This window comes from Streptococcus gallinaceus, from assembly GCF_040545695.1.
GTDB classification, from domain to species: domain Bacteria; phylum Bacillota; class Bacilli; order Lactobacillales; family Streptococcaceae; genus Streptococcus; species Streptococcus gallinaceus.
The window spans coordinates 115344-230686 of sequence record NZ_JBEPMK010000002.1 but is presented as its reverse complement, the minus strand read 5'-3'; the positions used below and the strand labels follow the sequence as shown (position 1 = coordinate 230686).

At 42.4% G+C, this 115343-nt stretch carries 115 protein-coding genes, 1 tRNA gene, 1 pseudogene and 1 riboswitch (2 of these 118 cut by a window edge); of the genes and pseudogenes, 84 read left to right on the top strand and 33 right to left on the bottom strand.

Going from position 1 to position 115343, the window contains the following annotated elements; translation table 11 throughout:
* Positions 1-491, bottom strand: partial view of a lysine--tRNA ligase gene (lysS, locus tag ABID27_RS03400; protein WP_354280250.1) — the 5' portion only. It extends 1000 nt beyond the left edge of the window; the window shows 491 of its 1491 coding nt (coding positions 1-491); it begins with the start codon at positions 489-491; the stop codon falls past the left edge of the window.
* A gap of 152 nt (positions 492-643) precedes the next feature.
* Here lysS and ABID27_RS03395 point away from each other — a divergent pair, with 152 nt between their 5' ends.
* Entirely contained in the window at positions 644-1543 is a 900-nt protein-coding gene (locus tag ABID27_RS03395) for an HAD family hydrolase (RefSeq protein WP_354280248.1), read from the top strand.
* Positions 1544-1556: 13 nt separating this feature from the next.
* Positions 1557-1835, top strand: a complete 279-nt coding sequence (locus ABID27_RS03390; protein WP_354280246.1) for an NAD(P)H-binding protein — start codon at positions 1557-1559, stop codon at positions 1833-1835.
* A gap of 335 nt (positions 1836-2170) precedes the next feature.
* Here ABID27_RS03390 and ABID27_RS03385 read toward each other — a convergent pair whose 3' ends face one another.
* From ABID27_RS03385 to ABID27_RS03370, 4 genes are all read right to left on the bottom strand, one after another.
* Positions 2171-2656, bottom strand: a complete 486-nt coding sequence (locus tag ABID27_RS03385) for an aminoacyl-tRNA deacylase (protein ID WP_253363684.1) — start codon at positions 2654-2656, stop codon at positions 2171-2173.
* Positions 2653-3495, bottom strand: a complete 843-nt coding sequence (locus ABID27_RS03380; protein ID WP_354280244.1) for a DUF368 domain-containing protein — start codon at positions 3493-3495, stop codon at positions 2653-2655. The genes ABID27_RS03385 and ABID27_RS03380 overlap by 4 nt, the downstream gene beginning before the upstream one ends.
* A 55-nt stretch (positions 3496-3550) precedes the next feature.
* Positions 3551-4105: an energy-coupled thiamine transporter ThiT gene (gene thiT / locus ABID27_RS03375; protein ID WP_253363688.1), complete on the bottom strand. Its 555-nt coding sequence runs from the start codon at positions 4103-4105 to the stop codon at positions 3551-3553.
* Positions 4106-4160: 55 nt separating this feature from the next.
* Positions 4161-4259: riboswitch (TPP riboswitch) on the bottom strand.
* Between the two features lie 19 nt (positions 4260-4278).
* A complete protein-coding gene (locus tag ABID27_RS03370) occupies positions 4279-5136 on the bottom strand; it encodes a glycoside hydrolase family 25 protein (RefSeq protein WP_354280242.1) in 858 nt (285 codons plus the stop codon).
* 131 nt (positions 5137-5267) lie between these two features.
* Between ABID27_RS03370 and ABID27_RS03365 the strand changes: the two genes are divergently transcribed.
* From ABID27_RS03365 to ABID27_RS03330, 8 genes are all read left to right on the top strand, one after another.
* Positions 5268-5780: a hypothetical protein gene (locus ABID27_RS03365; protein ID WP_253363692.1), complete on the top strand. Its 513-nt coding sequence runs from the start codon at positions 5268-5270 to the stop codon at positions 5778-5780.
* Complete coding sequence (locus ABID27_RS03360; protein ID WP_253363694.1) at positions 5752-6129, top strand: DUF4430 domain-containing protein; 378 nt, start codon at positions 5752-5754, stop codon at positions 6127-6129. Before ABID27_RS03365 ends, ABID27_RS03360 begins: the two co-directional genes overlap by 29 nt.
* Before the next feature lie 101 nt (positions 6130-6230).
* A complete protein-coding gene (ftsW, locus tag ABID27_RS03355; RefSeq protein WP_354280239.1) occupies positions 6231-7445 on the top strand; it encodes a cell division peptidoglycan polymerase FtsW in 1215 nt (404 codons plus the stop codon).
* A gap of 30 nt (positions 7446-7475) precedes the next feature.
* On the top strand, positions 7476-10172 hold the full coding sequence (gene ppc / locus ABID27_RS03350) for a phosphoenolpyruvate carboxylase (RefSeq protein WP_354280237.1): 2697 nt from the start codon (positions 7476-7478) through the stop codon (positions 10170-10172).
* Positions 10173-10269: 97 nt separating this feature from the next.
* Entirely contained in the window at positions 10270-10704 is a 435-nt protein-coding gene (locus ABID27_RS03345; RefSeq protein ID WP_253363700.1) for a MarR family winged helix-turn-helix transcriptional regulator, read from the top strand.
* 274 nt (positions 10705-10978) lie between these two features.
* Positions 10979-12175, top strand: coding sequence for an elongation factor Tu (gene tuf / locus ABID27_RS03340; protein ID WP_253363703.1), 1197 nt, complete (start codon positions 10979-10981; stop codon positions 12173-12175).
* A gap of 188 nt (positions 12176-12363) precedes the next feature.
* Positions 12364-13116 carry a triose-phosphate isomerase gene (gene tpiA / locus ABID27_RS03335; protein WP_253363705.1) on the top strand — a complete coding sequence of 251 codons (753 nt, stop codon included), beginning with the start codon at positions 12364-12366 and terminating at the stop codon, positions 13114-13116.
* A gap of 76 nt (positions 13117-13192) precedes the next feature.
* Positions 13193-16396, top strand: coding sequence for a GBS Bsp-like repeat-containing protein (locus ABID27_RS03330; protein ID WP_354280234.1), 3204 nt, complete (start codon positions 13193-13195; stop codon positions 16394-16396).
* A 24-nt stretch (positions 16397-16420) separates the two neighbouring features.
* Here the strand turns inward: ABID27_RS03330 and ABID27_RS03325 are convergent, their stop codons facing one another.
* The 4 genes from ABID27_RS03325 to ABID27_RS03310 are packed head-to-tail and all read right to left on the bottom strand — an operon-like array spanning position 16421 to position 20988.
* Complete coding sequence (locus ABID27_RS03325; RefSeq protein WP_354280232.1) at positions 16421-17656, bottom strand: aminoacyltransferase; 1236 nt, start codon at positions 17654-17656, stop codon at positions 16421-16423.
* The gene (locus ABID27_RS03320; RefSeq protein ID WP_354280230.1) at positions 17653-18873 is read right to left on the bottom strand and encodes an aminoacyltransferase; all 1221 of its coding nucleotides are present in this window, start codon (positions 18871-18873) and stop codon (positions 17653-17655) included. Before ABID27_RS03320 ends, ABID27_RS03325 begins: the two co-directional genes overlap by 4 nt.
* Positions 18873-19682 (bottom strand): sugar-phosphatase, encoded by an 810-nt coding sequence (yidA, locus tag ABID27_RS03315; RefSeq protein WP_253363713.1) that lies wholly within the window; start codon positions 19680-19682, stop codon positions 18873-18875. Before yidA ends, ABID27_RS03320 begins: the two co-directional genes overlap by 1 nt.
* Positions 19672-20988, bottom strand: a complete 1317-nt coding sequence (locus ABID27_RS03310) for an HD domain-containing protein (RefSeq protein WP_354280228.1) — start codon at positions 20986-20988, stop codon at positions 19672-19674. Before ABID27_RS03310 ends, yidA begins: the two co-directional genes overlap by 11 nt.
* Positions 20989-21093: 105 nt before the next feature.
* On the opposite strand from ABID27_RS03310, the gene ABID27_RS03305 reads away from it, so the two are divergent.
* From ABID27_RS03305 to lacD, 5 genes are all read left to right on the top strand, one after another.
* Positions 21094-21987: a TSUP family transporter gene (locus tag ABID27_RS03305; protein WP_354280226.1), complete on the top strand. Its 894-nt coding sequence runs from the start codon at positions 21094-21096 to the stop codon at positions 21985-21987.
* Between the two features lie 11 nt (positions 21988-21998).
* Entirely contained in the window at positions 21999-22388 is a 390-nt protein-coding gene (locus tag ABID27_RS03300) for a YwiB family protein (RefSeq protein ID WP_253363719.1), read from the top strand.
* A gap of 225 nt (positions 22389-22613) precedes the next feature.
* The gene (locus tag ABID27_RS03295; protein ID WP_354280224.1) at positions 22614-25301 is read left to right on the top strand and encodes a cation-translocating P-type ATPase; all 2688 of its coding nucleotides are present in this window, start codon (positions 22614-22616) and stop codon (positions 25299-25301) included.
* A gap of 241 nt (positions 25302-25542) precedes the next feature.
* Complete coding sequence (locus ABID27_RS03290) at positions 25543-26721, top strand: SIS domain-containing protein (protein WP_354280222.1); 1179 nt, start codon at positions 25543-25545, stop codon at positions 26719-26721.
* 21 nt (positions 26722-26742) lie between these two features.
* Positions 26743-27729, top strand: coding sequence for a tagatose-bisphosphate aldolase (gene lacD, locus ABID27_RS03285; protein ID WP_354280220.1), 987 nt, complete (start codon positions 26743-26745; stop codon positions 27727-27729).
* An 83-nt stretch (positions 27730-27812) separates the two neighbouring features.
* Here lacD and ABID27_RS03280 read toward each other — a convergent pair whose 3' ends face one another.
* Entirely contained in the window at positions 27813-28520 is a 708-nt protein-coding gene (locus ABID27_RS03280; RefSeq protein ID WP_253363727.1) for a GntR family transcriptional regulator, read from the bottom strand.
* 196 nt (positions 28521-28716) lie between these two features.
* Between ABID27_RS03280 and ABID27_RS03275 the strand changes: the two genes are divergently transcribed.
* The 11 genes from ABID27_RS03275 (at position 28717) to ftsX (ending at position 38475) form a co-directional block, all read left to right on the top strand.
* Positions 28717-30486 (top strand): glycoside hydrolase family 35 protein, encoded by a 1770-nt coding sequence (locus tag ABID27_RS03275; RefSeq protein WP_253636080.1) that lies wholly within the window; start codon positions 28717-28719, stop codon positions 30484-30486.
* Between the two features lie 17 nt (positions 30487-30503).
* On the top strand, positions 30504-30989 hold the full coding sequence (locus tag ABID27_RS03270) for a PTS sugar transporter subunit IIB (RefSeq protein ID WP_253363731.1): 486 nt from the start codon (positions 30504-30506) through the stop codon (positions 30987-30989).
* Between the two features lie 39 nt (positions 30990-31028).
* Positions 31029-31934 (top strand): PTS mannose/fructose/sorbose/N-acetylgalactosamine transporter subunit IIC, encoded by a 906-nt coding sequence (locus tag ABID27_RS03265; protein WP_354280217.1) that lies wholly within the window; start codon positions 31029-31031, stop codon positions 31932-31934.
* Positions 31921-32742, top strand: coding sequence for a PTS system mannose/fructose/sorbose family transporter subunit IID (locus tag ABID27_RS03260; RefSeq protein WP_354280215.1), 822 nt, complete (start codon positions 31921-31923; stop codon positions 32740-32742). The genes ABID27_RS03265 and ABID27_RS03260 overlap by 14 nt, the downstream gene beginning before the upstream one ends.
* 1 nt (position 32743) lies before the next feature.
* The gene (locus ABID27_RS03255) at positions 32744-33145 is read left to right on the top strand and encodes a PTS sugar transporter subunit IIA (protein ID WP_253363737.1); all 402 of its coding nucleotides are present in this window, start codon (positions 32744-32746) and stop codon (positions 33143-33145) included.
* 128 nt (positions 33146-33273) lie between these two features.
* Entirely contained in the window at positions 33274-33873 is a 600-nt protein-coding gene (locus ABID27_RS03250; RefSeq protein WP_253363739.1) for a TM2 domain-containing protein, read from the top strand.
* Between the two features lie 146 nt (positions 33874-34019).
* Positions 34020-34517, top strand: coding sequence for a VanZ family protein (locus tag ABID27_RS03245; RefSeq protein ID WP_253363741.1), 498 nt, complete (start codon positions 34020-34022; stop codon positions 34515-34517).
* A 38-nt stretch (positions 34518-34555) separates the two neighbouring features.
* Positions 34556-35683: a tRNA epoxyqueuosine(34) reductase QueG gene (gene queG, locus ABID27_RS03240; protein WP_354280212.1), complete on the top strand. Its 1128-nt coding sequence runs from the start codon at positions 34556-34558 to the stop codon at positions 35681-35683.
* A 34-nt stretch (positions 35684-35717) separates the two neighbouring features.
* Positions 35718-36813, top strand: a protein-coding gene (prfB, locus tag ABID27_RS03235) for a peptide chain release factor 2 (RefSeq protein ID WP_354280210.1) whose coding sequence is annotated in 2 segments (ribosomal slippage) — positions 35718-35789 and positions 35791-36813 — 1095 coding nt in all. Because the reading frame shifts where the segments join, the coding sequence is not laid out codon by codon here.
* A gap of 47 nt (positions 36814-36860) precedes the next feature.
* Positions 36861-37553: a cell division ATP-binding protein FtsE gene (gene ftsE, locus ABID27_RS03230; RefSeq protein WP_253363752.1), complete on the top strand. Its 693-nt coding sequence runs from the start codon at positions 36861-36863 to the stop codon at positions 37551-37553.
* Positions 37546-38475, top strand: coding sequence for a permease-like cell division protein FtsX (gene ftsX, locus ABID27_RS03225; RefSeq protein ID WP_354280208.1), 930 nt, complete (start codon positions 37546-37548; stop codon positions 38473-38475). The genes ftsE and ftsX overlap by 8 nt, the downstream gene beginning before the upstream one ends.
* 38 nt (positions 38476-38513) lie before the next feature.
* Here ftsX and ABID27_RS03220 read toward each other — a convergent pair whose 3' ends face one another.
* The 4 genes from ABID27_RS03220 to ABID27_RS03205 are packed head-to-tail and all read right to left on the bottom strand — an operon-like array spanning position 38514 to position 39869.
* Complete coding sequence (locus ABID27_RS03220; RefSeq protein WP_354280206.1) at positions 38514-38678, bottom strand: alpha/beta hydrolase; 165 nt, start codon at positions 38676-38678, stop codon at positions 38514-38516.
* Positions 38648-39034: an alpha/beta hydrolase gene (locus ABID27_RS03215; RefSeq protein ID WP_354280466.1), complete on the bottom strand. Its 387-nt coding sequence runs from the start codon at positions 39032-39034 to the stop codon at positions 38648-38650. Before ABID27_RS03215 ends, ABID27_RS03220 begins: the two co-directional genes overlap by 31 nt.
* Positions 39035-39051: 17 nt before the next feature.
* Positions 39052-39240, bottom strand: coding sequence for an alkaline shock response membrane anchor protein AmaP (locus tag ABID27_RS03210; RefSeq protein WP_253363758.1), 189 nt, complete (start codon positions 39238-39240; stop codon positions 39052-39054).
* Positions 39237-39869: an MBL fold metallo-hydrolase gene (locus tag ABID27_RS03205; RefSeq protein WP_253363760.1), complete on the bottom strand. Its 633-nt coding sequence runs from the start codon at positions 39867-39869 to the stop codon at positions 39237-39239. Before ABID27_RS03205 ends, ABID27_RS03210 begins: the two co-directional genes overlap by 4 nt.
* 87 nt (positions 39870-39956) lie before the next feature.
* Here ABID27_RS03205 and ABID27_RS03200 point away from each other — a divergent pair, with 87 nt between their 5' ends.
* From ABID27_RS03200 to proC, 5 genes are all read left to right on the top strand, one after another.
* Positions 39957-42416, top strand: a complete 2460-nt coding sequence (locus ABID27_RS03200; protein ID WP_354280203.1) for a bifunctional DnaQ family exonuclease/ATP-dependent helicase — start codon at positions 39957-39959, stop codon at positions 42414-42416.
* Positions 42417-42437: 21 nt separating this feature from the next.
* Positions 42438-43085 carry an RpiB/LacA/LacB family sugar-phosphate isomerase gene (locus ABID27_RS03195; RefSeq protein WP_253363764.1) on the top strand — a complete coding sequence of 216 codons (648 nt, stop codon included), beginning with the start codon at positions 42438-42440 and terminating at the stop codon, positions 43083-43085.
* 115 nt (positions 43086-43200) lie between these two features.
* On the top strand, positions 43201-44277 hold the full coding sequence (gene proB, locus ABID27_RS03190) for a glutamate 5-kinase (protein WP_354280200.1): 1077 nt from the start codon (positions 43201-43203) through the stop codon (positions 44275-44277).
* 9 nt (positions 44278-44286) lie between these two features.
* Positions 44287-45528, top strand: coding sequence for a glutamate-5-semialdehyde dehydrogenase (locus tag ABID27_RS03185; RefSeq protein ID WP_354280198.1), 1242 nt, complete (start codon positions 44287-44289; stop codon positions 45526-45528).
* 9 nt (positions 45529-45537) lie between these two features.
* Entirely contained in the window at positions 45538-46323 is a 786-nt protein-coding gene (proC, locus tag ABID27_RS03180) for a pyrroline-5-carboxylate reductase (RefSeq protein WP_354280196.1), read from the top strand.
* Between the two features lie 67 nt (positions 46324-46390).
* On the opposite strand, the pseudogene ABID27_RS03175 reads toward proC, so the two are convergent.
* Positions 46391-46735: pseudogene (locus ABID27_RS03175) on the bottom strand (TetR/AcrR family transcriptional regulator); the annotation flags it as partial.
* Between the two features lie 131 nt (positions 46736-46866).
* Between ABID27_RS03175 and ABID27_RS03170 the strand changes: the two are divergent.
* From ABID27_RS03170 to ABID27_RS03160, 3 genes are all read left to right on the top strand, one after another.
* Positions 46867-47715 (top strand): DegV family protein, encoded by an 849-nt coding sequence (locus ABID27_RS03170; RefSeq protein WP_354280194.1) that lies wholly within the window; start codon positions 46867-46869, stop codon positions 47713-47715.
* Between the two features lie 140 nt (positions 47716-47855).
* Entirely contained in the window at positions 47856-49613 is a 1758-nt protein-coding gene (locus ABID27_RS03165) for an ABC transporter ATP-binding protein (protein ID WP_354280192.1), read from the top strand.
* Positions 49610-51346, top strand: coding sequence for an ABC transporter ATP-binding protein (locus tag ABID27_RS03160; protein WP_354280190.1), 1737 nt, complete (start codon positions 49610-49612; stop codon positions 51344-51346). Before ABID27_RS03165 ends, ABID27_RS03160 begins: the two co-directional genes overlap by 4 nt.
* Positions 51347-51378: 32 nt before the next feature.
* Here ABID27_RS03160 and ABID27_RS03155 read toward each other — a convergent pair whose 3' ends face one another.
* The 3 genes from ABID27_RS03155 to ABID27_RS03145 all read right to left on the bottom strand — a co-directional run bounded on the left by ABID27_RS03155 (position 51379) and on the right by ABID27_RS03145 (position 55048).
* Positions 51379-52407, bottom strand: a complete 1029-nt coding sequence (locus ABID27_RS03155; protein WP_354280188.1) for an ArsR family transcriptional regulator — start codon at positions 52405-52407, stop codon at positions 51379-51381.
* Positions 52408-52412: 5 nt separating this feature from the next.
* Entirely contained in the window at positions 52413-53663 is a 1251-nt protein-coding gene (locus tag ABID27_RS03150) for an MFS transporter (RefSeq protein WP_354280186.1), read from the bottom strand.
* A gap of 116 nt (positions 53664-53779) precedes the next feature.
* Positions 53780-55048 carry an aminotransferase-like domain-containing protein gene (locus ABID27_RS03145; protein ID WP_354280184.1) on the bottom strand — a complete coding sequence of 423 codons (1269 nt, stop codon included), beginning with the start codon at positions 55046-55048 and terminating at the stop codon, positions 53780-53782.
* An 87-nt stretch (positions 55049-55135) separates the two neighbouring features.
* Between ABID27_RS03145 and ABID27_RS03140 the strand changes: the two genes are divergently transcribed.
* Together ABID27_RS03140 and ABID27_RS03135 are read left to right on the top strand one after the other, a co-directional pair.
* Entirely contained in the window at positions 55136-55984 is an 849-nt protein-coding gene (locus ABID27_RS03140) for a pyridoxamine kinase (RefSeq protein WP_253363792.1), read from the top strand.
* A complete protein-coding gene (locus ABID27_RS03135; protein ID WP_253363802.1) occupies positions 55981-56508 on the top strand; it encodes an ECF transporter S component in 528 nt (175 codons plus the stop codon). The genes ABID27_RS03140 and ABID27_RS03135 overlap by 4 nt, the downstream gene beginning before the upstream one ends.
* Before the next feature lie 31 nt (positions 56509-56539).
* Here ABID27_RS03135 and trhA read toward each other — a convergent pair whose 3' ends face one another.
* Together trhA and ABID27_RS03125 are read right to left on the bottom strand one after the other, a co-directional pair.
* Entirely contained in the window at positions 56540-57187 is a 648-nt protein-coding gene (gene trhA, locus ABID27_RS03130) for a PAQR family membrane homeostasis protein TrhA (protein WP_253363804.1), read from the bottom strand.
* Positions 57171-57617, bottom strand: a complete 447-nt coding sequence (locus ABID27_RS03125) for a DUF1836 domain-containing protein (RefSeq protein ID WP_354280181.1) — start codon at positions 57615-57617, stop codon at positions 57171-57173. Before ABID27_RS03125 ends, trhA begins: the two co-directional genes overlap by 17 nt.
* Before the next feature lie 114 nt (positions 57618-57731).
* On the opposite strand from ABID27_RS03125, the gene yaaA reads away from it, so the two are divergent.
* Complete coding sequence (gene yaaA / locus ABID27_RS03120) at positions 57732-58466, top strand: peroxide stress protein YaaA (RefSeq protein ID WP_354280179.1); 735 nt, start codon at positions 57732-57734, stop codon at positions 58464-58466.
* 35 nt (positions 58467-58501) lie between these two features.
* Here the strand turns inward: yaaA and ABID27_RS03115 are convergent, their stop codons facing one another.
* The 3 genes from ABID27_RS03115 to ABID27_RS03105 form a co-directional block, all read right to left on the bottom strand.
* Positions 58502-59116 (bottom strand): nitroreductase family protein, encoded by a 615-nt coding sequence (locus ABID27_RS03115; protein ID WP_253363816.1) that lies wholly within the window; start codon positions 59114-59116, stop codon positions 58502-58504.
* A gap of 113 nt (positions 59117-59229) precedes the next feature.
* Positions 59230-59778 carry an NADPH-dependent FMN reductase gene (locus ABID27_RS03110; protein ID WP_253363818.1) on the bottom strand — a complete coding sequence of 183 codons (549 nt, stop codon included), beginning with the start codon at positions 59776-59778 and terminating at the stop codon, positions 59230-59232.
* A 117-nt stretch (positions 59779-59895) separates the two neighbouring features.
* The gene (locus ABID27_RS03105) at positions 59896-60336 is read right to left on the bottom strand and encodes a MarR family winged helix-turn-helix transcriptional regulator (RefSeq protein ID WP_253363820.1); all 441 of its coding nucleotides are present in this window, start codon (positions 60334-60336) and stop codon (positions 59896-59898) included.
* Positions 60337-60456: 120 nt separating this feature from the next.
* Between ABID27_RS03105 and ABID27_RS03100 the strand changes: the two genes are divergently transcribed.
* From ABID27_RS03100 to ABID27_RS03040, 13 genes are all read left to right on the top strand, one after another.
* Complete coding sequence (locus tag ABID27_RS03100) at positions 60457-60954, top strand: cell wall elongation regulator TseB-like domain-containing protein (protein WP_253363822.1); 498 nt, start codon at positions 60457-60459, stop codon at positions 60952-60954.
* A complete protein-coding gene (locus ABID27_RS03095; RefSeq protein WP_253363824.1) occupies positions 60951-62135 on the top strand; it encodes a pyridoxal phosphate-dependent aminotransferase in 1185 nt (394 codons plus the stop codon). Before ABID27_RS03100 ends, ABID27_RS03095 begins: the two co-directional genes overlap by 4 nt.
* A gap of 27 nt (positions 62136-62162) precedes the next feature.
* Positions 62163-63509: an asparagine--tRNA ligase gene (gene asnS, locus ABID27_RS03090; protein ID WP_253363826.1), complete on the top strand. Its 1347-nt coding sequence runs from the start codon at positions 62163-62165 to the stop codon at positions 63507-63509.
* Between the two features lie 67 nt (positions 63510-63576).
* The gene (locus ABID27_RS03085) at positions 63577-64686 is read left to right on the top strand and encodes an iron-containing alcohol dehydrogenase (RefSeq protein ID WP_354280173.1); all 1110 of its coding nucleotides are present in this window, start codon (positions 63577-63579) and stop codon (positions 64684-64686) included.
* A gap of 58 nt (positions 64687-64744) precedes the next feature.
* On the top strand, positions 64745-65125 hold the full coding sequence (locus tag ABID27_RS03080; protein ID WP_354280171.1) for a RidA family protein: 381 nt from the start codon (positions 64745-64747) through the stop codon (positions 65123-65125).
* Positions 65126-65196: 71 nt separating this feature from the next.
* Entirely contained in the window at positions 65197-65946 is a 750-nt protein-coding gene (locus ABID27_RS03075) for a DUF1003 domain-containing protein (protein ID WP_354280169.1), read from the top strand.
* On the top strand, positions 65939-66826 hold the full coding sequence (rapZ, locus tag ABID27_RS03070; RefSeq protein ID WP_253363834.1) for an RNase adapter RapZ: 888 nt from the start codon (positions 65939-65941) through the stop codon (positions 66824-66826). The genes ABID27_RS03075 and rapZ overlap by 8 nt, the downstream gene beginning before the upstream one ends.
* A complete protein-coding gene (locus tag ABID27_RS03065; protein WP_253363836.1) occupies positions 66823-67797 on the top strand; it encodes a YvcK family protein in 975 nt (324 codons plus the stop codon). Before rapZ ends, ABID27_RS03065 begins: the two co-directional genes overlap by 4 nt.
* Complete coding sequence (gene whiA / locus ABID27_RS03060; RefSeq protein WP_253363838.1) at positions 67794-68705, top strand: DNA-binding protein WhiA; 912 nt, start codon at positions 67794-67796, stop codon at positions 68703-68705. Before ABID27_RS03065 ends, whiA begins: the two co-directional genes overlap by 4 nt.
* 125 nt (positions 68706-68830) lie before the next feature.
* Entirely contained in the window at positions 68831-69178 is a 348-nt protein-coding gene (gene rplS / locus ABID27_RS03055; protein ID WP_253363841.1) for a 50S ribosomal protein L19, read from the top strand.
* 112 nt (positions 69179-69290) lie between these two features.
* Positions 69291-69956: a beta/alpha barrel domain-containing protein gene (locus tag ABID27_RS03050; protein WP_354280166.1), complete on the top strand. Its 666-nt coding sequence runs from the start codon at positions 69291-69293 to the stop codon at positions 69954-69956.
* 45 nt (positions 69957-70001) lie between these two features.
* A tRNA-Arg gene (locus ABID27_RS03045) sits at positions 70002-70073 on the top strand.
* Positions 70074-70322: 249 nt separating this feature from the next.
* Positions 70323-75674 carry a S8 family serine peptidase gene (locus ABID27_RS03040; RefSeq protein WP_354280164.1) on the top strand — a complete coding sequence of 1784 codons (5352 nt, stop codon included), beginning with the start codon at positions 70323-70325 and terminating at the stop codon, positions 75672-75674.
* A gap of 170 nt (positions 75675-75844) precedes the next feature.
* On the opposite strand, the gene ABID27_RS03035 is transcribed toward ABID27_RS03040, so the two are convergent.
* The 4 genes from ABID27_RS03035 to ABID27_RS03020 form a co-directional block, all read right to left on the bottom strand.
* Entirely contained in the window at positions 75845-77014 is a 1170-nt protein-coding gene (locus ABID27_RS03035) for a chloride channel protein (protein WP_354280162.1), read from the bottom strand.
* Positions 77001-77282, bottom strand: coding sequence for a chorismate mutase (locus tag ABID27_RS03030; RefSeq protein ID WP_253363847.1), 282 nt, complete (start codon positions 77280-77282; stop codon positions 77001-77003). The genes ABID27_RS03035 and ABID27_RS03030 overlap by 14 nt, the downstream gene beginning before the upstream one ends.
* A 61-nt stretch (positions 77283-77343) precedes the next feature.
* Positions 77344-77613 carry a 30S ribosomal protein S14 gene (gene rpsN / locus ABID27_RS03025; protein WP_222347970.1) on the bottom strand — a complete coding sequence of 90 codons (270 nt, stop codon included), beginning with the start codon at positions 77611-77613 and terminating at the stop codon, positions 77344-77346.
* A gap of 90 nt (positions 77614-77703) precedes the next feature.
* Entirely contained in the window at positions 77704-78156 is a 453-nt protein-coding gene (locus ABID27_RS03020) for a flavodoxin (RefSeq protein ID WP_253363849.1), read from the bottom strand.
* A gap of 104 nt (positions 78157-78260) precedes the next feature.
* On the opposite strand from ABID27_RS03020, the gene ABID27_RS03015 reads away from it, so the two are divergent.
* The 10 genes from ABID27_RS03015 (at position 78261) to serB (ending at position 89020) form a co-directional block, all read left to right on the top strand.
* The gene (locus ABID27_RS03015; protein WP_354280159.1) at positions 78261-79205 is read left to right on the top strand and encodes a DHH family phosphoesterase; all 945 of its coding nucleotides are present in this window, start codon (positions 78261-78263) and stop codon (positions 79203-79205) included.
* Positions 79192-80118 carry an FAD:protein FMN transferase gene (locus ABID27_RS03010; protein ID WP_354280157.1) on the top strand — a complete coding sequence of 309 codons (927 nt, stop codon included), beginning with the start codon at positions 79192-79194 and terminating at the stop codon, positions 80116-80118. Before ABID27_RS03015 ends, ABID27_RS03010 begins: the two co-directional genes overlap by 14 nt.
* 76 nt (positions 80119-80194) lie before the next feature.
* Positions 80195-80797, top strand: a complete 603-nt coding sequence (locus ABID27_RS03005; protein ID WP_222347963.1) for an NADPH-dependent FMN reductase — start codon at positions 80195-80197, stop codon at positions 80795-80797.
* Positions 80798-80812: 15 nt separating this feature from the next.
* Positions 80813-82054, top strand: coding sequence for an NAD(P)H-dependent oxidoreductase (locus ABID27_RS03000; protein ID WP_253363855.1), 1242 nt, complete (start codon positions 80813-80815; stop codon positions 82052-82054).
* A gap of 106 nt (positions 82055-82160) precedes the next feature.
* Entirely contained in the window at positions 82161-82403 is a 243-nt protein-coding gene (locus ABID27_RS02995) for a type B 50S ribosomal protein L31 (protein WP_222347959.1), read from the top strand.
* 192 nt (positions 82404-82595) lie between these two features.
* Positions 82596-83825 (top strand): FtsW/RodA/SpoVE family cell cycle protein, encoded by a 1230-nt coding sequence (locus tag ABID27_RS02990; RefSeq protein ID WP_354280154.1) that lies wholly within the window; start codon positions 82596-82598, stop codon positions 83823-83825.
* 11 nt (positions 83826-83836) lie between these two features.
* Positions 83837-84385, top strand: a complete 549-nt coding sequence (locus ABID27_RS02985) for a DJ-1 family glyoxalase III (RefSeq protein WP_354280152.1) — start codon at positions 83837-83839, stop codon at positions 84383-84385.
* Between the two features lie 119 nt (positions 84386-84504).
* The gene (gene gyrB, locus ABID27_RS02980) at positions 84505-86457 is read left to right on the top strand and encodes a DNA topoisomerase (ATP-hydrolyzing) subunit B (protein WP_253363861.1); all 1953 of its coding nucleotides are present in this window, start codon (positions 84505-84507) and stop codon (positions 86455-86457) included.
* Positions 86458-86547: 90 nt separating this feature from the next.
* Positions 86548-88272 (top strand): septation ring formation regulator EzrA, encoded by a 1725-nt coding sequence (ezrA, locus tag ABID27_RS02975; protein ID WP_354280149.1) that lies wholly within the window; start codon positions 86548-86550, stop codon positions 88270-88272.
* Between the two features lie 100 nt (positions 88273-88372).
* Entirely contained in the window at positions 88373-89020 is a 648-nt protein-coding gene (gene serB / locus ABID27_RS02970) for a phosphoserine phosphatase SerB (protein WP_354280147.1), read from the top strand.
* 23 nt (positions 89021-89043) lie between these two features.
* Here serB and ABID27_RS02965 read toward each other — a convergent pair whose 3' ends face one another.
* Positions 89044-89487, bottom strand: coding sequence for a DUF1694 domain-containing protein (locus ABID27_RS02965; protein WP_354280145.1), 444 nt, complete (start codon positions 89485-89487; stop codon positions 89044-89046).
* A 150-nt stretch (positions 89488-89637) separates the two neighbouring features.
* On the opposite strand from ABID27_RS02965, the gene eno reads away from it, so the two are divergent.
* Both eno and ABID27_RS02955 read left to right on the top strand, forming a co-directional pair.
* Positions 89638-90945, top strand: coding sequence for a surface-displayed alpha-enolase (eno, locus tag ABID27_RS02960; RefSeq protein ID WP_253363869.1), 1308 nt, complete (start codon positions 89638-89640; stop codon positions 90943-90945).
* Between the two features lie 112 nt (positions 90946-91057).
* Positions 91058-91693 carry an HAD family hydrolase gene (locus ABID27_RS02955; protein WP_354280143.1) on the top strand — a complete coding sequence of 212 codons (636 nt, stop codon included), beginning with the start codon at positions 91058-91060 and terminating at the stop codon, positions 91691-91693.
* Positions 91694-91741: 48 nt separating this feature from the next.
* On the opposite strand, the gene ABID27_RS02950 is transcribed toward ABID27_RS02955, so the two are convergent.
* Complete coding sequence (locus ABID27_RS02950) at positions 91742-91933, bottom strand: hypothetical protein (RefSeq protein WP_354280141.1); 192 nt, start codon at positions 91931-91933, stop codon at positions 91742-91744.
* 68 nt (positions 91934-92001) lie between these two features.
* On the bottom strand, positions 92002-93006 hold the full coding sequence (locus ABID27_RS02945) for a lactonase family protein (RefSeq protein WP_253363881.1): 1005 nt from the start codon (positions 93004-93006) through the stop codon (positions 92002-92004).
* Positions 93007-93137: 131 nt separating this feature from the next.
* Here ABID27_RS02945 and ABID27_RS02940 point away from each other — a divergent pair, with 131 nt between their 5' ends.
* The 4 genes from ABID27_RS02940 (at position 93138) to ABID27_RS02925 (ending at position 96617) form a co-directional block, all read left to right on the top strand.
* Positions 93138-94307 (top strand): AI-2E family transporter, encoded by a 1170-nt coding sequence (locus ABID27_RS02940; RefSeq protein ID WP_354280139.1) that lies wholly within the window; start codon positions 93138-93140, stop codon positions 94305-94307.
* Complete coding sequence (locus ABID27_RS02935) at positions 94297-95544, top strand: tetratricopeptide repeat protein (protein ID WP_354280137.1); 1248 nt, start codon at positions 94297-94299, stop codon at positions 95542-95544. Before ABID27_RS02940 ends, ABID27_RS02935 begins: the two co-directional genes overlap by 11 nt.
* Positions 95531-96247 carry an acetolactate decarboxylase gene (gene budA / locus ABID27_RS02930; protein ID WP_354280464.1) on the top strand — a complete coding sequence of 239 codons (717 nt, stop codon included), beginning with the start codon at positions 95531-95533 and terminating at the stop codon, positions 96245-96247. The genes ABID27_RS02935 and budA overlap by 14 nt, the downstream gene beginning before the upstream one ends.
* Positions 96248-96365: 118 nt before the next feature.
* The gene (locus ABID27_RS02925; protein ID WP_354280135.1) at positions 96366-96617 is read left to right on the top strand and encodes a hypothetical protein; all 252 of its coding nucleotides are present in this window, start codon (positions 96366-96368) and stop codon (positions 96615-96617) included.
* A 15-nt stretch (positions 96618-96632) separates the two neighbouring features.
* Here ABID27_RS02925 and ABID27_RS02920 read toward each other — a convergent pair whose 3' ends face one another.
* The gene (locus tag ABID27_RS02920; RefSeq protein ID WP_354280133.1) at positions 96633-98282 is read right to left on the bottom strand and encodes an Rqc2 family fibronectin-binding protein; all 1650 of its coding nucleotides are present in this window, start codon (positions 98280-98282) and stop codon (positions 96633-96635) included.
* Positions 98283-98359: 77 nt separating this feature from the next.
* On the opposite strand from ABID27_RS02920, the gene ABID27_RS02915 reads away from it, so the two are divergent.
* From ABID27_RS02915 to ABID27_RS02900, 4 genes are all read left to right on the top strand, one after another.
* Entirely contained in the window at positions 98360-98899 is a 540-nt protein-coding gene (locus tag ABID27_RS02915) for a 3'-5' exonuclease (protein ID WP_354280131.1), read from the top strand.
* A 691-nt stretch (positions 98900-99590) separates the two neighbouring features.
* The gene (gene trpX / locus ABID27_RS02910; RefSeq protein ID WP_354280129.1) at positions 99591-100589 is read left to right on the top strand and encodes a tryptophan ABC transporter substrate-binding protein; all 999 of its coding nucleotides are present in this window, start codon (positions 99591-99593) and stop codon (positions 100587-100589) included.
* 19 nt (positions 100590-100608) lie between these two features.
* Complete coding sequence (locus ABID27_RS02905; RefSeq protein WP_354280127.1) at positions 100609-101478, top strand: ABC transporter permease; 870 nt, start codon at positions 100609-100611, stop codon at positions 101476-101478.
* Positions 101475-102233 (top strand): ABC transporter ATP-binding protein, encoded by a 759-nt coding sequence (locus ABID27_RS02900; RefSeq protein WP_354280125.1) that lies wholly within the window; start codon positions 101475-101477, stop codon positions 102231-102233. The genes ABID27_RS02905 and ABID27_RS02900 overlap by 4 nt, the downstream gene beginning before the upstream one ends.
* 60 nt (positions 102234-102293) lie before the next feature.
* Here ABID27_RS02900 and ABID27_RS02895 read toward each other — a convergent pair whose 3' ends face one another.
* A complete protein-coding gene (locus tag ABID27_RS02895) occupies positions 102294-102635 on the bottom strand; it encodes a CPBP family intramembrane glutamic endopeptidase (RefSeq protein ID WP_354280123.1) in 342 nt (113 codons plus the stop codon).
* A gap of 156 nt (positions 102636-102791) precedes the next feature.
* Positions 102792-102971, bottom strand: coding sequence for a hypothetical protein (locus ABID27_RS02890; protein WP_354280121.1), 180 nt, complete (start codon positions 102969-102971; stop codon positions 102792-102794).
* A 492-nt stretch (positions 102972-103463) separates the two neighbouring features.
* On the opposite strand from ABID27_RS02890, the gene ABID27_RS02885 reads away from it, so the two are divergent.
* The 14 genes from ABID27_RS02885 to ABID27_RS02820 all read left to right on the top strand — a co-directional run.
* Entirely contained in the window at positions 103464-103874 is a 411-nt protein-coding gene (locus tag ABID27_RS02885) for a hypothetical protein (protein ID WP_354280119.1), read from the top strand.
* Positions 103875-103885: 11 nt separating this feature from the next.
* Positions 103886-104365, top strand: a complete 480-nt coding sequence (locus ABID27_RS02880) for a hypothetical protein (RefSeq protein WP_354280117.1) — start codon at positions 103886-103888, stop codon at positions 104363-104365.
* Positions 104366-104518: 153 nt separating this feature from the next.
* Entirely contained in the window at positions 104519-105124 is a 606-nt protein-coding gene (locus ABID27_RS02875; RefSeq protein ID WP_354280115.1) for a hypothetical protein, read from the top strand.
* Positions 105106-105501: a hypothetical protein gene (locus ABID27_RS02870; protein WP_354280113.1), complete on the top strand. Its 396-nt coding sequence runs from the start codon at positions 105106-105108 to the stop codon at positions 105499-105501. Before ABID27_RS02875 ends, ABID27_RS02870 begins: the two co-directional genes overlap by 19 nt.
* The gene (locus tag ABID27_RS02865) at positions 105479-105712 is read left to right on the top strand and encodes a hypothetical protein (protein WP_354280111.1); all 234 of its coding nucleotides are present in this window, start codon (positions 105479-105481) and stop codon (positions 105710-105712) included. Before ABID27_RS02870 ends, ABID27_RS02865 begins: the two co-directional genes overlap by 23 nt.
* 284 nt (positions 105713-105996) lie before the next feature.
* Positions 105997-107658 carry a ribonuclease J gene (locus tag ABID27_RS02860; protein ID WP_354280109.1) on the top strand — a complete coding sequence of 554 codons (1662 nt, stop codon included), beginning with the start codon at positions 105997-105999 and terminating at the stop codon, positions 107656-107658.
* A 61-nt stretch (positions 107659-107719) separates the two neighbouring features.
* Complete coding sequence (locus ABID27_RS02855; protein WP_354280107.1) at positions 107720-108511, top strand: alpha/beta hydrolase; 792 nt, start codon at positions 107720-107722, stop codon at positions 108509-108511.
* 26 nt (positions 108512-108537) lie between these two features.
* The gene (locus tag ABID27_RS02850) at positions 108538-108813 is read left to right on the top strand and encodes a hypothetical protein (protein WP_253363921.1); all 276 of its coding nucleotides are present in this window, start codon (positions 108538-108540) and stop codon (positions 108811-108813) included.
* Between the two features lie 74 nt (positions 108814-108887).
* Positions 108888-110795 carry an ABC-F family ATP-binding cassette domain-containing protein gene (locus ABID27_RS02845; protein ID WP_354280105.1) on the top strand — a complete coding sequence of 636 codons (1908 nt, stop codon included), beginning with the start codon at positions 108888-108890 and terminating at the stop codon, positions 110793-110795.
* The gene (locus ABID27_RS02840) at positions 110795-111658 is read left to right on the top strand and encodes an Rgg/GadR/MutR family transcriptional regulator (protein ID WP_354280103.1); all 864 of its coding nucleotides are present in this window, start codon (positions 110795-110797) and stop codon (positions 111656-111658) included. Before ABID27_RS02845 ends, ABID27_RS02840 begins: the two co-directional genes overlap by 1 nt.
* Before the next feature lie 98 nt (positions 111659-111756).
* Positions 111757-112944, top strand: coding sequence for an MFS transporter (locus tag ABID27_RS02835; protein ID WP_253363926.1), 1188 nt, complete (start codon positions 111757-111759; stop codon positions 112942-112944).
* A 71-nt stretch (positions 112945-113015) separates the two neighbouring features.
* Positions 113016-113870 carry a dTDP-4-dehydrorhamnose reductase gene (rfbD, locus tag ABID27_RS02830; RefSeq protein WP_354280101.1) on the top strand — a complete coding sequence of 285 codons (855 nt, stop codon included), beginning with the start codon at positions 113016-113018 and terminating at the stop codon, positions 113868-113870.
* Positions 113871-113958: 88 nt separating this feature from the next.
* Positions 113959-115107 (top strand): beta 1-4 rhamnosyltransferase Cps2T, encoded by a 1149-nt coding sequence (cps2T, locus tag ABID27_RS02825; protein ID WP_354280099.1) that lies wholly within the window; start codon positions 113959-113961, stop codon positions 115105-115107.
* On the top strand, positions 115104-115343 hold the start of the coding sequence (locus ABID27_RS02820; RefSeq protein WP_253363929.1) for a glycosyltransferase family 2 protein. It continues 690 nt past the right edge of the window; 240 of the gene's 930 nt are visible here — the first part of the coding sequence; the start codon lies at positions 115104-115106; its stop codon lies off the right edge, out of view. Before cps2T ends, ABID27_RS02820 begins: the two co-directional genes overlap by 4 nt.

Genomic DNA, 115343 nt, shown 5'->3' with positions numbered 1-115343 from the left:
CGTTTGCGGTAGATGGTTTCAACGTCTGTCAAACCGTGGAATTTTTCTGGTAGAGGACGAAGTGCTTTTGACAAGTGAGTGAGTTTGGTTGCCTTGATCGACAATTCACCCATATCTGTACGCATCACTTCCCCTTCGACACCGATAAAGTCGCCGAGGTCAGCTTTTTTAAAAATTTCGTAGTTTTCTTCACCGACAGAATCTTTCCGAACGTAGAGCTGGATTTGGCCTTCGCGGTCTTGCAAGTGAGCGAATCCGACCTTACCTTTGCCACGTTTTGTCATGAGACGACCAGCAATGACAGCTGTTTCGTTCAAGTCGTGTAGTTCTTCTTTTAATTTATCAGCGTATTTATCTTTTAATTCTTGAGAATTGGCAGTGCGTTCGAAACGTTTACCGAATGGATCAATTCCTTGTTCAGCCAAGGCCGTCATTTTTTCACGACGGACAATCTGTTGGTCATTTAATTCTTCCATATGTTCGTTGGACATATTTCCCTCCAAATAGTTTTCCCTAAAAAGGCATATATTCAATCTATTGTACCATAAAAACCTAGAAAAAACACGACTTTCTAGCCTAGTTTGAATTCTAGATGAAAAAAGGGTATAATCGTGAACGGAATAAAAGAAAAAGAAAGGTCACCATGATTACTTCAATTGTTTTTGACGTTGATGATACGATCTATGATCAGCAAGCTCCCTATCGCAAGGCAATCGAACGTTGCTTCCCTGATTTTGATATGAGCCAAATCAATCAAAATTATATCCGTTTCCGCCACTATTCAGACACAGGATTTCCAAAAGTTATCGCAGGTGAATGGACAGTGGAATATTTCCGCTTTTGGCGCTGCCGTGAGACGCTTCGAGAGTTCGGCTATACTGAAATTGATGAAGAAACAGGTCGTAAGTTTCAAGAAATCTATGAGTACGAGTTAGAACATATCACGATGCTAGATGAGATGCGGATGACTTTGGATTTTTTGAAATCAAAAAATGTGCCGATGGGTGTTATCACAAATGGACCAACAGAGCACCAGTTGAAAAAGGTGAGAAAGCTTGGTTTGTATGATTATATTGAGCCACAATGCGTGATTGTCAGTCAGGCTACCGGTTTTCAAAAGCCAGAAAAAGAGATTTTCAATCTTGCTGCAGAGCAGTTTGAGATGAATCCTGAGACGACCTTGTATGTGGGGGATTCCTATGACAATGATGTGATGGGAGCCGTCAATGGTGGCTGGCGTGCCCTTTGGTTTAATCACAGGGGACGAAGTATCAAGCCCGGAACTAAGCCGGTTTATGACTTGGAAATTGATAGTTTTGAGCAGTTGTTTGGTGCTGTAAAAGTGCTGTTTGATTTGCCAGGGCATAAGTTTATTTTTGATACAAATGACAAGAAAAATCCGATCTTAAAAATGGGAATCAACAACGGTCTTATGATGGCTGCAGAGCGCTTGTTAGGAAGTGGATTGCCTGTAGAAAAGGTGGTCTATCTATTGAAACTTTCTCCAGATCAGGCTAAGATTCTTCGTGCAAAATATGAATAGAAAGTAGAAGCAGATGGAAGTTCTTGTGCTAGGTGGCAGTGGATTTGTAGGAAAGGAATTCCTGATGAGGCAGGCCTTGGAGCATGGTCACGAATTGACCTACCTATCTCGCAATCCTGGACAAGGTCAGCTGTTTGAAAGCCCGCGTATTAAGCATCTTCCAGGAGATATCTTAGAAGTTGAAACATTGAAGACGAGTAAACAGTTTGATGTGGTGGTCCAGTTGATAGGAGCAATTGACCCTCGAAAATTGCATGCGGCTAATGTTGTCGCCATGGAAAAAGCAGTCTGACTCTGTCAAAAATGGTCGGTGCAGAAAATGATTTACCTGTCCGCAAATGTTGGCTATCCGTCGTATGTCAAGAGTAAGCAGACAGCTGAAAATTTGCTCTTAGCAAGTCCTGTGATCTCCGTTATATTGCGCTCAGGATTGATTTATGGCGAAGAGAGACCGGCCACGTTGTGGCAAGCTAGATTGCTTTCCAGCATGAAAAAGATACCGATTGCTTCTTACTTTGCGAAAAAGTTCCAGCTTTCCCACTTGAAATGGTAGCAGCTCAACTTCTCCAAGCCATAGAAAACGACGTCTATCCTCTTCTAGAAAATATAAAAAATGCTTGAGAATTCTCAAGCATTTTCAATTTCGCGGATATCTGCAAATTCAGCACCTACAAATTCAGCTAAAGTCTGACTATCGATGCGAATTGACCGCCCCAACTCCCCTGCAGAGACAATCATTTGTCCCTTTTCCAGCGCGATTTGATCGATGAAAATAGGGAAATTGTGTTTTTGTCGAATGCCCACAGGATTGTTGGCCCCGTGCACATAGCCCGTTGTTTTTTCAAGATCTTTTTGGGGAATCATACTGACTTTTTTATTTCCAGAAATCTTAGCCAGCTTTTTCTCCGAAAGATGCTCGGTGATGGGCAGGATTCCAATCAGAGGTCCAGTCTTATCACCGATTAGAGCCAGTGTTTTAAAAATATCTTCTTTCGCGATGTCTTCAGGTAGATTTCCTTCTAGGGCATTTAAGCTGAGACTATCGTGTTGAATGTTAGCCTTGTCCAAGATTTGGTCAACCAATGTTTTTTTCAGCTTTGTTTTCTTGCTCATTTGTATTTTTCCTCAAGTTTGCTCATCCAAAGTCCAAGCCAGATACCCAAACCACAGAAAATCAAGGCTAATAGCCAAGTTCCAATACCAACCCCTGCATAAGAAATGGATTCTTTATTTCCAGCATTTGGGATAAGGATGAGTAAGGTACTAGAAGAAACAATCCCGATGATAAAGTGGTAGACCCGTGAATGATAGTTTTGCAACGCATAGTCCATGGCCTTTGAAAATGCCAAGATAGCTAGAACTCCACCGATGGCGATAGGAAGAAATGTGCCCATCAAGTCAAGATTTTTAAAACCAGTCAACATAGGTGTGTAAATCCCCAAAATCAAGAGTAGGTTTGACGGACTTAGTCCTGGCACCAAGACACCAAGTGCAATGAGAGCACCTGCAAGGACAAAACTAGCAAAGTTAGCTGGAAGTGTACCTACCAAGTCATTCAAGAAGTAGAGAAGCAATCCTGAAATGACAAATGTACCGATAGCCCATGCCCAATCTGCCTGATTGCGAGGAGATTTTTGAGTTGATTCCTTTAAGAGACTTGGAATGGTCCCGATGATAGCCCCTGCAAACCCCCATAAAACGATCACTTGATAGTGTTGGAGTAGGTATTCAACTGGAAAAGAAAAGAGAGCAATTCCCAAGATACCACCAATCCCAATTGGGATAAAGAAGAGAACATTTTCGACAAAATCCTTACGAATATGTGCCAAAAATCCAATCATACGCTCGTAAATTCCTAAAATAGCGGCCAGCACCCCACCAGAAACGCCTGGAAGAATGAAACCAAGTGCGATAATCATCCCTTTAATGATTCTTGCAATCCAAGAAACCATGAAAACCTCCAAATAAAAATGTGATACTTCATTGTACCACACTTTTTTAGAATGACTATTTACGAGGTAAGAAGAGATGTGGCTGGGTAGGAATCAATATTCCCAGCGCGAGTAGGACAAATGCCAAAGTAAAGCCACCCGCAGTTCCATTCACAATGAAAGAGTAGAGATAAGGCGACATATCGCCAGCGTAGCTTGCCCAGAAGATGACTCCGGCAACAAAATGAATCACATAGCGGATAAATACTGTCAGACTAGCAGCACCAAGAGCAGTCAATAGAGCCTTTTTGGTCTGTTGAGACTTTAACTGCCCTTTAAAATAATCTGAAAAGTAGCCGGCAATTCCCATAGTTGTAAAAGCAACAATGTACTCCAGGAAAACTTGCGAGAGAGACAAGTAGTAGACACGACCAAGTGCAAAATGGAGCAAGCCCCAAATTAACCCAGCGGTTAGACCGTACTTGCTTCCTCGGCGTAGGGCAAATAAAATCAGCGGAACCGCACCAAACGAAGGGGTAAACCAGCTAGCAAAGTCTGGTATGAGGGATAGAGCCATTGCCACTGCGGCGATGAGGGCTGTTTCAACAAGTGCATTTAAATTTTTTGACATAAAAAACTCCTTTGTCGATAGGCAAAGGAGTGGGTGGTCGTGAGTTATCCAGACAGGGTCTGTTAAGCACAATTCCTACGCTAGTGTGAACTAGATCAGGTTCGAGGATTTCGTAGTACTACGATCTCAGCCAGAGGCACTCCTTTGTGTTATGTAATTGGTTTCATTATAGCTTAATCTGCAGGAACTGTAAAGAGTTTTTTATAAACTTCGTTTGGATCTTTCAGTGTCGTGAGCAGATTTAAGTCAAGAGAATGCGGGAATCCATTGATGTAGCCTGCAGATGTGTATTGGTGCAAATCATAGTCTAAATCTGTATTTGGAGCGGCATTGTAGTAGCCAGAGTCCGTCCCATAGGTTGGAATCCAGACAGAATCAAATTTCTCAGTTGAAATAGAATGTTCTTCCATGAAGTAGGTACCGATATAGATACCAATATTTTTTGCGCCGAGTTTTTTCAATTCTTGTCGGAAAGTCTCAACGCCGGCATTCATATCGTCCATCGTTTTTTCTTCAACGTCTAGCCAATAGAAGGTTGGTTTGTATTTTGAAGCAGCATTATAGAAGGAAGCGGCTTCTTTTTTCATGGCTTTTTCATCTTTGCCGGTCACATAAGCATAGACAGCGACAGGAATGTTTCGTTTCTGAAATTCTTCAATGTGGGTTTTATAGGATTTATCCAGACCATTTTGGTCAGAAGCGTTGTTGTCCTTTTTGGTATGTGAGCCACTTTGAATCCGGACAATGGCACCCGAAATATTTTTAGAAACGACATCGTAGTCCATATCAGATGGTAATTGCCAGCCTGATACGTCAATGATGGGCTTCATAGATAGGGCATCTTCGATGTAGTAGCTAGATGACGTGCTGGTCGTTGACGAAGAACTCACGGTACTAATTGAAGTAGTACTGCTTACTTGTCGATTTTTTACTTGTTTTTGTTGGTTAGCCATTCCTCTTGTTGTTAGGATCATTGCGACAAACAAAAGAAAGAAGGCGATTACAAAAAATGGTTTGATTTTCTTTCTCATCTCATACATTTTACCGTAAATCAATGAAAAAATCAAAAAACTAAACTAAAATGGGGACAAAATTGAAACTTGACAGAGACAAGGGAATAGTCTACTCTTAAAAGGAACGATAAAAAATAAAGGGAGTTTACATGTCCACCAAAAGAATGAGCCAGATAGCGGTCTTATCCGCACTAGCCATTGCCCTTCGATTTGCATTTGGTGCTTTTCCCAATGTCAAGCCGATTACAGCTATTTTTCTGGTTAGTTTACTCTATCTTCCTTTGGTAGATTGCCTCTTGATTATGGCCTTGACCATGATTGGTAGCGGCATTTACTTTGGCTTTTCCATTGTTGTCGCTTGGCAGGTGCTGAGTTTTGCACTTATTATGCTTTTTTGGCGCCTAATTGTATTGCCTTTGACCAAGGGTTTGTCTTGGGGAGTCTCGCTTCAGAGTGGGCTATCAGGTGTTATGGCTTTCGCTTATGGGTTTATCATCAGTATTCCAACAGCTGCGCAGTTTGGGGCCAAATTGTGGGTTTACTGGTTAAATGGTCTAACTTTTGATGGCTTACATGCTGTTTCAACCATTATTTTTTATCCGCTTATTTATCAATTATTTAGGAGACTTTATCATGAAAAGAATGTATTTACTCGCACTTAGCTTGCTCCTGCCCTTGTTTTTAATTGCCTGCCAACCTCAAAAGGCGGCTGAAAAAGTAAGTGAGAAAACCTACACAGCTACTCTGACGGTTGAATTTTCAGCTGATAAGACAGACAGCCAGACTGTTGAATTCAAGAAAGGTGATAAGGTGGCTAACATCTTGAAAAAAAGCCACAAAATCGAGCTGAAATCAGGGATGGTGACATCGATTGACGGTGTGAACCAAGACCAAGCAACATCTACTTATTGGATGTATGATGTAAATGGTGAGATGGCACCAAAAGGTGTCGAGGAGCAAGTTGCCAAAGACGGTGACAAGATTAAATTTTATCTTCAAACTTATAAGTAAACAAGGAGGTCACATTGGCCTCTTTTTATGATAGAAAGTTCAGACTTTTCTGAAAGAATATGGTATAATATGGCAATATTAAAACGGAATGAGGAGGGGAAATGAAGATTGACAAACGGCATTTGCTGAACTACTCTATCCTGGTCCCTTATTTGATTTTATCGGTGATCGGGCTGATTATGGTTTATTCAACCACCAGTTCTTTGCAAATAAAAGATGGTGGAAATCCCTTTAAATTGGTGATTAGTCAGGCAGCATTTTGGCTGATTAGTTTAGTTGCAATTTGGTTGATTTATCAGATGCGCCTTAGTTTTTTGCGACGAGGCGGTTTGATTGGAGTGGTTGTGCTGATTGACTGGTTTTTGCTGGTTATCTCCCATTTCTTTGATGCAGTCAATGGAGCCCATGGTTGGATTCGTTTGGGACCGATTGGATTTCAGCCCGCCGAATACTTGAAATTGATTATTATCTGGTTTTTAGCGCATAAGTTCGCGCGTATCCAAGGCGATGTTCGTATCTATGACTATCAAGCCTTAACAAAAGGGCGTTGGTATCCTGAGAAGTTCAATGACTGGCGCGTGATTAGTTTGCTTTCACTTGGTTTGGTTGCAAGTTTGCCCGACTTGGGGAATGCGACGATTATTGCCTTGATTATCATGGTGATGATAACGGTTAGTGGGATTGGCCATCGCTGGTTTTCTGCGGGGCTAATGGCCCTCATTGCAGGCTCCTTTACCGTACTGACCTCCATTCGGATTATCGGTGTGGAGACAGTGGCTAGAGTACCATTTGTCGGCTATATCGCCAAACGATTTTCCGCCTTCTTCAATCCATTTGAGGATTTAACGGATGCGGGACATCAGCTGGCCAATTCCTATTACGCTATGAGTAATGGCGGCTGGTTTGGCCTTGGTTTGGGAAATTCCATCGAGAAAAACGGCTACCTTCCAGAAGCACATACGGACTTCGCCTTTGCCATTACCATTGAGGAGTTGGGATTGATTGGGGCTAGTTTGATTCTAGGCCTGCTCTTCTTCTTGATTCTACGGATTATTGTAGTGGGCATTCGTGCACGCAATCCATTCAATTCGATGATGGCGCTTGGCGTCGCTGCCATGCTGCTGATTCAAACCTTTGTCAATGTCGGAGGAATTTCAGGCTTGATTCCTGCGACGGGGGTTACCTTCCCATTCCTGTCACAAGGTGGGAATAGTTTGTTGATTATTTCGGTTGGTATCGGTTTTGTACTCAACATTGATGCTAATGAAAAACGCGAATTAATTCATGAGGAAATCGAACGCACTCTAGTGCAATAGGCTTATTTAGGGATAGAAAAGGGGATATAGATGTCTATTCAAAAATTAGAGAACTTGAACAACAAAGAAACCATCATGGAAGAAGTCATCATTTTGACCAACACCCTACGAGATGTGGCGCGTCAGATGATTTCACCCGAAACATTTGACAAGATTGTCGAGTTGGCAGCCTTGTCCACTCATGATAATTACCAGCGCCTGCTTCAGATTATCGGTGAATTAACCAATGATGAACTGGCCGTTATTTCTCGCTATTTTGCAGTCTTACCGCTTTTAATCAATATCTCAGAAGATGTTGACTTAGCCTATGAAATCAATTTGCAAAACAACCTCGGCAATGATTATCTTGGAAAATTGTCCACAACGATTGACCTAGTTGCTGATCGAGAAGATGCCGCAGAAATCTTGGAGCATTTGACGGTTGTACCGGTCTTGACAGCCCATCCAACTCAAGTGCAACGCCAGTCTATGCTGGATTTGACAAAAAGAATTCATGAGCTCTTGCGCCGTTACCGCGATGTGAAATTAGGTCTTTTGAATAAAACCAAGTGGGAAGATGAACTCCGTTCGTACATTGAAATCATCATGCAGACAGAGATGATTCGTGAGAAAAAACTCAAGGTCACCAATGAAATCACCAATGTGATGGAGTATTACAACTCTTCATTTATCAAAGCCGTTACCAAGTTACAAGCTGAGTACAAACGTCTAGCAGCAGCCAAAGGGATTCAACTACAAAATCCACACCCAATTTCAATGGGCATGTGGATTGGTGGAGACCGCGACGGAAACCCATTCGTAACGGCAGAAACCTTGAAACTATCTGCTTTGACACAGGCAGAAGTCATCATGAATTACTATGATGAAAAACTCTTCCAGCTTTATCGGACTTTTTCGCTCTCGACAACTATTGTGACGGTCAGCGAAGAAGTACAAGCCTTGGCTGCTTTGTCAGAAGATACGTCTGTTTACCGTGAACATGAGCCCTATCGCCGTGCCTTCCATTATATCCAGATGAAATTGCGCAATACCCGCGACTATCTCATCCATGATGTAAAAAATGAGGTACGCTATGCCAATGTCAAAGAATTCCAAGCTGACCTCCTCGCAATCAAAGTCTCTTTAGAAGAGAATAAATCTAAAGGCTTGATTCAAGGTGATTTTACAGAATTGCTAGAGGCAGTCGAAGCATTTGGTTTCTATCTGGCAACCATCGATATGCGCCAAGATTCAAGTATCCATGAAGCAAGTGTGGCAGAATTGCTGGCATCGGCGCGTGTCGTTGAGGATTACAGTAGTTTGTCAGAGGATGAAAAATGTGCCGTCTTGTTGCGTGAATTAACAGAAGACCCACGTATTCTATCTGCAACTCATGTCGAAAAATCAGAACAGCTCCAAAAAGAATTGGCTATTTTCCAAGCAGCTCGAGAATTAAAAGACAAGTTGGGAGAAGAAGTCATCAAACAGCACATCATTTCACATTCAGAGAGTGTATCTGATATGCTGGAATTGGCAGTCCTTCTCAAAGAAGTCGGACTCGTAGACAGCGAACGTGCCCGTGTACAGATTGTTCCCCTTTTTGAAACAATCGAAGACTTGGATAACTCATCAGCTATCATGCGCCATTACCTTGACCTCGACATTACGCAAAAATGGATTAAGGGCAATGATTCTTACCAAGAAATCATGTTGGGTTACTCAGACTCAAACAAGGACGGCGGTTACTTGTCATCAGGGTGGACGCTCTACAAGGCACAAAATGAATTGACTCAAATTGGCCAAAAACACGGTATCAAAATTACCTTCTTCCACGGTCGTGGTGGTACAGTTGGCCGTGGTGGTGGCCCATCTTATGATGCCATTACTTCACAGCCATTTGGCTCCATCAAAGACCATATCCGCTTGACAGAGCAAGGGGAAGTGATTGGGAATAAATACGGAAACAAGGACGCTGCCTACTACAATCTGGAAATGCTTGTATCAGCGACGCTTGACCGTATGGTGACGCAGTTGATTACCAATCCGGATGATTTGGAAGACTACCGCGACATCATGAATGGCATTGTCGATGATAGCTATGTCATCTACCGTGATTTGGTTTTTGGAAATCCACATTTCTATGATTATTTCTTTGCAGCTAGTCCGATTCGTGAGGTTTCGAGCCTCAATATCGGTTCACGTCCAGCTGCTCGTAAGACCATTACTGAAATCGGTGGACTGCGTGCCATTCCATGGGTATTCTCTTGGTCACAAAACCGGATTATGCTACCAGGTTGGTATGGGGTTGGTTCAAGTTTCAAACGCTATATTGATAAAGCACCAGAAAATCTTGCTAAACTCCAAAAAATGTATCAAAACTGGCCATTCTTCCGTTCCCTATTGTCAAACGTAGACATGGTCTTGTCGAAGTCCAATATGAACATCGCCTTTGAATACGCAAAAATGTGTGAAGACGAAGAAGTCCGCGAAGTATTCTATACTATCTTGGATGAGTGGCAATTAACCAAGAATATCATTCTTGAAATCGAGCAAAATGAAGAATTACTAGCAGAACTCCCATCCTTGAAAGCAAGTTTGGAATACCGTCTGCCTTACTTCAACGTTCTCAACTATATCCAAATTGAACTCATCAATCGTCTCCGTCATGGGCAATTGAGTGCAGACCAAGAAAATCTGATTCATATTACCATCAACGGTATTGCAACTGGTTTGCGTAATTCTGGTTGATTGAATTGTCCTGCTATTCGTGAGCAGGACTTTTTTGTACTTGTAAAAAGTCAGTGAATTATGATACACTTTTGTAAAAAAATAGGAAGCAATATAAATGAAAAAAGAGAGTATCGGTGTTCTGGTAAAAATGGCGGAATTAGCATTTGAGCGCGTGTCCAACAGACGCACTCAGGAGCTAGATTTGACGACCAGTCAATTTCGAATTTTAAAGTTTTTGACGACCCATCCAGATCAGACCATTCGCCAGATTGATATCGAAAAACGTTTCGGGATGACCAATCCGACAGTAACAGGGATTCTGCAAAATTTAGAAAAGAAGGGCATGATTAAGCGGATTGCTTCGACAGAAGACAAGCGGAGCAAGCATGTCTCAGCGACTTCACTTGCCATGGAAAAGGCGCAGGATATCGCACGGATAAGCCAAGAAATTGAAGCAGAACTTACGGCTCATTTCTCCAAAGAGGAGAAGGAGACCCTGTCGCAACTATTACAAAAACTACTTTTTAAAGAACGAGAAGATGAAAAGTAGCTAGTAAATCTGTTTGAAAGTTTTTGACAAGTATTTTCATGGGATGGTTATTCAAATTTTCTTCTTTAAGATTATCAGTCTAATATCTATGCTTGGTGCATCGAAGTCTGTCTTTCAAATCAGCCATCTTAGCATTTGTAAAATGAAGAATCTGTGGAAAAATAGGTAAAACACTTGCAATTTCTCAGTAATTTGATAGAATGGTAAGGTAAAGTTAGTCTGTATTGCCTACTGTCTAACTATAAAATATATTTTATTGGAGGCTTTTACCAAAATGGCAAAAGAAAAATACGATCGTAGTAAACCACACGTTAACATTGGTACAATTGGACACGTTGACCACGGTAAAACTACTTTGACTGCAGCTATCACAACTGTATTGGCACGTCGCTTGCCTTCATCAGTTAACCAACCAAAAGACTATGCGTCTATCGATGCTGCTCCTGAAGAACGCGAACGCGGTATCACTATCAATACTGCACACGTTGAGTATGAAACTGAAAAACGTCACTATGCTCACATCGACGCTCCAGGACACGCGGATTACGTTAAAAACATGATCACTGGTGCTGCCCAAATGGACGGGGCGATCCTCGTAGTTGCTTCAACTGATGGACCAATGCCACAAACTCGTGAGCACATCCTTCTTTCACGTCAGGTTGGTGTTAAACACCTTATCGTCTTCATGAACAAAGTTGACTTGGTTGACGATGAAGAATTGCTTGAATTGGTTGAAATGGAAATCCGTGACCTCTTGTCAGAATACGACTTCCCAGGTGACGATCTTCCAGTTATCCAAGGTTCAGCTCTTAAAGCTTTGGAAGGTGACTCAGCATACGAAGACATCATCATGGAATTGATGAACACTGTTGATGAGTACATTCCAGAACCAGAGCGCGACACTGATAAACCACTCTTGTTGCCAGTCGAAGATGTATTCTCAATCACTGGTCGTGGTACAGTTGCTTCAGGACGTATCGACCGTGGTACAGTTCGTGTCAACGACGAAATCGAAATCGTTGGTATCAAAGAAGAAAAACACAAAGCAGTTGTTACTGGTGTTGAAATGTTCCGTAAACAATTGGATGAAGGTCTTGCCGGCGATAACGTTGGCGTGCTTCTCCGTGGTGTACAACGTGACGAAATCGAACGTGGTCAAGTTATCTCTAAACCAGGTTCAATCAACCCACACACTAAATTTAAAGGTGAAGTTTACATCCTTTCTAAAGAAGAAGGTGGACGTCATACTCCATTCTTCGACAACTACCGTCCACAGTTCTACTTCCGTACAACTGACGTAACTGGTTCAATCAAATTGCCAGAGGGTACTGAAATGGTAATGCCTGGTGATAACGTAACTATCGATGTTGAATTGATCCACCCAATCGCCGTTGAACAAGGTACTACTTTCTCTATCCGTGAAGGTGGACGTACTGTTGGTTCAGGTATGGTTACAGAAATCGAAGCTTAATTCGATTGAGTTCCCAGAAATAACAATTAAAGTCAGACAACTTATAATTGGCTCGCTACCCTTGGGTGGCGAGTTTTTTTATATTACAGAATGATGTCAATTTTCTATAGGGAATAAAATACCTAGAATTCTGGATTATTTTGTGATATACTAGACAAGTAAAAATTAAAGAAGAAGAGGTATGTGAAATGTCACGTAAACCAATTATTGCCGGCAACTGGAAAATGAACAAAAATCCTCAAGAAGCTCAAGCTTTTGTAGAGGGAATTGCTGGTAAATTGCCTTCAGGTGATGTGGTTGAAGCCGCTATCGCATCTCCAGCTGTTGACTTGAACGCTTTGCTCTGGTTCGCTAAAGATTCAGAATTGAAAGTAGCTGCTCAAAACTGTTACTTTGAAGATGCTGGTGCCTTCACTGGTGAAACAAGTCCTAAAGTATTGAACGAAATGGGTGTTGACTATGTTGTTATCGGTCACTCAGAACGTCGTGATTACTTCCATGAAACAGATGAAGACATTAACAAAAAAGCACATGCTATTTTCAAAAATGGTATGACTCCAATCATCTGTTGTGGTGAGTCTCTTGAAACTTACGAAGCAGGGAAGGCTGCTGAATTTGTAGGTGCTCAAGTATCTGCTGCTTTGAAAGATTTGTCAGCTGAGCAAGTAGCTTCACTTGTTATCGCTTATGAGCCAATCTGGGCTATCGGTACTGGTAAATCAGCTACTAAAGACGATGCACAAACAATGTGTAAAGCAGTTCGTGACGTGGTTGCTGCTGACTTCGGTCAAGTAGTTGCAGACAAAGTTCGTATTCAATACGGTGGTTCAGTTAAACCTGAAAATGTTGCTGAATACATGGCTTGTCCAGACGTTGACGGTGCCCTTGTTGGTGGTGCTTCACTTGAAGCAGAAAGCTTCTTGGCTTTGTTGAACTTCTAATCACATTAAAAGAAGAATAGTAAAAGAACTTCTAACTACAAGTTAGGAGTTCTTTATCACATAAACAGGAGAAACAATGAAATATAAGTCTCTTATCTATGTAGGAGCTGTCACAGCTGCTCTTGGAGTAGCTCAAGTTGCTGGTGAACAAGTTTTGGCAGACAGTATTGTGTCAGATCCAACCCTTAAAAAGGCTGTAGAAGATGAGAAAGTATCTGGAAGGGTAGCCGTCTCTCTAGAATCAGGAAAGGCAAAGTTAACCTTGTCTGATTTGTCGGTAACGGTTCGCCAAGTAAAAGCTATCCTATGGACAAAGAAAACACAGGCATCCCCGAAAGAAATTACCTTTACGAAGGATAGCAATAACCAGTACCAAGCTCTTGCTGCAGGAGATGGATTGGTTGAAAAGGACAGTTCAACCCCTGTATTTGTCCAATTTGAAGTGGTGACGGAAACTGGAAAGACACTTGTTTTTCAGGATTATCAGTTTGTATGGAAGACAGAAGCAGAAGGGATTGAAAAGACAACTCTGTCCTCTAGTACTGAAGTAGACCTGACCAAGGAAACGGCTACTAGTTCGACAACTTCTTCGTCAAGCGCAGCGACTAAAACATCCACACTAGCTAGCTCAACTACGGGAACTACAAGTAAGTCTAGCACTTCGACAGAGACAAGTTCGACAAGTAGTACAAAGGCAAGCCCTGCTAAAAATGAAAAAAATACTGTAACAAGCCCTGCAACAAAAATTGTGCTCGGCCCTGGTTATGGTGCAGCAGGGCCAAAAGTTGATGGCACGCTGAACATTCGTAATGTCAATACAGTTGCAGGTACCTTTGATGTGGTGATTAGCAACGTAGTTGGTGCTTCAACGATTCAAACCGTTCAGGTACCGATTTGGACAGATGCAAATGGTCAAGATGACATCAAATGGTATACGGCAACCAAGCAAGCTGATGGTACATACAAAGTAACGGTAAACAAGAGAAGCCATAAAAATGGAGTTGGCTTGTATCATGCCCATCTCTACTATCAGTATAGTACTGGCAAGCACCAAGGAATTGCCAGTACAAGCTTTACCTTGCCAGAGCCAAATGGGTATTCAGGAACCTTGTCCATCCAAAATGTAAATGAGGGACAGGGAACTTTTGACGTGGTGGTGTCGAATGTGATTGGGAATGGTATCCAGTCAGTGCAAGTGCCAGTGTGGACGGATGAAGCTGGTCAAGATGATATCAAGTGGTACACAGCTGTAAAACAAGCCAATGGGATTTATAAAGTAACCGTCAATAAACGAGACCATAAAAATGGTGTCGGGAAATACCATGCGCATCTTTATTACCAATTAACCAACGGTAGCAAAAAAGGGATTGCAACGACTAGCACGACCATCCAAAGTAGACCACAAGGGAAGTTGACAATCACAAATGTGAACAATCAACAGGGAACCTTTGATGTTTTGGTGTCAAATATTGTGTCTTCGAAGGCAATTTCTAGTGTTCAGGTACCAGTTTGGACAGAAGAGGCAGGTCAAGATGATATCAAATGGTACACGGCTGTAAGACAAGCCAATGGTACTTATAAAGTAACCGTCAATAAAAAAGACCATAAAAATGGTGTTGGAAAATACAATGTCCACCTCTATTATACCTATAGTGACCAGACCAAGAGTGGCATTGCAACAACGACGACCAATCTCAGCTTGCCTGTTTCAGGAAAACTGACGGTGGCCAACCTAAATGAAAAAACAGGAACTTTTGACCTGATTGCTTCTGATGTGGTTGGAAAATCAAGCATTCAAGCTGTACGAATTCCTGTATGGACCAATGCCAATAATCAGGACGACCTGAAGTGGTATACAGCTACCAAACAAGCTAATGGCACGTATAAGATTACCATCAACAAAAAAGACCATAATAATGAAGTCGGAATCTATCATGCCCATCTGTATTACAAATACAGCGATGGTGAGTTGCAAGGGATCACTACAACTAAGCTAGAATTGCCAGCGGATAAGCCGTCAGCCTCCGTTCGTATTACCAATAATAACACTTCTAACGGTGGTTTTGACGTTGTTGTGACCAATGTCTGGGTTCCAGGTAATTTGGAGTCTGTTCAGGTTCCAGTATGGTCAGAGGTCAATGGTCAAGATGATATCAAGTGGTATACAGCAGTCAAACAAGCAGATGGTAGCTATAAAGCTAGTGTTTCAGCAAGTGACCATAAGTACAGTACTGGAGCTTATCAAGCCCATGTGTATCTAAAACAAACAGATGGTAAGCAATTTGGAGTAGCGACTACAAAAACAAATGTTGCTATTACCAATACCAATCCAAGAGCAGTAGCAACGATTAGCAATATTGATAATACCTATGGCACCTTCGACGTTGTCGTGAAAAATATCTACGCACCAGCAGGGATTGACAAAATCGAAATCCCAGTTTGGACCGATGCGAATGATCAAAATGATATTATCTGGTATCCAGCTGAACGCCAGTCTGATGGTACTTACCGCATTACAGTTCGTCTTGCAAACCATAAGTATGAACAAGGCAAGATCAATGCCCATGTCTACCTAACAAGCCAAGGTCAGCGCTATGGTGTTGCTGCAACATCTGCGACAGTCAACTACGTTAAGAAGACAGGTCAATCCTTTATTGATATCAGTAGCCACAATGGTGAATTGTCAACAGATGATTACCGCAACTTGATGCAACAAGGCGTGGCGGGTGTTGTTGTTAAATTGTCTGAAGGGACAAGTTACCTCAACCCGTATGCAGCTAATCAGATTAAGAATGCTCAGGCTGTTGGCTTGAAAGTATCAGCCTACCATTACTCTCACTTTACAGATGCTAATTCTGCCAAAGCGGAGGCACGCTATTTTGTGGCAGCAGCCAATAAATTAGGCTTGTCAAAAAATATCACGATGGTAAATGACATTGAAGAACCAAAAACGCGTAATAATATCAATACCAACATGAAAACTTGGGAAGCAGAGATGAGGAGCTTGGGCTATTCAAATCTGGTTCATTATACAGGTGCAAGCTGGTTGGATAAAAACGAGGTAAATGTCAAAGGTCCGATTAACATCGCGAATTTTGGCATGAGTAATTTGTGGGTGGCGCATTATCCTTATTATAGTGGGATGTCCGCCAATCAAGCTCGTGAGATGGCCTATTATGCAGGTGCAGCAGCATGGCAATTCACCTCTGTTGCCTCACTTCTCAGTGGACATTCTAATTTTGACTTAAATATTGACTATTCAGGTCGATTTACAAACTAAAAAAGCTAGGGAAACCTAGCTTTTTTATTGTCTTCTGAGAAGTTTTTTGATGACTTGAAGTGTTTTAAATTTGAGTGGATGTGGATAGTAGCGGAAGGTTCCCATTTTTCGGACAATGTAGCCATTAAAATTTTGCTTAAAGCGAAGAACTCCGTCACTGCCGTCAAATTGTCCTGTTATCCCCAAAAATGAATAGAAGGAGATCCCGCGTTTTAGGGCTTCGCGCATGGCTGCCTCTTGTAAGACAATCGGTGCGTAGAATTTGTTGAACTCGGTCAGTGAGCCGCTAAAGAGGTAGACTAATTCATGCTGGGTATAAACAAAGAGGCTAGCAGCCAGTGCAATATCTTCTTGGCCGTATTTGGCTAAGAGAGTTTGGGCTTCTTCTTTTCGTGTCTCAAATGTAGCGATTTGGCTGGCGATTTCCCGTGATTCATTTTGCTTTTTCTTAGAATTTGGTTGCTGCTCCAAGAAGGAATGAATGGTTGCCAGTTTGTCTTGTAATTTCAGTTCTTGCTGGCTGAGGTTTTCAAGATAGTCTTGAAAGTTGATTGTAGCCAAGAGAAATTGAGCACGGTCACCGAAAGCGTCATAGAAGTCTTGGTAATAGTCAAGTGACTTGTCAGCATATTCGCGACGTTCAGAAGTGGCAGAAGTGATGACCTTGAATTGGGACAATTCTTCTTTTTTCAGAACTTGGACTTGAATGCCGAAGGTGTTGGCTTTTTTGAGGAGTGCCTTGCCTTTTTTGCTAAATGAATTTGGCAGAGTTTCCTGGGTCACATTTGCCAAATTTTTAACGTAATGCCAGTCGGGTTCACCACCAGGATAGCCAGTTTGTAAACCGTCAAAAGCATAACCGACACTGGTCAAATCTGTAATCAGTTGCTCGTTTTCTTCGGAACTTGGCTGCCCATTGCTATCAAAGGTTTGATAGGTGTCGTAGGGTTTGACAATCAGTTGGAGAGCACCATTTTCTTTGGCGTATTTAGCCAATTCTCTGTAGAATTCAGAAAGGTATTGTTTGTCGGAGGACACAGGACCAGAGTTCATTTCCATGTGAAGGCCACCAGTCATCGGAAGGCTGTAGAGGATACCAGATACTCGGACGATTCCTTCCTTTTTCAAGCCCACGAATTGTGTTTTCATGCCTCGTTTGCTGAGCAAGTTAGCCATTTCTTCCGTTTGTAAGAAAGAGCGCTCAGTCACGGTTTGGGCATGTGCCTGATATTCTTCGAGGCTCAGTATGGCGAATGTCATGATTGTTTATTCCTCCGTTTTTTACGGATTGTGTAGGCTAGATTGAAGAGTCCGTATAGCGGGCTGACAGGCAGGTTGAACTCACCGATAAATTCTTCAATCATTGGGTTGAATTTGGATTTGAAATTGTAGAGTCCGCCGTCTAATTTATTTTCAATTCCGCCCATATTTTGCTGGGTGATGCCCATATTTTCAAAAGCGTGGAGCGCTGTTTTATACCAGGTTGCAAGAGCAGGTTGGTAATGTTTGAATTCATCATCCATGCCGGCGTAGATGTTTTCAGACGAGGTTCCAAAGTTGAGAGAAAGGGTCGCAGCTAGGGGGACAATCGTTTTTCCTTGGTCTAAGTAGTGTTTTAAAAATTCGAGTTCAGCTGTTAAGCGCTCGATTTCTTTTAGCGTTGCATTGACCTTGGTTTCGCGCGTATTTTCAGTAAAGGTCGCTTTGAGTTCTTCTTGCTTTTTCAATTCCTGTTCTTGCTTTTGGTAGCGAGAAGCAACGTCTAGGCGGGCCATGGTGATGTAGGCGTCATCACCGTAGGTGCGGAGTAATTTTTCATAGTAATCTTGATTACGGAGATGAATACTTTTACGAGCTTCTGTTTTTTTCATGAGGCTGGCAAATTCTTCAACCAGATTGAGGTGTCCTATTTCAATGACAGCTCCCTTATTTTCAGCAATCCGCATCAACTGGCGTACTTTTTTAGGAATGGCTTCAGGAACAAAATCTTTTGCGTAAATGTTCGCTTGGAAGCGTGGCTGAATCGTTTCAGAAATGTCTTCCGTACGACCAACCCATTTGCAGCCAGCTTGTTCCAAATTTTCGATAACTAATTTTGCCTGCTCTTGGTCTTGTCCATCTTGGTCTACCAAATGCTGTTGGAAATAAATAGACGGATCAAATTTGATAAAGATTGCGCGTTTGCTTTTTGCGACTGTCTTCAATGACTTCATCACGAAGGCTACCAAGTCTTTATCCATGTAATCCATGATTGGTCCACGTGGGATGTAAATCATGGTCAAACCAAGTGGTAGGGGTTGGATGAGAATGGATGCGACTGCTACCAGAGTGCCGTCTTTGAAAAAGCCGAGACGTTCATTGCCCCAAGCGTCTTTGATTTGTGCCCAAGAGCTGCTTTGAAGGAGGTTGACTTGTGGATGTGCTTTGACAAATTCGTCGTGTTCTTGGGCGGAGATGCCCACTTTATAAGAATACATTACTTTAATACCCACTCTCTAATAGCATGTGCAACACCAGATTCATCGTTTGATTTGGTGATGTATTTGGCGATTTTTTTCAGTTCAGGATTTCCATTTTCCATGACAACAGGATTACCAACAACTTCAAGCATGGAACGGTCATTCTCCTCGTCACCAATTCCCATTGTTTGGTCCAGGGTTAAGCCAATTTTTTCAGCCAAGCCAATAATGGCTTTTCCTTTGCTGGCAGTTTTTGGAGTGATTTCAAGATAGAATGGTGCAGATTTTGCGATGTTGAAGCGCTCAAAATAAACCGCAGGAATCTGTTCGATAACGGCATCCAAAATATCAGGTTCATCGACCATCATCATTTTGATGATTTCTTTCTCGGCCATTTCTTCTGGAGTACGGTAGAAGACGGGTGAATTGACCAACATGGCTTCGTAGACGGTGTATTTTCCGATGTTGCGATTTGCTGTAAACATTCCTTGTTTGGTGGATGCATGCATAGGAACTTGAAGGCGACGTGCCAATAATTCCAAATCTAGGTAATCGTCGTAGGACAAGGTTTCTTTTAAAACATCCTCACCAGTTGCAGTGTCTTGTACGAGCCCGCCGTTGAAGGAAATCACATAATCACCAGGTTCCGTCAAGTGTAATTGGTCCAGTAAGTGGTGGACGCCAGAGATAGGACGTCCTGTGGTGATAACGATTTTCACACCTGCAGCTTTGGCGTCTTGGACAGCCGCAAAAACCTCGGGTGTAATTTCTTTTTTACTATTCAAAAGGGTGCCGTCGATATCAACGGTCACAAGTTTAATGCTCATCTGATTCTCCATCTGTAAAATGATCGTTTTTGATAAAAAATGTTTGAAAACGCTTGGTCTGTTCTGCAAAGATACCTGTTGACTCCAGCATTTCTTTTGGGAAATAGAAGCGGCTATCGCCGTGCACGGTTCCTGCAAGGGAGGAAACGATAGGAGACAGCTGCGACAACTCAATCAGGCTACCATCTTTTCGGATAATTTCGATTTGTGTTCGTTTCTTCTCGGCATCAGGCCGGTAAATATCGTAAGGCAAATCAAAATTATGGTGGATAGCTGTATAGTATTCAGGGTCAAAACCGACATCTGCAACGATACTGCGTAATTGGTCTAGCTGTTCTTCGTCTTGGGCAGAAAAGGTAATAGATTTCAGCACTTTTCGATTGATGTAGCGCTGTGCCAAGTCGGACAAGGTCCGATCTGGTCCGTCAATCCAGGTCTGAAAATAGGTATTCATTACGCCATCATCCAGCCCCAGATAATCTTCCAATGTCACACGGTGTTCGAAGAAGGGGACCAGCTTTGGTGATGAAAACTGGAAGAAGTCTTTTTCTGCAGTATAGAGTACCTTTGCACGATCCAGTAAATTTTGCAAAAGGACTTCCATGGACCGGCTTGCAGGGTGGAAATAGACCTGCATGTACATCTGGTAGCGACTGAGCACATAGTCTTCTACCGCGTGCATACCTGATTCGCGAAAGGCGATGCCATTTTCCACAGGGCGAATGACCCGTAAAATCCGCGTCAAGTCAAATTCCCCGTAGCTGGCACCTGTAAAGTAGGAATCTCTCAGCAGGTAGTCCATTCGGTCAGCATCAATCTGGCTCGAAATGAGCTGGACAACTTGCTTGTTTGGGTAGGTGTGGTTGATGACACTTGCCACTTTATGCGGAAAATCTGGTGAAACTTGTGAGAGGACAGCATGGATTTCTGTTCCAGGACTGGTCATAATGGCACAAGTCATTTCTTCATGATCTGTATCAAAGAGCCGTTCAAATGTATGAGAATAAGCACCATGTCCGACATCGTGTAGGAGGGCGGCACACATGGTCAAGAGTGACTCGCTCGCATCCCAACTATCACTGTATTTTTCTTCAAATTTCTTAGTAATTTGTCGGGCAATCTCATAAACTCCCAAGCAATGCGAAAAGCGGCTATGCTCGCCACCATGGAAAGTATAGGAAGTTGTTCCCAACTGCTTGATGCGGCGTAGTCGCTGAAATTCTTTGGTATTGATAAGTTGGTAGATGATCTCATTGTCCACATGAATATAGTTGTGAACTGGATCACGAAATACTTTTTCAATCATGTGACTATTATATCAAAAAAGGGCATTTTCTGCAGTTTTGGACTGTCGGAGGAAGCTTGAAAAGTTTTTATTTACGAAATGCCCCATTTCTCGTATAATTAAATAATGACAAATAGAATGATTTTACACGGCATCCAAGGACTCTTGGTGCTGATTATTATTGCCATTTTGAGTATGATTGTTGGGTACGCCCGAAAAGAAAGGGTCAATCTGAAAGAGCGCTTTTGGACAGGTTTTTGGATTGGCTATGTCACAGATCTGCTTGACACCTTGGGAATTGGGACTTTTGCAACAACGACCACACTGTTTAAAGTGACCAAGTTAGTGGAAGATGACCGAAAAATTCCTGCTACCATGACGACAGCTCATATTATCCCTGTCTTGGTTGAGGCCTTGCTATTTATTACCATCGTTAAAGTGGATCTTGTGACGCTTGTCGCAATGGGTGTAGCTGCATTTTCTGGGGCTTACGCCGGAGCTCGGGTGACACAGCATTGGAATACGAAAATGGTGCAACAGATTCTCGGAACCTTGCTGATTATTGCAGCAGGATTTATGATTTTCCGAATGTTGACCAATCCAGGTGCAGGTTTGACCGACCAAGTGAGAGGGTTGACAGGTGGAAAATTGGTGCTAGGTATCCTTTTTGACTTTGTAGTGGGGATGCTGATGACCATGGGCTTGGGGAATTATGCTCCAGAACTCATCTTCTTTTCACTGATGGGGATTAGTCCTGCGGTCGCTTTACCGGTCATGATGCTCAATGCAGCCATGATTATGACAGCTGGCTCAAAGCAATTTATTGAGTCTGGTCGGGTGAGTTGGCCTGGGGTAACAGGGATTATCAGCGGTGGTGTACTGGGAGTACTGACTGCAGCTATTTTTCTAACGCATTTGGATATCAATAAGTTAAAAGTATTGGTCATCGTTATAGCCATTTATACAGGTGGGATGCTATTGCGTTCTTCTTTCGTAAAAACAATTCAGAAAAATAAATAAGGAAATTTTTTATGCAAATTCGACTTAAAAATGAAATCAAACTGGATGATCAGTTAGAAGTGATTGATCAGATTTATGATGTGGAAGTGACAGAAAAAAATAATCAGCACTATCTGGTTTTTACCAACGAAGAAAATGAAAAAGTGATCATAAAAGCTGGAGACAAAGAGTTGGTGATGACACGTTTTTCAACACCGAAATCTCTGATGCGATTTGTCTTAGAAGAAGAAGCCATTGTCGTCATTCCGACACCAATGGGCTTGCAGCATTTTGTGACGGATACCTATGCCTACAGTTTGCATCGTGAAAATCAGGCAATCCAGCTTCAGTATGATTTGAAAGCCTTGGGCAGCGACCAGATTTTCGCCTCATATAAGATGGATATTCAGTGGTTTGAATAAGACTGCCCGACTTCCTCAGTAGAAAATGGTTGAAAAAATACCAATTTTTGCTATAATAAAATGAAATCGAGGGAGTAGCTTGCAACTTTTGGGTTGTGACATTGTCGTCAGTACGAAGAATTTCCGGCAATGTATGAAATAGCGAGACTTGTTTTACAAAAAACAGGTCTCTTTTCTTTTTGTCAGCTAGGCAGGAAGAAAAGGAGAGACCGCAAGGAGGAAATTTTGTTGAAAGAACAAAAGCGTGAGTTGTACTATACACTCGAAGAAGAGGCTGTCTTAGCATCTGTAGAGTCTTCACATGAAGGCTTGAGCAAGGCTGAGGCAGAAAAACGATTGTCTGAATACGGTCGTAACGAGCTGGCAGAAGGTGAGAAACGCAGTGTCTTCATGAAATTCTTAGACCAATTTAAGGATTTGATGATTATCATCTTGATGGCGGCAGCGCTTCTTTCTGTGGTAACGGAAGGAATGGAAGGGTTGACAGATGCCATTATTATCATGGCGGTTGTTATCTTGAACGCAGCCTTTGGTGTTTACCAAGAAGGACAGGCTGAGGCAGCTATCGAAGCCTTGAAATCAATGTCTAGCCCACTTGCTCGTGTTCGTCGTGATAGTCATGTTGTCGAAGTAGACTCGAAAGAATTGGTGCCAGGGGATATCGTTCTTCTAGAAGCCGGCGATGTTGTTCCTGCTGATATGCGCCTCTTGGAAGCTAATTCACTTAAAATTGAAGAAGCAGCTTTGACAGGTGAGTCAGTTCCTGTTGAAAAAGATCTTTCAGAATTGGTTGCAGCTGACGCTGGTATCGGTGACCGTGTCAATATGGCTTACCAAAACTCAAACGTTACTTATGGACGTGGGGTTGCCGTGGTTACTAATACGGGTACCTTCACAGAGGTCGGTCACATCGCTAACATGCTGAATAATGCGGATGAGACAGACACACCGCTGAAACAAAACTTGGATAATCTGTCTAAGATTTTGACTTATGCTATTTTGGTTATCGCAGCCATTACATTTGCAGTAGGTGTCTTTATTCGTGGTGAAGCGCCACTTGCAGGTTTGATGACAGCTGTTGCCCTTGCTGTTGCAGCCATCCCAGAAGGACTTCCAGCAATCGTTACCGTTGTCCTTTCACTTGGTTCAACTGTTCTTGCAAAACGCAATGCCATCATCCGTAAATTGCCAGCTGTAGAAACACTTGGTTCAACAGAAATCATTGCATCAGATAAAACTGGTACCTTGACCATGAACCAAATGACCGTTGAAAAAGTTTATACAAATGGTCAATTGATTTCATCTGCGGCAGAAATCGCGATGGACAACAACACACTTCGTGTCATGAACTTTGCCAATGATACAAAAGTTGACCCGTCTGGTAAATTGATTGGTGACCCAACAGAAACTGCCCTTGTACAGTACGGTTTGGACCATACCTTTGATGTGCGTGAAGTTCTTGTGAACGAACCGCGTGTCGCTGAGTTGCCATTTGACTCAACACGTAAGCTCATGTCTACGGTTCATAAGCAAGCAGACGGTCAGTATTTCATCGCTGTAAAAGGTGCCCCAGACCAATTGCTTAAACGTTTGACTCAGATTGAAATCGCTGGAAAAGTTCGTCCAATCACAGACGAGGACAAAAAAGCTATCCTCGCAACAAATAAAGACCTTGCTAAACAAGCTCTTCGTGTCCTCATGATGGCTTATAAGTACACAAGTGACATTCCGACATTGGAAACAGAAATTGTGGAAAATGACCTGATTTTTGCAGGTCTTGTCGGTATGATTGACCCAGAACGTCCAGAAGCAGCTGCAGCGGTGCGTGTCGCTAAGGAAGCAGGCATTCGTCCAATCATGATTACCGGTGACCACCAAGACACAGCTGAAGCGATTGCGAAGCGCTTGGGAATTATTGACCCGAACGATACAGAAGACCATGTCTTTACAGGTGCTGAGCTCAATGAATTGTCTGATGAGGAATTCCAAAAAGTCTTCAAGCAATACTCTGTTTACGCGCGCGTGTCACCAGAGCACAAGGTGCGTATTGTTAAAGCTTGGCAAAAGGAAGGTAAGGTTGTTGCCATGACAGGTGACGGTGTCAACGACGCGCCATCTCTGAAAACAGCCGACATCGGTATCGGTATGGGTATCACGGGTACAGAGGTTTCTAAAGGAGCTTCTGATATGGTCCTTGCGGACGATAACTTTGCAACCATCATTGTTGCCGTTGAAGAAGGACGTAAAGTCTTCTCAAATATCCAAAAAACAATTCAATACTTGCTTTCAGCTAACATGGCTGAAGTCTTTACCATCTTCCTTGCAACCTTGTTTGGTTGGGATGTGCTTGAGCCAGTTCATCTTTTGTGGATTAACTTGGTAACAGATACTCTTCCAGCCATCGCCTTGGGTGTTGAGCCTGCTGAACCAGGTGTCATGAAACACAAACCTCGCGGTCGTAAATCAAGCTTCTTTGATGGTGGTGTCATGGAAGCCATCCTTTATCAAGGTGCCTTCCAAACCCTCTTGGTGCTCGGTGTCTATGGGTTTGCCCTTATGTTCCCAGAACATGCCGGAAACGACCACATGATGCATGAGGATGCTTTGACAATGGCTTATGTGACACTTGGTCTCATCCAACTTGTTCATGCCTACAACGTCAAGTCTGTTTACCAGTCTATCTTCAAAGTGGGACTCTTCAAGAACCGCCTCTTTAACTATTCTATCCCAATTGCCTTTGTCATGTTGATGTCAACAGTGGTGATTCCAGGATTTAACAAATTCTTCCACGTGTCGCACCTTTCTGTGACACAATGGTTAGTAGTTGTCGTAGGAAGCCTACTCATGGTTATCTTGGTTGAAATCGTCAAAGCAGTTCAACGTGCTTTGGGACAAGACGAAAAAGCTATTTAATACAGAACCCCAGATTCAATTGAATCTGGGGTTTTTTGTTTTATTTTGAACTGTGGGCCCGTAACCAATGGTCAGTTAAAATAATTATTAAATCCCCTTGACTTTTAATATGTTAATATATTATAATATTCACGAACGATACAATATATTAACATAGATTTAACTTGTACCATGCTTCAAGATACAAATAGTTGTGTTGCTATATTGCATAAAATAAATATAAGGTTATAAGGAGGGACTTATGCTTTTTAAATCAACAGAAGACTTGATGGATTTAGGTGCGGAAATCACAACTAGAGAAATCAGGCAGCAGCCAGAAATTTGGAAAGAGGCCTTGACTATTTTTAAGGAAAATAGAGAAGACATTGCGACTTTTCTTGAAAAGGTTACGGCTAGCAGTGCAGATAAACCAGTTAAGGTTATTTTCACTGGTGCTGGTACCTCCCAGTACGTTGGGGATACACTGGTTCCCTATTTAAAACGGACTGGCAATCGTCAGCGTTTTGTATTTGAGTCTGCTGGAACGACAGACTTAGTGTCTGCGCCCTATGACTATCTTTTTGAAGAAGAGACAGTGCTTCTAGTTTCCTTTGCTCGTTCGGGGAATAGTCCGGAGAGTGTGGCTGCAGTTGCATTGACCAATCAAATTGTCCCAAATGCCTATCACCTAACCATTACCTGTGCACCAGAAGGACTTCTTGCTAGACAAGCGCAGGAAGATGGGAAAAATCTTCTCTTGCTCATGCCGCCTCGCTCTAATGATGCTGGCTTTGCAATGACAGGTAGTTTTACATGTATGTTCTTGACAGGTCTCCTTATTTTCGATGAAAGAGAGACGATTGAAACGAAAGAGAATTATGTTTCCTATCTTTCTAAAATGGGGCAGGACATTCTCGGTAGAGAAGAAGAAATCCAGGCGCTGGTAGACTTGGACTTCAATCGGGTTGTCTATCTGGGTTCTGGGGCAATGGCTGCGCTGACACGAGAAGCGCAATTGAAAATATTGGAATTGACAGCAGGAAAAATTGCGACCATGTTTGACTCTTCAATGGGTTTCCGTCATGGTCCAAAATCATTTGTAGATGCGAAAACAATCGTGATTGATTTTGTGCATAATGATTCCTACACACGGCAGTATGATTTGGACTTGTTGGAAGAAGTAGCAGGAGATGGCATTGCTCTCAAGACAGTAGCAATTGCTCAAAAAGGGGAAGTCAGTTTTTCAGGATATACTTTTGAATTATTATCAGATATGACGTTACCAGAGGGCTATCTTGCGTTAGCGGCTATTTTAGTAGCACAGATTTTTGCATTGTTCACCTCTATTAAGATAGAAAATACGCCAGACACTCCTTCTGCGACCGGAACAGTCAATCGTGTGGTTAAGGGTGTGATTATTCACGAGTACGATTCTAACTAAAATGAAAGGAAGACGATTGCTATGTGGACATTGACAGACCATAAGAAATCTTGTATGGAAAAATTATCAAGTCAAGAAGGATTTATCTCCGCTTTGGCTTTTGACCAGCGAGGAGCTTTAAAAAGATTGATGGCACAATACCAAGATGAGGAACCAAGTGCCACACAAATGGAAATCCTAAAAACATTGGTAGCAGAAGAATTGACACCTTTTGCCTCTTCTATGCTCTTGGATCCGGAGTACGGTCTTCCGGCTATTAAAAAGATAGATAGTCAGGCAGGTTTACTCTTGGCTTATGAAAAAACGGGCTATGATACGACTAGTACGAAACGTTTGCCAGATTGTCTGGATGTTTGGTCGGCTAAGCGTTTAAAAGAAGCAGGAGCAGATGCAGTAAAATTTCTTCTTTATTATGATGTGGATAGTTCAGATGAAGTGAATCAGCAAAAGCAAGCCTATATTGAACGTATTGGAGCTGAATGTGTAGCGGAGGATCTGCCCTTCTATTTAGAGATTTTGGTCTATGATGAGAGGACTCCAGATACAAATAGCCCGGAATATGCTAAAATCAAGCCAGGTAAAGTGATAGGAGCAATGAAGACTTTTTCTGACCCTCGCTTCCATATCGATGTTCTTAAGGTTGAAGTACCTGTAAATATGCATTATGTTGAGGGATTTACCAGTGAGCAAGTGGTTTACACACGTGACCAAGCCTTGACCTATTTCTTAGAGCAAAGTCAGGCAACGCAGCTTCCATTTATTTTCTTGAGTGCGGGCGTTTCTGCTCAACTTTTCCAAGAAACCTTGCGCTTTGCCAAAGAAGCTGGCTCAACTTTTAATGGAGTTCTTTGTGGCCGTGCCACATGGGCTGGTTCGGTCAAGGCCTATATAGAAGGTGGGGAGGATGCAGCGCGTGACTGGTTGCGTACTGAGGGACGCCAAAATATTGAAAGCCTGAATCTTGTTCTCCAAGAAACAGCAACAGCATGGACAAACCGTCTTTCGTAGAATAGATAAGAAAACACAGCTAGAGGAAGGATCCGTACTAGCTGTGTTTTTGTTTTGTTCAGAGAGGATTTTAGAAGCGCAGATTAGCGGTTTGCAATAATTTCAAATTTGTAGAAATTCCAGTGCTTGTAGCTCTCGACATATTCCAAGACAATGTCACTATTTGCTTGCTTGGTTTTTCTAATTTGTAAAATGGTTGGCTCTAACTTTTCAAGTTGGAGGGCTTGGTAAGCCTCATATGGAGTAGAAAAAGTTACTTCATTGGTTTCGGTATAAGGTTCAGATGGCATATGAATATCAAAGTCCAATTTGAAACGTTGATAAATAGATTTGAAGTGCTCTTTCTTAGCAGATGGGGTTAAAATATATCTTTCTGGAATGAAGGATTGTTGGTACAGGTAGGGACGATTTCCTGCTGTTCGAACGCGGATAATTTTATAGTAAAAATCATGGCTACCTAAGTTAAGTTCCTGTAGATATTTGGGTTCATTTCCTTTTTCAATAGAAAGAACTTCTACATGGTCATCTTTGAGTGGAAATAACTCGACATCGGAAAACTCGACTAGTTTTCCCTTTCGAGATCGGGATACGAAGGTCCCTTTTCCTTGTTTTCGAACAAGGTAGCCGTCCTTGACAAGTTCATTGAGTGCTCGAATCACGGTAATCGAACTCACCTTATAGAGTTGGACAAGTTCATTTTCGGTATAAAATTTATCGCCATTTTCAAATTTTCCTGATACAATTTGATTTTTTAAGTCATTTTGAATTTGTTGGTATTTAGGAGTTTTCATAGTAGGATCCTTTCGAGATCGTGGATAGAATATTTCTAACAGTTTTACATATTATACTAAATTTCTTCCAAAAATGGAAATAGAAATAGTATATTAAATTTTTAAAAAAACAACAAAAAAACACTTGATATAATAAATTAAGTATGTTAATATATAGATATAAAAAGAAAACGATTACAAAAGAAGGTGAGATGGAATGAAGTTTGAGATAAGAGAGGACTTTTATCTGAATGACAAACCCTTTAAAATTCTTTCGGGAGCTATTCATTATTTCAGGGTGCATCCTGATGATTGGTACCATTCACTTTATAATTTAAAAGCCTTAGGCTTCAACACTGTTGAGACCTATATTCCTTGGAATCTCCATGAGCCAAAGAAAGGGATGTTTCGTACAGAGGGGATTCTGGATATTGAAGGCTTTTTATCCATAGCACAGGAACTTGGTCTTTACGCTATCGTCAGACCCTCGCCTTATATTTGTGCTGAATGGGAGTGGGGAGGTTTGCCTGCATGGTTACTAGCGGAAAACGTTAGGGTTCGAAGTACGGATGAGAAATTCATTAGCCATGTTGATGACTATTATGCAAAGTTGCTTCCGATTTTGGCAAAGCACCAGCTGAGCCAAGGTGGCAATATTCTCATGTTCCAAGTGGAAAACGAGTATGGTTCTTATGGAGAAGAAAAAGCTTATTTGCGTACCATTAAACAGTTAATGGAAAAGTATGGATTAGAAGGTCCTTTTTTCACCTCAGATGGGCCATGGCGTGCAACCTTGAGGGCTGGTAGTTTAATCGAAGACGACATTTTGGTGACAGGAAATTTTGGTTCTAAGCCAGAGCAAAACTTTAACCAAATGCAGACTTTCTTTGATGAATATCAAAAAAAATGGCCTCTCATGTGCATGGAATTTTGGGATGGCTGGTTCAATCGCTGGGGAGACGAGGTCATTCGCCGAGACCCTGAAGAACTGGCTGAGTCAGTCATGGATTGCATTGCTCGTGGATCAATCAACCTCTATATGTTTCATGGTGGGACAAATTTTGGATTTATGAATGGTTGTTCAGCTAGGGGACAAAAAGATTTACCACAGGTTACGTCTTATGATTATGATGCTATTTTGGATGAGGCAGGAAATCCAACTGAAAAATTTTTTGCATTACAAAATCGCTTGAAAAACGCTTTTCCAGATATTGAGACTAATCAACCTCTGACGAAGGTCAGCAAAGCTTATCCAGCAGGGGAATTAAGTGATAAAGTTAGCCTTTTTTATTCACTAAAAAATGTAAGCGATATCACAAAGGCGTTTTACCCTCTAAATATGGAGTCTCTTGGGCAAAATACAGGGTATATCCTTTATCAGACAAGCATCGAGCGGGACAAGGGGGAAGCGGAGCGTTTTCGTGTCATTGATGCCAGAGATCGGATTCAGGTATATGCTGATAATCAGCATATTATAACCCAATACCAAGAGGAGATTGGTCAAGATATTCCTCTAGAGTTAAACCAGAAACAGACAGATATTAAAATCTTGGTAGAAAATATGGGACGTGTCAATTATGGACACAAGCTAGAAGCACCCACCCAGAAAAAAGGTTTGGGACGCGGTGCGATGGTGGATTTGCATTTTATAGGAGGATGGAAGCAATATAGCTTACCGCTAGATTCTATTTCTGAAATAGACTTTTCAGGAGAATGGCAGAACGGTCAACCGGCGTTCTATCGGTATAGAGTCACTCTTGATGAATTGGCAGATACCTATCTAGATATGACTGGATTTGGAAAAGGTGTCGTCTTTATAAATAATGTTAATATAGGCAGATTCTGGGAAAAAGGTCCTATTCTCACACTCTATGTACCCAAAGGATACTTAAAGAAAGGAGAAAATGAAATCGTCGTTTTTGAAACGGAAGGACGATATAGAGAGAGAATAACTTTTTCAGACAAGCCCAAAATAAAAACAATCTAAATTGAAAGGAAATTATTATGGCAATTATTGCAACACGTATTGATGGTCGTCTAATTCATGGTCAAGTTGCCAACCTTTGGACTACCAAACTTAATATTAGCCGCATTATGGTTGTGGATAACGATGTTGTCAACAATGATTTGGAAAAAACAGCTTTGAAATTGGCTACACCAGCTGGTGTGAAATTATCAGTATTAAGTGTGGAGAAAGCGGCCGCAAATATTTTGGCAGGGAATTATGATTCGCAACGCCTTCTGATTGTTGCTCGTCGTCCAGATCGCTTCTTAAGCCTGTTGGAAGCGGGTGTTACTTTCCCAGAACTCAATGTGGGGAACATGTCTCAATCAGATGAAACACGTTCAGTTACTCGTTCGATTAATGTTGTAGATAAAGATATCGCAGATTTTGATGCTATCAAGGCAAAAGGAGTCAAACTCGTCGCGCAAATGGTTCCAGGAGATAGTCCGCAGGACTTTATGACTTTGTTGAATAAGGTCAGATAAAATTGTAAAAAACATATAAAATTTTTAGGAGGAAACATCATGATTCAATGGTGGCAAATTTTACTACTTACCTTGTATTCAGCTTATCAGATTCTTGACGAGCTGACCATCTGTACATCGGCTGGTTCGCCTGTATTTGCAGGGTTTATTGCAGGTCTGATTATGGGAGATATGGCGACAGGCCTCTTAATCGGTGCTAGCTTGCAACTCATGGTTCTCGGTGTGGGAACTTTCGGTGGAGCATCTCGTATTGATGCAACATCTGGTGCGGTTCTTGCGACTGCTTTCGCTGTATCACAAGGATTGGATCCAGAACTTGCGGTTACATCAATTGCTGTACCAGTAGCTGCCCTTATGGTTTATACAGATATTGCAGGTCGTTTCTCAACTACCTACTTTGCCCATCGCATTGACAAGCACGTTGAAAACTTCAACTACAAAGGAATTGAAGTTAACTACCTTCTTGGTGCGCTACCTTGGGCTCTTTCTCGCGCCCTTCCAGTCTTTATCGCTCTTGCCTTTGGAGGCGGTGCGGTTGAAGCGATTGTAAACTGGATCAAAGAATACCAATGGATTGCCAATGGCTTGACGCTTGCTGGTCGCATGCTTCCAGGGCTTGGTTTTGCGATTTTACTTCACTATTTGCCAATCAAACGCAACCTTCATTATCTTGGCTTGGGCTTTGCTATCACAGCTATGTTGACTGTTATCTATGCAAACTTGCAAACTGTTGCAGGTACTTTGTCAAGTATTCTTGGTGCGGATACAAAAATGTTTGCAGCGGTTACCTTTAATGGTGCACCTTTCAAAGGACTTCCAATGGTAGGTATCGCCATTATCGGCGCAGCGCTTGCAACACTTCACTACAAAAACAGCCAAAATAAGACTGAGGTAGTCGTTCAATCTGTATCAGAAAGTGGGGAAATTGAAGATGACGAAATCTAATTATAAGCTAACAAAAGAAGATTTTAATCAAATCAACAAACGTAGTCTCTTTACCTTCCAGTGGGGTTGGAACTACGAACGGATGCAAGGATCGGGCTATCTCTATATCATTTTGCCACAGTTACGTAAAATGTATGGCGACGGCACTGCAGAATTGAAAGAAATGATGCGTAATCATACGCAATTTTTCAATACATCTAATTTCTTCCATACTATTATTACAGGGATTGATATGGCTTTGGAAGAAAGTGAAGGTACAGCATCAAAAGAAGCAGTTAATGGTGTGAAAATTGGTCTCATGGGTCCATTTGCTCCTGTTGGAGATTCGCTCTTTGGATCTCTTGTTCCAACCATCATGGGTTCTTTGGCAGCAGGTATGGCCAAAGAAGGCAGTCCCTTGGGAATTTTGCTTTGGATTCTAGTTGCAGGTGTTGCGATTAATATCTTCCGTTGGAAACAGCTTGAAATTGCCTATAAGCAAGGTACAAAACTAGTTACTACTATGCGTGATCGATTGACTGCGATTGTTGATGCGGCTTCTGTCATGGGGATTTTCATGGTTGGGGCCTTGATTGCGAGCATGATTAACTTTGAAGTATCACTCACCCTTCCAGTTGGAGCAGGAATTGATGTTCAAAACTTGATGAATATGATCTTCCCACGCTTGGTACCTGCTGTCTTTACTGGCTTTGTCTATTGGTTGCTTGGACGTAAAGGAATGACCTCTACCAAAGCAATTCTTGTCATCATCGTTCTTGCAATTGCAGCTTCTGCTTTTGGTTGGTTTGTGATGGGAATGAAGGCATAGTATGGCGAAAAAATTATTACTAATCAGCCATGGCTATTTCTGTGAAGAGCTGAAAAAAAGTACAGAAATGATTATGGGGCCACAAGAGAATATTGACAGCCTTCCGCTCTTGCCAGAGGAAAGTCCAGATGACTTTCGCAGAAAGTTTGAGGAGAAAGTGACAGAGTTGGGAGATGTGATTGTACTAGCCGACCTTATGGGAGGAACCCCTTGCAATGTGGCTTCCCGTCTTGTCATGGAAGGTGCTCAATTTGACCTTTACGCGGGCATGAATATGCCAATGGTGATTGGCTTTCTTAATGGCGTTTTGTTGGATGAAGAGGTTGACTTGGTGTCCTTTGGAGCGACCAATATTTACCATGTAAATAGCCTTATTTCCACACTAGAAGACGAAGATGAATAGTTTTGTCTTTAAGTATCCCACCCTTTCCTTTAAACTGGAAAGGGTGTTTTGATATTTGAATTGATTCTCTATTTTCGTTTGCGACCCAAACTAAAATATGATAAGATAGAGGCTAAAAAGGAGACATTATGAACTACGCACAAATTTTTTTAATGAATAATATGAACGCTTTTCCACCTGAGCAAATTCCGATGATTCAGCGTGAATTGGAGCAATTGGACGAACAATCATTGAACGCGCTGTTGATGACAGATATTAAGAATCCGACTGTTGCTCTTATTCTCAGTATTTTTGTGGGAGAGTTTGGTGTGGACCGTTTCTATGCTGGTCAAAAAGAATTAGGGATTGCCAAGTTGGCTTTGACGGTTATTTCCTTTGTTACTCTCTTTATTTTGATTGGATTTTTCCTTCTCATCGGGGTGTATATCTGGAAAATCGTAGATTGGTTCCTGATCATGGGGGCAACTCGTCAGTCAAACTTTGAGCGCTTGATGTTTAATCTGAATCAAGTAAAGGCTTTTCAAAGCAAAAGGAAGGCTGAAGCAGCAACTGTAGTAGCTGAGCAAGAGGGTGTTGCGAAGGAAGCACCAGTAGAAGAAATCATTATCGATGCGCCAGTAGTCGAAGAAACGTCAGAATCAGAAGAAGTTCAGTTGGACGAGTCAGACTTGGTTGTGCCAGCAACTGGGGAAGAGGTTGAGAAGCCTGTAGAAGCGTCAGAACAATAGACAGTTATAGGAAAAGGGGGAGCTGATAAAGGTTGCCCTCTTTTTTGTAAAACTTCTGTAATCTAACAGCTTGTTTCGTTATGTAATTGTAACCTAGCTAGGCTGTATTTTTTGCTATAATAAAAGAATGCAGTCTAGGAGGATTTATGCGCTCAACTCGATGGACTAAAGTCATTTTTATCGCTTATATCATTCTCTTGACTTGGGTCATTCTTTTTAAGATGGACCTGACCGAAACCATTTATCGGATGCAGTACAGTGGCTATCGGAGTCTGAATTTGATTCCATTTGCAGGGACAGCTGTCTATAATGGGCAGTTGGACTACCGTGAAATTGGGCTTAATATTGGCGTTTTTATCCCTTATGGCATCTATCTACGTGTCCTTCATACCAAGGAAAGTCGTTTTCATGATTTTCTGCAAATTGCCTTGTGCAGTCTTTTGTTTGAAGTCATACAGTTTTGCTTTTCAATCGGTGTGGCAGATGTGACGGATTTACTGGCTAATTCATTAGGCGGATTAGTGGGGATTGTGCTATTTGATTATTTGAAAAAAATTGGTAAGACAAAAGTTGTTGGTTGGATCAATCTGTGGAGTCTGGTTGGGATTCTTTTCCTGCTTCTATATCTGCAAATTCGGCGCTAGGAATTGGAAAAATCAAGGAATTTTGCTAGAATAAAGCTATGAATCTCAAAGAAAAAATACAAGATTTAGCAAGAGAAATCGGCATTTCCAAGATTGGATTTACAATGGCAGACAATTTTGCTTATTTGGAAAAATCATTGCGAGCTGCAGTGGAAGAAGGTCGGTCATCGGGCTTTGAGCATAAAAATATTGACGAACGAATTGAACCCAAGCTCAGTTTGGCCAGTGCCAAGACCATTATTTCTATCGCAGTAGCCTACCCTCGTCGCTTGCCCCAGCAGCCACAGAAGACAAAGTTTAAGCGTGGGAAAATCACGCCAAATTCGTGGGGGCTGGATTACCACTATATCATGCAAGACAAGCTGGAACGCTTGGCGCGTGGTATAGAAGACTTGACCGCTGACTTTGAGTACAAGGGCATGGTTGACACGGGAGCTTTGGTGGATACAGCTGTTGCCAGACGTGCAGGGATTGGCTTTATAGGAAAAAATGGACTGGTCATCTCCAAGGAATATGGCTCTTACATGTTTTTGGGTGAGCTGATTACCAATCTGGAAATTGAACCAGATCAGCCAGTAGACTATGGCTGTGGTGACTGTAATCGCTGTGTGGAAGCCTGTCCAACTTCCTGCCTGATTGGTGACGGCTCGATGAACGCCCGGCGCTGTCTTTCTTTTCAAACGCAGGACAAGGGCATGATGGATTTGGAATTTCGGAAGAAAATCAAAACCGTTATCTATGGTTGTGATATCTGTCAGATTTGCTGCCCCTACAATAAAGGAATCGACAGTCCGCCAGTAGTGGATATTGACCCAGACCTGGCTCATCCAGAGTTGATTCCCTTTCTGGAATTGTCTAACGGTCAATTTAAGGAAAAATTTGGCATGATTGCAGGCTCTTGGCGTGGGAAAAATATTTTGCAGCGCAATGCCATCATTGCCCTAGCCAATAGTCATGACCGATCGGCTATTCCAAAATTGCTGGAAATCATTGATAAAAAACAAAATCCCATTCATATGGCGACAGCTATCTGGGCCTTGAGTGAGATTGTTAAGAAGCCTAGTCAAGACATGATTGACTTTATTGAAAATGTCAAAAGTGATGCGCCAGAAGTCTTGGAAGAGCAGGCAAAATTCCTAGAGATAGCCAAAATGGCGCAAGTATGATAAACTAAACAGTAAACAATAGAATGAGGTACCTATGGATACAGCAGAAATTCGACAAAAAATCGAAGAGCTTGAAACCAAATTGAACTCGTTCAGGGGGTCTCTTTGACTTAGATGGTCTAGAAGAAGAGATTGCCATCTTGGAAAACAAGATGACGGAACCTGATTTTTGGAATGATAATTTGGCGGCTCAAAAAACATCGCAAGAGTTGAACGAACTCAAGCAGACCTATAATAACTTTCGCCAAATGATTGATTTGTTTGATGAGTCAGAGATTCTTTTGGATTTTCTAACAGAGGATGAGTCGGTTCGTGAAGAGTTGGTAGAGAAGTTGGTTGACTTGGACAAGCTCATGACTAGTTATGAGATGACCTTGCTTCTTTCTGAGCCTTATGACCACAATAATGCCATCTTGGAAATTCATCCCGGTTCTGGCGGGACAGAAGCGCAAGATTGGGGCGAAATGCTTATGCGCATGTACATGCGTTATGGCAATGCCAAAGGCTTTACAGTAGAAACCTTGGACTATCAAGCCGGAGACGAGGCTGGTATCAAGTCTGTTACTCTGGGCTTCACTGGTCCAAATGCTTACGGTCTGCTCAAGTCTGAAATGGGCGTCCACCGTCTGGTGCGTATTTCACCATTTGACTCAGCCAAAAGACGTCACACCTCCTTTACTTCAGTCGAAGTCATGCCTGAACTCGATGACACGATTGAAGTAGAAATTCGAGATGACGAGATTAAGATGGACACCTTCCGTTCGGGTGGTGCCGGTGGTCAGAACGTCAATAAAGTGTCAACTGGTGTGCGTCTGACTCACATTCCAACAGGGATTGTGACCCAATCAACGGTAGACCGTACCCAGTACGGAAACCGAGATCGTGCCCTCAAATTGCTGCAGGCCAAGCTTTATCAAATGGAGCAGGAAAAGAAAGCAGCAGAGGTTGATGCATTAAAAGGTGACAAGCGTGAGATTACCTGGGGAAGTCAGATTCGCTCTTACGTCTTTACACCTTATACCATGGTCAAGGACCACCGAACCAACTATGAAGTTGCGCAAGTGGACAAGGTCATGGATGGAGATGTTGAAGGATTTATCGACGCCTATCTCAAATGGCGCATCAAATAAAAGAAGAAAGAAAGGCTGTTTTATCCTAGGATGAGACAGAAAATCTTATGGCAATTATTGAAATGAAAGACGTTTCCAAAAAATATGGGAACGGAACAACGGCTCTTCGTGGCGTGTCTGTTAGTGTGGATGCGGGCGAATTTGCCTATATTGTAGGACCTTCAGGTGCTGGTAAATCAACCTTTATCAAACTCCTTTATCGAGAAGAAAAAATTGATAAAGGAACCTTGAAAGTAGGTACGTTTAATCTTGGTAGCATCAAGAAAAAAGACGTTCCAATGCTGCGTCGTAGTGTTGGTGTCGTCTTCCAGGACTATAAACTTCTGCCACGTAAGACTGTGTTTGAGAACATTGCCTACGCCATGGAAGTTATCGGGGAAAAACCGCGTAATATCAAAAAACGGGTGATGGAAGTCTTGGATCTAGTTGGTCTTAAGCATAAAATTCGTTCATTCCCAAATGAATTATCAGGTGGTGAACAACAACGGATTGCCATTGCGCGTGCCATTGTCAACAACCCGAAAGTCTTGATTGCGGATGAACCAACTGGTAATTTGGACCCGGAAAACTCATGGGAAATTATGAACTTATTGGAGCGGATTAACCTACAAGGAACAACGATTTTGATGGCGACCCACAATAGCCAAATCGTCAACACCCTCCGCCACCGTGTTATTGCCATTGAAGATGGTCGTGTAGCGCGTGATGAAGTAGAAGGAGAATACGGTTACGATGATTAGACGATTTTTTAGACATTTTGTAGAGTCGCTGAAGAGTCTCAAGCGAAATGGTTGGATGACCATTGCGGCGATTACTTCGGTTACAGTTACTCTGACTTTGGTGGGAATTTTTGCATCTGTTATTTTGAATACAGCTAAGTTGGCTTCTGATTTGGAAAATAATGTCCGAATCAATGTTTATCTGCGAGCTGATTCGACAGACCAACAAGAAACGATCAAGAATGAAGCTGGTAATGATGTAAAAAATGAAAATTACAAAGCGATTTACAACCAAATTATGGCTGTGAAAAATGTAGAGAGTGTGACTTATTCGAGCAAAGACGAGCAGCTTAAGCATTTGACAGCAACTTTGGGAGATACTTGGAATCTTTTCTCCGGTGATGCCAATCCTTTGTATGATACCTATATCATCGACACAACAAAACCAGAATACGTGAAGTCCGTTGCCAAAGAATTGAAAAAGATTGACGGAATTTCAGAAGTCCGTGATGGAGAAGTAGAAACGGAGCGCATCTTTAAAGTAGCTTCCGTTGTGCGTACCTGGGGATTTGCAGCTACAGCACTCTTGCTCTTTACAGCAGTCTTCTTGATTTCAAATACCATCCGCATTACCATTATTTCGCGTAGTCGTGAGATTCAGATTATGCGTTTGGTGGGTGCTAAGAATTCCTATATCCGTGGACCTTTCTTGTTGGAAGGAGCCTGGGTAGGTCTCTTGGGCGCGATTGCACCTGCAGCCTTGGTTTATGTGGTTTACCATATGATTTATGGTTCTCTCAATGTGAGTCTGGCAACGCAGGACTTATCTTTGATTCCGCAAGGTATCTTTATCCCTGGTATGATTGTTGCATTGTTTGTAGTGGGAATTGTTATCGGGGCGCTTGGTTCAATGATTTCAATGAGCCGCTTCTTGAAAATTTAAGAAAACAAAAAACTGGAGATGTTCGGCATCCCAGTTTTTTATTGTTCTTGTTTTTGGATAAATTGTGAAATGGCTTGAACGATGGCTTGGTTTTGCTGACGGGCAGAAATAGTTGCCGCCTTGTCTTTCTTTTGAAGTCCATAATCGCCAAATTCACTGTGATTGCCACCTTCTATCTGAAAAAATTCAGTGCCAGAAGGCAAGCGTTTTTTTTTTTGGAAGATTGATAGTTGTCCCAGTTGAGAACGGCATCGCGACTCGCTGTGATAGACAAGACAGCTAATTTCTTTTTGGACAAGTCAGTTTTTTCTGAAGGGTAGGAAGCCAGTAAAATCAGTCCCTTGACCCGGTTAGATTCTTTTGAATCCATGGCAGCGACGACTCCTCCGAGTGAATGACCAGCAAGGTAGACAGAGTCTAGCTGTTTGTCTCCTATCAAGTTACCGGCAGCTTTGGTATTTAAAACGGGGAGCTCGAGCGGGCTTTTTAAGACATAGACATCGATATTTTCCTGGGCTAGATTCTGTACAAGAGAAGCATAGGCTTTCTCATCGACCAGCGCTCCTTGGTAAAAAATTATGCTCGTACGGGCCTTTTCTTGGTAGGGAAATAATCATAGGCAGCAGTGTGTTGGCTGGACTGACTAGCTTCTTGTGCGCTGGGACTTGCTGTGTAGGTCTGAAAATGTAAGAAAGTAATCCCCAAAATCAAGAGAGTGACAACAACTCCTAGGATGGACAGAATGATTTTTTTAAACTTTTTCATGATTTAAAAAATGGATTGAAGGCACATTCATGTGCGATGGTTGTTTCACGCCCGTGACCCGGATAGGCAGTGTAGTGACCTGGAAGAGTGAAAAGTTGAGTACGGATGCCTTCGAGCAAGTCCTCCAGGTTTCCGGTTGGGAGGTCAGTTCGGCCAATGGCACCACGGAAGAGAGCATCCCCTGTTAGGACAAATTCTCCCTCTGGGAAAAGGAAGGATACACCACCGATAGAATGGCCTGGTGTCGGAAGCACTGTGAATGCAAAGCCATCCAAGTCATATTCCCTGCCGTAGCTAAAGACATGCTCGGCTGGTCTGAAATCAATATCTGGCAACTCAGGATGGCGAGCCAGCCCATTTAACTCAGCTGTGTAGAGCCAGTGTGCTTCGTCTTGCGCCACATAGACAGGGGGCTGTCCAAAAGTATCTCGGACCAAGTCCAAACTCAAAATATGGTCGTAGTGGGTGTGGGTCAAGAGGATGGCGCTGACTGGTTTACCGATTTTCTCAATAGTTGCCTGAATGGTTTCCCAATCACTGCCGGGATCAACTACCAAAAGGTGGCTATCATTTTCAATATAGTAGGTATTTTCTCCTGCAACAGGATTAAATGAGCGATGTAATTTCATGAGATCTCCTTTACTTTTCGAATTCTCTTTTATCAGTGTAACAGAAATAAGGAGATTGAGCATGAATTTTGTTATAATATGATTGTTATGTACAGTAAAAAAGGAAATAAATATGCTGTCGTGGACCTAGAAGCAACCGGAACAGGCAGCAAAGCCAAAATTATTCAGATAGGAATTGTCATTGTCCAAGATGGGAAAATCCAAGAGACCTACCAGACAGACATCAACCCCTATGAAAAATTAGACAACCATATTAAAGAATTAACTGGGATTAGTGATGGGCAATTAGCACAAGCACCAGATTTTGGTCAGGTAGCACGGGAAATTTACGAATTGATTGGGGATGCCATTTTTGTGGCCCATAACGTTAAATTCGATGCCAATCTTTTAGCGGAAGCCTTGTTTTTTGAAGGGTTTGACCTGTTGACACCACGAGTTGACACAGTAGAACTGTCTCAAATATTTTTCCCGACATTTGAAAAATACAATCTGTCTGTTCTAGCTGAAAAATTGGATTTGAACTTGGACCAAGCTCATACAGCCATTGCAGATGCCATGGCGACTGCCCAGCTCTTGCTCAAAATTCAAGAAAAAATTCGTTCCCTGCCCAAGCAAACGGTAGGACAGATACTGGATTTGGCGGATAATTTGCTCTATGAAAGTCGCTTGGTGATTGACGAGATTTATCCACATTTGTCTGATTATTTGTCAGAACGGTTTGAATTGGTCCACGGTTTGGTCTTGAAAAAGCCAGCTGTGACACCGTCACCTCGTCAGTTATCCACAGATTTCGCCCTTAATTTGGCCTTATTGGGCTTGGAGAAAAGGGAGCAGCAAGCAATTTTTGCAGATGCGGTGTCGCATCGGTTGGCCTCGCCGTCAGGTGTTCATTTTATCCAAGGACAGGCGGGGATTGGCAAGACCTACGGCTATCTTTTACCTATTCTATCCCAGACCAGTCAGGCGGTCTTAGTGGTTGTTCCGACCAAGGTTTTACAGGGACAGGTCATGGAAAATGAAGGGAAAAATCTTGCAGATACGTTTCATATTTCCCTATCTTCAATCAAGGCTGCCAGACACTATCTTCACCTAGGTAAGTTTTCTGAAGTCTTGGAGGGGCAAGATGACAATCGCTTGATGAATCTGTGTAAGATTCAAGTCTTGGTCTGGCTGACCGAGACAGAAACAGGGGACTTGGATGAATTTCAACAGCAGTATCGTTTTCCGACCTTTTATGACGCGATTCGCCACGATGGTCAGCTTCTAGAACAGTCATTCTTCCAAGGTTGGGATTTCTGGGAGAAGGTGCAGAAAAAAGCGCGAATGAGTAGGGTTCTGGTGACCAATCATACCTATCTTTTAGAACATATAAAGGACCAGTCAGCCTTGTTTACCCATCGTATCTTAGTTGTGGATGAGGCGCAGCGTTTCTTGCTGGCAGTCGAGGAATTTTCTAGTCAGACCATGGACCTTGCGCAGATACTACAGTTGCTTCAAAGCAAGCGAGATAAGGCAACAGATTTGCTGGAAAAACGATTGCTGGAATCAACTAGCTATGAGTTAGATAGGATTTCCAAATTGCGTGGACGCGGATGTGCGCTGGTTAGTCAGGATTTGCAACAAATTCGACAAAACTTAGCTGAGCTGAGGGATAACGATTTGCAAGAACTGGCCGATATGCTGGTACGATTCGATGATTTTTGGCTGGAGGATAAGCATGTTGACGACCGTCGGGTTCCTTATTTACGAGGAAGTTTTGCAGAGATGATGAACTTGCAAGAGTTTCTATCCTTTGAGAAGCAGTTCTATATTAGCGCGACCCTGCAATTGACAAAATACCTGACAATGGCTGATTTATTAGGATTTGAGGATGTGACAGCTGATACCTTGCCTAGCCAACCTGTGGAAAACCAGCAGATTTTTCTTCCAACGGATTTGCCAAATGTATTGGACTATGAAGAATCGGAACACGCTCACTATATCGCACAGCGTCTGATTTCTTTAAAAGAATTGCAAGAACCGATGCTTGTTCTTTTTACTTCGACCTCGCTCTTGCTTTCTGTATCCGAAATTTTGGAACAAATGGATGTTCCACACTTGGCTCAGCATAAGTACGGAACGGATTTGCAGCTGAAGAAACGGTTTGAATGTGGAGAAGGAAAGCTTCTTTTGGGAACGGGTGCCTTTTGGCAAGGCGTGGATTTTGCCCAGCAGGACAAGATGCTCTTGGTCTTAGTGCGATTGCCCTTTGACCATCCAGAGGATAGGCTGACACAAAAAATTAATCACAGCCTCCGCCAGAGTGGCAAGTCTCCCTTTTACGACTACAGCCTACCCATGATGATGGTTCGCCTCAAGCAGGCCCTGGGCCGGACCAATCGTAGACAGGAGCAGCGCTCAGCCATTATTCTCTTGGACCCTCGCCTCCTATCAAAAAAATATGGGAAACAAGTTCGGGATTTCTTGAGTAAGGATTACATTTTAGACAAGACACCAGTCGCCCATCTGAATGAAAAAATCCAAGCATTTTTGGAGGGTGGGGAGTAACCGCATTAACAAGGAGTAGAAATGAAAATTGCAATTATCCAAGGTACAACACAAGTAGATAAAAATGAGCTTCCATTTAATGTAACAAGAAAATTCACAGCTCCGTATCATCATCAAATTTTGAATTTTGGAGTAGACGAAAACGAAGAAGAGAGCTACTCATATACTGAAGTTGCTATATTGATTGCTTTGCTTATCAATAGTCAAGTAGTTGATTTTGTGATTACGGGTTGCTCTTCTGGTCAAGGAATGAATTTGGCTTGTAATACTTTACCTGGTTTGTTATCGGGCTACATACCTACTCCTCAAGATGCATTTCTTTTTGGTCGTATAAATGGTGGAAATGTCGCTAGTTTACCGTTAGGATTGGGATTTGGGTGGTTAGGAGAGCTAAACCTAGAATACACTCTTGAGAAACTATTTGATGGAGAGTTTGGTATTGGCTTTCCAAAAGATGTTGCTGAAAGAAAAGTGAAAGAGATAAATAGGATCAAGGAATTTAATCGGATTAGTAAATATGGAATGATAGAAGTGATGGAGCGTTTGGATGCAGAAACACAGCGAAAAGTTTTTTCAAAAGTTAATGTCATTGACTATATTATCCATTCTTCAAAAGATAAGCCTCTGGTGAGCTATCTAGTCGATAAACGAACCAAGTTCAATTTATAAATGATTGAAAAAGGCGGTTTTACCGTCTTTTTTTCTTGTTTTGGTTGATTACTGCCCTAAATATGGGAAATGTGGTATAATATTCTGACTATTAGCTCGAAAGAGAGTACAGGAAATGACAGATAAAACGATTGTATTTAAGGTGGGGACGAGTTCTCTCACTCAGAAAAATGGTAGTTTAGATCGAATTAAAATTGCGCGCATCACCAATCAAATTGCCCAGCTTCATCAAAAAGGGCACCATATTGTGCTGGTGACGTCTGGTTCGATTGCGGCGGGATTTCGTCGTCTGGGCTTTGAAAAACGTCCGACTAAGATTGCGGAAAAACAAGCTAGCGCAGCAGTTGGACAAGGTTTATTGATTGAAGAGTATACACAGAATCTCATGAAAGATGGGATTGTGTCGGCACAGGTTCTCTTGACTCAGGATGATTTTGCAGATGCGAGACGGTATCAAAATGCATCCCAAGCATTGCAAGTTCTCTTGCACCAACGTGCCATTCCCATCATCAATGAAAATGATACAGTGGCTATCGAGGAGATAAAGGTTGGGGACAATGACACCTTGTCAGCCCAAGTGGCAGCGCTCTTGAAGGCAGATTTGTTGGTATTATTAACCGATGTGGATGGCCTTTACACGGCTAATCCTGCTACAAATCCAGATGCCCAGCATCTTCCTCTAATTGAGGAAATCAGTGAAGAATTATTTGCCATGGCAGCAGGCGCAGGTTCGTCCAATGGAACTGGCGGCATGACCACCAAGTTGCAGGCAGCACAAATTGCGACCAAGTCAGGCGTGCCAGTCTATATCTGTTCATCAGCCAAGGATACAGCCCTGATTGAGGCCATTGACCAAAGCAATTGCGGGACACTGTTCTTGGCGGACGACCACGCCATGAATCAGCGCAAGCAATGGATGGCTTTCTACGCTCGGACGGATGCGGTTGTCGAGATTGATGCCGGTGCAACTCAAGCTATGCTTGATAATGGAAAAAGTCTCTTGGCGGCAGGAATTCGTTCACTTGAAGGCGAATTTGCAGCGGGAGATGTTGTGGACGTCTACAGTCAATCTTTGCAACGTTTGATTGGTAAAGGCCGAGTTAAATTGTCTTCGGAAATGGTTCGAAAAGAATTGGCGTCTGCGAGTTTGGAAGGGATTTTCATACATCGCAATGACTGGGTTAGTTTATAGGAGAAAGTCATGGTTAGTACACAAGCATTACTGGATAGCCTTTTGGCGCATAAGTCTGCTATCAATCTAGCAGGGACAGCACAAAAAAATACAGCTTTGGAGGCTATGGCTCAGGAGTTAGAAAATCAAAAAGAGTTGATTTTAGCTGGGAATCAATTGGATATAGGGGCTGCACAAGGGAAAATTAGCCCTGTTATGCAAGATCGTCTCCTCTTGACTGCCGAGCGGATTGCAGATATGGCAGCTGGGATACGGGCCTTGATTGGCCTGCCAGACCCAGTTGGATTGGTATTGGAGGAGCATGTGGCAGAAAATGGGATGACCATTTCAAAGACTTCCATTCCATTTGGCTTGGTAGGGATGATTTATGAAAGCCGACCAAATGTGACCTCGGATGCGGCAGCTTTGGCAATCAAGAGCGGCAATGCAGTCATTCTCCGTGGAGGAAAGGAAGCCTTTCATTCAGCGCAAGCTATTGTCCAAGCCTTAAAAATGGGGCTTGAAAAAGCTGGTATCCATCCAGGAGTTGTCGAGCTGGTCCAAGATACTAGCCGCCAATCTGCTACAGAATTGATGACTGCTAAAGGGAAAATCGATCTCTTGGTGCCACGGGGCGGTGCGGGCCTCATTCAAGCGGTGGTGGAAAATGCTACCGTGCCCGTTATCGAGACGGGGACAGGGATTTGCCATGTCTATGTGGACAAGGATGCGGATGTGGATAAGGCGCTTGCTATTGCGGAAAATGCCAAAACAAGCCGTCCGTCGGTGTGCAATTCGGCAGAAGTTCTTTTAGTTCATCAAGAAATTGCAACCCAATTTTTACCGCTCTTAGAAGAACGAATAGCGGGTAAAGTAGAATGGCGAGCAGATGAGGCAGCAGCGACCTTCTTGAAAGACTACACACCAGCTGGTGCTGAGGATTTTGATACGGAATTTCTAGATTTTATCATGGCTGTGAAAATCGTGTCAGGCGTGGATGAGGCTATTCAGCATATTGCTCAGCATTCGACAGGGCACAGTGAGGCGATTGTAACAGAAAATGAAGAGACAGCCCGTAACTTTACTCTGTATGTGGATTCGGCTGCTGTCTACGTCAATGTGTCCACTCGCTTTACGGATGGTGGCCAGTTTGGTCTTGGCTGTGAGTTGGGAATTTCAACGCAAAAGATGCATGCGCGTGGACCAATGGGCTTGCGCGAGATGACGACGTATAAGTACATCATCAGAGGCAATGGTCAGGTACGAATGTAGGAGATGAGAATGAAAATTGGATTTATCGGTCTTGGAAATATGGGTTCTGCCATAGCAACTGCTGTTGCCAAACTTGAAAAACACGACTTGCTCTTGAGCAATCACAATCCAGAAAAAGCAGCTAGTTTGCAGGATGTAATTGGTGGACAATTGATGACAAATGCTGATATTGCTAGTCAGGCAGAGGTGATTTTTCTGGGAGTTAAGCCGCATTTAATCGGAAAAGCTTTAACAGACCTAGCCGATGTTATCGCTGTCAATCCGCAAGCGATTTGGATTTCCATGGTGGCTGGTCTTACTTTGGCAGATTTGCAGGAGTATCTACCAGCTGACAACTTGATTCGGATTATGCCCAACACTCCAGTTGCGATTGGGCAAGGCATGACGACTTACGCTGTGGAAAACCCTCAGCTTGCTCCACTTGTAGAAGATTTGTTAGCAGCGTCGGGAGTAGTGGCACAGGTTCCTGAGGACCAGATTGATGCGGCAACAGCTATTGCGGGCTGTGGACCAGCCTTTGTTTATGTCTTTATTGATGCCTTGATGCAGGCGGGCCTCCAGAACGGGCTATCTGCAGACTTGGCTAAAAAACTAGCAGCCCAAACTCTACTTGGTTCTGCTCAACTTGTCTTGGAGAGTGGTATTCATCCAGCCCAACTCCGCGATCAAGTAACTTCACCAGGCGGTTCAACGATTGCTGGATTGGTAGCCTTGGAAGAGCACAATTTCCGCTATGCAACCCTTTCAGGAGTCAATCAAGCCCTTGCGAAGACACGGACATTGGGAAAAAAATAAAACTAGGATTTTATTCCTAGTTTTATTTTTTTCGTTCTTGCAGCCACTTGCTGACATTGTTGAGGGTTTGTGATTGACTCACTTTCTCTTGTAAAATATCGGTCAAACCTTGTTGCAGCCCCTGACGTTGGATGCGGCCTTGCATCTGCGCCCATTTATCAGCCCAGATTTGTGATGTACGGGCATAGGCATTTTCGAGGATCTCTTCCTTGGATTTGTAGTTACGGTAAAAAGCATTGCGCGATACACCGGCTTTTTTGACCAATTCAGAAATAGAGATTTGGTTGAGGTCTTTTTTTTCAAGTAAAAAGACAAGAGCAGTCTCGATTGATTCTCGGGTTAATTGGTTGGATTCCTTATTGGAACGAACTAGATTTTTTAATGAAGTTGGAGAAATGTTACGCTTAGTCATAGGGTTCCTTTCTCTGTCACAGCGGAAATAAAGGGCTTCCAGCTGAGAAGATTCCATGCTATAATTGTAAAAGAAGATATTTTCTCTGTCAAATAAAAGTCTTCAAATTCTAGATAAGATTGGAAAATTAGATGAAAAAGTGGAAAATTGTAGCCGATAGTGGTTGCGATATTGTAACCTTAGAAAATGTAGCTGTGGATACAGCTTTTGTCCGCGTACCCCTAACCATCCAGGTTGACCAAGAGGTTTTTGTTGATAATGACGACCTTGATATTGACCATATGATGAACACTATGTACGCTTCTCATACAGCTGCTAAATCAGCCTGTCCAAGTCCGCAAGCCTTTCAAGAAGCTTTTGAAGGTGCTGAAAATGTATTTGTCATCACCATTACAGGCGGTCTTTCAGGGAGCAATAACAGTGCACGTTTGGGGAAAGAAATGCTACAAGAAGAGCATCCAGAAGTCAATGTTCATGTGATTGATAGCCTCTCTGCGGGCGGTGAAATTGACTTGATTGTAGCCGAACTCAATCGTCTCATTGCCAGCGGTTTGGAGTTTGACCAGGTGGTGGAAGCCATCACGGCTTATCAAAAGCGCACAAAATTACTCTTTGTCCTTGCTCGAGTGGATAACTTGGTGAAAAATGGCCGTCTCAGCAAGTTGTTGGGGAAAGTTGTTGGCTTGCTCAATATTCGGATGGTCGGAAAAGCTAGCGATACAGGCACTTTAGAATTGCTACAAAAAGCGCGTGGCTACAAGAAATCTCTTAAGGCCACATTTGAGGAAATGAAAAAATCAGGCTATCAAGGTGGTCGCATTATGATTGCCCATCGCCGCAATGAAAAATTCTGTCAGGAGTTTTCAGAGTTGGTGCGCAGTCATTTCCCGCAAGCATCAATTGAAGCCCTAGCAACATCTGGACTCTGCAGTTTCTATGCAGAAGAAGAAGGAATTTTGATGGGCTACGAAGTTGAATAAAAATGAAAGACTGAGGCAAGTTTGACCTCGGTCTTTTTTCGGGTATAGGAGAAAGTGCTAGAAGACTGTCTTCGCTTTCATATTCTTGCAAATAAGAAGGGATAAGCGTATAATATAAGGGTTTGACAAAAGGAGAAAAAATGTCTTTAATAAAAAAATTAGGCTGGTTTTTCAAATTGGAAAAACGGCGCTATCTCTTGGGCATCATTGCCCTAGCATTAGTCAGTATTCTCAATCTAGTCCCACCAAGGGTCATGGGAAATATCATTGACACCATTACTAGTAAGAGTTTGACGAATGCTCAGCTCTTTCTAAATGTTTTTTATCTGGTTGGAGCTGGCCTTGCCATGTATGCTCTGCGCTATATTTGGCGTATCTATATCTTTGGAACGGCCAATCATCTGGCACGTATTTTACGTTTTCGCTTGTTTGAGCAATTTACCAAAATGTCACCGTCCTTTTACCAACGCTATCGCACGGGTGATCTCATGGCTCATGCCACCAACGACATCAATGCGGTGACCATGACAGCGGGTGGCGGAGTAATGTCGGCGGTTGATGCCTCGATTACAGCCTTGGTGACTCTGGCAACCATGTTTTTTGTACTGGATTGGCGCTTGACACTGATTGCGATTTTGCCCTTACCAATTATGGCTTTGGGAACCAGTCGCTTAGGACGTCGCAATCATGCAGCCTTCAAAAATGCGCAAGAAGCCTTTTCAAATCTGAATAACAAGGTCCAAGAAAGTGTTTCTGGGATTCGAGTGACTAAGTCTTTCGGCTACCAGACGGCGGAAGTAGAAGCTTTTGCGGCCATCAACCAAGATGTCTACGAAAAAAATCGTCTTTCAGCCAAGTGGAATGCCTTATTTGACCCGATGACCCTGACCTTTGTGGGGCTGTCCTATGTCTTGACCTTGATTTTCGGCGGTCGCTTCATCTCGGCGGGACAATTAACGATTGGTGAGCTGGTAACCTTCATTACCTATCTAGATATGCTTGTGTGGCCTCTGCAAGCTATGGGCTTCCTCTTTAATGTCATCCAACGTGGTTCGGTTTCGTATGACCGGATTGAAAAACTTTTGGCAGAGGAGTCTGATATTCAAGAAAGTGAAGCACCACTGACAAACATTGAAAATGGTGACTTGACTTATGCCATTGATAGCTTTGTCTATGACCAACAAGAAATCTTATCGGATATTCACTTTAGCTTGAAAAAAGGGCAAACCCTGGGGATTGTTGGACCGACGGGTTCTGGTAAGACAACTCTCTTGAAACTATTGCTCCGAGAACGTGATGTGGAGCAAGGTCATATCAGTCTTGATGGCCATGACATTCGCGACTATAAGTTGCAAGATTTACGGGGGCTCATGGGCTACGTACCGCAGGACCAAGTTTTATTTGCCATGTCTATCCAGGACAATATCTGCTTTGCCAATTCAGCATTGCCAGACCAAGTCGTAGAAATGGCAGCCAAATTATGTGGTGTTTATGACGATATCCTAGCTATGCCAGATGGATTTGACACCATCATCGGAGAACGTGGGGTCTCCTTATCAGGTGGGCAGAAGCAGCGTCTTGCCATGAGTCGTGCCTTGGCCATTGATCCAGAAATCCTGATGTTGGATGATTCACTTTCAGCGGTGGATGCTAAGACAGAGCATCTGATTGTGGAAAATCTGAAATCTGAACGCATTGGAAAAACGACCATAATTACAGCCCATCGCTTGTCAGCCATTGTCCATGCGGATTTGATTTTGGTCTTGGAAAATGGGCATATCATCGAGAGAGGAACCCACCAAGAACTGCTTGCTCTGAATGGGTGGTACGCTCAAACTTACCAATCTCAGCAATTAACTAAAAGTTTAGAAGAATCATTAGAAGGAGGTGCTAAATGAAAAAACAATCTGTCTTAAGACGCCTTCTGACCTATGTTTACCGTTATAAATGGACGGCATTAGCGGCACTAGCCTTTATCTTTTTGACCACTCTAACTCGGACAGCCATTCCTTTGGTGGCCCAGTATTATATTGACCATTTTGTAGCAAAAAGCTTGGCCCAGGCGGGATTCATGCTACTTGTCGGCTACTACGCACTCTTCTTGGTTCGGGTTGTCCTGACCTATCTTGGTTCCTATACCTTTTCAAAAGTGGCTTACAGTATCGTGCGCGACTTGCGTCAGGAATCATTTGCCAGAATTCAGCGCTTGGGAATGGCTTATTTTGATAAGACGCCAGCGGGTTCAATCGTATCGCGTTTGACAAATGATACGCAGGCGGTTGCGGATATGTTTGGTTCCGTATTTGCTAGTTTTATTTCATCATTTTTCCTTTTCTTTGCGACGCTCTTTGCCATGCTGAGTCTAAATTGGCGTTTGACCTTGTATGTCTTGCCATTTGTCCCAGTGATTTTTGCTTCTGTTTGGCTCTATCGAAAATTTTCCAATCACTTGATTCGGATGACACGCAGCAAGCTGAGCGATATCAATGTTAAATTGTCCGAATCCATTGAAGGAATGAGAATTATCCAAGCTTTTGGACAGGAAAAACGCTTGACGAAAGAATTTGAGGAGATCAACCAAGAGCATTTACACTATGTCAATCGCTCCATCAATGTCAATTCGCTCTTTTTGCGCCCAGCTATGTCGCTTTTGAAAATTCTGGCCTACGGCGTTTTGTTAAGCTACTTCGGGTTGAACTGGCAGACAGCCAGCTTTACGGCTGGGCTCATGTATGCCTTTATCCAGTACATCAACCAGCTTTTTGATCCCCTGATTGATGTCACACAGAATTTTGCGACTTTGCAGACTTCTATGATTGCGGCGGACCGGGTCTTTCAGCTCATGGACGAAGAGGCTTTTGAGCCTGCCCAGGCTGATAAGGAGTTGGTCATTGGCCAAGGAAATATCGAGTTCAAGGATGTCAGCTTCTCCTATGATGGCAGTCGTGACGTCCTGAGGCATATTTCATTTAAGGTCAACCAAGGTGAAACTATTGCCTTTGTAGGGCATACAGGTTCGGGAAAATCTTCGATTATCAATCTCTTTATGCGTTTCTATGAATTTGACCGTGGTCAGATTTTGGTTGATGGTCAAGATATCAAGGATTATAGTCAAGCTCAATTGCGTCAGAATATTGGTCTGGTTCTGCAGGACCCTTTCCTCTATCACGGGACCATTGAGAGCAATATCAAAATGTACCAAGACCAGTTGACGCGCTCAGATATTGAGGCGGCGGCCAAGTTTGTCGATGCTCATGACTTTATCCAAGAATTGCCAGACGGCTACGACCAGGCTGTGACAGAGCGCGGGACAACTCTTTCTTCCGGTCAGCGGCAATTGCTGGCCTTTGCACGGACGGTGGCTGCTCAGCCCAAGATTCTGATTTTGGACGAAGCAACGGCGAATATTGACTCGGAAACGGAGGAAATTATCCAGTCCTCACTCAAGAAGATGCGTCAAGGTCGCACGACTATTGCCATCGCACACCGCTTGTCAACCATCCAAGATGCGGATTGTATCTATGTCTTGGATAAGGGAGAAATCATCGAATCTGGCAAGCACGAGGAATTGCTGGTTCTCGGCGGCACCTATCAAAAAATGTACCAGCTCCAAGCAGGTATGTTGGAATAAGAAAATACCTAGGAAACCATCCTAGGTATTTTTTATAAATCAAAATCATGCGCAATGAAGTCAAGGCATTCTTTTAAGAGTTTCTTGTTCAACTTGTATTTTTTTTCAGAATAATCAGGAAGATTGAAGAGACCGACATCCATGATTTTGCTGATGTGAAAGGAGACATTTGCCGCAGTCGTGCCTAGTCGCTCTGCAATATCCTTGTGCTTTTGGACATCCTGATAGAGCAATTTTAAAATGTCATAGCGAACTGGGTCGCTGAGAACTTTTAATACAGAGCCAACGCTATCCTTGTTGATGGTAATTCGACTAGCAATGAAGACCTCGATGCGTGGATAGATAACGGCGTAGGCTGGCCGGCTGGAGTCTTTATCATCTGTTATCAAAATATTGGCCAGATGAAGTGGCGAGCGAATGAAGACCAGGCAAGTCGTTTGCTGGTTTGACTGCAGAAAGCCCATAACGTTAAAATTCGCGTCGTTGTAAAGAGCTTCCATGTCCAGCGTTTGCTGAAATTCTTCCACCTCGTCGGCATAGTGTTCGTAAAAAGGGAGGTAGAGGGGGAGGGCTTCCTTGTAGAAGGCAATCATTCCCTCGATGGTTTCTGGCAAATGGTGATAGTTCCAAAACACAGCCCAACGCCTGCTCTCAATGGGAACACGCTCTTCGATTAAATCGAAGATTTCATGGTCGCTGATACTGGTTTTATTGCCATCCGTCAGAAAGGAAAGGTAGGTTTCGGATAATTCTTCCTCTGTCAACTGTAGCAGCAATTGATAGAGTTCCTCCATATCCTTTGGGTCATGCCCCTTTTCAAGCAAATAGCGGTAGAGAAAATCAATGTAGAGCGTGCCTTCGTTGCCGCGGAAATATTTAGTGATACGGTCGGTAAAAGGCTCTAAAAAATGCTTGATGTGAACCATGTCGGCAAGGACATCGGCACAGACTTCCTTTTCCTTAGCGGTCATATCCATGTCTTCGTAGTCAATAGTGAGCAAAGACGGCAAATAGATAAAATCCATTATCCGATTGCGATGTGAATAATGTATAAATTCCATAAGTGTTACTTTCTAAGATTTCTTCTCTTCATAGTATATCCCAAAGTAAGGAGAGAAAGCAAGAGCAAGACTAGGGCGAGGGTTTTGGCGGATAGGATCAGGACAAGACCAGACAAGATGAATTGCATGCCCACCATGCCTAGTTGGAAGTAGGTGGAAATACCTCCGATAATGGTAGTCAGCTGTTCTTCGGGAAGTTGGTTGTAAATAAGAGTATCAAATTTTGGATTGATGGCACCAGCGAGGATGCCAAGGGGGAGAAGAAAGCCCAGCATGAGATAGATATTTCCTAGTGCAAAAGCTCCCAACATCAGACAGGTTAAGCAGACACTAGCACGGATAGCTTTCATGATGGACATGTTTTTGAGGAGATTCATGGTGAGAATGCCGCCTAAGATATTGCCCACCATCATTGTGATGGTCAAGGTGGCCAAGGTTGTAGCAGGGCTGATCAGGATGAAGTTCGGGACTTGGCTCATCATGAGGGTCAGAAGAACGGAAAGGCTAGACAGAAGTGCATTTAAAATCAGGATAACCACCATACTCGTGCGGATGTCAGGAATTGTTTTTAAGGCAGAAATAGCCGTTACTAGAGTTGATTTCATACTAGCCAGCAAATGCTGGTTTTCATCTTTCTTTTCGACGGTTGGTAAAGGATTTTCTGCAAATCGTTTTTCAATGCGTGATTTATTAGCCGTGATAATGAAAAATGGAATCAAAAAAGTCAGAGCGTTAAAGAATGCTAGCTGTGAAAAGGACATCCAGGTAATCAGGATAGCACCGCTACTTTGGAAGAGAATCATAGCGGCCATACCGATGCTTTGGCTAAATCCCATAAATTCTTGCCGATCCTCATCGGAAACCACACGCAGACTGATGGGAATGTAGAGGCCGTTTTCATATTGCCCAGCTATATCAGCCAGAAAGTTAAAAATAGCAGCTACTAGGACAATCCAGAGTGCAGGCTCAAACCGCATGATACATCCCAACAGAATGAAAAGGACGATTCGAAAAAGGAGGGTTAGCTGAATGCCGCGAACCTTGTCTGGACTCTTATCTGCCCAGTGGTAGGTGAACAAACGGCTAAAAGTCGGCAAGGTTTCAGAAAGAGAAACGATGGCCAGAGCAAAATTTGCCTTTGGAAGAGCGATAACATAGGTCATCAGTGCCATGTAGTAAAGCACATCGCCAAAGTTGGACAGCAAGTCAGCAACTAGATTACTGATGAATAATCGATTGGAAAAAATTTTCTTCATAACATACCTCAAAAAATAACTTGAAATAAAATAAAGTAATTACTTGAATAAAGTATAAATAAAAATTTTAGAAAAATCAATATTGAATTAAAAATAAAATAAACACTAGAATCAAACTAGTGTTTATTGATGATGATTTGTGTCAGAGTTTTGACATTTGCTGCGAAATTCTTGTTGTAGGGAAGAATGAGATAGACCCAGTCTGAACTGTAGATGAATTGCAGTGGGAGTTGGCTGTGTTTGATAGGTGCTGTCAAATCCTGTACCGCTAGCTGGAAAATGACCTGTCCATGCCCCAGTTGATAGGGGATGGGGATCTCATTTCTAGAGAGGATTGTTTTCATTTCTTCTTGGCGAATATGGGCTGATTCTCGAAGAAGTCGGGTGTTGTGGGCAAACATGCCATTGTCAATATAAAGCGACAGCGCCTTTTGCATGATGAGGTTGGTATCGTAGTCCATGAGCCCCTTGTAGTGTAGAAATGGAGCGACTAGTTGGCGTGGGAGGGCAACGCTACCGATACGAAGGGCAGGAAATAGAGTGGTGGTGAAGGACTTGAGGTAGATCACACGCTCCTCAGTATCCAGATAGTGCAGTGGTACCTGCTTTTCTTGGTCAAAATCAGCCAAGTAGTCATCCTCGATGATGTAAACCTGATAGCGCTGGGCGAGACGAATGATTTCTTTTTTTTTCTTGTCCGAGTAGGAGGTTCCAAGTGGATTGTGGAGGCGGGGAATGGTGTAAAAAAAGGAAATCGTTTCGGTCTGAAAGAGACCTTCCAACTCTTCAAGGTCAATTCCGTCTAGGTTGCGTTCAATGATCTGATAAGGTAAGCCTTGTCCGTCTAGCAAGTCCTTCATCCGATGATAGGTCGGTTCTTCCAAGAGCATTTGTCCATTTTCCTTTCCCAGATCCAGCTGTGAGAGGATGTAGAGAGCTTGTTGGCTACCGGCTGTGATGACAATTTGCTCCTTTTTAGCGTAAACGTCATAGTCAACTAGCAAGGTTTGGACAGAGTCAATCAATTCTTCTAACCCTTCTTGCTGATGGTAGTAGTTGAAGAGATAATTTTCCCGACCAATCAAACTTTCATTGAGGCAGAGGCGAAAATCATCATAAGCCAAGTGCTGAAAATCCTGTGGATTGACGGTTCCTTTTTCTTTTTGAAATTCCTTGTCTTCTAAAATATAATAGCCACTTTTTTCGACAGCATAGATTTTGTTGCGGTATTTGAGTTCCAACATGGCTTTTTGAACGGTGTCCTTGCTACAACCGTACTCTTGACTAAGCTTACGGATAGAAGGCATTTTTTGCCCTCGCTTAAATTGCTCCGCCTCGATTCCCTTGATAATGTCTTCAATGATGGTTTGGTATTTTCTTTGCATAACTGTCCCCGTACAGATAAGATTTTCCTCTATTGTACCTCAAGATGCTTTACTTTACAATAATTTTAATAGTAGAAGGAGGTACTTATGACCAAGCGTTTACTGGTGGCAAATGATTTACCAGGGATTGGAAAAGTTGCCTTGGCAGCGAGTTTGCCGATTTTGGCAGCCTGTCAGATAGAGACCGCTATTCTACCAACTGTTCTACTTTCTTCGCATACAGGTGGATTTCCTGCTGTAGCAGTGGCAGATATGGCATGGTTGGTTAAGGATTATTTGACTCAATGGCAGCAACTGGAATTGACCTTGGATGGATTGTTAATCGGTTATTGTCGGTCAGCTGAATTGCTGGAGCAGCTACAAGTCTATGCTCAGCATGAAAATGTGCCCATCATTTTAGATCCGGTTTTGGGAGACAAGGGGAAACTCTATACTGGATTTGACCAGGACTATGTAGCGTCTATGCGCCAAGTAGCAAGGCAGTCAACTATTTTGCTGCCCAATTTGACAGAGGCTGCTCTTTTGACCGATTCTGCCTATCTAGGAGAGGATTATGGACGAGACGAGATTGAGCATCTATTGCGGAAATTAGCGGATTTTGGGTGTCAACATGTTATTCTAACGGGCGTTTCCTTTGATGAATCGGAGATTGGTTTGGCTTATTATGACGTGAGACAGGACAAAATCTCCTACCACATGACAAGGCAATTACCCTATCATTTCTTTGGGACGGGTGATATTGTTGCGATTTTGGTAGCCGCAATAGTTGTAGAAAATCTTGCGTTTGAAACGGCTCTTCCAGAGGTCTTGGATTTTTTGGAGGCTAGCCTAGTCTCCACAAGCCAGTTGGCGCGTGATGTAAAGTACGGTGTTTATTTTGAGCCTCATTTGGCGAAGTTAAGTCAGCAATTTGAACAGTTAAGGAATAAAGGATGAAACAACTTGGATTACGAGATTTAGTCGAAACTAGTGTATTTGCAGCATTGATATTTGTCAGTGTTTACGCTTTGAGAATTCCAGTCGGAGCGCAATTTATTCATTTTGGCAATGCCTTGGTCGTCGTGGGAGTTTTGCTTTTTGGTGCCAAAAAAGGAGCGACAGCTGCAGCTCTGGGATTGGGAATTTTTGACTTGGTGACAGGTTATGCATCGGTGGTTTGGATAACGATTTTAGAATCCTTGATTGTCTGTTTGGTTCTTTATTTTGCCTATGAAAAAGGCTTGAAAAAGAATGACAAACCTGTCAATGTAATTGCCGTGGGTGTGTTAGCGGCCGTGACAAAAATCATTCTCAACCTCATCAAGTATACGATTATGGGAAGTTTAGTCGGCGGAACGACTGTTGGAGTGGCTTTTGGCTTGGCCTTGGTAAAAATCTTAGGTTCCTATGGGTCAGCTCTTGCAACGATTATCGCCGTTCCAGTTTTGTATCCTATTTTCAAACAAGTCTTGAAAAAATAAAATAACCCGGGACAAAGTCCTAGGTTATTTTTTACATATAAAAGACAATCGCTCCATACTGCAAAAGACTAGCTAAGATGATAAAGAGATGCCAAATCATGTGGAAATAGGGCTTTTTCTTAGCGTAAAAAATGGCTCCGATACTATAAGATAATCCGCCAAGAATCATGAGAATCCAGAAAGTTGGCCCTGTATGGAGAATGATAGCTGGGAAGATGATAACAATCAGCCAGCCCATGATGAGATAGAGTGCTAAACTGAATTTTTCATTAACTTCTTTGGCAAAAATCTTGTAGAGAATCCCGAAAATCGTTGTCCCCCACTGGATGGTCAGAATCAGATAGCCCAGCCAATTGTTCATCAAAGTTAGAATAACCGGTGTATAAGAGCCCGCGATAGCAATGTAAATCATGGAGTGGTCAATGATTCTCAGGACATATTTGTGGACAGAACCATAAGACATTGAGTGGTAAATAGCAGAGGACAAAAACATGAGAAAGAGACTGATAACAAAAATCGATACGCCAAGAGCCTGCGTAAAGCCAGCATGATTATAGGCGTAGGTAGCGCTAAATGGGAGGAGCAAGAGCATGACCAGGGCGCTGACAGCGTGCGTAACAGCATTGCCGACTTCTTCGCCAAAGGACAGTTGTTGAGATAGTTTAAGACTGTGGTTCATGGTTGGTCTCCTCCAAAGATTCGATTAGGCATAGGGTTGCTTGGTAAGCCTGAATGGTCTCACATGCTCGGGTGATAAGTGGGTGTGTCTGCTCAGCAGTTTGCCCGTTTAGACAGTTAATCATGTCGTCATAAAGTAGATTAGCCGCACGTTCTTGCGACAATTGCTCAATCATAGCGACAATATCTGGCAGTTGAAAGACGGATTTTGATAGACTGAGGATAATCAGACGAGCCACTTGGCTACGGCCGTATTTTTTCTTGATTGGCTTGGGCAAAATACCGTGCTTGACATAATTATTGATCATGGCGGAAGTTAGCTGTTTGTCTTTTTTGGAAATAGCAGAGCTGGTAACCTGATTGACGTAGAGCAAGACTTGGTCCAAGTACAAGTCCAATTGTGGCAGTTCTTGCCAATTTGGGAGATTCATATTATCACCTCTTGTTTATCTAGTTTTAATAACCAGATAATATCATTTTTAAAAATAAAAAGCAAGAAGAAACAAAATTTTTATGAAAAGAAAATCCTATGCTATAATCATCTTATGAAAATAGTACTTCCAAACGCCAAAGAAATGAATACCAACCTAGACCCGCAACCTTTTCAAACTCTGTCGCCAGCCAGTCAGCAAGTTTTAGCCAGCCTTGGGAAGATGAGTGAAGAGGAGTTGGCTGCTTTTTATAAAATCAAGCTAGAAAAGGCACAGTTAGAGTGGGACCGTTGGCAGCGAATCGAAAGCGGACAAGCTAAGTCTTATCCAGCTTGGCAGTTATACGATGGTCTCATGTACCGCTATATGAAGCGGACAGACTTGTCTGAAAAAGAGGAAAACTATCTGCGTCAGAATGCCTTTATCGCAACTGGTTTCTACGGAGTTATCAATGTCTTTGACCTGATTTCGCCCCACCGTTTGGATTTTCAAGGGAGCTTAAAAATAGGAAAACAGTCGCTCAAACAATTTTGGCGCCAGCAATTTGACCAATCAATCGGAGAGGATACGTTTTTCATCTCGCTGATGTCTTCCGAATTTGAGGGCGTATTTTCTCCGAAAGTCCAATCACGGATGGTCAAGCTCATCTTTATGGAAGAAAAAAACGGCCAGTGCAAGATTCACTCAACCATTTCCAAAAAAGGACGTGGACGCTTTTTATCACTCATGGCCGAAAAGAATGTTGAGTCCATAGAAGAGATAGAATCTCTATCCGTAGACGGTTTTGTCTATCATCCAGAACTATCCAAGGAACGAAAATTGGTCTTCGTTCGCCCAGCAGATAACTAAAAAACTAGGACGGAGGTCCTAGTTTTTTGATTAGATTAGTTAAACACTTTGAAACGGTCTTCGTCAGCCATGAAGTCTTTTGCTTCAGGGGCTACTTCAATAGAACCGAAGTTCAATTGACCACGAAGTTTCCAGCTTACAGGAACGCCATAAGCTTTTTCTACAGAAGCGTCGATAACTGGGTTGTAGTGTTGCAAGTTTGCACCAAGGCCAAGTTCTGCTGAAAGTGCAGTCCAAGCATTGACAGAAGCGATACCAGTTGATTGTTCTGACCAGATTGGGAAGTTTTCAGCGTAAAGCGGGAAGTTTTCTTGGAGACCTTTCACAACATCTTGGTCTTCGAAGAAAAGAGCAGTTCCTTTGCTGTTACCAAACATAGCCAATTTTTCTTTTGTAGCTGCAATCGCATCAGCAGGTACACCTTGAGCGACCATAGTTGCTTCAAGATCAGTAGCTACCAATTCGTTCCAGAATGTAGTTACTTGGTCGTTCAACAAGATAACGACACGAGCAGATTGGCTGTTGAATGATGATGGTGATTGACGTACAGCCTCTTTCAATATTTCAACGATTTTCTCATCAGTAACTTCAGTGTTGCGACCGAGAACGTAGACTGAACGACGGTTTTCCAATGCTTTCAAAAATGACATAAATAAGTCTCCTCTTATAATATTACAGAAAACAGTATAACGTAATTATCACTAATTAGCAAGAAGTTGATTTTAAAAAAAGAACCCAGGACGGCTGTCCCAGGTATATGTGATTATTTGTTGATTTCAGCCAAGAAGCTTTCAGCTTGTTTGTTCAATTGAGCAAGAGCTTCCTCTTCCAAGATCAATTTGCCGTCAGCCCATGCAGAACCGTTTGTTTTAACGGCAGTGATGTCGTCTACGAAGTTTGTGCGGATAAATGGCAACAAGTCGCGGTAGATAGCAGCAGCTTGGTCATGACCTGCAGCAGCAACCAATGATACAGTTGTTACTTTTGAGTCGATAGCAGATTTACCGCTTGGATCTGAAAGGTCTTCTGCACGTGACAACCAGTCAAGCAAGTTTTTCACTGAACCTGGAATAGAGAAGTTGTAAACTGGTGAGAATACCCAGACAGCATCAGCAGCTTTTACAGCATCACGGACAGCTTGAACGGCTGGAAGAACGGGTGTTTCCAAGTCTTGGTTAAGAACTGGAACTTGCGCCCAGTCAAGGTAAGTAACAGTAGCTTTTCCTTCAAGAGCTTTTTCAGCATTTGCTGCCAATTGGCTAGTGAATGAACCTTCACGAAGTGAACCTGAGATAAATAAGATATTTGCCATTTCTGACTCCTTTTCTTTCTTGAAGAACGAAACAAGTTTGTTGAACATGTTTTCTCCTAAACTTTATTTGATGAATAGAGTATAAAATAAATATCACTAATTAGCAACAAAATTGACTCAGTTTTTGAATTTTTTTAGAATAGTGATTAAATTTTCCCGATCTTCTTCAGATAAGACCTCGAAAATTTCCCCGATATGGTTGTAGTGTTCAGGGAGGATTTTCTCGATAGTTTCCCGACCGAAGTCAGTCAAATGAATGCGAGCGGCACGACGGTCGCAGTCGTCTTGTACTTTTGTGATATAGCCATCGCGAATCATATTTTTGATGACAACGGTCATATTACCAGAAGTGCTGAGGAGTTTTTCAATTAAGTCCTGGATGCGCAAGTCTCCCTTGTTATAAAGAGCTTCCATTACGCCAAATTGGCAAACCGTTAGATTGTGTTTTTTGATGGTTTCCAACTCTTGGCGGCTGATGGTGTTGGCTGCTCGGTGGAAGACAACGAGGCTGTGGAGGGCTGATTTATTATTGTTAAATGCTGTTTCAATTTCTTTCATGTTTCTATTTTATGAGAAAAAGCTAGATTTTTCAATCATCTAGCTAGTATTCAAGAAAAATCCTCAATAATCCTCTGACAAATGGCATTTTCTCGCAAGTTGTAGTATAATGAGACTATTATGAAAAAATCGAAAAGGGCAGAGGAGCAGGGTGTGAAAGCTAGCTACAAGCAATGGTTGCTTGGTATTTTTATACTCTTTGCGGCCTGTTTATTTTCTGTATTTTTTATCTTAGAATCCTCAGCGAAACCATTTGTGACGGCGCGTGAAAAGGCAGTTCAGGTGGCCAAGCGCTATGTTGATTTTGGTGACATAAAGCAGGTAGATATCTATAATGGTAGCGAGACGTACTACAGTATAGTAGGGAAAAATTCCAAACAAGAAGATGTCTTTGTGCTGGTTCCCAAGCAGTCTTCGGACATTTTTGTCTACCAGACCTCCCAAGGAATTTCAAAAGAGGATGCTGAGAAGGTTGCAAAAGAAAACGGGGCTACTAAGATTGAAAAAACAGTATTGGGTCACGAAGGTGGAAAAACCATTTGGGAAGTGAAATCTGTAACTAATTATTATTTAATCGAATTTGAAACAGGAAATTTGTTTAAGAAGGAGGGCATATGACAAGATTATCCAATCGTGTATTGACCATGGAAGAGTCCGTTACCTTAGCAGCTGGTGCAAAAGCCAAGGACTTGAAGGCACAAGGGCGTGATATTTTGAGTTTGACACTGGGTGAGCCCGATTTTGTCACACCGAAAAATATCCAAGATGCAGCCATTGCTTCTATCCAAAATGGCTCTGCAAGTTTCTATACAGTGGCTAGTGGTTTACCAGAACTCAAGGCAGCCATCGCTTCTTATATGGAGCAGTTTTACGGCTACACCGTTCCGACCAATCAAATTGTAGCGGCAACGGGGGCAAAGTATGTCCTCTATGCTTTCTTTATGGCTGTTTTAAATCCTGGCGATCAGGTCTTGATTCCAACGCCCTACTGGGTTTCTTATGCGGATCAGATTAAGATGGCTGAAGGTGTACCTGTCTTTGTTGATGCAACAGAAGCTAATAACTTCAAAGTCACAGTTGAGCAACTGGAAGCGGCTCGTACAGACAAGACCAAGGTTCTTTTGCTCAATAGCCCTTCTAATCCAACCGGGATGATTTATACTGCAGAAGAGCTAGAGGCGATTGGAAATTGGGCTGTAGCCCACGATCTTTTCATCTTGGCTGATGATATTTATGGACGCCTCGTTTACAATGGCAATCCATTTGTGCCGATTTCTAGTTTGTCAGAGAAAATTCGCCAGCAGACCATTGTTATCAATGGTGTAGCCAAGACCTATGCCATGACAGGTTGGCGCGTCGGCTTTGCGGTTGGAGATAGTGAGATTATCGGGGCCATGTCAAAAATCATTGGTCAAACAACATCGAATTTGACAACAGTAGCGCAGTATGCAGCTATTGAAGCCTTTACAGGTCCACAAGATGCGATTGAAATCATGCGTCAAGCTTTTGAAGAACGTCTCAATACCATTTATCCGCTCTTGTGTGAAGTTCCAGGATTTGAAGTTGTCAAGCCGCAAGGAGCCTTCTATCTCTTCCCAAATGTGAAGAAAGCCATGGAAATCAAAGGCTTTACAGACGTGACAGACTTTACCAATGCTATCCTTGAAGAAACGGGTGTTGCCTTGGTAACGGGTGCGGGATTTGGTGCTCCAGAAAATGTTCGCCTCAGTTATGCGACGGATATGGATACCTTGAAAGAAGCTGTTCGTCGATTGAAAGAATTTATGGAAAAAGCTTAAAATATTATAAAGAAGAAATGAGAAAATATGTCTAAAAAATTAGTATCGATTATTGATGTAAAAGACCATGTTGGTCAAGAAGTGACCATCGGCGCTTGGGTTGCCAACAAGTCAGGAAAAGGGAAAATTGCCTTTCTCCAGTTGCGTGATGGGAAAGCCTTTTTCCAAGGTGTCGCCTTCAAACCAAACTTCCTTGAAAAATTTGGTGAAGAAGAGGGTGCAGCCAAGTTTGACACTGTCAAACGTCTCAGTCAAGAAACCTCTGTCTACGTGACTGGTATTGTCAAAGAAGACGAACGTTCAAAATTCGGTTATGAGTTGGATATTACGGATATCGAAATTATTGGTGAGTCACAAGATTACCCGATCACACCAAAAGAGCACGGGACAGATTTCTTGATGGATAACCGTCACTTGTGGTTGCGTTCACGTAAACAGATGGCCATCATGCAAATCCGTAACGCGATTATTTACGCAACTTATGAGTTCTTTGACCAAAACGGCTTTATCAAATTTGACAGCCCAATCTTGTCAGGAAATGCAGCGGAAGATTCAACTGAATTGTTTGAAACAGACTACTTTGGTCAACCAGCCTTCTTGAGCCAATCTGGTCAGCTTTACCTTGAAGCTGGTGCTATGGCTCTTGGACGTGTCTTTGACTTCGGTCCAGTTTTCCGTGCTGAAAAATCAAAAACACGCCGTCACTTGACTGAGTTCTGGATGATGGATGCGGAATATTCGTTCCTTAATCATGATGAGTCGCTTGACCTTCAAGAAGCTTATGTAAAAGCGCTTATCCAAGGTGTCCTTGACCGTGCGCCACAAGCTCTTGAAACTTTGGAACGCGATGTGGAACTCTTGAAGAGCTATATTGCTCAACCATTTAAACGTGTGCCTTATGATGAAGCCATTGACCTTCTTCAGGCTCATCAAAACGATGAAGATACAGATTATGAGCCAATCGAACACGGTGATGACTTTGGTTCACCACACGAAACATGGATTTCAAACTACTTTGGCGTACCAACCTTTGTAGTTAACTACCCAGCAAGCTTTAAAGCCTTCTACATGAAGCCAGTTCCTGGCAATCCAGAGCGCGTGCTTTGTGCGGACCTGTTGGCACCAGAAGGTTATGGAGAAATCATCGGTGGTTCTATGCGTGAGGACGATTACGATGCCCTCGTTGCCAAGATGGATGCTCTTGAAATGGACAAGTCAGAATATGAATTCTACCTTGACCTCCGTAAATACGGCTCAGTTCCACACGGTGGATTTGGTATTGGTATCGAGCGTATGGTAACATTCGTAGCGGGTACAAAACACATCCGCGAAGCCATTCCATTCCCACGTATGCTTCACCGTATTAAACCTTAATAAATGACAAGAGGAGAATTTTCTCCTTTTTTCATAACTGAACACCTAAAAAATATAAGGAGAACTTATGCAAGGAATGATCAATTATAGCTATGGGGTAGACGCTTTTGTGGATTTGCCTCAAGTGTTGCACCGTTACCAATTTCAAAAAGTCGTGCTGATAGGGGGAGAACGTGCCTTAGCAGCAGTTGAAAAGGAAGTGAAGGAACTCTTACTGACAGGAGGATTTACTTATCTAGGTAGCTTGGTATATGGGAAAATGGCTACCCAATCAGCTATTGATACTTTGGTGGGTTATGAGCTTGTTCAGGAAGCGGATGTGATTATCGGAGTAGGTGGAGGGCAAGCCTTGGACGTGACCAAGATGGTGGCCAAGGAGTGTAGGAAAAATCTGCTAACCATTCCAACTATTTGCTCGACTTGCGCTGCGGGAACTGGTCTAGCGGTTATTTACAACGATGACCATTCTTTTGCCTACTATGGAAATGCTCAGCCACCCCTTCACACATTTATCAATACCAGGGTCTTTGTCCAAGCTCCGTCAGCTTATTTCTGGGCGGGAATCGGCGATGGTCTATCAAAAGGACCAGAGGTAACACGTGCGGTAACCAATGCAGTTGATAGAGGATTTGTGGCGCCTCATACAGCAAAATTAGGCTTAGCCATTGCTCAGTCTTCTTTTGATGCCCTCTACCAATACGGTTTTCAAGCCCTAGAGGACGTTGCCAATCACCAAGTTAGTTTTGCGGTTGAGGAAGTTGCCCTAGCTATTATCGTGTCAACGGCCTACGCTTCTAATCTAGTTGTTCAGCCTGACTTCGACCTGACAACTTGCCATGCTCATGCCTTTTACAATGGGACAACGGTTGTCAAAGAAAGTCGCAAGCACTTGCACGGTGCTGTTGTTGCTTTTGGGATTATGGTTATGCATGCCTACTTTGAAGAAAGAGAGCAGTTAGGAAAAATCGCACGATTGAATCAGTCCCTTCAGTTGCCACTGACCTTGGCGGATATGAGTTTGACAGTGGCAGATATTCCAGCTATCGTCGCTGCGGCTGTAAATACAGATGAATACCGCAATACCCCATTTGAACCTGCACGCTTTGCCCAAGCCATTGAGGAAGCGGATCAATTTGGCAGAAATTGGAACTGCGGAGATGAAACCTTGCTTAAATAATGTATGGTTTGCATTTTTTTGCTATAATATAAAAAACATGAAAAGAGGGTAACAATATATGAAGACAATCCATACTGATAATGCACCTGCAGCCATTGGTCCCTATGTCCAGGCCAAGGTTGTTGGCGATTTCTTGTTTGCATCAGGTCAAGTTCCCCTATCTCCTGAAACAGGTCAAGTAGTGGGTGAAACCATCCAAGAACAGACGGAGCAGGTTTTGAAAAATATCCGCGCGATTTTAATAGAAGCTGGGACAGATTTTGACCATGTTGTCAAGACAACTTGCTTCTTGGCGGACATGAATGATTTTGTTCCCTTTAACGAAGTCTATGCGACAGCCTTCTCTGCTGAATTTCCTGCACGCTCAGCGGTTGAAGTGGCACGACTTCCGCGTGATGTCAAGGTAGAAATCGAAGTCATCGCTTATCTCGGCAACTAGTTCAAGTAACAGCCTTTCTTTACCTTACAAAGAGGGGCTTTTTTGATATAATCAATGGGTAGAGGTTTGTTATGGAACATAAAACAGGTATTATCCAAGAAAAGCGTGATTCAAAGGGGATTTCTTTGTCCACGCTAGATAGTCGGTTGCGTCATCTGATATTGAAAGAGCATGATGAATGGACAGAAGAGACAACCATCGGCCATGAGGAGCTAGCTCACTATCAAGTGAAGTATTTACGGAATATTATTGAGTCTGCAAATAAGAAAAATGAATATGTGCGTGAGACGGTTTACGATGTTAGCGAGCATTCTCAGTATGAGACGGTTGATGTTCAGGAAGAATGGGAGCAAAAGGCGACACTTGGCCAGCGTATAGCGGACGAGGTAGCTCGATTTGGCGGTTCTTGGACCTTTATCATTAGCTTTGTAGTGCTGATGGCTGTCTGGATGTCTATCAATGTACTTCATCCGTGGGGGATTCAGTTTGATGCTTATCCATTTATCTTGCTGAATTTGGCCTTGTCAACGATTGCGGCGCTTCAAGCACCCTTGATTATGATGAGCCAAAACCGTGCTTCGGATTATGACCGATTTCAAGCTAAGAATGATTATCGGGTCAACAAACGTTCTGAAGAAGGAGTTCGGCTCTTGCATAAGAAAATTGACCACTTGGTGCAACAGGATCAGACGGATTTATTGGAAATTCAGAAGTTACAAACAGAGATGTTGGCAAGCCTGAGTCTACAAATGGAAGCATTGCAGAAACAGCAGGAAGTTGTCGTAAAAGAGTTGGAGAGAAGGGAGAAAGAGAATGTCTAAACAATTGCAATTGGTCATCGTAACAGGGATGAGCGGAGCAGGGAAAACAGTTGCTATCCAGTCTTTTGAGGACATGGGGTATTTTACGGTGGACAATATGCCACCGGCACTTTTGCCCAAGTTTATCGAGCTTATTCGTCACAGTCAGGACAATGATAAGTTAGCACTGGTAGTGGATATGCGTAGCCGGTCATTTTTTGCGGAAATTCGTCAGATTTTGGATGAAATTGAAGCAGATGATGAGGTGAATTTTAAGGTTCTATTTTTAGATGCAACAGATGGTGAATTGGTCGCCCGTTATAAGGAAACGCGCCGTTCACATCCACTAGCGATTGATGGTCGGGTGCTGGATGGTATCCAGTTGGAGCGTGAATTGCTGGCGCCTTTGAAAAATATGAGCCAAAATGTGATTGATACTACTGAATTGACACCGCGCAATCTCCGTAAGGAAATCGCAGACCAATTTGCCAGTCACAATAATCAGCCTGCCTTCCGTGTAGAAGTAGTCTCTTTTGGCTTCAAGTATGGTTTGCCATTGGATGCGGATTTGGTATTTGATGTACGCTTTTTGCCGAATCCCTATTATTTGCCAGAACTGCGCAACCAGACGGGCTTAGATGAGGGTGTGTACAACTACGTCATGGATTGCCAAGAGTCAGAGGACTTTTACAGTCATTTGTTGGCCTTGATTGAGCCAATCTTGCCTGGCTACCAAAAAGAAGGCAAGTCAGTCCTAACCATTGCTGTGGGATGTACAGGTGGTCAGCACCGCAGTGTTGCTTTTGCTAAACGCTTAGCGGATGATTTGGAGAAAAACTGGATGGTTAACCTGAGTCACCGTGACAAAGATAGACGGAAAGAAACGGTGAATCGTTCATGAGAAAACCAAAGATAACCGTTATTGGTGGCGGTACGGGAGTTCCTGTTATCTTGAAGAGTCTTCGAGATAAAGATGTTGATATCACAGCCATTGTAACGGTTGCGGACGATGGTGGTTCTTCAGGGGAAATTCGTCAGGCCTTGCAGGTCACACCGCCGGGTGATTTGCGAAATGTTCTCTTGGCCATGTCTGACATGCCTAAGCTTTATGAGCGGATTTTCCAGTACCGTTTTGCTGAGACAGATGGCGCCTTGGCAGGGCATCCTTTGGGTAATCTTCTGATCGCAGGAATTTCAGAAATGCAGGGCTCTACCTACAATGCCATGCAGCTCTTGTCCAAATTTTTCCATACTACGGGGAAAATTTACCCTTCAAGCGAAAATGCCTTGACCCTTCACGCTGTTTTTGCAGATGGGCATGAAGTGGTCGGAGAGAGCAAGATTTCCAAGTATAAGGGAATGATTGACCATGTCTATGTGACTAATTCTTATAACGATGATGAGCCGACAGCAAGCCGTAAGGTCGTTCATTCGATTTTGGAGAGCGATATGATTGTGCTCGGTCCCGGTTCGCTTTTTACTTCGATTTTACCCAATTTGATGATTTCAGAGATTGGGCAAGCACTGCGTGAAACGACAGCAGATGTGACCTACGTCTGCAATATCATGACACAGCGTGGTGAGACGGAGTTTTTCTCTGATGCAGACCATGTGCGGGTGCTCAATAAGCATTTGGGGCAAGACAATATTGATACAGTTTTGGTCAATATTGAACCTGTTCCAGCAGAGTACATGAACACCCACCAATTCGATGAGTATTTGGTGCAGGTCAAGCATGATTTTGCAGGCTTACAGGGTCAAGCCAAGCGCGTGATTTCCTCTAATTTTCTTCGGTTGGAAAATGGGGGAGCCTTCCATGATGGGGATCTGGTGGTCGAAGAACTACTCAAGATCATACAGGTGCGGGCATGAGTTTTACCGTACAAGTCAAGGAAGAATTGTTGGCTCAGGGGCAAATGGCCAAGACTGAGCTCGCCGCTATCATCAAGTTGTCAGGAAGTCTCGGATTGACCATGTCTAGTCTGACCCTATCCATTTCCACTGAAAATGCTAAAATTGCGCGCCACATTTATGAAATGCTCTGGCATTTTTATGACGCCAAGGCGGATATCCGTCATCATCAAAAGACAAATCTGCGTAAAAATCGTGTCTATACCGTATTTTTAGATCAAAATGTCAATCAGATTTTAGATGATTTGCATTTGGCAGATAGCTTTTTTGGGTTGGCGACCGGTATTTCACCGACTATTTTGGAAAATGATATCTGGAGTCAGGCTTACCTGCGTGGTGCATTTCTAGCGAGTGGCTCTGTCAAGGACCCAGAAAAAGGGAAATACCAGCTGGAAATCGCATCAGTTTATAGCGATCATGCAGAGGATTTGGCAAAATTATTGCAAAAATTTCTTCTGGATGCCAAGGTCATCGAGCGTTCCAAAGGGACCATTACTTACTTACAGCGGGCAGAGGATATTATGGATTTTCTTCTGGTCATCGGTGCTGAAAATGCAAAAATCGAGTTTGAAAATGTCAAGCTCCTGCGAGAAACACGCAACGATCTCAACCGAGCAACTAATGCGGAGACCGCAAACATTGCCCGTACTGTGACAGCTAGCATGAAAACCATCAACAATATTGCGAAAATTATCGACACGATTGGTCTGGATCAGCTTCCTCTTGACTTACAAGAAGTGGCCCAGCTACGCATCCAGCATCCAGATTATTCCATTCAGCGGTTGGCGGACACCTTGACCAACCCCATTACCAAAAGTGGCGTCAATCATCGCCTGCGAAAAATCAATAAAATAGCAGATGAATTGTAATAAAAAATACTTTACATGATTTTAAGGATTTGCTATAATACTAGGAGTGTGTAATGGACACACAAAATACAGTTTATCCGCTGAGCTTAAAAGCGCTCAAGATTGACAAAGATAGGAGAAAATAAATGAATCCATTGATCCAAAGTTTGACAGAAGGTCAACTTCGTACTGACATCCCATCATTCCGTCCTGGTGACACTGTTCGTGTACACGCGAAAGTTGTCGAAGGTTCACGTGAACGTATTCAGATCTTTGAAGGCGTTGTCATCGCTCGTAAAGGTCAAGGTATCTCAGAAATGTACACTGTACGTAAAATTTCTGGTGGTATCGGTGTTGAACGTACTTTCCCAATCCATACTCCACGTGTTGACAAGATTGAAGTTGTACGTTACGGTAAAGTGCGTCGTGCGAAATTGTACTACTTGCGTGCTCTTCAAGGTAAAGCAGCTCGTATCAAAGAAATCCGTCGTTAATCTTCAAGATTTACAGACTGATCAAAACTCTTTCCAATTGGGAAGAGTTTTTTAGTTCATTCAGGCTCCTATTTGTAGAAATTGTGGTACACTCAGATAAAGGAGAAATGTCATGAAAATACCTTCAGTAATGTCAGACCTACGCAAGGAGATTGTAACTGTTCCAGAAGTAATCCAGGAAGTAACCGGAATCTCGATTTACGGGCGATTGATCAAGTCTATCTTATTTACGACAGATGTGGCTATTATTGCCAATCACAATGCAGATGCCATTTTAGCTGTCTATCCTTTTACCCCCAATCCTGCTATTTTAAAGAGTATCATGCAGGTATCCTCAGTTCCTGTATTGGCAGGTGTCGGTGGCGGATTGACCACGGGACTTCGCGCGGCTAATATGAGCTTGTTTTCTGAGTCAGAAGGAGTATTTTCTGTCGTCGTCAATGGCCCTACGAAAGCGGGTACCATCGCTGAAATTGATGCCCTTATTGATGTGCCGATTATCTATACGGTTGTTTCAGCCGATGCGGATATTCAGAGTAGATTGGCTGCAGGAGTGGATATTGTAAATGTTTCATGTGGTCCCGAGACGGCGTCTGTCGTCCAAAAGCTCCGACAGGAATTTCCAGACTTGCCCATCATTGCGACGGGGGGACCGACGGATGAGAGTATCAAAGAAGTCATTGAAGCAGGAGCCAATGCCATATCTGTGACCGCACCCTCCAATGCCGAGATTTTCAAAAAGAAAATGGCCAAGTACAGAAATCCACATAAAGATTAGTAAATCTTGCAATCAGCTCAACTTTAATGTAAAATAACAAGGGAACTTCCCTTAGTTAAATGGACATAACAAATTCCTCCTAAGAATTAGTTGTAGGTTCGATTCCTACAGGGGAGATAATAAGAAAATAAAGAGCGTTTTAAAGAACGCTCTTTATTTTGGCTTAAAATTGTAGCCATTATACGCCTATACATCGTTTCATCACAAAAGGGATAACTTCTAGTCTGCAATAATAAATGAAATTTATTGTAAATAATAACAAAACGAAGACGGAATTTTCAAAAAATTGTTGAAATTGAGAATATTTTGTGTTTTAATAGAAAATAACCTATTTAAGGTTTATTTAAGAAAACAAAGGAGTTCTTTATGAAATTGCATCAACGTTTTTCCATCCGTAAGTACAAAGTGGGTGTTGCATCTGTATTATTAGGTGCTGTTTTCCTCTTTGCAGGTGTCTCACAAGTATCTGCTGACCAGTTGACAGACATTAGCAATCCAGTTGTTGTTTCTGAAGTTGAAACGACCGCTACCAGTACACATCAAGCTGATGATATAGCACCAACGCTTGATGCAACTTCAGAAGTGGCGGCAAGTTCTGCTAATGAAGTAACTTCGACGGATTCAGCTAAGAATGCTGATTCATCAAGTGTAGCTACAGAAGTAAGCGAATCCACTGAAGCAGCAAAAGAAACTGCACCAGAGAGCCCATCTGAAGAGGTGGCCACTAAATCAAGTGCAACTCCAACAGCGTCAGAAACTACAGTTACATCAGAGGAGACAAAAGTCTCTAATCAAGCAGCTGCATCTACTGAAAAACCATCAACTACAGCTACTGTTGACAAAACAACGGCAGCCACTGAGGGCGATCATGTCGCAGAAACTGAATCAAGCATTCCTAAAAAAGAAGAGGCCAAACCCCAAAGTATTGACACGAATAAAATAATCAATGTACCCAAGGTCTGGGATAGTGGCTACAAAGGTCAAGGGACTGTCGTTGCCATTATTGACTCTGGTCTTGATGTGACTCATGATGCTCTTCACATCAGTGATGTCAGCAAGGCTAAGTACAAATCAAAAGAGGAAATAGAGGCGGCTAAAAAAGAAGCCGGTATTTCTTACGGTCAGTGGTACAATGATAAAGTTATTTTTGGTTATAACTATGTTGATGTGAATACTGAACTTAAAGAGGCAGATAAGCATTCTCACGGTATGCACGTGACAGGGATTGCTACAGGTAATCCAACCAAAACAAACAGCGGTGAATACATTTACGGCGTAGCTCCAGAAGCGCAAGTCATGTTCATGCGTGTCTTCTCAGATGTTCACTCAACAACAGGACCAGCAATTTATGTGCAAGCCATTAAAGATGCGGTTAGATTAGGAGCGGATTCGATTAACCTGAGTCTTGGTTCTGCCAATGGTTCAGTAGTCAATATGGATAATACCATCCAAGAAGCCATTGCTATGGCAAGAAAAGCTGGCGTTACAGTGGTTATCGCAGCTGGTAATGATGGTGCATTTGGTTCAAGCCATTCTAACCCATTAGCGGAAAATCCAGACTACGGATTAGTTGGAGACCCATCAACAACGCGGGATGTTATTTCAGTAGCGTCATATAACAGCTCAACGGTGATGAACAAGGTGGTCAACTTGGTCGGTATGGAAGGCAATGCTGCACTGAATAACGGAAAAAGTTCTTATACCAACCCAGAAGTTAGTGCTAAAAACTTTGAGCAGGGCCGCGAGTACGAGTACGTTTTTGTTGGTACAGGAACGGCTGACGAAGTAGCTAATGTCGACTTGAAAGGGAAAATCGCCCTAATCAAACGTGGTGGTATTACCTTTAGTGAAAAAATTGCTTTTGCTGCAGCTAAGGGAGCAGAAGGGGTTGTGATTTTCAACCATACAGCTGGTCAGCCAAATATTAGCATGCAAATTGAAGGAAACGGGGCCTTGATTCCTTCTGCCTTTATTCCATTTGAATTTGGAGAAGAATTAGCGGCTCATCCTGAGAAATACAAAATCCAATTCAACGGAAATTCTGAGAAAACAGCCAATCCTGTCGCTAATCAAATGTCGGACTTTACAAGCTGGGGCTTATCAGTTGATGGAGAATTGAAACCAGACCTTTCAGCTCCTGGTGGTAGCATTTACTCATCCATCAATAACGGTGAGTATGACAACATGAGCGGGACAAGTATGGCAACTCCTCATGTCGCAGGTGTTGTGGCCTTGGTAAAACAATACCTCAAACAAGCCTATCCAGACCTTAGTCCAGCTGATACAGAAACCCTAATTAAGCATCTATTAATGAGTACGGCCAAAGCACACTATGATACAGATGCCAAAGCCTTCACTTCTCCGCGCCAGCAAGGTGCAGGGTTAGTGGATACGAATGGTGCTATCACAACAGGTCTTTACCTTACTGGTTCCGAAGGCTATAGCAGCGTGACACTTGGTAATGTAGGAGCTCGGTTTACCTTTGACGTAACGGTTCACAACATTAGCAAAGAAGACAAAACGCTGAATTACGTGACGAATCTGACAACTGACGGCATTGAAAATGGAAAAATCACCCTTAAGCCAAGAGCATTGTCAACAAGTGACGCTAAAACTATCACGGTCAAAGCTGGTGAGGCCAAAACAGTTACAATCTCAGTCGATGCATCAACCTTTGCAACGCAATTGAGTCAAGAAATGCCAAATGGTTACTTCTTAGAAGGTTTTGTTCGTTTCCTTGATACAGTAGATAGCGCTGAAATTGTCAGTCTTCCATTTGTTGGATTTAAAGGGAAATTCCAAGATGTTCCCGTCGCTGAAAAACCAATTTATGAATTGGTCGCAGATGGAAAAGGCGGTTTCTACTATACTCCTAAAAATAAAGTCATCGCTGGGAATGCCGATGTGACAGGATTGATTAGCACAAGTTCTGAAGCGGTTTACTCTGCTGCAAGTACAGATGAGAAAACACCTGTTGAGTTAAAAGTTTTAGGAACCTTTAAAACAGATGAGGGAACCAACCTGCTTTACCTAGACGCTAACGGGAAACCTCAGTTAGCCATTTCACCAAATGGTGATGGAAACCAAGATGCACTTGCCTTTAAAGGTGTCTTCTTCCGGAACTATTCTGATTTGGTAGCGACTATTTATGCCGCGGATGATAAAGACTTGAAAAATCCACTTTGGTCAAGTGAGCCTACAGGTGGCAACAAAAATTACTATGCTGGTAATCCAAATCGTCCAAAATCAACCTTAGTTGGAACAACTGAATGGTTTGGCCAAGATAAGGATGGGAATGATCTGCCAAACGGCAAATATAAATACGTGGTGAGTTACACATCTGATGTGGTCGGTGCGGGAACACAAACGACTAATTTTGATGTTGTCTTGGATCGTGAAAAACCGTTTATCACCACTGCTACGTATGATAAAACAACGCTTGCCTTTAAAGCACGTCCAGCTATTGAGAAAGAGTCTGGTATTTATCGAGAACGTGTCTTCTACCTTGTTGCAGATAGTGATGGCATCGAAAGTACGATTGACTACAATGCCAATACTGGAAAAGTTAAGCTAGTTGATAATAAGGTATTTGTAAAACAAAATGCAGATGGAACTTTCACGCTTCCGCTTGATAAGGCTGATGTTGGTCGATTCTATTACAGTGTGGAAGACTTTGCGGGCAATGTTTCAGTGGCTAAAGTTGCGGATTTGATTAGCATTGGAAATGACCGTGGTCTTGTTCGGGTCAATGTTCGTGATGTGGTTTCAAATGATGTTGTTGGCTTGCATTTTACAACTGCTGTGAAAGATGATAAAGGCAACACAGTTCTTGATTTGCCACGTTATGCGGGACAATCAGACGTGCTCATGCTTCCATTTGGTACCTACACTGTAGAAGTTTTCCTTTATGACAAGGAATGGGGAGAAATCACTGGTGCAATCAAGAAGACAGTTACCTTATCAGAGGCAGATAGTTCTCAAGAAGTCAGCTTTCTTGCAATCATCTTTAGTAAAGTAAACCTTCTTCTTGATTTTGACAAAGCTCTTCCAAAAGGTACAATGGTTGGTATTAAGGCTTCTGATGGCAAAGTGTATGAGATTCCAGCTGCGCGCTACTCAGAAACAGACTATGGTAAGGCAGTCTATGTTGGGAATTACACCCTTGATGTGGCTCTTCCAGAAGGTGTTGAGATTTATGAAGATTTGGCCTTTAGCGTCACGCCAGGTTTGACCAATCGTGTCCGATTTAGCCTTGTTGACAAACGTCAGTTGACTGCTGAAGAAGCACAAGTTGATACTGTAAAAGCAAGCGCAACTTATTACAATGCAACAGAAGAGTTGATTGCTGCATACGATAAGGCGCTAGCAGAAGCAAAAGCAGTGTTAGCAGCTAAAAATAAACAAGCTGCTGTTGATCAAGCACTTCAACAACTTGAAGTAGCCCGTCAAGCCTTGAATGGAAAAGTAACTGACTTCTCGGTATTGCAAACGGAGAGCGACTCCTACAACTCTGTTCAACCAAGTGCAGCATACTATAATGTTGCTGGTGATAAACAAGAAGCATACAACAACAGTTACCGCAATGCGCAAGCCGTTTTAGCAAATGAAAAAGTGACTCAAGCAGAAGTTGATGCAGCGGCAACAGCAGTAGCAACAGCTCGCCAAGCTCTTGATGGTAAAGAAACAGATAAAAGCAATCTTAAGGCAGAGACAGCAAAATACGATGACCTTCTATCAAGTCCAACTTACTACAACGCACAAAGCAACCTTAAAGATGCCTACCGTGCAGCCTATGCTGTAGCTGAAGCTGTTCTTCAAAATGGTGCAGCTAGACAAGTTGAAGTGGATAAGGCCTATGCAGCTCTAGTTGCGGCAAGCAATGCCTTAGATGGCAAACCAACTGTTTCAAAAGAAGCTCTTTTAACAGCCTTATTAGATGCTCAATCAGTTGATACGACTGATAAAACAGATGCTAGTCAAGAAGCGCTTAAAGCGGCTGTAGAAACTGCGCAAGCAGTTCGTCTCAATGAAGAAGCAACTCAGGAAGAGGTAGATGCAGCGACTAAGGCCCTTCGATTAGCTTTAGAAGGATTGAAACCAGTAGAGGCTGTCACTACAGAATCTGTTATCCCTTTTGAAACACAAGTGGTAGCAGATGCCAATCTTCCTGCAGGTACGCGCCAAGTACTTGTTGCTGGAATTGCAGGTCTTCGTCGTCAGGTAAGTGTGAATGGTAAAGTTTTGATTGATGAAGTTGTGACAAAAGCTGTAACTGAAGTGATCCTAGTAGGAACTAAAACAGTAGATAAAGCGGCATTATCAGGTCTAGTGGCGAAATCGTTTGAATTGAAAGCGACTGCTGCCACCTATCAGCAAGCAAGTCAATTGGTCAAACTTGCCTATGATCAAGTTGTCAGAGAAGCGCAAGCTGTTTTGGCAAATACTAACGTCACTCAATCAGAAGTCGATGAAGCCCTCCTTGCACTGAAAGCGGCTGAAGAAGCTTTAGATGGTAAATCTGTTGGAGGTTCAGATGAAAAAGTTGTTGCTAAGATAGCTCCAGTAGCGACAAATCACACTCCAAGTAGCCCACCAGAACCAAGGGTAAGTAAGCAACTTCCTCAAACTGGTACTACGCGAAGTCCTTTCCTAAGCATCTTTGGAATAGTATCTATTTTATCAGCATTTGGATTGATAAAAATCCGAAAGAAGGAATAAATAGCATTTATTTGGAATAGATTTTACAAGCAAATCATTTAGTCAACATCAAGGACTCAGTTCTGCATTAGACAGGATTGAGTCCTTTTTATCAAGAGGCTAGGAAAACTAGTAAGTCTGGTTGAAGCGCAAGCAAAAAAACAAGTTTAGAGGAACTAAACTTGTTTTTTTTATTGATAAATTGAAATGTTTCGGTAGGTCCAATAAGAGAGGCTGCAGACAATCAGAAAATAGGGTAGATTTGCAAATCCAAACACTTCGCAGCCGATAAGAATTGGTGCAAACCAGGTATTGGTTGCGGCAGAAAAGACAGCTGCATAGCCTAGTGCGGCGGTTAATTCCAGTGGAAGACCGAGAAGTGTTGCTAATAGGATGCCACTGCTAGCTCCGATGGCAAAAAGTGGTGTCACTTCCCCGCCTTGAAAACCAATCGCGAGAGTAGCAACGGTTAGGAGGAGTTTTACCAGCCAATCATAAGGATAAATCTTCTCACCCATCAAACTAGCTTCAATCAGATTGGTACCCAGACCAGAATAACGTCCCTGATGAGCTAGAAAGAAGATGAGAGACAGAATCAGACTGCCTAAGACGATGCGTAGGTAAGGATTTGCCCAGATTGTAGCTGCAAGTTTTTTTGCTTGCTTCAAAAGAGCTGCAAAGCCATTGCCGATTAGACCGAAAATGAGTCCCGTGAGCATCAAGCCCAACCAGTGTTTCCATGACAAGGTCTGAAATCTCATAAGATGAGTGAATTTCTCGAGACCAAGCAGGTGGGATGTGCTGCTGGCTGTGAAGGCAGCGACTAAGATAGATGCAACTTGTTGCCAAGAAGATTTGCCTTTGCCGAGGACTTCTAAGGCGAAAAAGCTAGCAGCAAGTGGTGTTTGAAAAAGTCCTGCAAAACCAGCAGCGATACCTGTTGTCAGGAAAAAGCCGTTTTCTACAGGGAACTTCCATTTTTTTTCAAAATTATGCGAGATGGTCGCGCCGATTTGGACAGCCACCCCTTCACGACCAGCTGATCCGCCAAATAAATGTGTTGTCCAAGTAGAAATCATGACAAGAGGAATCAATTTTTTTGGAATATTATCAGCTTGTCCGCGACCAACTTTGAGAACAAGTTCCATGCCTTTTTGCAACTCTTGTCCCCAGTAGTGATAGGCCCAGATAATGCCTGCCCCAGCCAGCGCCAAGAAAGGAATCAAGTAAGGGAAGTAGTGAGCGCGAATATTTCCTATAGCCAACAAAGTGCGACCGAAGATTGTATTTACGACTCCGACGCAAATTCCGACAGCTAGACTAGCTAGTAGAATGTGGAGTAGCTGCTTAGTTTTCTTCATGACGGTTGAGTTTTTGTTTTTGGTACTGGCGTGATTGAGCCATGATATCGGCAAAAGTTGCACGAATGGTTTCTTGGTAATCTGCGTTTTTTACATGATTGGCCACTTTTTCAAGCACTAAAGCTTCACGCTGATTGTCTAAGACGGTTTTGCCACTTTCCTTTTTAAAGGTTGCAACCTGTGATACCAGGTCCATCCGTTGTTCCAACAGGGCGACCAATTCCTCGTCTACACGGTCAATGTTCGCTCGAATTGCTTCTAAATCCATAAGATCCTCCATTTTTGGATAAGTATAGCAAAAAAGAGAGGATTTTTCTACCCCTCTTTTTTTACCAGCTTGCTTTTTTGACACCTGGAAGTTGTCCTTTGTGGGCCAATTCGCGGAAGGTAATCCGGCTGACACCAAATTTACGCATATAAGCGTGTGGACGACCGTCGGTCATGTCGCGGTTTTTCAGACGATTTGGATTGGAGTCACGAGGTAATTTACGGAGTGCTTCGTAATCTCCTTTTTCCTTTAATTCTCTACGTAAGTCAGCGTATTGTGCAATTAGTTTTAATTGTTTTTGATGACGGGCGATTTTGGATTTTTTAGCCATGACATCCTCCTTAAATTATAATTAACTAGTTAAGTATAATCTTTTTCAATCATTTTGGCAAGAAAAAAGTTGAGATTTCTCTCAACTTTTTTAACCAAGTTTTGCAACTAAATCTTCTGCAAATTTTTCCAAGTTTGCAATATCTTCGTCTTCAGCAGCCAAGTCAACCTTGACATTTTCAGCGCCTTTTGTTGCGCCACGTGAACCGAGCATAAGGTCGAAGTCATCTACTGACTTACAGAAGTCATCGTAGAAAGTATCGCCTGAACCACAGACTCCATAGATTTTTCCAGTCAGGTCTAAGTCGGCCAAGTCTGTGTAAAAATCAACGATTTCGTCTGGCAACTCACCGTCTCCGCCATATGAGTAAGTGTAGGTCGCGACGACAATAATATCTGCGTCAAGGATTTCTTCAGTTTCTACGGTTGTACATTCGTCGTTGTGTACTTCTAACCCCAGTTCTTCCAGTTTACTTGCGACGATGTCCGCAATCTCCTCTGTATTGCCGGTCATACTCGCATAGACAATTTTTGCCAGTGCCATAATTTCCTCCAAATGTAGATAGTATTGTCATTATACCATATTCTAAACATTTTCAAAAGCCTATTCTTTGTGCTAAAATATGAGGAAGTGAAAAAGGAGAAATCATGTTGATTCAAGAACAAATTATAGAAAAAATTAGAGCTTACGATACCATTATCATCCACCGTCATCAGCGCCCAGACCCAGATGCTATCGGGAGTCAATTGGGACTGAAAGGTCTGATTGAAAAGAATTTTCCTGGAAAACGGGTTTTAGCGACAGGTTTTCAAGAGCCAACCTTGGCTTGGATTGGAACTATGGATACCGTGGAGGATACTGACTTTGCAGGCGCCTTGGTGATTGTAGTCGACACAGCCAATACAGAGCGAATTGATGATGCCCGCTATGACAAGGGACATTTCTTGGTTAAAATTGACCACCATCCCAATGATGATGTCTACGGAGATTTGCTTTGGGTGGATACCCAATCCAGTTCAGCTAGTGAGTTGGTTGCTCGTTTAGCTATGGAGCAAAATTTGGAGATGGATGCAGCCGTTGCAGCTTCTTTGTACGCAGGAATTGTCGGAGATACCGGTCGTTTTCTTTATCCCGCGACAAGTGCTAAAACCTTTGAAGTTGCAAGTTTCTTGCACCAGTATAACTTTGACTTTTCAGCGATTTCTCGAAAAATGGACGAAATGGATGCCAAGATTGCTAAGTTGACAGGCTATGTTTACGACCATATGGACGTAGATGAAAATGGAGCTGCGCGGATTGTGTTGACGCGTGCTCTCATGCAAGAATATCAGGTTACAGATGCAGAGACCGCAGCTATTGTCTCGGCGCCAGGCCGTATTGCAGATGTGCAGTCTTGGGCGATTTTCGTGGAGCAAGAAAATGGAACCTATCGCGTTCGCCTGCGCAGTAAAGTAGCTGTTATCAATGAAATTGCCAAACGCCATGAAGGCGGTGGTCATCCACTTGCTAGCGGAGCCAATTCTTACTCGTTAGAGGAAAATGAAGCTATTTACCAAGAAATCAAGGAGGCTGTCAAAAATGCCAGAAGCTAGTCGTCGCATTCATTTGATGGGGACATTTATCGATACCAAAATTTGGCATGAGGACCCTCAACCAATTTTGGAACAGGTGGAGGAGTTGCTCTATCTGTACAAGGATCGTTTTTCTGCCAATGATTTGACTTCTGAGCTCATGGAAGTCAATCTTAACGCGGGTGTGCAGCCTGTACCTGTGGCACCAGACCTCTATGAATTGATTGAATTAGGGAAAGCTCACAGTTGTGCACCAGGTAGTCGGCTCAACATTACGATTGGTCCCCTGATTCAGGCTTGGCGAATTGGATTTGACGATGCCAAGGTGCCTGATGAGGCGACAATCAAGGACAAGTTGCGTATTATCAACCCAGAGGACATCGTTTTAGAGCCAGAATATCGTCAAGTTTACTTAAAAAAAGAAGGGATGGCCATTGATTTGGGCGCTCTTGCCAAGGGCTACATTGCGGACAAAATCGTCGAGCACCTCAAACGCGTCGGTGTGGAGAGAGGTCTCATCAATTTGGGAGGCAATGTCTTGACCTTTGGACGAGCAGTGCACAACCCTGATGGTATGTGGCGGATTGGTGTGCAGCATCCAAAATTGCCGCGCGGTAACAATATTGCTGTCTTGAAAATAGGCGAGGAATCGGTGGTGACTTCCGGCATCTACGAGCGAACATTTACCTATGAGGGGAAAACCTACCACCATATTTTTGACAGTCAGACAGGTTATCCGGTTGCGACAGATGTGGCCAGCTTGACCATTATTTCTGAAAAATCAGTGGATGGAGAAATTTGGACTACGCGCTTGTTTGGTCGTCCTATCCGAGAAATTTATGATGAAGTCAATGCACAATCAGGCATAGAAGCTATTATTATCACGGTTAACGACGAAATAATCTATACCGATGGAGTGGCGGATAAATTTTAGAAAGCCTTTACATTTTCAATAAAAAATAGTAATATAATATGTATACTCTGCAAATGTAGGAGGAAAGGATACTATTATGAAATTGATTGCTTTGGTTGGCACAAACTCTGCCAAATCTACGAATCGTACATTGCTACACTATATTCAACAGCACTTTTCTGATAAAGCGGATATTGAAGTGATTGAGATCAAGGATCTACCAATTTTCAATAAACCGGCCGATAAGAAAGTTCCAGAAGCCATTTTGGAAATCGCTGCGAAAATCAGCGCCGCAGATGGAGTGATTATCGGAACACCTGAATACGACCATTCTATCCCAGCGGTACTCATGAGTGCCTTGGCTTGGTTGTCTTACGGCATTTATCCACTCCTCAACAAGCCGGTAATGATTACGGGTGCCTCTTACGGAACTCTTGGTTCATCACGTGCACAATTGCAATTGCGTCAAATTTTGAATGCACCTGAGATCAAGGCGACTGTTTTACCAGATGAATTTTTACTTTCTCATGCCTTGCAGGCATTTAACGGCCAAGGTGAGTTGGTTGATTTAGATACCATTAGCAAGTTGGAAGCTATTTTTGACGATTTCCGTCTCTTTGTGAAAATTACTGGAAAATTGTCAAATGCACAAGATCTTTTGCACAAAGAAGCTGAAAACTTTGACTGGGAAAGCTTGTAAGGAGGAAGAAAGACTATGAAATTTGTCGGAATTGTAGGCTCAAATGCCGAGGAATCATACAACCGTAAACTCTTGCAATTTATCGGTCGTAAATTCAAAACCAAATTTGAATTGGAATTGTTAGAAATTGACCAAGTTCCAATGTTTAATCAGGATGAAAATTGGGAAGAATCTTTCCAACTCCGTCTCCTCTACAATAAAATTACCCGTGCAGACGGTGTGATTATTGCAACACCAGAACACAACCACACGATTACAGCAGCCTTGAAGAGCGTGCTTGAATGGCTTTCATTTGCCGTGCATCCTTTCCAAGACAAACCAGTGATGATTGTCGGCGCTTCTTATTATGATCAAGGTACGTCACGTGCCCAAGTTCATTTGCGCAAGATTTTAGACGCGCCAGGTGTCAATGCCTATACCCTGCCAGGAAATGAATTTTTACTTGGAAAAGCGAAAGAAGCCTTTGATGACAATGGAAATATTATAAACGAGGGTACAGTGAAATTCCTTGAAACCTGCTTAGACAACTTTATCAAATATGTAAAAGTTGTCTCGAAATTACAAAAACCAAGACCAATTGAACAGGAAGACTTGCATTGCCAAGGTTCTATCGCTACCACAATTAAAGGGATTGACCCTGATGATCCGGAATGGTTGGATAAGGCCGCAGCTCAAGTAGGAGCAGTCGAAGGGGATGCTTATGTCAAATTGGACAACGGTCTCTTGACAGTCAACCAGCTCAATATGTTCTTGAAAGCTATGCCATTCGAATTGACATATGCCGACGACAACAACCAATTCCTCTACTATAATGACAAGCATCCAGACCCAGACACAATGCTTGGTAAACGTGTTCCTGAGCAAGTTGGAAACCGCATGGCGACCGTTCACGGTACCTTGCCACCAGCCCGCATGAAAAATGTGGAATGGGTGATTGGGACCCTTCGTAACGGTAACCAAGAATATGTACGGACAATCGTTCCAGGTACACCACCAGAAATCATCAACACTCACAATTACCAAGCTATGTACTATCCAGACGGTTCTTATGCTGGTATCAATGAAATCATCTTCAACTTCAAACCATGGTTGGATTGGTATCTTGAAACGACCGGTCAACGATTGGTTGGCGGAAACGCACCAGCAGCTGGTCACGGTGGACACGGACATACAGATGCAGATTCAGGAGCATCTGGTGCCGATGCACCTGCTGAACACGCAGCAACTGATGCAGATACAGGCGCTTCAGCAACCTAAAAATAAATAAGCAAAAAGGCTTGAACTCTATCTCGTATTGTGGTATACTAGCAGAGTTATAATCTATGGCTCGGAAAAGAGTCCATGGCAGAAAGGAATTTTTAACATGAAAAAAGATATCCATCCAGAATATCGCCCTGTTGTCTTCTTAGACACAACTACTGGTTACCAGTTCCTTAGTGGTTCTACAAAACGCACTAACGAAACTGTTGAATTTGAAGGGGAAACTTACCCACTTATCCGTGTGGAAATTTCATCAGACTCACACCCATTCTACACTGGACGTCAAAAGTTCACTCAAGCAGATGGACGTGTGGATCGTTTCAACAAAAAATACGGTCTCAAATAAAAAAACAACCCTATGGGTTGTTTTTTCTTTGTCATCCCTCAAGCAAGACAACAGCTATAAATAACTTTGGACGAAAAACGATTTTCAAGACCGGGTAGAATTGGTTGATGATTTTCATAGCCTGTGAGTTCAAATTTGAAGGTGATTTTGCTATAATGTAAATAATACCTATTGAAAGTATGAGGAGTTTCTATGAATCGAACAAAAGGGTCGGTAGTCAATCGGATTGATTATCCCCTATTGGTGCCAGTCTTTTTTTTATTGCTGATTGGTGTGATGGCGATTTACATTGCCGTTAGTCAGGATTATCCAGCCAAGTTGGCCCCAGTAGTTGGACAACAGATTATGTGGATGCTGATTGGTGTGGCACTAGCAGCCTTGGTGATGTTTTTCAATACCAAATTTTTGTGGAAAGTTACGCCGATACTCTATGTGCTGGGACTGGGCTTGATGGTATTGCCGCTTTATTTTTACAGTCCAAGTTTAGTCGCATCGACGGGGGCTCAAAACTGGGTCACTGTAGGAGGGGTTACACTTTTCCAACCGTCAGAGTTCATGAAAATTTCCTACATTGTCATGATGGCGAGGTTAACAGTAGGTTTCCACAAACGGCATCCCAAACGGACAATCAAAGAAGATTTCCTCTTGATTGGCTATCTTTTACTCTGTACTTTACCGGTTTTGGTCCTGCTTTATCTGCAGAGTGACTTGGGAACTGCCTTGGTATTTTTAGCCATATTTGCAGGGATGGTCTTGATTTCAGGCGTTTCCTGGAAAATATTATGGCCTATTGTAGGTCTTGCTTGTGTGGCTGGCATTGCCTTTATTGTCCTATTTACAGCACCTGGCGGGACAGCTTTACTGCATAATCTCGGGATGGACACCTATAAAATCAATCGGATTACAGCTTGGTTGGACCCGTTTAAAAATGCCCAGTCTACAACTTATCAACAGGCTCAAAGTTTGATTGCGATTGGAAGTGGTGGTATTTCGGGGATTGGCTTCAATAAAACCAACTTGCTGATTCCAGTGCGTGAAAGTGATATGATTTTCACGGTTATTGGAGAAGATTTTGGTTTTATCGGCGGAGCAACGGTTATCGTTCTCTATCTCTTGCTCATTTACCGCATGTTGCGGATAACGTTAGAGTCTAACAATCGATTTTACACCTATATTTCGACTGGCTACATCATGATGCTGCTTTTCCATGTTTTTGAAAATATAGGAGCGGCAACGGGACTGTTACCGCTGACAGGGATTCCGCTTCCCTTTATCTCACAAGGTGGCTCGTCCATTATTTCCAATCTATTAGGTGTTGGTTTGATTATGTCTATGTCCTACCAGCACAATCTATCTGACGATCGACGTCGTAGTAAATCACGTGTTTATCAAAAAATTACCATCAAGCGTGTCGAAAAATAAGGAGGCTTAACATGGCAAAAGTAGCAGTATTATTAGCACCTGGCTTTGAAGAAATCGAAGCTCTGACACCAGTTGATGTTTTGCGTCGTGCGGACATTGACTGTCAAATGATTGGGTTGCTGGGGAAATCCGTTACAGGTTCACACGGTATTACCGTTGAAGCAGATAAAATGTTTGACGGGAATTTAGCCGAATTTGATATGATTGTCTTACCAGGGGGAATGCCGGGGTCAACCAACCTTCGAGACCATGAAGGACTTATTGAGCAGTTGCAAGAAGCTGCCGTAGCTGGAAAATGGATTGCAGCCATCTGCGCAGCACCGATTGTATTGGATAGGGCTGGTTTGTTGGAAGGCAAGTCTTATACTTGTTTCCCAGGTCAAGAAAAGACGATCAGTAGCGGGAACCATTGTTCGGATATCGTTGTTGTGGATGGCTCTATCATTACCAGTCGTGGTGCAGGGACTAGCTTAGCCTTTGCTTATAAGTTGGTTGACTTGCTTGGAGGAAATGGCCAAGAACAAGCAGAACGGATGGTTTATACAGCCTTATTTAAGTAAAAAAATAAGGGGGAGGGGAACCTCCCCTTTTTGCTATGTCTGACTGGGATTTTTTGAAAAAATATGATATAATTAAGGGTAATATTTATAGGCGTTTTTTAGCCTGAAAAGGAAGAGTAATGACAGAAGAAAATAAAGAATTACAGGAAAAAGCACAGGAGTATGATGCCAGTCAGATTCAGGTCTTAGAAGGTCTAGAAGCTGTTCGTTTGCGTCCCGGTATGTATATCGGATCGACCTCAAAAGAGGGGCTTCACCACCTTGTTTGGGAAATCGTTGACAACTCCATTGATGAAGCCTTGGCTGGATTTGCTAGTCACATTGAGGTATATATTGAGCCAGATAATTCAATCACCGTTGTGGATGATGGCCGTGGAATTCCTGTCGATATTCAAGAAAAAACAGGTCGTCCTGCGGTCGAGACCGTCTTTACAGTTCTCCACGCGGGAGGTAAATTTGGCGGAGGTGGCTATAAAGTTTCGGGTGGTCTTCATGGTGTTGGTTCTTCCGTTGTAAATGCTTTATCTACACAGTTGGATGTTAAAGTGCATAAAAACGATCAGATTCATTACCAAGAATACAAGCGTGGTGTGGTCGTTGCGGATCTTGAAGTCATTGGTGAGACAGATCGTACTGGGACAACTGTTCATTTCACCCCAGACCCAGAAATTTTCACTGAGACAACTGAGTTTGAATTTGCCAAATTAAACAAACGGATTCAAGAACTGGCCTTTCTCAATCGTGGTCTTCGCCTATCCATTACAGACAAACGTGAAGGGTTGGAGCAGCGCAAGGAATACCACTATGAAGGTGGGATTGCCTCTTACGTTGAGTACCTCAATGAGAGCAAGGATGTCATCTTTGAAACTCCGATTTATACAGATGGTGAGTTGGACGACATTACTGTTGAAGTAGCCATGCAATACACTACCAGCTACCATGAAAATGTTGTCAGTTTTGCCAACAATATTCATACCCACGAGGGTGGTACGCATGAGCAAGGTTTCCGTACAGCCTTGACCCGTGTCATCAACGACTATGCGAAGAAAAATAAAATCCTTAAAGAAAACGAAGACAACTTGACAGGTGAAGATGTGCGTGAAGGATTGACAGCAGTTATCTCCGTCAAGCACCCAAATCCTCAGTTTGAAGGGCAAACCAAAACCAAACTAGGAAATAGCGAAGTGGTTAAAATCACCAACCGTCTCTTCTCAGAAGCCTTCTCAGACTTTTTGCTAGAAAATCCTCAGGTTGCACGTCGCATTGTTGAAAAAGGGATTTTAGCAAGTAAGGCTCGTATCGCAGCCAAACGTGCGCGTGAAGTGACCCGTAAAAAATCAGGCTTAGAAATTTCGAACTTGCCTGGGAAACTAGCGGACTGTGCTTCCAACGATCCAAAACAAACTGAACTTTTCATCGTCGAAGGGGACTCTGCCGGTGGTTCAGCTAAATCAGGACGTAATCGTGAATTTCAGGCTATTTTGCCAATTCGTGGTAAAATCCTCAATGTTGAAAAAGCCAGCATGGATAAGATTCTTGCCAACGAAGAAATTCGTAGCCTCTTTACTGCTATGGGAACTGGTTTTGGTGCAGAATTTGATGTAGAAAAAGCACGTTACCAGAAATTAGTCATCATGACCGATGCCGATGTCGATGGAGCCCACATTCGAACACTCTTGCTGACCTTGTTCTATCGTTACATGAGACCAATTGTCGAAGCTGGCTATGTGTACATTGCCCAACCACCTATCTACGGTGTAAAAGTAGGTTCAGAAATTAAGCAATACATTCAACCGGGTGTCAATCAGGAAGAAGAATTGCAAGCAGCCTTAGATAAGTATAGTGAAGGTCGCTCAAAACCAACTATTCAGCGCTATAAAGGTCTTGGAGAAATGGATGACCACCAATTGTGGGAAACAACCATGAATCCAGAAAATCGCCTGATGGCGCGTGTATCAGTGGATGATGCGGCTGAAGCGGATAAGATTTTTGATATGCTCATGGGAGACAAAGTAGAGCCTCGTCGTGAATTTATCGAAGAAAATGCCGTCTATTCCACACTTGACGTTTAAGATTCTAAAAAAATCAAGTGCATATGCTAGAAAAGTATGGTATAATAAAGCGATATTGTCTAGTAAATACTAATATCTAAGGAGATTTACATGTCTAGTGGAACAATCTTTTTAATCATTACGATTGTTGTTATATTACTTATTATTTATGTAGCGGGGCTGATTGTGCGTAAGCACAATGATAACCGTTTGGTTGCTTTGGAAGAACGTAAAGAAGACTTGTTCAACCTTCCAGTCAATGACGAAGTGGAAGCAGTGAAAAATCTTCACTTGATTGGCCAAAGTCAGGTCAGTTTCCGTGAGTGGAATCAAAAATGGGTTGACTTGTCACTCAATTCTTTTGCAGATATTGAAAATCATATCTTTGAAGCTGAAGGGTTTAACAATTCATTCCGCTTTATGAGTGCTAAAAATGCTATTGCTAGCATTGAAAGCCAGATTGATTTGGTAGAAGAGGACATCACTTCAATCCGCCACGGTTTGCAAGACTTGAAAGAGCAGGAAGAAAAAAATTCTGGTCGCGTCAAACATGCCTTGGATTTGTTTGATACCTTGCAAACATCTGTTCGTGAAAATACAGAAACCTATGGTGAAACACTTCCTGAGTTGGAAAAACAACTGAAAAATATTGAAGTTGAATTTTCAGAGTTTGTTATGCTCAATTCATCAGGTGACCCAATCGAAGCTTCTGAAATCTTGGACAAGACAGAGGAGCACATGATTGCCCTCAATCAGATTATGGACCGTATTCCTGATTTGATTCAAAAGGTCGAAATAGCTTTCCCAGATCAATTAGATGACTTGGAAACAGGTTATCGTAAGTTGATTGAAGAGAACTATCTCTTCACTGAGGCTGATATTGAAACACAATTCCAAGATATTCGAGTTGCGATTCGTGAAAATACTGCTTTGATTGTTTCATTTGATTTGGATGCTGCAGAAGTTGAAAATCAAACAATTCAAGAGCGTATCAATCATCTTTACCAGATTTTTACAAAAGAAATCGAATCTCATCGTGCTACAAGCAAGTTGAGCAAGACACTTCCGAAGTTTGTAGAACATGCAGTTCAAAATACACAAACACTGACAGCAGAAGCAGAGCGCTTGAACCATTCTTATCTTTTGTCTGAAAGCAAATTGTCACGTATCCAGCAATTGTCAAATCGTATCGCTAACATTGAGCAAGTGGTGGCTGAAAGCGTTGAAGAGTTAGACGCACCACAAGTTGCTTACTCTATCTTGGAAGAACGTTTGGAACATGCCAATGTGACCTTGACAGAGATGGAAGAAGAGCAGTTGATTTTATCAGAATACTTGCAATCGCAAGAAACATCTGAAACAAACGCTCGTAACAAGGCAGCAACTTATATCAATCAATTGCATACCTTGAAGCGTTACATGGAAAAACGTAATTTGCCTGGCATTCCAGAAGAATTTCTTGCTATTTTCTTCCGTACAAGTGATCATGTTGAAACATTGCTTGCAGAGTTGGATTACAAACGCATCAATATCGAGGCTGTTAATCGTCTACTTGAAAATGCAACATTTGACATCCATAATTTGGAAGAAAGTGCTTATCTAATTGTGCAAAATGCTACATTAACAGAGCAGTTGCTGCAATACTCAAACCGTTACCGTTCATTTGATCCAGCAGTTCAAAAAGCCTTTACTCGTGCTCTTGCTATCTTTGAAAAAGACTACGATTACCAAGCTTCATTTGAAGAAATCTCATTTGCTCTTGAGACTGTTGAACCTGGTGTAACAGAACGTTTTGTGAATTCTTATGAAAAAACTCGCGAAGCTATTCGCTATTAAAAGCTGGATTTATCCAGTTTTTTTGTATATTTTTGCATGAATCTTGCATCGTTTTGAAAATTTGGTACAATTTAAGAAAAGAAAAAGTTTGGAGTGTAGTATGAAGGATATCAAAGGATTGCTTGTTATGGACGTGGATTCTACCTTAATTATGGAAGAAGGAATCGACTTGTTGGGCGATATCGCGGGTGTTGGCAGTCAGGTGGCTGATATTACAGAAAGGGCCATGCAAGGGGAATTGGATTTTCGTCAGGCATTAGATGAACGAGTAGCCCTTTTAAAAGGGCTACCAGAGAGTGTCTTTCAAGAAATTTTAAAGAAAATTCATTTTACGCCAGGTGCTAAAAAATTAGTTGATGAATTGCATAGTCGCGGCTACAAAGTTGGCGTTGTTTCAGGCGGCTTCCATGAAACGGTCGATAGCTTGGCTGAACAACTTGGATTGGACTATGTTAAAGCCAATCATTTGGAGGTTGTAGATGGCCATCTAACAGGCCGAGTATTGGGGGATGTAGTGACCAAGGATGTCAAAAAGCAGATGCTTGAGACTTGGACCGCTGAGAATGGGTTGACCATGGCTCAGACCATTGCCATGGGAGATGGGGCAAATGACCTTTCTATGATACAAGCGGCGGGCATCGGTATTGCTTTTTGTGCCAAACCAATTGTACGCGAGCAGGCTCCTTTTCAGATAAATGAAAAAGATCTGTACAAGGTTATTGAAATTTTAGACAGTCAAAAAAGCTAGGTAAATCCTAGCTTTTTAACGATTTAGCGAGAAAAAATTTTCTTCCAAAATGGAACTTTTTCAGCAGTTTTCTCCTCTGCTGTGGCAATGAATTTGTCAGATAGTTCAATGTTTTCCACATCAACAGCATGGTCTGTGTGAAGGAGAAGTGCGAAAGGTGAGCCAGCAATTTTTTCATCAATGATGCTGACAGTCATGCCTTTTTCTTGGGCAGTTTTCAAGTAAGAAATCTGGAGGGCATCCGTTAATTTGGGAGAAATTTTCAGGGTTAGTGGCTGATATTCTGCTAGATAGTGCTCGCAGATGGTGGCAAATTTGTCTTGAAATTGGCTTTCAACCGCATCCGAGAAGTGTACAACTAAAACAACTCGTTCACGAAAAGTTCCCATGTAGTGGCGCTGTTCATCTGGATTGAGGCGATTTTCACCGCTGGATTTTTGTAATATGGTCTTTGTTAAGTCAGTCATAAACTGATTATAACATAATTAAAAAAGCCTGCAAAGAGCAAACGTTTACATGTTTAAAATAAGGCATTTCAACGATTTTTCCTTGAAAAAAAGGCGTTTTTACAGTATGATAGTAATGTAACAAATTAAATCTCAAAGGAGAGTAATATAATGTCAATTATTACTGATGTTTACGCTCGCGAAGTCCTTGACTCACGCGGTAACCCAACACTTGAAGTAGAAGTTTACACTGAATCAGGTGCTTTCGGACGTGGTATGGTTCCTTCAGGAGCTTCTACTGGTGAACACGAAGCAGTTGAACTTCGTGATGGTGATAAATCTCGTTACCTTGGTCTTGGTACACAAAAAGCTGTCGATAACGTAAACAACGTAATTGCTGATGCAATCATCGGTTACGACGTACGTGATCAACAAGCAATCGACCGTGCAATGATCGCTCTTGACGGTACTCCAAACAAAGGCAAACTTGGTGCCAACGCTATTCTTGGTGTTTCTATCGCTGTTGCTCGTGCAGCTGCTGACTACCTTGAAGTGCCACTTTATAACTACCTTGGCGGATTCAACGCTAAAGTATTGCCAACTCCAATGATGAACATCATCAACGGTGGTTCTCACTCAGATGCTCCTATCGCTTTCCAAGAATTCATGATCGTACCAGTTGGTGCGCCTACATTCAAAGAAGGTCTTCGTTGGGGTGCTGAAGTATTCCACAACCTTAAGAAAATCCTTAAAGCTCGTGGTTTGGTAACAGCTGTTGGGGACGAAGGTGGTTTCGCTCCTAAGTTCGAAGGAACTGAAGATGGTGTTGAAACAATCATCGAAGCGATTGAAGCAGCTGGTTATGTAGCAGGCGAAAACGGAATCATGATCGGTTTTGACTGTGCATCATCAGAATTCTACGACAAAGAAAAAGGTCTTTACGACTACACTAAATTTGAAGGTGAAGGCGCTGCTGTTCGTACATCTGCAGAACAAATCGACTACCTTGAAGAATTGGTTAACAAATACCCAATCATCACTATCGAAGACGGTATGGATGAAAACGACTGGGACGGTTGGAAAGCTCTTACTGAACGTCTTGGTGGACGTGTACAATTGGTTGGTGACGACTTCTTCGTTACAAACACTGACTACCTTGCACGTGGTATCAAAGAAAATGCCGCTAACTCAATCCTTATCAAAGTAAACCAAATCGGTACTTTGACTGAAACTTTTGAAGCTATCGAAATGGCTAAAGAAGCTGGTTACACTGCAGTTGTATCACACCGTTCAGGTGAAACTGAAGATTCAACAATCGCTGACATCGCAGTTGCAACTAACGCTGGCCAAATCAAAACAGGTTCATTGTCACGTACAGACCGTATCGCTAAATACAACCAATTGCTTCGTATCGAAGATCAACTTGGTGAAGTTGCAGCATACAAAGGTTTGCAATCATTCTACAACCTTAAAAAATAAGGTTTAGAAAAGAAAAGCTAGGAAATTTCCTAGCTTTTTTGCTTTTATGAAGATTTATCTGTTACACTAAAGTGAGTACTTTATAGAACAATTTTGAAAAAGGAAGATTTGAATGAAAAAGTGGATATTTTTTGATGTGGGTTCAACTTTAGTTGATGAAAGGGAGACTTATCGACTTTTTAGTAAAAGGTGCGTCGAGACGCTCAGTAGTGCAGGTAGGGTGGTAACATTAGATGAATTTGAAGAAAAGTTGGTCGAGTATTCCCGAAAAAATCAAGATCCCATACGGGAGACTTGGTCTTATTTTACCATTGCAGGTGTTGAACGGCCACAGTGGGACCATAGCACGGATTGTTTATACCCGGATACTAAGGCTGTTTTAGAACAGTTGCAGCGCGACTATCGGCTGGGAGTCATCGCAAATCAGAAAGAGAATTTGGCGGAACGGTTGGAAAATTGGGGGATTACTGATTATTTCCAACTTGTACTGAGTTCTTCAGCAGTTGGCTACAATAAGCCAGATGTGAGAATATTTTCAAGTGCCTTGGAGTTAGCAGGTATCTTACCCCAAGAAGCAATCTATATTGGAGATCGAATTGACAATGACATGATACCGGCAAAGAAATTAGGGATGACAACTATTTGGTTACAAGCTGGTTTGGGAAAATACAATCAAGAAGATTCGCTTTACAAGGTAGATTGGGTGGTTTCCTCCTTGACTGAAGTAGTAGATGTGTTGATAAAGTAGTTGTTAATAAAAAAATAGAGACTAGGAACGACTCCTAGCCTCTGTCTATTATTTCCCAAACAAGCCTTTTACTTTATCAAGAGTATCGTTTACAAAATCGTTGCCTTTCAGTAAATCTTGTGCTTGTTCTACATAGTCACCGAGTTCATCTTTATGATCTTCGATGAATTGTTTTGCACCGTCAAGGTCTTTATTGGCAATAAGGTCTTTTATTTGGTTGAAAAGTTCTGTTGGATTCATGGAGAATCTCCTTTATTATTGATAATTTTATTTAACACTAAAAGACTGAAATATGCAAGCAAAGTGCTTTAGTTTTCAAGAATGCAAACTGCTTCAGGTGCTTCGAAATCTTGTGGAATTTCTGTGAGAAGTCCAGTTTCTGGATGGCGTTTGAAGACGGTTACCTTGTCAGAATCTTGATGGGCAACGATGAGATAGCTGTCGTTGGAAACGAGGGCGAAATCGCGGGGAATCTGTCCAAGACTTGACTGGATGTCGATCAACTCGAGGGTCGCATCGCCAAGTGTGCGGTAAATTGCGATGGAATCATGTCCGCGATTGGAAGCGTAGACGAATTTTCCATCTTTTGAAATCCGAATGGCTGCTGTATTGTTTGGGCCAGTATAGTCTGCGGGCAATGTTGATATGGTTTGCAGGAGCTCAAATTGTCCCACGCCGTCGTAAATCAGCACCTCAATCGAAGCATTTAATTCGCAAATGAGATAGGCGAGTTTTGCAGTTGGATGGAAAACGATATGACGAGGACCAGCACCAGGAGCGGATTTGTAGTGGCCGATTTCTGTCAATGTTCCCTCGTCCGAAACATCATAAGTAATGACAGAATCTATTCCTAAGTCACAGGTTACCAAGTAATGGTCAGGAGTTAGGTCTGCAAAGTGAGCGTGGGCACTTTGTTGATTTTCATGGGGACCAGAACCGTGGTGTTGTACGGTGTCAGCCAAACGAAGTGAACCATCACTTTCTATCTTGTAAGAAAAAATTTGGCCTTTGTGATAGTTTGCTCCGTAGACCAGTTGGCGGTCCTCATCCACTGAAACATAGCAGAGGGGAGCGCCATCTGTTACCACATGATTCAACGGTTGGAAATGAGCGTCAAAGGCTGCAACACCCCCTTGCCCATTTTCAGAACCGACTGTATAGAGATTGCCCGCTTGTGAAAATGCAAGGTAGGTTGGATTGTCTTCTGTGGCAAGAAGCTGAAGATTGCTCAATAGACCACTTTCTTCATTGAAATCTGCAGAATAAATACCTTTGGAAAGTCGTCGCGTATAGCTGCCAAAATATAAAGTCATATCGGATCCTCGCTGGTAATTTTTTATGATTATATCATAAAATTAGGAGAAAGTCGCTCGCTTACAAGTCTTTTCTGATAAAATAGACTGTGAAAATGGTACAATATAAGAAATAAATCGTGGAGGTTGGTATGAAAGAGAAACGACCAAAATTTGCAGATAGCTGGTTTTTCCATTTGTTTCTGAACAATCAGGTAGTGACTTTTTTCTTAGTGACTATTTTGTTTTTGCTGACGATTTGGATGTTTACCAGGGTGAGCTTTGTTCTACGACCGATTGGTGATTTTTTAAATATTATTCTCTTGCCAATGATTTTGACAGGACTCTTATTTTACTTGTTAAATCCCATCGTTGATTGGTTAGAAAAATACAAGATTTCCCGTACAGTGGCGATTTCGATTTTGTTTATTTTGATTGCTTTGCTGCTGGTTTGGGGCGTTGCAGTTGCTGTGCCAACGATTCAAGAACAGGTGATTTCTTTTGCCCAAAATGTGCCGAATTATATTAAAACGGTTGAGTCACAAGTAAATTCCTTGCTCAAGGACCAGCGTTTCGAGGCGCTGCGTCCGACTATTATGCAGGGCTTGGATAATGTCAATGCACAGATTATTTCCTATGCACAGAAGTTCTCGTCTAGTGCGGTAAACTGGGCTGGGAATTTGATTTCAACGGCTTCGCATATTATTGTGGCCATTCTGATTATGCCTTTTATCCTCTTTTATCTGCTGCGGGATGGCAAGCATCTCAATTACCATGTTACTAAATTTTTACCAGTCAAATGGCGGGCTTCGGTCGGTCGTGTCTTGACGGATGTGAATGGGCAGTTGTCTAATTATGTTCGAGGGCAGGTGACAGTTGCGGCCATTGTTGCGCTCATGTTCTCCATTTTATTTACCATAATTGGGCTCAAATACCCGATTACTCTAGGAGTTATGGCTGGTTTTCTCAATCTTATTCCTTATTTGGGTTCCTTTTTAGCCATGATTCCAGCCGTTGTCTTGGGGCTAATTGCAGGACCTTTCATGTTGATTAAGGTGCTGATTGTCTTTATGGTAGAGCAGACGGTTGAGGGACGATTTGTAACGCCGTTGATTATTGGGTCTTCTCTTAGTATTCATCCGATTACCATTTTATTTGTGCTCCTGACTGCAGGGCAAATGTATGGTGTGCTGGGTGTGCTTTTGGGAATTCCAATCTATGCCTCAATCAAGGTTGTCGTGACGGCTATTTTTGAATGGTATAAGAATTATAGTGGTTTGTACAGTGAAGAGAAAGAAGTAAGTATCGGAAATGAAGAATAGTGAAAAAATGTTGGTGTCTCTAGACCAGCAAGACTTAGCTCATGCCAATAAATATTTTAAACGTGCCTTGGAACAAGATGACAGTGAGACCTTGTTTGATTTGGCAGCTTATTTGGAATCCATTGGATTTTTTCCACAAGCCAAGGAAATTTATCTGCAAATACGAGATGAATTTCCAGAAGTGAATCTGAATTTGGCCCAGATTGCCAATGAAGATGGAGCGATTGAAGAAGCCTTTGAATACCTTGAAGCCATTGGACCAGACAGTCTTTATTATTTGGAGGCATTGGTGGTCAAGGCGGATCTCTATCAGTCAGAAGGCTTGGCAGATGTTGCACGTGAGAAATTGCTAGAGGCAGCTAGTTTGTCGGATGAACCCATTATCTTATTTGGTTTAGCCGAGTTGGAAATGGAACTGGGCGAATTTAAAGAAGCTGTGGGGCACTATGCCCTCTTGGATAATCGCGATATCTATGAGATGACAGGGGTTTCGACTTATCAACGAATCGGGATTGCCTATGCCAGCCTTGGAAAATTTGAAGCAGCAATTGAGTACTTGGAAAAGGCTGTTGAGCTGGAGTATGAAGACCAGACAGTCTTTGAGCTAGCGACCATTTTGTATGACCAAGAAGAATACCAAAAAGCCAATCTCTACTACAAGCAGTTGGATACCATCAACCCTGACTTTGAAGGCTATGAGTATGCCTATGCTCAATCCCTGCACGCAGAGCATAAGATTGAAGAAGCCTTGGATATGGTCGAGAAAGGCTTGGCTAAGAATGATTTTGATACAGTCTTGCTCCTTTTGGCTTCCCAGTATGCTTATGAATTGCATGATAGCAAGGCAGCTGAAGACTATCTTTTGAAGGCACAAGAAGTGGCAGAAGACCAAAATGAAGTGACCTTGCGCTTGACTAACCTCTATCTTGAGCAAGAGCGTTACGATCAGGTAGTTGCGCTAAATAATGAAGAACTGGACAATGTTGTGGCGCGTTGGAATATTGCCAAAGCCTATCAGGCATTGGAAGAGGATGAAGCAGCACTGGAAATTTATGATCAGTTGCGAGAAGATTTAGCGGATAATCCAGAATTTTTGGCAGACTACATTGCGGCCTTGCGATTGGAAGGTGATATCCAGCTTGCCAAAGAATTAGCGCACCGTTATTTGCACTTGGTACCGGATGACTTGATTATGCAGGAATTTTACAACGAGGTGAATCATGATGGAGACCAATAAATTATTTCAATACAATACTTTAGGCGCCCTGATGGCAGGTCTCTATGGCGGTTCGCTGACAGTGGAGGAATTGCTAGAACATGGCGATTTGGGGCTGGGAACCTTGGACTCGATTGACGGAGAGTTGATTGTCCTAGATGGAAAGGCTTATCAGGCAAAGGGTTCCGGAGACCAACCACAAGTAGTAGAAGTTGGTGGAGAAACCAAGGTTCCCTATGCGGCAGTGATTTTTCATCAGCCAGAAGTCATCTTCAAGCAGCGATTTGAAATGACGGACCAAGAGTTGCACCAGCGGATTGAGTCCTACTATGACGGGGAAAATCTTTTTCGTTCGATTAAGATTAAGGGGCAATTTTCCAAGATGCATGTACGCATGATTCCGCGTTCTACTCCAGATAAAAAATTTGCGGAAGTAGCAACGCATCAGCCAGAGTATACAGCTGAAAATATTGCTGGAACCATTGTCGGAATTTGGACGCCTGAAATTTTTCACGGGGTCAGTGTAGCGGGGTATCACTTGCATTTTATCTCAGATGACCATAGCTTTGGCGGGCACGTCATGGATTATGTGATTGTAAATGGGCATGTTGAGATTGGTGCCGTAAATCAGCTGGATCAGCGATTCCCGGTACAAGATCGCGAATACCTTTTCGCAAAATTCAACGCCAAGGAAATCCGCGAAGATATTAATAAGGTGGAATGAGATGGAACTCGATATTTTATCTTTGCAACCGAGTTAATTTTACCTATCTGAAGAGAAGGTAAAAGCGGTTGGAGAATGGTTTGATGACTATCCGTTGGAGCCTCTACCTGTAAAAGAAATGAACGGGAAGATTTTTCTAACGGATGGTCATAGCCGAGCTTATCTAGCTTACGAATCAGGTAAAAAGACGATTTGGATTGGGATTTCTATTGGAAATGTGTCCAAGCTTGCCAAGAGCGAGGTGTCAATACTATTGCTGATTTGGAAGAACGCCAACTCTCCAACAGTGACTACAAGGAAAAGTGGCTGGGTTGGTGTCAACAACTTGTTTCAAAATAAAAAAACACCTAGAAGGGATGGTCCTTTCTAGGTATTTTTGTGCTGATCAGAGTTTCATGGATTTTATTTTTTCTTCGGTCGGTGTCACGCGCAGTGTTTTTTGACCACGATAGGTCACAAAACCGGGTTTACCACCACTTGGTTTATTGAGTTTTTTTGCTTCAATCATGTCCACTTGAACGAGATTTGACAGTCGGGCTTTTGAGAAATAGGCAGCTAGCTCTGCGGCATCTGTCTTGACTTCATCGCTGGGATCGAGATTATCCATGATGATGACGTGACTCCCTGGAATATCCTTGGCATGGAACCACAGTTCTCCTTTTTTAGCCATCTTGAAGGATAATTCATCATTTTGCAGATTATTTTTCCCAACCAGAATAATTGTCTTACCATCACTTGCCAAGTAACGTTCTGGTTTTTGACGTTTGGCAATTTTCTCACGGTGGCGTCGCTTGAGGTACCCTGTCTCGATGAGTTCTTCGCGAACTTCGTCAATTTCAGATAGATTGGCTTGACCGAGGATAGTCTCCACACTTTCCAGATAGAGAATCGTGGCCTTTGTATCTTCAATGAGACTAGACAAATGCTTGACAGCCTCTTTTAATTTTTGGTATTTTTTGAAATAACGTTGGGCGTTTTGACTGGGAGAAAGCGCTACATCAAGTGCGATTTCTAGGGGCTGCCCTGTATAATAATTGTCCAAAGTGACGCTAGGCTGGTCATTTGGAACCTGATGAAGGTAGGTGGTCAAGAGCTCGCCCTTTTGGCGGAATTCCTCTGCATTTTCGGTCGCAGTCAATTCTTCCTCTTGCTTGACCAATTTTTTACGATTTTTTTCTAGCTCACTGGCCACTCGCTTGATGAGTTCATTGGCCTGCTGGGCGACGCGGTCGCGCTCGGCCTTGTCGGCATAGTAAGTATCTAGAAGCTGGGAGAGATTGTCAAAACTCTGGTGGCTATCGGAAAATGGCAGAGCTGCATAGGATTTTTCCGTCAGACTTGGCTGGCAAGGAGCAGTAAAGAACTGTCGGAAATTCTTTAATTTATCCGTGACTAGAAGCTGACTTAATTCTGTCGCCGTATCTCGCCCCAAACCTTGAAAGAGACTTTGTAGCTGTTTTGGACCAAGGTCTTGTGTACTCAAGATTTTAAATAACTTCTCGTCAGAAATGGCAAATGGATTGCGGACATCCGTCTGCGGAGGTCGGATATAGCTTGAGCCAGGAAGAATGGTGCGGTAGGAATTTTGTGAAAATCCTACATGCTTAATGGCTTCGATAATGCGATTTTCGGTCTTGTCAACCAAGATAATATTGCTGTGTTTGCCCATAATTTCAACGACAAGAGTAGCTTGAATCTGGTCACCGATTTCGTCCTTGTTGGACACAGCAATTTCTAAAATTCGGTCATTTTCCAGCTGGCGTAAGTCTTCGATAACCGCACCCTGCAAGTATTTGCGTAGAATCATAGTGAAGGTATTGGGCACCTTTGGATTGGCAAATTCAGTATTGGTCAATTGAATTCGTCCAAAAACAGAATGTGCAGAAATCAAGAGCTTATGATTTTGACGATTGCTCCGAATTCCCAGCACCAGTTCTTGTTCAAAAGGTTGATTGATTTTCTGAATGCGACCACCTAAAAGCTGGCTGTGCAATTCTTGTGTCATGTGATGTAAAAAAAATCCGTCGAAAGACATGGTTTCTCCTCTTTTCTAGTCCTTCTAGTATAACATAAGTCCCTATAGATGTGGTAAAATGGAGAAAAGGAGAAGTTATGCAAGAATTAGAAAAATATATCGCCTTTGATTTGGAGTTTAATACGGTCAATGAAGTCAGTCACATTATCCAAGTTTCCGCAGTCCAGTTCGAAAATGAGCAAGAAGTAGCACACTTTGACTCCTATGCCTACACGGATGTTCCCTTGCAAAGCTTTATCAATGGCTTGACGGGTATTACAGCAGACAAGATTCAGCAGGCTCCCAAGTTAGAAATGGTGTTAGCATCATTTGCGAAGTTTGTAGGAGATACTCCTTTGATTGGCTACAATGCCCATAAGAGTGACCTTCCGCTGTTGGCTGAAAATGGTCTTGATTTGCAAAATCAGTATGCAATTGATGTCTATGATGAAGCATTTGAGCGTAGAAGTAGAGACTTAAACGGCATTGCTAATTTTCGCTTGTCAAAGGTTTCTACCTTTTTAGGAATTAAAGGACAAAGTCACAATAGCTTAGAAGATGCACGCATGACAGCCCTCGTCTATCAACAATTTTTAGAATTCGACCAAAACAAGCTGTTATTGGAAAAGCAAGATTAGTCTAGCCACAATCCATTTTCAAGACTGGACTTATCTTGTTGGTTGGATTAAAAAATTACAAAAAACTATTGACAAATAAAAAATAAAACCGTAGAATAATACTCAATCAGAAAAGTACTAGACGAAAGTTTTCAGGGAGCTTGTGGTTATTGCGAACAAGTAGCGGACTTCTAGGAAATGGGCTGATGCTAAAATGGAATTCAAAACAATGCGAATTCGGTCGGCACACCTTACCGTGCAACTCCTTGATAGAGGAGATGGAGATATGGGAGTATTCTAGACAAATTCCATAAGTGAGGTGGCACCGCGGATTCTCGCCCTCGCATACTATTTAGTATGCGAGGGTTTTTCTATGGCTCTTAGTGAGGAAAGTCAGAATGACGCATCTGAGCTTAGAGACATTGACGCAGTTCGAGCTTAGCGAGGACTACGAACAGCTTAGTTCTTAATGAAATAAGGTGCATTGCCCCACCATTGAATTTAGGGGAATTGACGCAGTTCGAACCCAGTGAGAACTGTGAACCTTAACATTCTGAATGATTGCGCGTTCGCAGAAGGTAGCAGGTCTTAGAAAGATGAATTCCACGATGAAGGAGAAATGATATGAAAAAACGATGGCGTCGCTTAGGGACAATAAAAGTGAATAGGAAATGTGTACTTACATCGGAATAAAATTTTTAGGAGAAATAGCATGAAAAATAAAGCGTTGATTGGAACATTGATTGGTTTGGTTGTCTTGGTGGCGGGTGCCCTTTATTTCAACGGGAAAAAGGAAACGACATCGCCTGAGAATAAGGTAGTTAAGGTGGGGATTTTGCAGTTTGTGACCCATGAAGCCTTAGATGAGATTGAAAAGGGAATCGAAGATGGCTTGGCAGATGCAGGTTACGACGGTAGCAATGTCAAATTGACAGTTCTCAATGCAGAAGGTGACCAAAGTAAGATTCAAACCATGAGTAAAAAATTGGTCAGCGATAAGAACGATGTGGTCATCGGGATTGCGACTCCAGCAGCTCAAGGCTTGGCAGCAGCAACTTTAGAAATTCCGGTTGTAATGGGTGCAATTTCAGACCCTATCGGAGCTAAATTGGTTAAAAATTTGAAAAAACCAGAAGCCAATATCACAGGAGTTTCGAACCAAGTTCCGCTCAAGCAAACGGTTGAACTCATCCAAAAAATCACACCAAATGTGAAGAAAATCGGAGTTCTCTACTCAAGTAGCGAGGATAACTCAGTTTCACAAGTTAAAACATTCAAAGAATATGCAGAGGCAGCTGGTCTCACTGTGGAAGAATTTGCTGTTCCTTCTACAAATGAAATCAAAACGACAGTCGGCGTTATGGCAGGCAAGGTAGATGCTATTTTTGTATCGCAGGACAATACGATTGCCAGTGCCTTTCCAACGGTTATCTCAGAAGCAACGCCTGCAAAAATTCCAGTTTATTCGAGCGTAGACACGATGGTCAAACAAGGTTCTATCGCCTCTGTCGCTCAAAGTCAATACGGCTTGGGAACAGAGACAGCGAAGATCGCAGTTAAACTTTTGGCAGGTAAAAAAGTAGTGGATGTCCCAGTCAATGTGGTCAACACAGGAACACCGACATTGAACTTACAAGCAGCAAAAGACTTAGGAATTACCATTCCGTCTGATTTGCTTGACACGGCAGATATTGCTGTTAAAGAAAAATAGAAGGTAGAAAGAGATAGATATGATCATTTCATCGGTATCACAAGGGTTATTATGGGGAATTCTCGGTTTGGGGATTTACTTAACCTTCCGCATATTAAATTTTCCAGACATGACGACAGAAGGTTCTTTTCCACTCGGTGGAGCTGTGGCGGTAACGCTGATGAATCATGGATTTGACCCGCTCTTATCGACCTTAGCTGGTGCAGTGGCTGGTTGCTTGGCAGGACTTGCTACGGGGCTTTTATACACAAAAGGTAAAATCCCAACGATTTTAGCGGGAATCTTGGTCATGACTTCTTGCAACTCTATCATGCTCATGCTGATGGGACGGGCCAATCTCGGATTGCTAGATATCAAGACCTTGCCAAACTTTTTACCATTTGAAGCGGATGTAAATCTCTTGGTTTTAGGCTTGATAGCAGTGATGGTGGTGATTGGTGGATTGATTTATTTCCTCTACACGCGCGTTGGACAAGCCTATATTGCAACGGGTGATAATCGCGACATGGCCAAAAGTTTTGGTATCAATACGGACCGAATGGAAGTGATGGGTTTAGTCATCTCGAATGGCCTGATTGCCCTTGCAGGAGCGCTCGTCAGCCAACAAGATGGTTACGCTGATATCTCAAAAGGGATTGGGGTTATCGTCATCGGCCTAGCCAGCATCATCGTCGGAGAAGTTCTTTATTCTACAAATCTGACCTTGCTTGAACGTCTGATTGCCATCGTTGTCGGCTCCATCTTCTATCAATTTTTGATTACAGCAGTGATTGCGCTTGGCTTTAATACCAATTACCTGAAACTCTTTAGTGCTTTAGTCTTGGCTTTCTGTCTTCTTATACCAGTGCTCAAAGAAAAATTCTTTAAGGGGGTGACCTTATCACGATGAAAGCAATTGTCGAATTAAAAAATGCAACAAAGATTGTCAACAATGGCTTTGATGAGGATAAAGTCATTCTGGACAATGTCAACTTGACTATTTACGAAGGCGATTTTATTACGATTTTAGGAGGAAATGGCGCTGGGAAATCCACTCTGTTCAATGTCATCGCAGGAACTCTGCCCCTGTCTAGCGGTACGGTGCATATCCTAGGCGAAGACGTGACAAATTGGCCTGCGGAAAAACGTGCCAAATACCTTGCTCGTGTTTTCCAAGATCCCAAAATGGGAACGGCACCCCGGATGATAGTCGCAGAAAATCTCCTGATTGCCAAGTTCCGTGGACAAAAACGAGGTCTAGTTTCGCGTAATCTGCCAAAATATACGGATGAATTTACCCGCTTGCTTGGACGGATTGGGAATGGATTGGAAAAACATGTGGAAACACCTGCGGGACTCTTGTCTGGTGGGCAACGTCAGGCGCTCAGCCTTCTTATGTCTACCTTGACTCAGCCAGATTTGCTGCTGCTCGATGAGCATACGGCTGCTCTAGACCCCAAAACCAGTGTCTCTCTCATGCAGTTGACACAAGAGTTGATTGAGGCTAGTCAGCTGACAGCGCTCATGATTACCCACCACATGGAGGATGCCCTCACATACGGCAACCGCCTCATTGTCATGAAGGATGGAAATATCGTGCAAGACATGGCCCACGATGAAAAATCCCAGATGAAACTGGAAGATTACTATCAATTTTTTGAATGAGTAGGGAATGTTAACGAAGACATCAAAATACCACCGAGGATTTCTCCATGGTGGTATTTTTTATAGAACTTGTCTTAAAAAATGAATCAAGAAGGGAAGTGAATTCCAAAAAGTATGATAAATAATTGGATAATAAATACACTTGGTCTTTCTAAAATAGATAGACAGTATGATCCCTGGGGCCAAATAAACCATAAAATCTGTTATTTGTAATCCATTCCACAGAATATGAAGCAAGGAAAATAGAACGACTGAAGCTACAATATCTAAATAATACTTTTTAAAGGGGTTAAATATCTCCATGATAATACCACGATAAACCATCTCTTCACAAAAAGGACTAATGAGTATGATACTGAATGTTACTAGAATATTTGTAGTGCTATCAGATGTAGAGAGCACTACAAATATTCCAGACTGATTTTGAGTAACCGGAAAACATAAAGCGGTAATGATTGTCCAAATTATGTGACAAATCAGGAACAATATAAAGTAGCCAATATAAGATCCTTTGAACTGAAACTGGAAAATATCTCTATTCCCATATTTCCAAAGAATTCATGTTGCGAATATACCAATAACCAATGTCAAAATCGATTGAATGAATTGATAATTAAAATCAGATAACTTCTGAATAAAATCTAAACTCAAAATTGTATTTTTGATGACTAGACTTAACAATAAAACAATAGCTGCTAGGTAATAAAACTGAGTACGTTCTGGATTTTTCTTAAACATGCTCCCATCTCCTTCTAAGCTACTTCAAAAAAATTTGAAGTGCTTATTATGTAAAATATTATTCTTTTTCATCAATTGGTCGCGATTGATAGATAGATTATAATCTGCTGATGATTAAAAGTCAATATAATTTCTTAAAATTTCATATAAAACGGATGGTTTCTACCACCAAGTTTTCATACTTGTATTTCCAATTGAAAAAGTTATCATGTCGTCTGCATGAGTTGATAGTTCAGTGGAAAAAGGGACATGTTATTAGCATGGTTTGCTGTTTCTGTGTCAGAACTATCATGCTGTTCGCAAGGTCGGATTGTCCGTCAAACATATTGCCATGTTTAGAGCATAGCAATTTTGCTTGAGATAAGTACTCACCAAAACAGAAACAGAGTAAGCAGCTTTATTGGAAAGGTGGATTGGTTATTCTTAGTCAGGTTCGGTACAATATAAATAAATATATTTGTTTATGATATACTAAATAAAAAGGAGAATGCTATGTCAAAACGGAAAAAGTTTACAATCGGTGCGTTACTGTGTCTATTAGTAGGAGGAATCATTATGTTTAGTTTGAATCATATAAAGCAAGAGGAAATTGAAGCAAATCGTAATCGAGAATATGAAATTTCTTTGGTTAATGCCTTGAAAAATTCATATAGTGATTTAGAGTTCATCAAAATATCCAACTCAGTAAAAACGGTAAAACCAGGAGATTGGTCGTGTTTCGTTGAACTAGTCTTCACTAATGGAGATAAAGTTAAATATAATTTGGAACATAGTCGAGAGTATGAGATAAACAGAGGAGGGATTTTATCTGAACAAGAATCGAATATTTTAGCTAACCATCAGGGGATAACTACTCAACAGGTGAAAGTGACCTATTCTAATGAAAGTAATAGAGTAATCTAAGAGGAGGATGTATGGTATCGTTTCAGTATACTGATCAACACTTAAATAATTTTAATAAGGGTCATATGGTATATAGTGTAAATTCTAATTTTGTTAGTCGGAATAACACTATAAAAATAATACCTTACGATTCTAATCAAAAAGGGAAATATATTCTCCAAACTCCAGATGGCCAACAATTCAAAGTACTAGCCACAAAAGTTGACAAGGCTACAGGTTTTGATGGTATGGCAGTAGCTCCGATGATTGATGGGAAGGTTGATATTACAAATGTTGCAGTAATTGCTGCTGCCACTGATTTTGGGTTTTCAACAGATGGACAGAGAAAAGATACATTTGGAGCGGTAGTTGCTTCCTTTCCTAATAGTCCTTCTCCACAAGAACCAGTGGTTTCTAAATGGATTGGAGATTTGAAGAAACAATATACCATTGCCCAGTTATCGGGCTATTCTCAATCTGCTTATATGTTAAAAGTTGGCGCACATCATTAGATTCCCACCACTGTCTTTAATGGATGGTTTCGCTATGATTCCCTAACGGATGAAGAAAGAGACTATATTCAGAACCATTTATCTGATTTTATCAACTACCGGAAAACGGATGACTCTGTTACGCATTTTAATGATTATAATGGCAAACAATTTATGTTGAATGACATGGGGACCATTAAATGGGTAAAAGGAAGTTCTCACGATATATCGGACTGGTATTTCGATCCTAAAACAGGGCGTACGTTGGATAAAAAAGGAGGGAAAATAGTTCTTCCCTTGTCGACTGTAGTCCAACAGGGACTTCGAGAAGACATGAAACGCTTCGCTTCTCTCAAGAAAAAATGGAAAAAATCTGGTGGGAAGCTAACGAGTTCCGAAAAACTCTTCTTGGATGCGGCTCAGTGTATGGTCTTGTCGCGGTCAATGGCAGAGGCGGCTAAGTTAGGTTCGGCTAAGGTTGCGAAGTTGAAGAAAAAAGCAGATGCAGAAGTAGAAGCTATTTGGGGTCAGATTGATTTTCATTCCTATAGTGCTTTGACTTATTGGGAAGTGGAGTCACTTTTTGCTTCTAGAGGGGTCAGTCGTTCTGCTTTTGTAGATGATTTTCAAACCAAAACAGCCAGTGTTTCCGATAAATTTCGTCAGTTGTCTGAAGACTTTCAAATGCTCAAACAACAGATTGATAGTGGTGTGTCGGAATTGGAAGCTCGTGATCAATCTTTCGCCAAGGAGTTTACAGGATGGACAAACAGCATATAATCTATGAAGATATACGAAAGAAGGAGCAGGAGTTAGAGGAGATGGGGCTTCATTTTCAGCAACACCTGCGCAAGATTGATCGAGAAGAAGAGGAAGTGACTTCTCGTCGTAGAATCTTGGAGCGAATGATGCAAGTTGAAGAGGAGAAACTCTATCATAGTTTGAAACGTTTTTCCCATGATGGATGTCAGTTGGATGACTTTCATGCACTGATAAGACAGCTACATCGTGAATCAGAGGATATTTTCCATAAGAAAATGGGACAATTGGAGCAAGAACGAGAAAATGCGACTCAGTCGTTTCGTCGGAATCAGATGGTTCTAGAAAGTGAGCTTACAGAAATCAGGAGGCAATATGATGCAAGCACCGATGAATGAATACTACACAGAAAAAGAGTATGAATTTGCCTTAATGCAAATGCGAAAAATGTTGGAACGACAACGAATTCTGGCAGAGGTGTCTGTAGCCATTGCATCAAAAGAAGAACAATTATCTTGGTTCACTAGTAAGGCAAAGAAAGAAGCGACCAGCACTAAATCGATAATTCAACAAGTAAATAAGCAGATGGATACAGCTATTTCTGGGTAATTTCGGACGAAGATGGAAGAAACTGTAAAAGAGACAGTAGTATCCTATAATGATATCTAGAGAGGGTGACCTCTTTTTTTATTTGGTCGTGAGTAGGATGGGGAAGTCTACTGCCGCAGATTCTTTTTTAAAGAATCAGGTCTCACATTTTTTGAAAAAATGATGAAAACAGTGTATAATATAGTTGATATGCGATGAATCGCAAGCTGTAATTCGACTTGCCAACCAAAGAAAAATTGGACGCAAGGGCCGTTAGTAAAAAAATAAACTCAAAAGGAGCTCACATGAGTGAAATAAAAATTATTGCCTTGGGTGGTGTGAGAGAAAACGGAAAAAATCTCTACATCGCTGAAGTCAATGACCAGATTTTTGTCTTGGATGCCGGACTCAAATATCCTGAAAATGAACAGTTGGGTGTGGATGTCATCGTGCCAAATTTTGATTACTTGGTGGAAAATAAAAAACGTGTTGCAGGTGTCTTCTTGACACACGGGCATGCGGATGCCATCGGTGCCTTGCCCTATTTGTTGGAAAAAGTGAAGGTGCCTGTTTTTGGCTCGCACTTGACCATTGAACTGGCTAAATTATTCGTAAAAAATTATCCAGCAACCAAGAAATTTAATGACTTCCACGTCATCAATGCCAAGGCTGAGATTGATTTTGGGTCAACACAAGTTTCTTTCTTTAAAACAACTCACTCAATTCCAGAAAGCTTGGGAATCGTGGTTAAAACAGATGAAGGAAATATCGTCTACACCGGTGATTTCAAGTTTGACCAGGCAGCGGATCCATTTTACAAGACTGATTTTGCCCGCTTAGCAGAGATTGGCCGTGAGGGTGTCCTTGCACTCTTGTCTGACTCAGCCAATGCGGAAAGTCATGTGCAAGTGGCTAGCATGCACGAGGAAGCTACTGAGATTTTGGATACGATTGCGGATTGGGATGGCCGTGTCATTGTGGCGGCTGTTGCCAGCAATATCGCTCGTATTCAACAAATTTTTGATGCGGCAGAAGCAACTGGTCGTCGCGTTGTCCTAACTGGACACGATGTGGAAAATATCGTTCGCACGGCTATTAACTTAAAAAAATTGCGTCTGGTCAGCGAACGCCTCTTGATCAAACCAAAGGAAATGTCTAAATTTGAAGATAATGAACTCATCATCCTTGAAACAGGTCGAATGGGAGAGCCTTTGAATGGTCTTCGTAAGATGTCTATCGGTCGTCACCGCTATGTGGAAATCAAAGACGGGGACTTGGTGTACATTGTTACCACACCAAGCATTTCAAAAGAAGCAGTTGTGGCTCGTGTAGAAAATATGATTTACCAAGCGGGTGGTGTGGTCAAATCCATTACAAAAAATCTGCGCGTGTCTGGTCACGGGAATGCGCGTGATTTGCAGCTCATGCTCAATATTCTGCATCCAAAATTCCTTTTCCCTATCCAAGGTGAGTACCGTCAACTCGATGCCCATGCCACTGCTGCATTGGAGATTGGCATGTTCCCAGAAAATATCTTCATTGTCAAACGTGGTGACGTTATGAGCTATGAGCAGGGAGATTTTGTTCACAATGGTTCCGTGCCAGCAGGCGATGTCATGATTGACGGAAATGCTATCGGTGATGTGGGCAATATTGTCCTACGTGACCGTAAGATTTTGTCGGAAGATGGGATCTTTATCGTGGCAATCACGGTCAATAAGCGGGAGAAGAAGATTATTTCTAAGGCGCGTGTACACACTCGTGGATTTGTCTATGTTAAGAAGAGCAAAGATATCTTGCGTGAAGCGGCAGATGTCGTGAACAATGCTGTGGAAAACTACTTCACGAAAGATAGTTTTGACTGGGGAGAACTCAAGTCAGCTGTCCGTGATGACTTATCTAAATACCTCTATGACCAAACCAAACGCCGTCCAGCAGTGCTGCCGGTGATTATGGAAGTGAAATAAAGCCGATTCCCGATGTTGTCTGTTCAACAGAGGGAATTTTTCTATCAAAAGGAGACGAGATATGGCAACAATACGCATCGAATACAATTCAGAAGCTCTTATGCAGTACCGTGAGGTGACGGTCATTTATCCAGATAGTAGCGAGGTGACAGCCGAGGAAGCCGCTGATACCGATATTCCAGTCCTCTACTTGCTTCATGGTATGAATGGCAATCAGAACTCATGGACAGGTCGAACCAATCTAGAACGGCTGGTTCGTCATACCAACTTGATTGTTGTCATGCCCAATTCGGACAATGCTTGGTATACCAACACCGCTTCAGGTCTCAACTACTATGATGCTATTGCGGAGGAGTTGCCTCAAATCTTGCGGCGTTTCTTCCCCAATATGACACAGAAGCGAGAGAAGACCTTTATCGCAGGTCTGTCCATGGGTGGTTATGGCGCCTATAAGATTGCTCTCAAGACCAATCGTTTTTCCTATGCCGGTTCCTTCTCAGGGGCTATCGGTCTAGGCTTAGCAGGCTTGGACGTGACTGAGTTGACGGATGGCGATCGGACTTATTGGCAAGGTGTCTTTGGAGAATTGGACGACTTGTCTGGCTCGGAGCATATTTTGACCAATGTAGTTGGTGAGCATGATGGACAAACTAAGTTTTACGCTTGGTGTGGCGAGGAAGATTTCCTCTATGCTTCAACTCAAACAGCTGTCAATGAAATGACCAATCTCGGTCTAGAACTCACTTATGACCATACACCGGGCACGCATGACTGGTATTATTGGGAAAAACAGATTGAGATTTTCTTAGAAATGTTGCCAATCAACTATGTTAAAGAAGAAAGATTGTCGTAAGGAAATGCAGTATAAAGGAGAGCGCAATGTGGTTATTATTTGGAGCGGGTGCTGTTATTAGTGCCGTACTGAATCTACTTTGTCTTTTTTATCGCAAGCATGTGGTCTGGTTGGGATTTGTCAGCATATCTCTGGCTGCCTTGACGATATGTGCTTTTTATTCTGATAGTGCTAGTCGTGTATTGCACGAGGATTGGAGTGGATTGCTGGACATCATGCCAATGATGAGCTCAATTTTGTGGTGGTTTATAGGGATTCTTATACTGGTTAATTCTTTGGCCTTCTTTTCAAAGAATAAGTAAATACAAGGCGGTTCAAACCGCCTTTTTTCATCTTCCATATGGCTTCATTGCTCATTTTTTGATACAATAAATTCATGATTATACTTAGTGGAAATAAAATTGAGCGTTCCTTTTCAGGAGATGTGCTCTTTGATAATATTACGATTCAGGTGGATGAACGCGATCGGATTGCTCTTGTCGGGCGAAATGGTGCGGGTAAGTCGACTCTCTTGAAAATTCTGGTGGGAGAAGAGGCGCCGACATCGGGTGACGTCAATACCAAGCGTGACCTGACCTTGTCTTACTTGGCGCAGGATAGCCGTTTTTCATCAGAAAATACTATTTATGATGAAATGCTTCATGTCTTTGATAATTTACGTCAAACGGAAAAACGCCTACGTGCCATGGAATTGCAGATGGGAGAAGTAGCAGGTGCGGAACTGGACCAGCTCATGAAAAGCTATGATCTGCTATCAGAAGACTTCCGTCTTCGTGGCGGATTTACCTATGAAAGTGACATTCGTGCCATATTGAATGGCTTTAAGTTTGACCAAACTATGTGGGGCATGCAGATTTCAGACTTGTCTGGCGGGCAAAATACACGCTTGGCGCTGGCCAAAATGCTACTAGAGAAACCAGAACTTTTGGTGCTGGATGAGCCGACCAACCACTTGGATATTGAGACCATTGCCTGGCTGGAATCTTATCTGGTCAATTACCAAGGCGCCCTCATTATCGTTAGTCACGACCGTTACTTCTTGGATAAGGTGGCGACGATTACCTATGATTTGAACACGCATTCATTGGACCGTTATGTGGGAAATTACTCTACTTTTATGGATTTAAAAGCGGAGAAATTGGCAACTGAAGAAAAGAATTTTGAGAAGCAACAAAAGGAAATTGCCAAGTTAGAAGACTTTGTTCAGCGCAATATTGTGCGTGCATCTACCACCAAACGAGCTCAGGCTAGACGCAAGCAGCTAGAGAAGATGGAGCGATTGGACAATCCGACTCAGGGACAAAAGTCAGCTAATATGACCTTTCAGGCAGATAAGGTTTCTGGGAACGTCGTCTTGACCGTCGCGGATACAGCTATCGGCTACGGTGAGGAAATTTTAGCCCAGCCCATCTCACTAGATGTCAAAAAACTAGATGCCATTGCCATCGTTGGACCAAATGGTATCGGAAAATCAACCTTTATCAAATCCATCGTAGGACAAATTCCATTTATCCAAGGAAGTGCAACTTTTGGCGCCAATGTAGAAGCTGGATATTATGACCAAAATCAGTCCAATCTAACGCGGACAAATACAGTTTTGGATGAATTGTGGAACGCCTTTCCGACAACAGCCGAGGTGGCTATCCGTAATCGGTTGGGTGCCTTTCTCTTTTCAGGAGATGATGTCAAAAAGTCAGTGTCTATGCTCTCTGGTGGGGAACGCGCTCGCTTGCTTTTGGCAAAATTATCCATGGAAAACAACAACTTTCTCATTCTGGACGAGCCGACCAACCACTTGGACATTGATAGTAAGGAAGTGCTAGAAAATGCTCTGATTGACTTTGACGGGACGCTTCTCTTTGTCAGTCACGACCGCTATTTTATCAATCGTGTGGCGACAAAAGTGCTGGAAATTTCCGAGGATGGTTCTACCCTTTACCTTGGTGATTACGATTACTACGTAGAGAAAAAGGCGGAGTTAGAAGCTATGGTGGAGGCCCAGTCCACACCTGCCGATTCTTTAGCGGAAGCTCAGTCCAATGGAGACGATTACCAAGCGCAAAAGGCCAATCAGAAAGAACTCCGCAAACTCACTCGTCGGATTGCAGAAATCGAAGCACGTCTTGAGGTCATTGAGGCGCGTGAGTTGGAAATTCATGACAGCATGCTGTCGACAAACGATATCGGTCTTCTCGCTGATTTGCAAAAAGAAGTGGATGCTATTCAGGCCGAGCAAATGGAGCTGATGGAAGAGTGGGAAAGCCTTAGTGAGCAGGTAGAATAATGCCAAATTACGGAGAGATTTTCAAAGAGTTTCGTCTGAACAAGCAACTGACTTTGACCGAGCTGGCTGACGACCGAGTCTCGGTTTCTCAGCTGTCGCGCTTTGAACGTGGGGAATCAGACCTGTCTATTTCAAAATTTTTTCATGTTTTGGAAAAGTTGAAGCTAACGCCAAGTCAATTTATGAACCGAGTCAGCAATTATCGACGCAATGACCAGATTCACCTCATGGCTCAAATGGCTTGCGCTCATTATCAAGAAGACACGGCGACATTGGCCCAGTTAAAGGCTGGTCAGCAGAACCTTTATATTGAAAAACCGCAAAACAAGCGTGCCCAGCTCAATGCTATCTTGCTTCAAGGAGCCATTTGTGACCTGGACGCTAGCCAGCAGATGACTGAGCAGGATTTGGGTATCGTATCAGACCATCTTTTTTGCACCGAGGATTGGCAGATTGATGAGTTGATTTTGATTGGTAATTTATATCAATATTACAAGACGGATCTGATGTGTCGCCTGGTGGATGAAGTGGTTGGTCGACGCGACTTTTACATGGATATTCCCACTCATAAAAATCTAGTCGAGGTGACCTTGCTTAACATCATTTTAACCTTGACGGAGCGCGGAGAATTGGTCAAGGCGCAGGGTTATGACCAAATTTTAGAGCCGCTTTTGTCCAATGAACGCAATGCCTATCACCGCTTGATTTACCTTTATGTCAAAGGATTTCTTACCTATAAAAATGGAAATGTAAGCGGAAAAACAGACATGCAGCACGCTATCCAAGCCATGGTCTGGATCAACAACCATCACCATGCTCGTACCTATCAAAAACATTTTGATAAGCATGTAGGAGAAGAGTGAATGTGGAAATAATTTTTGTATTCCCACATATGCAAAAAAATAAAAACCCTCTAACAAACTAGACTATAATACTGTCTAGAATGTAGGAGGTTTTTTAGATGAATAAAACGATTTTAAAGCTTTTAACCAGTCGAGCGATCAACAAGATTGGGAATATTTTTTATGACTATGGCAATAGCGTCTGGCTGGCTTCCATGGGAGCGATTGGGCAGCAGTTTTTGGCATTTTACCAAATGGCTGACACGGTAACGTCCATTATTTTCAATCCCATCAGCGGAGCTATTGTAGACCGATTTAAGAGGAGACAGATTCTTCTAACAACGTCTCTGCTTTGTGCCCTTGCCTGTACGGTAGCAGCACTTATTTCAAACGATACCATCATGCTCTATGCGCTGGTGATTGTCAATATTGTTCTTGCCATTTCCAGTTCATTTTCGCGGATTGCCAATAAATCGTATATCACAGAATTGGTCGAAAAGGATGAGATTATTCGCTATAATGCGCAGTTAGAGGCTGTTTTACAGGTTATTGGAGTGGCGTCACCCATTTTTTCATTTCTCGTGATTCATTTTACGAGTTTGCGGGTGACTCTATTGCTTGATGCGCTCAGTTTCCTGCTGTCATTTTTCTTGGTAATGGCTATTAAGCCAGAAGAGAGCCATTTTCAAGTTCAAGCCAATAGCGGACTGACTGTCAAGGCTATTCTCAAGGATATTTGGGATGGGTTAGTCTATATCTATCATGAAAAACAGGTTTTGTTTCTACTGGTATTAGCAGCCTTGGTTAATTTTCTTTTAGCTGGATTTGCTTATTTGCTACCCTTTGCAGACCAACTCTATCATCAAGATGGCTCCTACGCTAGCTTGCTGACCTTGGGTGCCATTGGTTCCATCTTGGCAGCCTTTGTTTCTGGGAAAATCAAGGGCTCGATGACCAACTTATTGCTCAATCTTGGCTTGAGCGGTCTAGGTGTTATGGTGTTAGGCTTATCAGCGATTGCATCGGTTCCAGTGTGGATTTCTTTTGGTGGAAATGTCATTACCGAATTTTTCATGACTATTTTCAACATTCATTTTCTCAGTCAAATTCAGATGAGAGTGCCAAATGAATTAATGGGGCGTGTATTTTCAGGTGTCTTTACCGTAGCAATCCTCTTTATGCCACTAGGGACTTGGCTCATATCAGCTCTTCCCCATGCAGTTCAATTAACTAGTTTTTTCTGGATTGGTGGAGGTGTATTTCTGATTGCTCTAATGGGAATGTTACTGACAAAACGGGAAATCTAAGGCTGAATTGATACATAGTGCCTGCATTTTTGGTATAATTAGGAGGAAATGAATGTTAAAAGGAGAATACCATGATTTTAATTACTGGAGCAAATGGTCAACTTGGTACAGAAATGCGTCATCTCTTGGATGAACGTGGGATTGAGTATGTCGCTGCAGACGTAGCAGAAATGGACATCACCGACGCATCAAAAGTCGATGCCTTCTTTGCAGAAGTGAAGCCAACAATCGTTTATCACTGCGCAGCCTACACAGCAGTCGATGCCGCTGAAGACGAAGGAAAAGAACTCAACTACAAAATCAATGTTACAGGGACTGAAAATGTCGCAAAAGCAGCTGCAAAATATAATGCAACTTTGGTTTATATCTCAACAGACTATGTCTTTGAAGGTCAAAAACCAGTTGGTTTAGAATTAGAAGTGGATGAGCCAGCCAATCCACAAACAGAGTACGGTCGTACCAAACGCTTGGGTGAAGAAGCGGTAGAAAAATACGCAGAAAAATTCTACACCATTCGTACAGCATGGGTATTCGGAAATTATGGTAAAAACTTTGTCTTCACCATGCAAAATTTGGCTGAAACACGCGATACGCTTGGCGTTGTCAACGACCAATTTGGCCGTCCAACTTGGACACGTACCCTGGCTGAATTCATGATATACTTGGTAGACCATAAAGAAGAATACGGTTATTACCACTTGTCAAATGATTCAGAAAAAGGAATCAGCTGGTATGATTTTGCAGTAGAAATCTTGAAAGACAAAGCTGTTACAGTTAATCCAGTTTCTTCAGACCAATTCCCAGCTAAAGCCAAACGCCCACTCAATTCAACTATGAGTCTGGCAAAAGCAAAAGCAACAGGTTTCCATATTCCAACTTGGCAGGAAGCCCTAGAAGCCTTTTATAAACAAGGTCAGGATAAATAATCAGAGCAGGCGATAGCCTGCTTTTTTCTATCTATTCGGTCTGATTTATGGTATAATAATCTGATTATACTTTTTAGAAGTTAGGACTATGAAAGACGTATTTATTATTGGTAGTCGTGGATTACCAGCCAAGTATGGCGGGTTTGAGACCTTTGTTGAACAACTGGTTTCCCGCCGCATTTCAAATGACATTCGGTATCATGTAGCTTGTCTTTCGGATGACAGCCATCATGAACATAGTGACTATATGGGAGTGGATTGTTTTACTGTTAATCCACCTAAACTAGGACCTGCTCGTGTCATCGCTTATGATATGATGGCCATTGCCTATGCCTTGGACATCATCAAAAAAGAGCAGATTCAAGAGCCGATTTTGTATATTTTGGGCAATACCATCGGGGCTTTTATTGTGCCCTTTGCTCGAAAAATCCACAAAATTGGTGGGCAACTTTTTATCAATCCAGATGGTTTAGAGTGGAAGCGTAGCAAGTGGGCCAAGCCAGTACAAGCCTACCTCAAGTATTCAGAAAAGGCCATGACGCGCCATGCGGACTTGGTGATTTCTGATAATGAGGGAATTGAAGACTATATTCAAATAGCTTATCCTTGGGCCAAGACGGCTTTTATTGCTTACGGAACGGATTTGGAAGAGACTAGCCTGACTAAGCAAGATTCAAAAGTGCGCCAATTTTTTGAACAATGGAAGATGACGGAAAAGGACTATTTTCTGATTGTTGGGCGTTTTGTGCCTGAAAACAATTACGAAACCATCATTCGTGAGTTTATGAAGTCGCAAACTAAGCGAGATTTGGTCATTATTTGCAATCACCAAGGTTCCGCTTATTTTGACCAATTGAAACAGGAAACAGGTTTTGAAGGTGATGCTCGGATAAAATTTGTAGGAACGGTTTATGATCAGGACTTGCTGAAGTATATCCGGCAAGAAGCGCGTGCCTATTTACACGGACACGAAGTGGGTGGAACCAATCCTGGTCTTCTTGAAGCACTGTCCCATACCAATGAAAATCTGGTTCTGGGTGTTGATTTTAATCGCAAGGTTGCTCAAGATACAGCCTATTACTGGACAAAATCCGCAGGTCAGTTGGCAACTTTGATTGACCAAGTAGATCAGTCGGTTGAAAATCAGGAAATGGGGCAGAAAGCCAAGGCTCACATGCGAGCAGATTATACATGGGAGAAGATTGTCCGCCAATACGAGGACTTGTTTTTAAAATGAAGATAAACATACTCATGTCCACCTATAATGGTGAACGTTTTATAGCTGAGCAGATACGAAGTATCCAAGAGCAGACTGTTACAGACTGGACTCTGTTGATACGAGATGATGGTTCGAGTGACCAAACTCCTGAGATTATTCAAGCATTTGCTCAAGAGGATAGTCGTATTCGGTTCATTAATGCTAGGGAGCGCAAGAACTACGGGGTTATCAAAAATTTCTATACTCTGCTGAAA

Coding starts and splice junctions, on each gene's coding strand:
- ABID27_RS03395 (WP_354280248.1), top strand. CDS start 644: ATGATTACTTCAATTGTTTTTGACGTTGATGATACGATCTATGATCAG.
- ABID27_RS03390 (WP_354280246.1), top strand. CDS start 1,557: ATGGAAGTTCTTGTGCTAGGTGGCAGTGGATTTGTAGGAAAGGAATTC.
- ABID27_RS03385 (WP_253363684.1), bottom strand. CDS start 2,656: ATGAGCAAGAAAACAAAGCTGAAAAAAACATTGGTTGACCAAATCTTG.
- ABID27_RS03380 (WP_354280244.1), bottom strand. CDS start 3,495: ATGGTTTCTTGGATTGCAAGAATCATTAAAGGGATGATTATCGCACTT.
- thiT (WP_253363688.1), bottom strand. CDS start 4,105: ATGTCAAAAAATTTAAATGCACTTGTTGAAACAGCCCTCATCGCCGCA.
- ABID27_RS03370 (WP_354280242.1), bottom strand. CDS start 5,136: ATGAGAAAGAAAATCAAACCATTTTTTGTAATCGCCTTCTTTCTTTTG.
- ABID27_RS03365 (WP_253363692.1), top strand. CDS start 5,268: ATGTCCACCAAAAGAATGAGCCAGATAGCGGTCTTATCCGCACTAGCC.
- ABID27_RS03360 (WP_253363694.1), top strand. CDS start 5,752: ATGAAAAGAATGTATTTACTCGCACTTAGCTTGCTCCTGCCCTTGTTT.
- ftsW (WP_354280239.1), top strand. CDS start 6,231: ATGAAGATTGACAAACGGCATTTGCTGAACTACTCTATCCTGGTCCCT.
- ppc (WP_354280237.1), top strand. CDS start 7,476: ATGTCTATTCAAAAATTAGAGAACTTGAACAACAAAGAAACCATCATG.
- ABID27_RS03345 (WP_253363700.1), top strand. CDS start 10,270: ATGAAAAAAGAGAGTATCGGTGTTCTGGTAAAAATGGCGGAATTAGCA.
- tuf (WP_253363703.1), top strand. CDS start 10,979: ATGGCAAAAGAAAAATACGATCGTAGTAAACCACACGTTAACATTGGT.
- tpiA (WP_253363705.1), top strand. CDS start 12,364: ATGTCACGTAAACCAATTATTGCCGGCAACTGGAAAATGAACAAAAAT.
- ABID27_RS03330 (WP_354280234.1), top strand. CDS start 13,193: ATGAAATATAAGTCTCTTATCTATGTAGGAGCTGTCACAGCTGCTCTT.
- ABID27_RS03325 (WP_354280232.1), bottom strand. CDS start 17,656: ATGACATTCGCCATACTGAGCCTCGAAGAATATCAGGCACATGCCCAA.
- ABID27_RS03320 (WP_354280230.1), bottom strand. CDS start 18,873: ATGTATTCTTATAAAGTGGGCATCTCCGCCCAAGAACACGACGAATTT.
- yidA (WP_253363713.1), bottom strand. CDS start 19,682: ATGAGCATTAAACTTGTGACCGTTGATATCGACGGCACCCTTTTGAAT.
- ABID27_RS03310 (WP_354280228.1), bottom strand. CDS start 20,988: ATGATTGAAAAAGTATTTCGTGATCCAGTTCACAACTATATTCATGTG.
- ABID27_RS03305 (WP_354280226.1), top strand. CDS start 21,094: ATGACAAATAGAATGATTTTACACGGCATCCAAGGACTCTTGGTGCTG.
- ABID27_RS03300 (WP_253363719.1), top strand. CDS start 21,999: ATGCAAATTCGACTTAAAAATGAAATCAAACTGGATGATCAGTTAGAA.
- ABID27_RS03290 (WP_354280222.1), top strand. CDS start 25,543: ATGCTTTTTAAATCAACAGAAGACTTGATGGATTTAGGTGCGGAAATC.
- lacD (WP_354280220.1), top strand. CDS start 26,743: ATGTGGACATTGACAGACCATAAGAAATCTTGTATGGAAAAATTATCA.
- ABID27_RS03280 (WP_253363727.1), bottom strand. CDS start 28,520: ATGAAAACTCCTAAATACCAACAAATTCAAAATGACTTAAAAAATCAA.
- ABID27_RS03275 (WP_253636080.1), top strand. CDS start 28,717: ATGAAGTTTGAGATAAGAGAGGACTTTTATCTGAATGACAAACCCTTT.
- ABID27_RS03270 (WP_253363731.1), top strand. CDS start 30,504: ATGGCAATTATTGCAACACGTATTGATGGTCGTCTAATTCATGGTCAA.
- ABID27_RS03265 (WP_354280217.1), top strand. CDS start 31,029: ATGATTCAATGGTGGCAAATTTTACTACTTACCTTGTATTCAGCTTAT.
- ABID27_RS03260 (WP_354280215.1), top strand. CDS start 31,921: ATGACGAAATCTAATTATAAGCTAACAAAAGAAGATTTTAATCAAATC.
- ABID27_RS03255 (WP_253363737.1), top strand. CDS start 32,744: ATGGCGAAAAAATTATTACTAATCAGCCATGGCTATTTCTGTGAAGAG.
- ABID27_RS03250 (WP_253363739.1), top strand. CDS start 33,274: ATGAACTACGCACAAATTTTTTTAATGAATAATATGAACGCTTTTCCA.
- ABID27_RS03245 (WP_253363741.1), top strand. CDS start 34,020: ATGCGCTCAACTCGATGGACTAAAGTCATTTTTATCGCTTATATCATT.
- queG (WP_354280212.1), top strand. CDS start 34,556: ATGAATCTCAAAGAAAAAATACAAGATTTAGCAAGAGAAATCGGCATT.
- ftsE (WP_253363752.1), top strand. CDS start 36,861: ATGGCAATTATTGAAATGAAAGACGTTTCCAAAAAATATGGGAACGGA.
- ftsX (WP_354280208.1), top strand. CDS start 37,546: ATGATTAGACGATTTTTTAGACATTTTGTAGAGTCGCTGAAGAGTCTC.
- ABID27_RS03210 (WP_253363758.1), bottom strand. CDS start 39,240: ATGAAAAAGTTTAAAAAAATCATTCTGTCCATCCTAGGAGTTGTTGTC.
- ABID27_RS03205 (WP_253363760.1), bottom strand. CDS start 39,869: ATGAAATTACATCGCTCATTTAATCCTGTTGCAGGAGAAAATACCTAC.
- ABID27_RS03200 (WP_354280203.1), top strand. CDS start 39,957: ATGTACAGTAAAAAAGGAAATAAATATGCTGTCGTGGACCTAGAAGCA.
- ABID27_RS03195 (WP_253363764.1), top strand. CDS start 42,438: ATGAAAATTGCAATTATCCAAGGTACAACACAAGTAGATAAAAATGAG.
- proB (WP_354280200.1), top strand. CDS start 43,201: ATGACAGATAAAACGATTGTATTTAAGGTGGGGACGAGTTCTCTCACT.
- ABID27_RS03185 (WP_354280198.1), top strand. CDS start 44,287: ATGGTTAGTACACAAGCATTACTGGATAGCCTTTTGGCGCATAAGTCT.
- proC (WP_354280196.1), top strand. CDS start 45,538: ATGAAAATTGGATTTATCGGTCTTGGAAATATGGGTTCTGCCATAGCA.
- ABID27_RS03170 (WP_354280194.1), top strand. CDS start 46,867: ATGAAAAAGTGGAAAATTGTAGCCGATAGTGGTTGCGATATTGTAACC.
- ABID27_RS03165 (WP_354280192.1), top strand. CDS start 47,856: ATGTCTTTAATAAAAAAATTAGGCTGGTTTTTCAAATTGGAAAAACGG.
- ABID27_RS03160 (WP_354280190.1), top strand. CDS start 49,610: ATGAAAAAACAATCTGTCTTAAGACGCCTTCTGACCTATGTTTACCGT.
- ABID27_RS03155 (WP_354280188.1), bottom strand. CDS start 52,407: ATGGAATTTATACATTATTCACATCGCAATCGGATAATGGATTTTATC.
- ABID27_RS03150 (WP_354280186.1), bottom strand. CDS start 53,663: ATGAAGAAAATTTTTTCCAATCGATTATTCATCAGTAATCTAGTTGCT.
- ABID27_RS03145 (WP_354280184.1), bottom strand. CDS start 55,048: ATGCAAAGAAAATACCAAACCATCATTGAAGACATTATCAAGGGAATC.
- ABID27_RS03140 (WP_253363792.1), top strand. CDS start 55,136: ATGACCAAGCGTTTACTGGTGGCAAATGATTTACCAGGGATTGGAAAA.
- ABID27_RS03135 (WP_253363802.1), top strand. CDS start 55,981: ATGAAACAACTTGGATTACGAGATTTAGTCGAAACTAGTGTATTTGCA.
- trhA (WP_253363804.1), bottom strand. CDS start 57,187: ATGAACCACAGTCTTAAACTATCTCAACAACTGTCCTTTGGCGAAGAA.
- ABID27_RS03125 (WP_354280181.1), bottom strand. CDS start 57,617: ATGAATCTCCCAAATTGGCAAGAACTGCCACAATTGGACTTGTACTTG.
- yaaA (WP_354280179.1), top strand. CDS start 57,732: ATGAAAATAGTACTTCCAAACGCCAAAGAAATGAATACCAACCTAGAC.
- ABID27_RS03115 (WP_253363816.1), bottom strand. CDS start 59,116: ATGTCATTTTTGAAAGCATTGGAAAACCGTCGTTCAGTCTACGTTCTC.
- ABID27_RS03110 (WP_253363818.1), bottom strand. CDS start 59,778: ATGGCAAATATCTTATTTATCTCAGGTTCACTTCGTGAAGGTTCATTC.
- ABID27_RS03105 (WP_253363820.1), bottom strand. CDS start 60,336: ATGAAAGAAATTGAAACAGCATTTAACAATAATAAATCAGCCCTCCAC.
- ABID27_RS03100 (WP_253363822.1), top strand. CDS start 60,457: ATGAAAAAATCGAAAAGGGCAGAGGAGCAGGGTGTGAAAGCTAGCTAC.
- ABID27_RS03095 (WP_253363824.1), top strand. CDS start 60,951: ATGACAAGATTATCCAATCGTGTATTGACCATGGAAGAGTCCGTTACC.
- asnS (WP_253363826.1), top strand. CDS start 62,163: ATGTCTAAAAAATTAGTATCGATTATTGATGTAAAAGACCATGTTGGT.
- ABID27_RS03085 (WP_354280173.1), top strand. CDS start 63,577: ATGCAAGGAATGATCAATTATAGCTATGGGGTAGACGCTTTTGTGGAT.
- ABID27_RS03080 (WP_354280171.1), top strand. CDS start 64,745: ATGAAGACAATCCATACTGATAATGCACCTGCAGCCATTGGTCCCTAT.
- ABID27_RS03075 (WP_354280169.1), top strand. CDS start 65,197: ATGGAACATAAAACAGGTATTATCCAAGAAAAGCGTGATTCAAAGGGG.
- rapZ (WP_253363834.1), top strand. CDS start 65,939: ATGTCTAAACAATTGCAATTGGTCATCGTAACAGGGATGAGCGGAGCA.
- ABID27_RS03065 (WP_253363836.1), top strand. CDS start 66,823: ATGAGAAAACCAAAGATAACCGTTATTGGTGGCGGTACGGGAGTTCCT.
- whiA (WP_253363838.1), top strand. CDS start 67,794: ATGAGTTTTACCGTACAAGTCAAGGAAGAATTGTTGGCTCAGGGGCAA.
- rplS (WP_253363841.1), top strand. CDS start 68,831: ATGAATCCATTGATCCAAAGTTTGACAGAAGGTCAACTTCGTACTGAC.
- ABID27_RS03050 (WP_354280166.1), top strand. CDS start 69,291: ATGAAAATACCTTCAGTAATGTCAGACCTACGCAAGGAGATTGTAACT.
- ABID27_RS03040 (WP_354280164.1), top strand. CDS start 70,323: ATGAAATTGCATCAACGTTTTTCCATCCGTAAGTACAAAGTGGGTGTT.
- ABID27_RS03035 (WP_354280162.1), bottom strand. CDS start 77,014: ATGAAGAAAACTAAGCAGCTACTCCACATTCTACTAGCTAGTCTAGCT.
- ABID27_RS03030 (WP_253363847.1), bottom strand. CDS start 77,282: ATGGATTTAGAAGCAATTCGAGCGAACATTGACCGTGTAGACGAGGAA.
- rpsN (WP_222347970.1), bottom strand. CDS start 77,613: ATGGCTAAAAAATCCAAAATCGCCCGTCATCAAAAACAATTAAAACTA.
- ABID27_RS03020 (WP_253363849.1), bottom strand. CDS start 78,156: ATGGCACTGGCAAAAATTGTCTATGCGAGTATGACCGGCAATACAGAG.
- ABID27_RS03015 (WP_354280159.1), top strand. CDS start 78,261: ATGTTGATTCAAGAACAAATTATAGAAAAAATTAGAGCTTACGATACC.
- ABID27_RS03010 (WP_354280157.1), top strand. CDS start 79,192: ATGCCAGAAGCTAGTCGTCGCATTCATTTGATGGGGACATTTATCGAT.
- ABID27_RS03005 (WP_222347963.1), top strand. CDS start 80,195: ATGAAATTGATTGCTTTGGTTGGCACAAACTCTGCCAAATCTACGAAT.
- ABID27_RS03000 (WP_253363855.1), top strand. CDS start 80,813: ATGAAATTTGTCGGAATTGTAGGCTCAAATGCCGAGGAATCATACAAC.
- ABID27_RS02995 (WP_222347959.1), top strand. CDS start 82,161: ATGAAAAAAGATATCCATCCAGAATATCGCCCTGTTGTCTTCTTAGAC.
- ABID27_RS02990 (WP_354280154.1), top strand. CDS start 82,596: ATGAATCGAACAAAAGGGTCGGTAGTCAATCGGATTGATTATCCCCTA.
- ABID27_RS02985 (WP_354280152.1), top strand. CDS start 83,837: ATGGCAAAAGTAGCAGTATTATTAGCACCTGGCTTTGAAGAAATCGAA.
- gyrB (WP_253363861.1), top strand. CDS start 84,505: ATGACAGAAGAAAATAAAGAATTACAGGAAAAAGCACAGGAGTATGAT.
- ezrA (WP_354280149.1), top strand. CDS start 86,548: ATGTCTAGTGGAACAATCTTTTTAATCATTACGATTGTTGTTATATTA.
- serB (WP_354280147.1), top strand. CDS start 88,373: ATGAAGGATATCAAAGGATTGCTTGTTATGGACGTGGATTCTACCTTA.
- ABID27_RS02965 (WP_354280145.1), bottom strand. CDS start 89,487: ATGACTGACTTAACAAAGACCATATTACAAAAATCCAGCGGTGAAAAT.
- eno (WP_253363869.1), top strand. CDS start 89,638: ATGTCAATTATTACTGATGTTTACGCTCGCGAAGTCCTTGACTCACGC.
- ABID27_RS02955 (WP_354280143.1), top strand. CDS start 91,058: ATGAAAAAGTGGATATTTTTTGATGTGGGTTCAACTTTAGTTGATGAA.
- ABID27_RS02950 (WP_354280141.1), bottom strand. CDS start 91,933: ATGAATCCAACAGAACTTTTCAACCAAATAAAAGACCTTATTGCCAAT.
- ABID27_RS02945 (WP_253363881.1), bottom strand. CDS start 93,006: ATGACTTTATATTTTGGCAGCTATACGCGACGACTTTCCAAAGGTATT.
- ABID27_RS02940 (WP_354280139.1), top strand. CDS start 93,138: ATGAAAGAGAAACGACCAAAATTTGCAGATAGCTGGTTTTTCCATTTG.
- ABID27_RS02935 (WP_354280137.1), top strand. CDS start 94,297: ATGAAGAATAGTGAAAAAATGTTGGTGTCTCTAGACCAGCAAGACTTA.
- budA (WP_354280464.1), top strand. CDS start 95,531: ATGGAGACCAATAAATTATTTCAATACAATACTTTAGGCGCCCTGATG.
- ABID27_RS02925 (WP_354280135.1), top strand. CDS start 96,366: ATGAACGGGAAGATTTTTCTAACGGATGGTCATAGCCGAGCTTATCTA.
- ABID27_RS02920 (WP_354280133.1), bottom strand. CDS start 98,282: ATGTCTTTCGACGGATTTTTTTTACATCACATGACACAAGAATTGCAC.
- ABID27_RS02915 (WP_354280131.1), top strand. CDS start 98,360: ATGCAAGAATTAGAAAAATATATCGCCTTTGATTTGGAGTTTAATACG.
- trpX (WP_354280129.1), top strand. CDS start 99,591: ATGAAAAATAAAGCGTTGATTGGAACATTGATTGGTTTGGTTGTCTTG.
- ABID27_RS02905 (WP_354280127.1), top strand. CDS start 100,609: ATGATCATTTCATCGGTATCACAAGGGTTATTATGGGGAATTCTCGGT.
- ABID27_RS02900 (WP_354280125.1), top strand. CDS start 101,475: ATGAAAGCAATTGTCGAATTAAAAAATGCAACAAAGATTGTCAACAAT.
- ABID27_RS02890 (WP_354280121.1), bottom strand. CDS start 102,971: ATGTTTAAGAAAAATCCAGAACGTACTCAGTTTTATTACCTAGCAGCT.
- ABID27_RS02885 (WP_354280119.1), top strand. CDS start 103,464: ATGTCAAAACGGAAAAAGTTTACAATCGGTGCGTTACTGTGTCTATTA.
- ABID27_RS02880 (WP_354280117.1), top strand. CDS start 103,886: ATGGTATCGTTTCAGTATACTGATCAACACTTAAATAATTTTAATAAG.
- ABID27_RS02875 (WP_354280115.1), top strand. CDS start 104,519: ATGTTGAATGACATGGGGACCATTAAATGGGTAAAAGGAAGTTCTCAC.
- ABID27_RS02870 (WP_354280113.1), top strand. CDS start 105,106: ATGGACAAACAGCATATAATCTATGAAGATATACGAAAGAAGGAGCAG.
- ABID27_RS02865 (WP_354280111.1), top strand. CDS start 105,479: ATGATGCAAGCACCGATGAATGAATACTACACAGAAAAAGAGTATGAA.
- ABID27_RS02860 (WP_354280109.1), top strand. CDS start 105,997: ATGAGTGAAATAAAAATTATTGCCTTGGGTGGTGTGAGAGAAAACGGA.
- ABID27_RS02855 (WP_354280107.1), top strand. CDS start 107,720: ATGGCAACAATACGCATCGAATACAATTCAGAAGCTCTTATGCAGTAC.
- ABID27_RS02850 (WP_253363921.1), top strand. CDS start 108,538: ATGTGGTTATTATTTGGAGCGGGTGCTGTTATTAGTGCCGTACTGAAT.
- ABID27_RS02845 (WP_354280105.1), top strand. CDS start 108,888: ATGATTATACTTAGTGGAAATAAAATTGAGCGTTCCTTTTCAGGAGAT.
- ABID27_RS02840 (WP_354280103.1), top strand. CDS start 110,795: ATGCCAAATTACGGAGAGATTTTCAAAGAGTTTCGTCTGAACAAGCAA.
- ABID27_RS02835 (WP_253363926.1), top strand. CDS start 111,757: ATGAATAAAACGATTTTAAAGCTTTTAACCAGTCGAGCGATCAACAAG.
- rfbD (WP_354280101.1), top strand. CDS start 113,016: ATGATTTTAATTACTGGAGCAAATGGTCAACTTGGTACAGAAATGCGT.
- cps2T (WP_354280099.1), top strand. CDS start 113,959: ATGAAAGACGTATTTATTATTGGTAGTCGTGGATTACCAGCCAAGTAT.